Raw genomic sequence first — 115,343 nt, forward strand, 5'->3', positions numbered from 1 at the left:
GTTAAATATTAAGGAATATTCGGATGTGTAAAATTAAAAAAGAGCACCTTCGAACAGTGCTCTTTCTCGGAGTGAATTTAAAACATTTAAGCAGGCTCTATGAAGGTGTATTGAAAATTTGTTCAATACAAAGTATGCCACTTTATAAAAAAAGGTGATGAAAAATAAAAGAGCAGCTAGCAAAAGCTAACTGCCTAGCCCCTATATTAAAAAATGATGCTAAGTGTAAGGTTGATTCGTGACAAATGGGGCCTATGTCTATTATTAACGAAGCACTGAATTTTATTCAAGGAGGAATGAATAATGTGCACTTATTGGGAAAACGCAGTTAAAGAATTCTTTAAGAAGCAAGAACAGGAACGAAATAAAAGAGCAGCCAGCAAAAGCTAACTGCTCATATAAAAAAATCGGAGAAAGATAACAATGTATCTACAGTATTAACGGAATATTGGATTTTATTCAGGGGAGGAAGAGAAGAATGAAATACCATGAGTTATTTAATACATTAAAACCGAAACAAGTAGCAAAAAGAGAATTCCAAGAAGAGTTTTCATGTAACGATAGAATCATAGCTATTTTCTTCGATGGGGAACATTATGGTTATTTAACAGACGAGTTAGATATTGAATATGGCGTTATTGTATGCAATAACATGGTGCATGAGTCTGAGTGGAAATTAACAAAAGAATACAATGCACATTTAGAATGTATTTTTGAATAAAATAATCCTTTTAAAGCAAAGCAAACAGAATATAGTCCGGCTAGAAAACTAGAGGACACCAATTCATTAAAGCAGCAATAAAAGCTGTTTTAGGAATAGGTGTCCTTTTTATTTTGAAAAGGGAGATGGGGAAATGAAGGGGTTAAAGGATCAGTTACGTGAATGGAAAAAGCAATCGAATCAAGCTAAGAAGAAAAAGAAGAAAAAACGAAAAGAGAAATTAAGTACTCGTGACATTGAGGATTTAATGGGGATGCATAGACCTTGTTATGAGCGAAGACGTGGAGCAATAAGACAGAAGTAATCTAAAAATAAAAAGGAGTGGTCTTACATGACTAAACAATTATCTTTCTTACCAAAAATTGATAGAACAGCGACACAAGAGGAGTTAGAAGGTGTGTTGGAAAGCGTACGTATACATAGACAATTTGGGATGATGCGTAAAGAAATGAAAGTCACTCCTTCTTATGAAGTACGTGAGCATGGTCCTACACATACAGTTGGAAAACCATTAGAAGATGTTGCTATGGCAAATATTCAACAAAGTAAACGAGAAGAGTGGCTTGAAAGAATGTCAGTACGAATTGATCAGTTTTTAAATCGATTAGGGAACGGACGTGCAGGAAGCATTCAAAGAGATATTATTTATAAACGTTATTTAGAAGAAGAGGACGTATGTGATTACATGGTTTACAACGAAATAGGGATGTCAGAGCGTACTTATCGACGTTGGAAGTCTAAAGCATTTTATAAGCTTGCTTTTGCACTTGGATTAGAAGTTTATGAGACAGAAGAGACTGGAGGTAATGAATAATGAATTTTGTTCAGCCGATACGTGACCCAGAAGAAATACAGCAGCTAAAAGATTATTTTAAAGAAAAGAGCTTACGTAATTACATTCTCTTCATTATGGGAATCAATACAGGTCTGAGAATCTCGGACATTTTGAAATTGAAGGTAGGAGATGTCAAAGGTAGTCATATATCTATGAGAGAAAAGAAAACCGGGAAACAGAAACGAATACAAATTACTGCAGCATTAAAAAGAGAACTTAAATGGTTTATAGAAGAAAGAGAAGATCATGAGTATTTGTTGCAAAGTAGACAAGGGAAGAATCGTCCTATCGGTCGCAGCATGGCATATAAGATATTAAGTATAGCCGCAGCAGAGTTTGGTTTAGAGGAAATAGGAACACATACATTGAGAAAGACTTATGGGTATCACATGTACATGCAAACCAAAAATATAGCATTACTAATGGAGATATTCAATCACTCGTCAGAGAAGGTTACGTTACGTTATATAGGTGTAAATCAAGATGCAATGGATAAAGCAATGACTAGGTTTAAAATCTAAGCATTGCTTTTTCTTTTTAAATTCATACAGTTACTCATAAATTTCGTACTGTGTAACTCAAAAGAGAAAGTTAATTTAAATCAATGATATCAAGGGCTGTGGCGTATGGCTCAGTTACACACAATACAAGATATGGGTAAGTGGTTAACAATGTTATATAATGTGAGTTGGAGGGGATACAGTGAAGAACGAAAATGAAATTTCTAAAGGATTTAATAAAATGAAGAGAGATAGTTCTTTAAAAGAGTGCTTTCATGAGGATGGAAAGTGTAGTAATAAAATAATAAAAGCTCATTCAATACAAAATAATCGAATATTAAATGAAATATCTGAAAATGGAGAAGTGTTAATGATTGGGGGAGGACTGGAAAGTTCTTCGTTGTTTAATAATACTAAAATGCAGCGTATAGGAAGAAAGAGAGCTACAACTTTTACAGGATTTTGTAGCAAACATGACACTGATATATTTATTCCGATTGAGAGGAAAAATTATCAAATAGGAGATAAAGAACAAGAATTTTTGTTTGCGTATAGAGCATTAGCTAAAGAATATCATACAAAGTTTACTGTAGGAGATATGTATAGAAGGTTTCTACAGTATATTAAAACTGAGGAATATCACAAACTTAGTGATTTATTAGGAGAACAAAATTTGCTTAGTTTAGAACAAATGCAATTCATAGAAGTAGTAAGCCGAGATTATTTAATAGGGTCTAAAGAAGCAGAAGATAGATTAAACCTTTTCAAGCAAAGAATGAATGGCTTTTTAGATAATTCTAACTTTGATGAAATTATTACAGAAGTTATAGAGTTTGATGAAGAGTATCATATTGCAGTTTCTTCAATAACTTATATTGAAAGGGATTTAAATGGTCGAGTTGTAAATGCGATGGACGATTTTTCTATGCAACTTGTTCCGCTGTTTATTACAGTTTTCCCGCAAGATGGTAAAACGTATGTTTTATTAAGTTATTTTGAAAGAAATAAAAGAAAGTATAAGTTTATAAAGGAACAAATACTTACTCAAAATGTTAAAATGCAAAAAATAATAATTTCAAATTTAATAGTAGCGTATCTTGAGAATTGGACTATATCACCAATAAAATGGAACAAACTGAGTGAGAAGATGAAAAAAAGGATATATAAGAATTTTAATAAAACGGTTGTAGCGGGAGAACGATCGTTGTTGTATGACAAAAATATGAATTTGTTTATATAATTTTTGTGGCAGAGTCGTGACCGCTTTTTGGCAGTAAATGTGCCGGTTGTTTTGGAATTACCATGATATATTTGTATTGTGAGAAGTGGCGGAAAACACAGCTCATAAATTCCTTTATAAACTATATGTTGTTTAAACGGTTTCATAATGACGGCACATAAAATCCGAAACCAGCAGATGGTACTGATTGAGTGATACCGTTATTAAGGAGAGCTTTTGCTCTTCTTTGAGCTAACAACATCCTAGGTAGACAGAATCAGGAGAACCTGATAAGTTTTCCGATGGTGTCTGTCGCGGTTGTTAGCTGAGAGAAGAATAAAACTTCACATACCGGAATTAAAGTATAAATTAATAACCCATTTCAAAGCATCCATTCGGGTGCTTTTTTATTTTGGAGGAGGATGAGAGATGGAATCTATAACAGAAATAATTGCTGATTTTGAAAAAAGAATTAACGATCTACAAAGAGATAATGAAGGTTTGATTCAAACGTTAAATTGTGTTTCAGCAAGTGTAGAAGGATTAAGTCAAAAGGTTAGTATGTTAGAAAAGGGATTAGCAACGAAAGCGGATATAACTCATGTTCAAAAATTGATTAAACAATCTGAGGAGGATTCACAAAATGGCTAATAACAAACTAATTATTGAAGTGACCGCTGATACAACTGAAGCATTAGAAGAGATTAGGGAAGTAACTGAAGCTGCAAATGTATGTGCGGAAGCATTAGAGAAGTTAGAAAAGGTTATGGGTAGGCTTATAAACAAACAAGATTCTTTACTTATAGAAGTTCCAATTACTTTGAATGGTAAAACAATAGCTAAAAAAGTTAGTGATTTTACTGATATTAAAGAAAGAATTTAATCAGAGGTGATGACAAATGGAACTAACTAAACAAGAACAAGCGGTTGCAATTGGTACTTTCATTTCGATGTTGGGACAAGATCTTGTAAATGAGCGTATTGATAAACAGAAATTAGAAAGGGTACTTCCTATTTTTAATGAAATGCAAGATAATACAACGCCAAAACAAAAGAGAGAAGCTATGATTAGTTTGCTTGGTAAAGCGATGGACGAATTCTTGGAAAAGTAGCCATAAAAAAAGGAAAAGAAACTCGCTTGGGGGGCGAATTACTTTTCCTGATGGCAATGTTAACTTTATTATAACAACTTGTATTTATTTGGTAAATATATAATTGGAATATTCTTTAAAAAGAGGTGAGGATAATTGGATAGCGTTTTAAAAGGTAAGATTGCTGCACTTGGTCTTATGTCTATTGATAAGAAAGCATATATCAAATACCTTAAACCACTTGAAAAAGCGCACAAAAAGTCTGGAATAGATGTTAAGTATTACAAGCTATATGGCGGGAAGCCTATGTTTTATTCTGTGGAATACCTAGAACAAACATCAATAAAAGATTTATTGGAAAAAGATAAATGGAGAAAGGATTTAAATGTAAAGGATGAGATAGATGTGTGAGGTTCGTAATGAGATTAACTATTATCATACTTCTAAATGTTTAGTGTGCGGTCATCAGGATAGAGTTAATTATCCTTCTAAAGAGGCGTATCAAGAAGTAACTGTTTGTCCTAAATGTAACGGTGCTTTTGTAGATATGTGGAAGTTAGAGAAGTACAAACAACATATCAATCAACATAAAGAATGTGAACATAAATATCGATTGATGGATAGTAAAACAACACAGATACAAGCTGATAACAAACAAGTATCTATCCATATCTTGGGGAGTTTCTATTGCGAGAAATGTCTTGATATTCAATTCCGTGGAAAGATTGAGGAAGGAGAAAAGAAAAGATGCAATTAACTAAACTCGAGAAGGCTGTTGCTCTTAGTATTATTTTTAATGCCATTGATAATAAAGAGTTGAGTGGACATGTAAGCAAGGAAAAGATATCAGAAGTAGTTGAAGTGTTTGTAGAGTTAAAAGAAGATACAACACCAGAGGAAGAAAAGGATACTCATATAAATGTAATCAATAAACTAATTGATTGTTTATTAAATGATAGCGACTTATACAATATAATTGGTGTAAATGAAGCTGCTTCTATTCTTAATGTATCACCTGGTCATGTTAAGAACCTTTGTGCTCAAGAAAAGATTGTGGCAAAGAAGATTGGCAATACATGGGTGATTGATAGATCAGGGTTGAGAGGTGAGGATAGATGATTAAGTTCAATAGTATTGATGATATACAAATAGATAAAGAGTGGCAAAGAAGAGAAGGTATAAGGAAGTTAGAACTAACGTTAACAGAAGAAGGAGACGTTGGTGCGGTATCAATTGAGCGATATCCTTTTGCGTGTAAATGGAGTAATGAAGATGAGAAACAATGAACGAATATAAAACCAAACAACAGAAGCGTAAGTTCTATGACAGTGGTGAGTGGAAGAGTATACGAGAACAAGTAAAGAAGAGAGACAACTATGAATGCCAAGAGTGTAAGCGCAATGGTAGTGTTCGTGTGGACACCAATGAATACAGTGAGAGTGCAAAGCGTAAGAAGATTCAGCTCGTTGTCCATCATATAAAAGAATTAGAATATCATCCAGAACTTGCATTAGAAATAGATAATTTAGAAACAGTATGTGTGGATTGCCATAATAAAGAGCACGGTAGAACATTCAAAAAGAAACCGAACAAATGGGAAAACGATGAAAAGTGGTAAAAATGATTCGATAATAACACCCCCCCTTAAAATATTTCACCAAAAATTGCTCTAAGGGGCACCGGAGGAGGGGGTCGATTTTTCAAATTTATAAGCAAATTCGCGCGTTATATCAAATTGGAAAACGATGTAAATCAGAAGGGAGGGATATTGTGGCTAGAGTGAAGCGTGAAACAATGAGAAAAAGGATTGAAAAGGATCTAACAAACCAATTAAAAGAAAAGAATATTGTAGGTAATCATTATACTGACTTAATTCAAGACTATTTATCGTTGTGGGATTTAAAGTGTGTTCTTGTTGATGATATTGAAGAAACAGGAATAAAAGTATCTGGCATGCATGGTCCGAAATCCAATCCTTCTATTAATGATTTACATAAAACAAATGATCGGATGATAAAGATTTTAGATGCACTTGGATTAGAAGCATCGGCAGAAGAAAAGAAAGTTCCTTCAAAACCTGTGCGCTCTATTAAAGATTTAACATGATTCAAAATAAATATGTCACTGAATATATTGAAATGTATCGCGCAGGGAAAATTAAGCTGAATAAAGAGCGCATAATGCTAATTGAGTACCTGGAGAAATACATCTTAATACGCGATGATTTGTATTTCGATAATGAAATGCATGAGGACTATATAAAATTCACCGAGAAATGGTACTTTGAATTGCAAGCATTCCAAAAGTTCCTAACAGCATTTGTTTTTCTTTTCTATAAAGAAGATGATTCTGTTTTTTATGAGCAATTTTTAATTATGATGGCTCGTGGTGGTGGTAAAAATGGTTTAATTTCATCACTATGCCATTTCTTTATTAGTCCGCTGCACGGAATAGATCGATACAATGTTTCAATTGTGGCGAACAACGAGAAACAAGCTAAAGTTTCTTTTCGTGAAGTCTATGATGCTATTAAAGGAAAAGAAATACTAGAGGATATGTTTTATCGAACTAAGGTAGAGATACTGAGTAACGATACGCAAAGCATTATGCAATATCATACATCTAATGCTGGTTCTAAGGATGGACTTCGTGACGGTTGTGTTATTTACGATGAAATACATCGATATGAAAACTTTGATGTAGTAAATGTATTCTCTAGTGGACTTGGAAAAGTACCAAATGCTAGAGAATTTTTTATTGGTACAGATGGCTTTGTTCGCGACGGATTCCTGGACAAAACAAAAGAGCGAGCGATGAACATTCTAAAGGGAAAAGATTTAGAAGATCCATTATTTCCTTTCATTTGCAAGATAGATAATCCAGAAGAAATTGATAATCCTGATGTATGGGAGAAAGCGAATCCAATGTTTAGTGAGCCGAGAAGTTCTTATGCTAAACAATTATTTAAAAAAGTATTAACTCAATATAAACAATTAGAAAATAATCCTTCAAACCGTGAAGAATTCATAACAAAACGTATGAATTACCCTGAAACAGATTTAACAAAGTCTGTAGCTTCATGGGAAGAAATCATGCGTACTGGTTTTGAAGAAGATGGAGAAACGCTCAGAGAAGTTCCAGATTTAAAACATAAAGTAGCTGTAGGCGGTCTCGACTTTGCTAGCATTAAAGACTTCGCGGCAGTCGGCTTGCTATTTAAACATGGTGAAGATTATATATGGAAAGGTCATTCTTTTGTACGTAAAGGATTCTTGGATAAGGTGAAACTGAAAGCGCCTATTTATGAATGGGCTGAAAAGGGTTTGTTAACTATTGTGGATGAACCTGTAATTAATATCTCTCACATTGTAGATTGGTTTGTGAAAATGCGTGAGATATACGGTGTTAATACGATTGTGGCCGATACATTCCGTCTTGATCTTGTTAAAACGGCACTTGAAGCTGAAGGATTTATATTGTTGTATATTCGTAACCCAAAAGCGATACATTCTCTTTTAGCTCCAAGAGTTGAAACGTTATTTGCAAACAATCGTATCATTTTTGGAGATAATCCATTAATGCGTTGGTACACCAACAACGTCTACGTCCACATAAAAAAAGACGGCAACAAAGAATATTTGAAAAAAGATGAATTTAAGCGCAAAACGGATGGATTCCAAGCTTTTATTCATGCATTATGGCAAGCAGATAACATTCTTGTGGATGAATTCGACTTTATGCTAGATGGTATTAAATTCTAATAAAAGGGGGTGATAACCATTGGTTGGTTAGGAGCAGTATTCAAAAGAAATAGTGAAGTAGGGTTTATGTTTGATGTGGAAATGTTTATTGAAAAAGCAAACAGGGTTCACATGAAAAGATTAGCAATTGATACCTGTATATCCTTTTTAGGTAGAACGATTAGTCAGTCAGAATTTAGAGTGAAAAACGGTGAAGAATTTGAAAAGGATGAGCTTTACTACCGATTAAATGTTAGGCCTAATAAGAATATGACAGCAAGTACCTTTTGGGAGAGTTTCATTTACAAACTTATTTATGATAATGAAGCTTTGATTATTCAAGCGGATGATGGTGATCTACTTATTGCTGATGACTTTGAACATAACGAATATGCTGTATTTGAAGATACTTTTACAAATGTCACTGTAAAAGATTATCAGTTTAAGAGAAGTTTTAAACAAAGTGAAGTCATTCATTTAAGATACAGGAATGATAAGTTATCACCTCTTATCGATGGTTTGTTTGCTGATTATGGTGATTTATTCGGTAGAATATTAAGTTCTCAAAAACGTAAGAATCAAATTCGCGGAACAGTTGATATGGACATGCTCGCTGCAAAGAGTGAAAAACATCAAGCCAAACTTCAAGAATTCATTGATAACATGTATAAAGCAATTGGAGAAAAAGACGTTGCTATCATTCCGCAACAACCAGGTTTTAAATATGCTGAAACGTCAGGTGGAGCAAATTCTGGGCAGAGTGTGGAGGAAATTAATAAGGTAACAAATGGATTCTTAAATCAAGTAGCAATGGCTTTTGGTATTCCAACTGCTTTGATATATGGCGAAATGGCTGATGTTGAGAAGCAAACGAAAAATTATATGCTTTTTACAGTGAAACCTTTATTAAAAAAGATGTGTGATGAAGCAAACGTTAAATTTTTTGAAGAAGAAGAGTATCTTTCAGGTCAAAAAATTGAAATTAAAGCTGTTTCTTATCAAAGTATATTTGATCTTGCGACAAGCATTGATAAGCTCATTTCTTCAAGTGCATTTACAGGGAATGAGATTCGATTAGAAGTAGGATATGAAGTTTCTGATGATCCTAACTTAAATACACATCATATTACGAAAAACTATACGAAATTAACTGAATCTGAAGGAGGTGAGAATACAAATGACGGTGAAAATTGACGTTAAAGGGCCAATTATTTCAAATGATGAAGCTTGGATTTATGATTGGTTTGAAATGGATGCGACAAGCCCAGGTAAGATTACAAAACAACTTGATAATGCAAATAGTGAGGATTTAATTGTGTCAATCAATAGTCCTGGTGGTTATGTAGATGAGGGTTCGGAAATTTACACAGCTTTAAAAAATTATCCTGGTCATGTAGAAGTTCAAATTGTTGGCTTAGCAGCAAGTGCAGCTTCTGTAATTGCGATGGCAGGTGATAAAGTTCGCATTTCTCCAACAGCAAAAATCATGATTCACAACGCTGCTAAATGGCATGGTGGAGATCATCGTGACATGGAAAAGGCAGCCGAGATGTTAAAAATAACAGATCGAGCAATTGTAAATGCCTATGTCATTAAAAGTGGTAAATCTGAGGAAGAACTACTTAACATGATGGCTGAAGAAACTTGGATGGGTCCGCAGCAAGCGTTAGAAAACAATTTTGCGGATGAAATCATGTTTATGGAAAATCCAGTTAAAACGACAGCTTCAACGGCTACTGCTGCCATGCTTCCGCAGAAAGTAATCGATGGCTTTAGAAATGGAACTATGAACAAAGGCCAAGGAATCACAAAAGAAGATTTAAATGCAGCATTATCAGGATTAAAAAATGAAATCCTGAATGATTTACAAAACAATATAGAAGAACAACCAAAGGAGCCAAATCCTAAAGCTGTAAAAAACAGTGGGATTAAAGGGCTCCTTTTAAAATTATAAAAAAACGGAGGAAATACACAATGGTTATTAAATTTAATAAATCTGAAACATTTAATAAAGCGAAAGCGAAATTAACGGATGCCTTAACTAATGCAGAAAGTACAGAACAAGAACAAACGGCAGCATTTGAAGGTTTCTTTGATGCAATGCAAACGGATGTAATTAATACAGTCCGTAATCAAGTAAATGATGAAATGTTAGATCGTTCTATTCTTCAACAACGCGGTCAAAATGTATTAACTGCATCAGAAACAAAATTCTTCAATGCTGTTGTACAAGATGGTGGTTTTAAGGATGGATCAATTTTGCCAGTAACTACACAAGAACGTGTATTTGAGGATTTAGTTAAAGAACATCCATTACTTGATGCTTTAGGGTTACAAGATCTAGGAGCAGTTACAAAGTTCATTTATTCTGATGCAACAAAAGCATATGCATGGGGCGAATTATTTGGGGAAATTCGAGGACAAGTAAATGCAGCGTTCCGAGAAGAAAAAATTGGTCAACTTAAATTAACTGCATTCGCAGCTATTCCAAATGATATGTTAGATCTTGGCCCTGAATGGGTTGAACGTTATGTTCGAACTCTATTAGTAGAATCTTATTCAGTAGGTTTAGAGTTTGGCTTTGTAAATGGTGGCGGATCAGTAGCACATCAACCTGTAGGTTTAATGAAAGATGTAAATGCAACTACAGGCGCGGTTACTGATAAGAAATCATCCGGTACATTAACATTTGCTCCTTCTCAATTTGGTGAAGTTGTTGCTGGAGAATTATATGAAGTAGTAAAAGCTTTATCAACTGATGCAAAAGGAAAATCACGAAAAGTCCTAAATAACATCGTAATGGTTGTAAATCCTGTAGATTCAATTGGTGTACAAGCTCGCAATACAATTCAAACCTCAACAGGTCAATGGGTAATGGCATTACCTTATAACATTCAAACTGTAGAATCTGAAGAAGTGCCAGTTGGTAAAGCATTATTCTTTGTAAAAGGTCAATATCTTGCGGCAATTGCTGGTGGATATAAGCTTAAAAAGTTTGACCAAACTTTAGCGATTGAAGATGCTACGCTTTATACAATTAAACAATTTGCTAATGGTAAACCAAAAGATAATAAAGCGGCACTTGTGTATGATTTAAAGATTTCATTTGTTCCTAAAACTCCAGCAAGCTAAGGATGATGTGAATGGGTACAGTAATTTCGAATGAAATATTACAGCAATTCAAAGATAGGATGCACTTAGGGGATGAGGAAGATGATAACCTAAAACGCATCCTTTCTACGTCTAATAAGGCATTACTTAGGGTTTGTGGGAATTATGATTTAAGTAAAGACGAGGAGTTCAAAGAATTAGTCTTTGAACGTTCTCGTTATGTTTATAACGATGCATTAGAGTATTTTGACAAGAATTTTTTAAGTCAGATTAATAGTTTAGGTGTCGATAAAGCTTTAGAAGAAATTAAATTGGACGGTGATTAATATGCGTCCTTTTCAGTATAAAAAACCATTAAATACAGGTGATTTCAGGAATCGAATCAGCATTGAACAACCTGTAGTAATAAAAGATGAATTAAACCAAGTAATTGAAACATCTTGGCAAGAATTAAAGAAAGCCTGGTCAATGATAAAAACGGTGAAAGGTTCTGAGTACATTGAAGCTTCAGCTTCCCAAGCTACACGGATTTATCGTTTTGTGATTCCTTTTACTTCTGATATTACAGAAGAAATGAGAATCAATATGAAAGGTCGTATCTTTGATATTATCGAACCGCCAATGAATGATGATGAAATGTATCAAACATTGACTATTATCGCAAAGGAGCATGTTTAATATGAACGATTTTGCGAGCGAACTTGCTAGAGAATTGCAAAGATATGCAAATGTTGTGGAAGAAGAATTACTGACAGCACAAGAAGAAGTTGCTGATGTTGCTGTAGAAAAATTAAAGCAAGGTAGTCCTAAAAAAACAGGGGCATATCGTAAAGGATGGCGTAAGAAAAAAGAAGGTAATGGTGTTGTCGTCCACAATTCACAAGGACAATTAACGCATCTTTTAGAAAATGGACATGCGAAAGTCGGGGGTGGGCGTGTTCCCGCTCAAGTGCATATTCGTCCGGTTGAAGAGTATGTAATTAATGAATTGCCAAGACGTATCGAGAGGGCGGTTCAAGAATGACATTAGGTGAATTAACAAAAATCCTTGAAGCTACAGGTTATCCTGTGGCTTATTCGCATTTCACAGCAACGCCAGGTAATCCTGTACCAAGTCCTCCGTATATATGTTTTCTTGCTGATGGATCAGCAAACCTAATGGCAGATAACAAAGTGTATCACAAAATAAATGATGTAAATATTGAGCTCTACACAACTAAAAAAAAATTAGTTGTAGAAGCCAAACTTGAAAAAGTTCTAGACGATCATGAGATTCCTTATGACTCACCGATTGAAGGAATTATTGAATCTGAAAATATGTATCAGAAAATATATGAAATGAGGTTGATATAAATGCTTAAAGAAAATAAAGTTACGTTTGGTTTAAAGAATGTACATTATGTCCCATTTGATACTCAAGATTTTTTAGTAAAGTTTGCGACACCGATTCCGTTGCCTGGTGGGGTTGAACTAACATTTGAGCCGCGTGGTGATTTAATTGAATTCTATGCAGATGACATGCTTTATTACGCAGCAAGTAATAACCAAGGTTACGACGGAACATTGAACATCGCTACTATTCCAGAACAATTTGCTATCGATGCATTAGGGGAGCAATTAGATGAAGTAGACGGAGTATTAAATGAGTTAGCTGATGCTAAAGGGAAACCATTTGCATTACTATTTGAATTCGATGGCGATGTAAACGCGACTCGACATGTTATGTATAACTGTGCAGCAAGCCGTCCAACAATTGCATCTAAAACAAAAACAAATTCAGCTGAACCAAATACAAATGAACTGAAGTTTGTTTCTAGTCCAATCGTTTTAGCTCCTGGTGGAAGACCTATGGTTAAAACAAAAACAACATCTAAAACAACTCAAGCGATTTATGATAATTGGTACAAAGAAGTGTACGTTAAAAAAACAGCAGCACCAAAAGGAGCGTAATAGTAAATGGAAAAGACAATTACAGTAGATGGTCAAGACATTCGTTTAAAAAGTACAGGAGGGACACCAGTCCGATTTAAAGCGCAATTTGGAAAGGATTATTTCGCACAACTTCTTAAGTTAGCGCCACTTGGGAAAATTGATATGGAGAATCTAGATCCAAGTAAGTTAGATAATGTGGATTTTGAAGTGTTTTATAATCTCGTTTGGACTATGGCGAAAACGGCTGATCCAAAGATACCAGAGCCGATGGTATGGTTAGATTCATTTGATGAATTTCCAATCATAGAAATCTTAGAAGATATTCAAGATATGATAGCTTCCACAATTCAATCTAAAAAAAAGTTGTAGAAAGCAATAATAATAGTCAACAAGGAGCGAATCAGGGTGATGTATTCACCACTGAGACGTTCCTTGTTTTGTGTTATAAATGCAAACTTACAAAAGCGGATTTAGAAGATATGACAATTGGTATGTGCCTTGATTATATCGATGAATATTTAGAAATGCAGAAGCCACCACAAGAAAAAACACGGAAAGCAACGCAAGCAGACTTTAATAGTTTCTAAAGAAGAGAGGTGAGAAAATGGCAGGGAAAATTAAAGGAATTACGATAGAAATTGGTGGGAATACAGAGCCGTTACAAAATGCTTTAAAAGATGTAAATAAACGAAGTAATGATTTAACCAAAGAATTAAAAGATGTTGAACGTCTTTTGAAATTTAATCCAGGTAATGTTGAAGCATTGGCACAAAAACAACAATTACTTACACAAGCAATTGAAAATACAACACAAAAGCTAGATAAATTGAAGGCAGCAGAACAACAGGTACAAGCTCAGTTTCAAAACGGAAAGATTTCTGAAGAACAATATCGTGCGTTTAGGCGTGAAATTGAATTTACAGAAGGGTCACTTAATGGTCTGAAAAATAAGCTTGGAAATATGAAGGCTGAACAAGACAGCGTAGCAAGTTCAACAAGGCAATTGGAAACATTATTTAGAGCTACAGGTAAAAGTGTTGATGATTTTGCAGGAGCGTTAGGAAATCGTCTTGTGAATGCAATTAAAAGTGGTACGGCTACCAGTAGGCAGTTAGATCAAGCGATTGGTCTTATTGGCCGTGAAGCATTGGGAACGGAAGCTGATATTGAAAAGTTACAACGTGCGCTTCGTTCTGTAGATGATGGTAATTCAATACAACAAGTTAGAAATGATTTAAGGGACCTATCACGAGAAGCTGAAAGAGCAGGTAAAAGCTTCAAAGAGTTAGATATCGGTTTAGAAAATATGTTAGGCGGAGCAATGGCGGCTGGTGGTATCTCAGGTGTAATTGAAAAAGCGCTTGATACATCGAAATTAAAAACAAAAATCGATGTGACTTTTGAAGTCCCGGCATCATCTAAGAAATCAGTTGAACAAGCGGTTCGAGGAATCGAAGCATACGGTGTAGATGTGGAAGAAGCACTTGAGGGGACACGTAGACAATGGGCTTTAAATAAAGATGTTGGTGATGAAGCAAATGCATCAGTTGTGAAGGGAGCAGCAGCAATCTCTCAATCCTATTCAGGGATAGATTTTACCGAATTAATTCAAGAGGTTAATGAAATAGGCAATGAATTAGGTACTACACAAGATGATGCTCTTGGATTAACCAATGCTTTATTGAAAATGGGGTTTCCTCCTGAACAATTAGATATTATCGCTGAGTATGGCGGGCAATTAACACGGGCCGGATACAATGCGAGGGAAGTCCAAGCAATTATGGAAGCTGGAGTTGAAACAGGAACCTGGAATTAGATTATAGTTCCCTTGTATGGCGACATATAATGAAAAACTCCTTTAATTCAGTGGAACTCTCAAATGAGACAATACTGAGCGAAGCCTTTTTATTAAGGAACGTGCAACGACTAGTCGAAAGACGTAGGGTGTAAGCAAATGACACTCGAAACGGGGAGCAACTCAAGTAGTTGAAGATATAGTCTAATCTATGCGGTGACGTATAGCAGTTCATAAGAGAACGGGCGTGACGTTGCGAATCATGCTGAATATAAATGATCGATAATCTCTTAGATGGTTTGAAAGAAGGGCGCATTAAAGCGGCTGAATTTGGTCAAGGCGTCGATAAGTCCATGAAAGAAGCACTTGAAGGCACAAAGATTTCAGCCGATCAGTTAGAAAAATGGGGTAAATCTGTTGCTAAAGGCGGTAAAGAAGGTTCGGCAGCAATGACAGAGATTGCTAAAGCTTTGGTTAATATTGAAGATGAAACAAAACGAAACGAGATTGGCGTTAAACTTTTCGGTAGATGATAAATTGTGCCGAAGTAAAATCGCGGTATAAAGCAAAAAGGGTGCGAATCCTAATTTGAACCGAAGGCTATACGAAGTGTAGTCAGGGGCAGAGCATAGAGGGTGAAAAGATATAATCCCTCCACGAGACCGCGACACTTTCTTTATAAGTGAAAACGTATGCCGAACTTGCATTAATATGAAGTGCAAGAAGTAGAGGATAAAAAGCCTTTACGATAACAAAATGACGATGTATGAAGATCAAGGGCAGAATATCACCAATACATTAATTGGTGCCTCAGAAAAGGTTGTAGATTTTGATAAGAACCAAAAAAACTTAAATGAATCTATAAAGAAAATGGATGCAAGTCCAGCTGTAAAGTTTCAAAAGGCAATGGGTGATTTAAAAATGGCACTAGAACCACTTTTGGGTGTAGTAGCTAACATTATTGGAGCTTTTGCGAGTTGGGTTTCAGCGCATCCAGCATTAGCCGCAGCATTAACAACGATTGTTGTTGCATTAGGAATATTAATTGGAGCTTGCATGGCTCTAGCCCCGGTATTTGTCACTTTATCCAGTATAGCTGGAATAGTAGGTGTAAGTATTGGGGCTGTTGCTGGTCCGGTTGCATTAGTGGTAGGAGGATTTATAGCCGCCGTTGCAGCTATAGCAGGAGTAGTCGTGTGGATGAAACATTTATGGCAGACAAATGAAGGCTTCAATAATAGTCTAACTGGTGTGATTACTGGTATACAGAACTTTATTGGGATTCTTATCGCTTTAGGTAAGTATCTATTTACTACAGCGGCTGAGGGAGATCATATGAATCAATGGGTAGGTTATCTACCTGAGAGTTTTCAAGCCGCAGCGGAGAAAATTGGCTTAGCAGTTGTTAAAATACGTGACGCTTGTCTACATCTTTTTGATGCTATAAAAGCAGTATTTTCAGGAGATTTTAGCCAATTAGGAGAGATTTTTAAGACAATTGGTCCTTCTATAGCAGGTGCGATTATTGGTGGACTTCCTGGTGTTCTCATCTCGGTATCTCGTTATTTGCCAGCGATAGCAGAGTATTTAAATGCAAACTCCGGAATTATTCTTGAAACCATAACAAATATTTTTACCAATATAGCTAATTTCGTAACAACAGCATTACCGCAATTTATTGAAGTCGGATCTCAAATGATTTCAAGTTTTGTAAATGGTTTGGTTGTAGCAGCTCCAATTATCCTTGAAGCCTTAGTTGGAATCATTCATACAATTTCACAAATGATTGCAACTTATCTTCCTATGATTGTGCAAACGGGAATACAAATTATTCAAACCTTAATTTCTGGAATTGTACAGGTCTTACCAACGCTTATAGAGACAGGGCTTCAGTTGATTATGACTTTAATTAATGGAATTATGCAGATGATTCCACAATTAATCCCAATAGCTGTAACGATTATTGAAACCATTATTAATGGGATTATGTCGTTTTTACCTCAGTTAATTGAAATAGGAATAAATTTATTAGTTTCGTTAATCACAGGTATTACACAAGCTTTACCTATGATCGCTTTAGCGATTATTACAGTCATTACAACTTTGATTGAAGCAATCACATCAAATCTACCAAAGATTATTGAAGCTGGTGTTAAGGTTTTAATTAGCTTAATAGATGGAATCATTAAAATGCTACCGCAATTAATAGATTTAGCGATGAATCTTATAACGAAAATAGCAGATACATTACTAGCAAACTTACCCAAAATAATTGAATCTGGTATAAAAATTTTAATGGCTATTATCGATGGGATTGTAAAAGTCTTACCGCAACTTATTAATGCAGCCTTAGATTTAATTGTTAAAATAGCATCCACATTAATCGCTAACTTACCAAAAATACTTGAAGCGGGTATTAAAATATTGCTTATGTTAATTGCAGGAATTGTCCAAGTCTTACCACAGTTAATTGGGGCAGCACTTAATCTTATTATCACTTTAGCAGGGGAATTAATTAGAAACTTGCCAAAGATACTTGAAGCGGGTGTTCAATTAATTTGGGCATTAATAAAAGGCATTGTAAGTATGGTGGGACAGTTAGGTTCTACAATTGTGACTGATATTATCCCGAAGATTGTTGATACTTTAAGAAAGATCGACTTATTTAAGATAGGTAAAGATATAATAAGTGGATTGATAGACGGTTTAGGAAGTATGGCCGGAAAAGTGTTAGATAAGGTGAAATCCATCGGCAGCAGTATTTTAGATGGTTTTACTGGATTCTTTGACATTCACAGTCCATCAAGATTAATGAGAGATCAAGTTGGTAAGCATATTGGTGCTGGTCTTGCGATTGGTATGGAAAATTCAATCGGAATAATAAACCGCGCATCTCAAGCGATGAGCGAAGCAGCAGTACCGACAGTTAATGTTGGGAATATAGGATTACAAGCGAACGGATTGTATCAAGGACAAGGTGTAAATGGTGAATTTGCATTCCCAGGTGGTGGCTTAGCAATTGAAGTACCTATCAATTTAGATGGACGAGAAGTTGCACGTGGTACTTATCGATATACAACCGAGTATCAAGAAAGAGAAGAAGAAAGAAACTCAGCCTTTTAGGTTTGGGTTTCTTTTATTTTATAAAGAAACGGGGTGTCAAAATGAGCTCTTTTACATTCAACAATCAACGAAAAGAATATATTCAAATAGAAAAAGGATGGAGTCCACCAACATGGGCACCTCTAAAACGTAATTTCTTAAAAACACCTGGATATCCAGGCGGAAGATTATTAGGAACGGATACAGATCCTCGTCCACTTCCTGTCCCTGTAGGAATTATCGTTCCAGATGGAACAGATTTAGAAACGTTAAAAGAAGAAATAGCAGCATGGTTAATTACAGAAGAAGCGGTTGAGCTAGTATTTGATGCAACCCCTGATCGAACATATTTAGCTATAATTGATGAGGATTTTAATCCTGATGATTTTGTTACGTTAGGTAAAGGCACTTTGAAATTTATTTGTCCAATGCCTTATAAATTAGGACCTACTCGAACAATAGATTTTCAAACAGGTGCACTCGGGTTAACAGCAAATGTTCAAAACAAAGGAACCGTTCATTCTAATCCTATTATTGAGGTTAACATTACGAAACCAAACACTTTTTTAGATGTATGGTTCGGCGAAGTATCCTTAAGTGATCGAGATTATTTTCGTATCGGTATGCCACTTAAAACTGTAGAAAAGCCTGTAGAAAGGAATCAACGTATCGTATGGGATGAAATGGCTACTACGGTCGGATGGAGTAAAGTCAGTGCGATGGAAGATGGTGAGCCAGTTGGCGAAATGAAATCAGATAAATATCAATTTTATTGTTCTGATTTTGGTACTGGAACAGGTAAAGGATGGCATGGTGCAGCTGTTAAAAAGAGTATACCTGGTGGTCCAGTACAAGATTTTATTATGCAAGCCTACGTTACTTGTAAGAGTAAGAAAATCAATGAAATGGGACGAGTTGAGATAGCAATACTCGATGAAAATAGTAAGGTACTTTCAAAAATTGCTATGAACGATCTTTATTGGCAAGCTGAACAAAATTTTGGAACGATGGTTATTGGATACGACAACAAGCCAGGGAAAACAGGATTGATTTATGAAAGTGGTGATTATCCGAATACATGGAATCAATATTTCGGTCGATTGTGGATAGCTAGAACAGGAAACGTATGGGAAGCGTATATTTCGAAATTTCTTCCTGGTACAGAAAAAGATGATTCAGAACGTTTTGCACGGTGGACAGATGAAAATAACTATCACATGGAAAAAGCAGCTCAAATACAGATTAGCATTATGCAATGGCAAGATGTACCACCAGTAGAAGCGATGTCAGTTAGTGATTTAAAGTTTTGGAAAGTAAATTTAAACACGAAAAATACACCGCCGTATATAGTAGATGTTGGCGATAAAGTTATAATTGATACTGAAAATAGTCATGTAACGATTGAAGGGAAGGATGCAATAAATATTAAGGACTTTTTCAGTAATTTTCCTGTCATTAATAAAGGTAGGAATACACTAGAAATCATGCCTTCTGATATCGGAACAGCAAAGGTTAAATATAGGGAGCGGTTTAGATGAGAACACCAAGTGGAATCTTACATATTATTGATTTTAAAACGAGTCAAACCGTTTCAGCTATACAACCAAAAGATTATTGGGATGATAAGCGTCATTGGGAAATCAAGAATAATATCGATACTTTAGAGTTTAAAGTATTTGATAATTCGAAATATGCAGCAACACTTATGCAACAAAACTTAGTATTAAAAGAAGTAAGGGATGGGCGTATTGTTCCCTATGTAATCACTGAAGTAGAAAAAGACCCAAACGATAGATCCGTAATTACTTACGCATCGGGTGCATGGATTAATCTTGCTAAAGATGATTATATTCGTCCACAGAAAATTGAAGGCAAGACAGTCAATGAATTTATGGATATTGCTCTTGTAGGTACAAAATGGAAGCGTGGTAAAACGGAGTACGCTGGATTTCATTCTATGACTATTGATGAATTTATAGATCCATTGAGTTTCTTAAAAAAGATTGCTTCCCTATTTGAACTAGAAATTATATACCATGTTGAAGTGTCTGGTTCTCAAATTGTAGGTTGGTATGTAGACATGGTAAAAAAAAGAGGAAGAGAAACCGGAAAAGAAGTCACGTTAGGTAAAGATTTAGTTGGAATTAAGCGTATCGAAAACTCACAAAACATTTGTACAGCTTTAATTGGTTTTATTAAAAAAGAAGGCGGAGAAGTTTTCACTATCTCAGATATAAATAAGGGTATTCCATATATTGTGGATAACGATGCTTTTCAACGTTGGAACGAAAAAGGGAAACATAAATTTGGATTTTACACACCAGAAACAGAACAAGATATAACACCAGAACGTTTATTGACTCTTATGAAAACAGAGTTAGCAAAACGTGTGAATACCTCGGTTTCTTATGATGTTCAAGCACAAAGTATAGGGCGTGTATTTGGACTAGCTCACGAGTTAATCAATGAGGGAGATACAATTCGAATTAAAGATACTGGATTCACACCTAAGCTTTATTTAGAAGCGAGAACAATCGCTGGTGATGAATCTTTTACGGATCCTACACAAGATAAATATGTGTTTGGTGATTATCGCGAAATTACTGATCCAAACGAAGAACTACGAAAAATTTACAATCGAATCTTAGGGTCATTAGGCAATAAACAAGAGCTGATAGATCAGTTAGATAAATTAGTGAAAGATGCAAATGAAACAGCTAGTAATGCTAAGAAAGAATCCGAAGCAGCGAAAACATTGGCTGAGAAAGTTCAAGAGAATCTTAAAAATAACACGGTAGACATCATTGAAGCTAAGAATCCGCCAACAACAGGACTGAAACCTTATAAAACACTTTGGTGTGATATTAGCAATGGAAAGCCTGGTATTTTAAAAATATGGACAGGCGCAGCTTGGGAATCTGTTGTACCTGATGTGGAATCTGTTAAGAAAGAAACACTTGAGCAGGTAAATAAAGATATTGAGTCCGCCAAAACGGAGTTAAATCAAAAGGTTCAAAGTGTGGAAGGTAAAGCGCAAGAAATAGCTGGACAAATAGTAGATGTTCAAAAGCAAGTAAATGGCAAAGTGGATCAAACATGGATTAATACACAGTTAAAAGATAAAGCCGATAAATCTGGAGTGTTTACAAAAGAGGAAATTAACAATGGATTTATTGGTAAACAAATTTATGAAACTGATAAGAATGGTAACGTTAAAAAGTTCCAAGATATTAACACATCTATGAGTCAAACAAATGAGGCTCTTAAACAAAAAGCAGAGAAGTCTGAGCTAACGAAAACGAATGAAGGCTTGTCACAGTTGGAACAGAAGACAAACGAGATTAAGACAACAGCTGAGGGGACGAAACAGACTCTTACAGAACTTAAAACGCAAGTAGATAATACAAAACTAGATGGACGAAATTCTCTTAAAAACTCTAATTTTTCTAGTTATATTGTTAATGATTCTATAATTTGGGACAAGTCGTTAAATGGTAACCTTCAGGCATCTGGTTGGGGAAGTGGGTATAACGGTGGTGTAGCAGATCCAACAAAAGGTTATCATGCCCATCTAGATATAACTACTTTCGGTTATCCAGTTTTAGCGTTTATTAACAAAAACAGTATCATCGGTCAAAAAAATAGATGGATGGGTATAGCTGAAGATGTGGTTGCAGAATTTGTGAGAAATAATGTCGCCGGTAAAGAAATTACTATTAGTATGGATATTTGGTCAGATACAAAAGGTTTCCGTATAAACGGTGGGTTACATCATTTCATTGAAGGTAACACAGCACAAAGCTTCCACAGTGGTCAGTACGTGTTTAACGCAAGTGAAGTTAATAGATGGGAACGCTATGCGTTTACCATGAAACTTCATGAAAAATTTGATGTTACTAAAGTTGTTAGATTGTATATATATGGTGGCGAAGGTATTGAAGGTGCAGCGTATATAAAAAACGTCAAACTTGAATTAGCTAACGTTGCTACAGCATGGACACCAGCGCCAGAAGATCAAGTAACAACAACTGATTTTACTAAAAAGACGGTAGAAATTGAGACTACTATTAAGGGGATTAATACTTCTGTTAGCAATATCCAAAATGAACAAGGAAAGCTCACAGAACGCGTTACTAAATCAGAACAAACCGCAGATGGATTTAAAACTTCTATTGAATCGTTAACAAAAAAAGATACTGAAATCAGTAACAAATTAAATACAGTCGAACAAACTGTAGAAGGTACAAAAAAGACGATAACTGATATACAATCCGATACAAACGGACTAAAGAAAACAACAACCGAAATTAAAGAACAAGCTGGGAAGACTAGTGAAAAATTAGAGAGTGTTGAGAAAAAGTTTGATGATATGAAGTTTAGCGGACGTAACCTTCTGTTAAATACAGGTGGCACATTTAAATCTGACACTGGAACGAACATTTCAAATACTGATTCAAAATCTTTTAAATTTGTTCCTGATACGTTCGAAATGATTAGAGGTCAAGAAGTTGCTCTTTCCCTCACGGCTAGAACACAAGCTTTTTCGAAGGGAACACCTAGCCCTTGGATTGGTATGGAATTATCAGTGACATATGAAGATAATGAGCAAGTTTGGCTACCTATTCGTATAGAAGACAAAGTCGCTACCTCTCAAGGTTGGGTTCGTTATTCTGTTGTTGTTACAATAAAAAATAAAGCAATTAAAACTGGTTATCTAAATAGTTTAATTCGAAATGTAAAAGGTATGGTTGAACTTAAAGAATGGCAAATTGAAATTGGAAATAAAGCAACTGAATATAGACCAGCGGCAGAAGATCAAGTAACAATCGATGAATTCACGAAGAAAACAACCGATATTGAAAAAAGTGTGGATGGTGTTAAAACTACTGTGACAAATGTTCAAAATAGCCAAGCTGGATTCGACAAGCGTATGACTACAGTAGAGCAAACAGCAAGCGGACTATCCACCACAGTTAGCAATTTAAATAATGTAGTATCAGATCAAGGGGAAAAGCTTACTGAAGCAAATACAAAGCTCGAACAACAGGCAACAGCAATTAGTGCAAAAGTTGAGCTTAAACAAGTAGAAAGTTATGTTGCTGGATTTAAGATACCTGAGTTGAAGCAAACCGTTGATAAAAATAAACAAGATTTGTTGGGCGAATTAGCTAACAAACTTGCAACTGAGCAATTTAATCAAAAAATGACTTTGATTGATAACCGCTTTACTATCAATGAACAGGGTATAAATGCTTCAGCCAAAAAGACAGAGGTATATACAAAAGATCAAGCAAATGGGCAATTTGCCACATCATCTTATGTAAGAGATATGGAAACCCGTCTTCAGTTAACTGAAAAGGGCGTTAGTATATCTGTAAAAGAAAATGATGTAATCGCAGCATTCAATATGAGTAAAGAAAACATTACTTTGAATGCGAACAGAATTAACTTAGTAGGTTTTATTACAGCAAATCATATCAAAGGAAAAGTTTTAGAAGGAGTAACACTTAAAACGAGTGGAAACAGATTTGTTGAAATAAATAAGCAAGACATGAAGATTTTTGATTTAGATAGACCACGTGGTTATATAGGATTTATGGAAACAACTGATGGAAGTATCCAACCTTCATTCGTACTTGGCTCTGATAATAGAAAATACACTGGCACAGGATCGTTCTATATTTATCAAACGACTCCACGAATTAATGGCGTTGAAGAACCATCTAAAGCTTGGGCTACACTTGGAATATCTAAAGGACAAAATGCGGAAGGTACTAATATATGGTCATCATATATTCAAATGCAGAATGACGGTGGGCATCTGTATACATATGCAGCCGGAAGATTATACTTTGATAATTTGAATGACATTGTTTTTAACTCAGTAGGGTGGGCTCGAGGATACGGGAAGTTTATAGTGACAACAACAGAACCACATTATTTTAAAAATGACTATGGTGAGTTTCATTTTGATAGAAAAAGTACTGGTAACAGTATATACTTTGCCAATGGTGTGAATGATCATGATTTAAACATGGGAAGATTAATGCTAAGAGCAAGTCTTGTATCAGGATATGATATGAATTTACAAATTAAAGATGTATATGGTAATGGATGGCGAGATATAGAGTTAAGAACGCTACGAGCGAATGAAAATGTAAATGCTAATGGTCAAATGTGGGCGAAAGCATTTAATCCTACGTCAGCTAGAAATATGAAAGAGAATATAAAAGATATTCCTTTTTCAGCTCTTGATAAAATCATGAGTTTAGCTATCAAACAGTACAATTTCAAAGATGATATGTATGATCTGTATCAAATGCGTGCAAACAAGCCGGAAGAAAAAACAGAACCGTATACAACAAAAGAAATTGAAACGTATTTCGGTATGATTGCAGATGATACGGAAGATATATTTACAGATAAAGAGAAACGGGCCATTAATTTATATAATACTGTTTCAATCTTTATTGCAGCTTTCCAACAGCAATATCATGAATTTAATGAAGTATTAACTACTGTTAAAGGTGAAAATAACCAATTAAAAGAGCAAGTTGTAACACTGACAAACGATGTGTCTACACTAAAAGAATTAGTACAAAAATTAATAAATGAAAAACTGGAGCAGCCATAAGCTGTTTTTATTTTGCATAAAATACGGCTTTGATTCAATTCATCAATCAAGAGGAGTGATTTCACTTCTCTTTTTATTTTGAGGAGATGATTAGTGTGAAACGAATAGTAGACCAAGTAATTTATGAAAAGCATGTTAGCCAGGAAAATAAAAACCTAGTCAAAGATTTTCTCATTGAAAAGAAATCGCAAGGGAAAGCGGCAAGCACTTTACAGCAATACAGTTGGGATTTACGAATTATTCTGTTTCTGATACATGAACACTTCGAAAATAAAAAGCTTATTGATTTAACACGTAAAGATATTCGGAATTTATCTATTATCTTTCAAGAGATGGGAATGTCAAACGCACGTGTGAATGGATTGATGAGTGCATTACGTTCAGCTCTTGAGTTTTGTGCTGACGATGATGATTATAATTACGAGTTCAACGTAGGCTCAAGGGTGCGTGGTTTACCTAAGAATCCAATTCGAGACATTACATTTATAACAGAGGACCAGATTAATTGGCTAATCGATGAATTACTTGAGCAAGAAAAATATATGTTAGCAACGTATTTAGCACTGTCTTATTACAGTGCAGCGAGAAAGAGTGAAGTTTACCAGGTTCAAAAGGAAGGATTGACAGAACAATATTATACAAATGTGGTTCGAGGGAAGCGCGGTAAAAAATTTAGGCTGTATTACAATCCACGAGTACAAAAATGTATTCGTTTGTATATAGATCATCGAGGTAAAGATACTATTCCAGATTTATTTGTAAGAGTTTATAAGAATGGTGGGCGAAAACTTTTAAATAAAAGTGTATTTAATTATTGGTGCAAGATATTTGCTAAGATGCTGTACGAAAAGGAAGGGAAAGAGTTTAAAATTAATCCGCACTGTTTCCGTCATAGCAGATTAGATAATTTAAAGGTGCAAGGTGTACCACTCGAAAAATTAAAATCGCTTGCTAATCATTCGGATATTTCTACAACGGAATCTTATCTGAAGGACAGAAGTGAAGAGGATATTGCAGAGATATTTGGGATGGATCCAAGTTGCTTTGCAGCTTAACCAGGAGCATATGTATGCTTCTTTTTTTATTGATAAAAAGGAGATGAGAACAATGGAAGATGCAATTTTCAATTCAATGATGCAACAAGGAGCATTCGCAGCATTATTCGTGTGGATGCTTTTTACTACGCAAAAAAAGAATGAGCAGCGTGAAGAGCAGTATCAAAAGGTCATTGAAAAGAACCAGGGTGTAATTGAAGAACAAGCAAAAGCCTTTAGTTCATTAGCAAATGATGTATCAGATATTAAACAAAAAATTATGGGGAATGGTGATGAAAAATGAAAAAGACATTAAAACATATTTCTTCTGTAGTCTTTGCGGTTATTTTAGTTTTATCCATTGCAACAAGCGCTTTTGCTGATAGAACACTTATTATTCCAGATTTACCTAAACAACCATATCGTTACGGTGTTGGCGCTTACGAGGGAGTTGTAGCTCATTCTACGGCGACTCCAGAAGCACCAGCTATCAATATTCAAAAGTATGAGTCTCGTACATGGAGAAATGCTTTTGTTCACTATGCAGTCGATTGGGACGAAACAATCCAAATTGCTGATACAAAATACATTGCTTATGGCGGCGGACCTGCAGCTAATAAACGTTTTGTACATGTAGAATTATGCGAAACAGCCGACTATACAAAATTCAAACGTTCTTATGAAAAATATGTAAAACTTTTAGCGAAAATTTTAAAAGATAACAAGATATCTGCAGAAAAAGGATTGTGGACACATAGTGATGTAACACATCACCTTGGCGGTACAGATCATGAAGATCCAATTGACTACTTAAAGTCTCATGGTGTTTCAGAAGCTCAATTCAGAGCAGATGTACAACGAGCGTATAATAATTCTAATGTGGATGTTTCTGTACCTGAAAAACCATCTAAACCAGAAGAAGTGCCAACAGCTGTAACAGACGGTATTGCTTATATTGAAGGCTACAACGTTAATTTACGTAAAGGACCTGGTACAAGTTATTCTAAGATTCGTCAGTTAAATAAACCAGAATCTTATATTATATGGGCTGAAAAGGATGGTTGGCTGAATCTTGGTGGAGATCAGTGGATTAAGAATGATCCATCTTATGTGAAGTTTAATAAGAAAAGTACAGTAGATTCATCTATTGTAGGGAAACGCGTTGTTTCTAAAGTTAACAATCTACGTTTCTATGATGCTCCATCTTGGCAGGATAAAGATGTTGCTGGTTCTGTAGATGCAGGTTTAGGATTTACGATTGATGCGAAAGTAAGTGCCAATGGATCAAAGCAATATAAAGTCCACAATAGCAAAGGTAAAACATACTATGTAACAGCAAATGAAGCCTATGTGTATGTGAAGTAAAAACAAGAGCCGTCCTTAATTGGGCGGTTTTTTTAGTTTGAAACGTTAAATTAATTGTTTGTGATTTCTAAATTTAGTAGACTAGAAAAGTAATATATTAGAAAAGGAGTGATTACATGGCAAGAAGTAAATTATTACATGATGTAGTAAGTGGAAGAGAAAGTCTTGAGAATATTCTTTTTAGATTAAAAGTTATACTCTCTGATTTGGATAATCAAACAATTATGAATTGGATTCACGGAGAGCTACAAGGTTATACATCAGATGAAGAAATTCCTCCATATAGAATACTGAAAGGGAATCCTGTAGGTACATACGTAATAAATTCTGCTGCTCAGTACACTGATGCTTCTGTACCTTTGGAAAATTTATTGAATGATGATCTAATTGATGAACTTAAAACAGTAAACATAAGCGATGGTATTGGAGCACTCCAGGATATATTGAATGGAGAGAGTCGTGAGAATTATGCATTGATTATTCCGACAAGCTATTGTCACGCTATATCTACAAGACAAATTCAGCTTTTGGGGATGAGGATGCGGATAGGATCTAATCAACTTAATGGAATTGTTTCTCATGTAAAGTCTAAATTAATTGAGGTTATTATGGAACTTGAAAAAGAGTTTGACAACTTGGATGATTTGGATATTAAGTCTCAAGTAGAAGATGACACCTCTAAGAAAGCGCAAGTTACATATAATATTGAGAAGATAATTTATGATGGCTCAATACAACTAGGAGATAAAAATAAGTTGTCTAAATCTATGTTAGGGCATTTATTTGGTGGTAAAAAATGAGTATACGTATTGGTAACAAAAACAAAATTAAAAACTCTTCTATTGGGCATCAATATAATGCTACAACTCCGACTGAGAAGAAGTCTTTCGCTGAAAGACACCCTATTATTATTTCATTCTTAGTGTCTTTAGTTGTAGGATTAATTTTACTCTTTTCTTTTTGGAAGTCTATTATAGAATGGATAGAAAATCTTTTTTGATTTTAAAAGCCAACTTATATAAGTCGGCTTTTTTTATTTCTATGTAATTAAAATTTACTTTTGGATAATGCCTTTAGTATTGGATTAACAATCCTACTGATCAAACGAAATCCTCTAAATATTGACTGGACAACCTTCACCGTATCATCCCCTTTTAATTAAATAAATCATCCCAATTAATACGATATTTTAAAAGTTTGATTTTATATTATTATTTTTCTTCTTCAATCCATATATCTTCCACTCGCATATCGAGGACTTTAGCAATTCTAATCGCAACTAAAAGTGTCGGTGAGCCCCCTTGGAGCAAGTTGGTCATTGTAGAATTAGCTATGCCAACTTTTTTAGCTACAAATCCGTAACGCAATCCTTTTTCATCTACAATTTGTTTTAAGTTGCTACGTAACACATTCCCACCCCCTATATGTATATTCTTGTGAAATCATTTTTGTCCTTTTAAAAAATAAATTTAGTATGGACAGACAATGTATTTCATTCTAGTTCATATACCTATATCAAGACCACGAGGAATACCAAGTGGAACTAAGGACATCAAGAGGGGAGAGGGTTACATGCGTTGGCAGTATAACCACTTGAATGCAACTCCATATTTACATCCTTCAAAAGAATTACGTCAAATGTATAACGAATCCAAATCAAAATCAGAAACGGAATCAATTATGAATCACATGAAAAATCATGAAGTTTTTAATAACAAGGAGTATAGAAGATATTTCAGTTTATCCCAGGTTATTGAAGAGGATCTATACGGTGAGGAAGAAGACATTCTAAATTGGGAAACTTTAATGGATTGTTATGATGCAGTCCTTACGAGAAAAGGTATTATATTCCGTGAGAAAGTAGAGGGGGAATAGATATGACACTCGCAGGGGAAGCGGTAGTTATTTGGACGGCAACAGGTTTGTCAGTAGTTGCAATGAAGGTAGCAGAAAAGATGGGGAAGAGTGTTCCACATTGGCTTCCACGTATTACTTTGTACACAACGCTCACAGGCTCGTTCTTATATCTTCTACGTTATGCGCTAGTTATGTTTCTATAATGGAACACAATATGGAAGGGTGGGACAACAGAGAAGGTATAAGGAAAGGCTTGTCTCGTTATATTCCTAAAAAGTGCAATGATATCCTTATAGGATATGTAAGGGGGAAATGTTTATGTTGGAGTTACTACTGGTTCCCGCAGCAGCATTAACTTATGGATTAGTAAGTGATAAGTTCAAACGAAAAGATGATGATAAAAAGAAAATCCAAGTCTTTTTTGAGGTGAGTGGGATTGCTATTAAAAGGGACGATAAGTTGCATTATCCTACGTTTCAAAAACAAATTGATGATGATCACAGCACAACATATATTTACACTTTACCTGTAGGTATGCCCAGCAAAATTATTCAAAAGGTTGAGGATGTTGTGAGTGAGGGATTAAACAAACCTGTTCGGATCCATTATGATAATTATAAATTAAGCATTCGAGTATTTCATAAAGACATACCTAATAAGTGGAGATGGTCCGAAACATTAGTCGAACAAGGGAAATGGGTTGTACCTATAGGGCAAAGCTTAGAAGAATTAATTTATCATGATTTTGATAAAACTCCACACATGACTTTAGGTGGTTTAACACGTATGGGGAAAACTGTATTTTTAAAGAATGTAATGACATCTCTTATTACAGCACAATCAGACCATACGCATTTATACATTGTTGATTTAAAAGGTGGATTAGAATTCGGACCATATCAAAATTTAAAGCAAGTTGAATCTATAGCAGAAAAACCGATTCAAGCGTTTCAAGTTTTAAATACAATTCTTGAAAAGATGGAAGAAAAAATGTGCTATATGAAGGAAAGACACTATACAAACGTTGTAGAAACAAATATAAAAGAACGACATTTCATTATAGTTGATGAAGGGGCTGAACTTTGTCCTGATAAAAGTATGAGTAAAGAGCAGCAAAAGTTATTAATTGCTTGTCAGAGAATGCTTTCTTATATAGCAAGGATTGGCGGGGCACTTGGATTCAGGTTGATTTTTTGTACACAATATCCGACTGGAGATACATTACCGCGACAAGTTAAGCAAAATTCAGATGCGAAGCTTGGATTTAGATTACCGACACAAACAGCTTCTCAAGTAGTTATAGATGAATGTGGATTGGAATCGATTAAAAGTATACCTGGACGCGCTTTGTTTAAAACGGATAGATTAACAGAAATTCAAGTACCTTATATTTCTAATGAAACGATGTGGAATGTCCTAAAACAATATGAGGTGGAGAAACATGAACATGCAAACACACATCAAATTGAATCGTCAGATGATGATTCTGACCTCGATTAGAAAGCTGAAATTTGCTACACGTAGGCATTTAATGACTATACATGATTTAGGTGGCATAAGAAATGCAAACCGTATATTAAAGGATTTGGGGGCATTCGTTAATAGTACAGTATATAAAAAAGAATATGTATATTACTTAAATAAAAAAGGGCGTGCGCTATTCGATGATACAGAAAAGATAGTACCAACAAATCGATTAGCACACAGTCTTATGAGAAATGAAGCTTGGCTCTATCTGTTTTGTCCGGATGACTGGCAGATAGAAACAGCTATACGTTATAAAATAGATGATAAAAAGAAGACAATTATTCCAGATGTGAAATTTCGAGATGAAGAAGGGATTTTAAATGCTGTTGAAATAGATCGAACGCAGATGATGAATGTAAATAGTGAGAAGCTGAAAAGGTATGGAGAATTTACTATGTATTATAAAAATAAATATAACGGAAAAGTACCAATCATTCATTTTTTTACAGTTACAAAATACAGAGAAAAGAAACTGGAAGAATTAGCAGCTAAATATGATATTTTTGTAAAGGTTTATGTAATAGAAGAATTTTAATCACAAAATTAATTATGGGCATATATATAAGAAGAGAGCGGCGCATAAAACGACCACTCTCTTTTGACCACGTAGACCACATTGACCACAACTTGTACCACATTTATTATTTACTTTATGTCCATTTTGTCTAAAATAGAAAATATAGCTGGACAAGAATACACGTTTTATCACATAATGGACACAATGCATCTTTAGAGGTGTAAAGAAAAAACATTGACAAATATAAAATGGCTAGCTATAATTTTGTTTGTTGCCTTGAGGTGATATGATATGAAATGGTCCATCCATCAATTGAATAAATTGAGAAATAAAGGATTGACATTGGATGAGATGGTAGATGTAAGTGAGCTAAAAGAGGTCGAGAAAGATATTCGTGAAATTAATCCTGTGCATGTAATGGGAAGAGTTGATTTTGGCTCCGGTAAGTTTACGTTTCATCTACATATAACTGGAAGCATGGTTTTACCATGTTCTCGCTCTTTAGTAGATGTGACATTACCATTTGACATTAAAACAACTGAGGTGTTCCAAACTTCACAAGAAGAATTTGAAACTGAAGCTGAAATTCATTCTTTAGAAGGAGAAGTACTTGACTTACTGCCCGTAATCAAGGAAAATATACTTTTGGAGATTCCAATGCAAATTTTCAGTGATGATGTTTCTGGTGGAGCACCGACGCAAGGTCAAGACTGGCAAGTGATTTCGGAAGAAGACAAAGAAAAGACTGTTGATCCAAGATTGGCAGGACTTGCAAAGTTTTTTGACAAATAATCGGAAGACTGGTTCAGGCCTTCATATGAAAATAACTATTTCTTTTAAGGAGGTGGGAAGAATGGCTGTACCTTTTAGAAGAACTTCTAAAACAGTAAAAAGAAAGCGTCGTACGCATTTCAAATTATCAGTACCTGGTATGGTAGAGTGCCCAAGCTGTGGTGAAGCGAAATTAGCTCACCGTGTATGTAAAGCATGCGGTACTTACAAAGGTAAAGAAGTAATCAGCAAGTAATTGCGGGAAAATAAACGCAGAAGATATCTTCTGCGTTTATTTTTTTTTGTCTTAATCTTTAGTTGTTGTATTCTATCTTTTCTAGTAACTGCATATGCTTAATAAAAAATGCATAGGGAGGACTAGAGAGATGGCGACAACAAGACAAGATGCTTGGACTGATGATGAAGATTTGCTTCTGGCAGAAGTAGTACTCCGGCATATTCGAGAAGGTGGAACACAACTTTCTGCCTTTAAGGAAGTGGGAAAAAATTTATCACGTACACCAGCAGCATGTGGATTTAGATGGAATTCTTACGTAAGAAAGCAATATAAAGAACGTATTGAGGAAGCAAAGCAACTTCGTAAAGTAGAAAATTATGAAGTGAAAGAGACGAAGGTGTTAGAACCTACGTCAATTACGTTGAATGATGTTATTGACTTCTTGCAAAATTATAAAGATGAAAACTCTTTAACGGTGTTGCAACAACAAGTTGAATCATTACAAACAGAAAGAGAGCGTCTTCTGGAGCGATTATCAGTATATGAGGAAGAGTATAGAACATTACTTGATTATATCGATCAAAAAAGAAGTGTAATGGTAGTGGAAAGAAACAACGCTCGCTCGAATGAAAAGTTAGAGAAGCTTAAGAAATAAAAAACAGCTGTTATACAGCTGTTTTTTTTATTTATTTATTTATTAAGCCGATTCTTCGTTTGTAACCGCATTCAAATTTGTTTCTGGATGCCAAATATAAAAATCTCCATCAGTTACTGATACGGGGTTGAAACTTAATTTATCCCAAAAACCAGATGAATGAATACGCGCTATCGTTTTAATAGGAAATTGCATTTGTTTCGCATGATTTACAAGCATTTGCCCGAATCCTTGTTTTTGAAAAGTTGGTAATACTTCAAGTTTATAAAGTTCTAGGTAAGGACCTGTAATTTCGAATGGTTCTCCGCCGTTTCTTTTCATATATAGACTCATACGTGCAATTAGTGATCCGCCATAATAAATACCGTAAAATGGAGATTCACTGTCGTTTTCAATAATGTTTGCTTGCAATTCTTCCAGCATAGATAGTTCTTGGGCTCCGCACCCTTTAAATTTTTTAAATTCATCTAACGTTTTATAATTGATGAGCAAGCGCTCAACTTTTGGGAATCCCATTACATCACATCCTTTTCTTATCTCGTTGAATGCAGAAAAGTAAAAATATTTACAATAATAGTATAACTCATTTTTTTATTTTTATGAAGAAGATAGTATATTTCTTTTATTATTTTTTTGAGGATTTGCTAAACTAAGAGTATAAGTGTATTAATAGGCAGTATATACGTAGTGAAAAATGAGAGTGTATTTGTTTGGCAGAGGACAACGAAATTATAGGGCGTGCTCATGTACTTTAAAAAGATATAAAAAAAGGGGGGCGGCAAGGGCGCTTAATGTGAATCCCTTGTGTGAAAATGAAAATTGGAATTGTCGGACCAGGTGCTATTGGTCTATTGTATACATTTTATTTACAAAAAAGTAACCAAAATGTTACGTTGTTTACAAGAACAGCTAAGCAGGCTGAAGAGTTAAATGAAACAGGTGTAACTTGTATTAGAGATAGAACATGTGAAACAGTATATCCATCTGTTTTACCGATAGAAAGTATGGTAGCGCAAAATTTAGATTATATATTTATTGCTGTGAAGCAATATCATATAGATGACATACTACCGTTTGTGGAAGGGGCAGCATCATTAATCTTTTTGCAAAACGGAATGTCACATCTTCAAAAGATGCTGAACATAGGGTGTGAAAATATAGCTGTTGGTATTGTAGAACATGGTGCGAAAAAAGAGGGAGGGCATATCGTTCATCATACTGGAGTTGGGGTAACGAAATTTGGAGTGGTTTGTGGTCAATCTATACATTTCGAAAGTGTATTCCATTCTTTTCCCGTGTCTTATTTTCCAGTTCAAATAGAAACGGATTGGAAAGAGATTATGCATAAAAAATTAGTGGTAAATGTATGTATCAATCCGTTGACGGCGTTATTGGGAGTTAAGAATGGTGAATTAACCAAGAATCGTTTTTTTTATCAAATGATGGAGCAAGTGTTTCAGGAGGTCGCCTTTCTTATTAGAGGAGAAAAAGAGATGGTATGGCAAATGGTACGCAATGTGTGTGAAGGAACGTCTCGTAATACATCCTCTATGCTAGCCGATGTAAGAGCGAATAGACAGACGGAAATTAATGCGATTGTTGGATATGTATTAGAAGAGGCTAAGAAACAGCAACGACCAGTTCCGACACTTCAATTTTTGTTCGATGCAATAAAAGGGTTAGAAACAAGAGTATAAGTGTTATTCTTTGCTTTTACGTGAAACATTGACTACAATGTGGATTGGTGAGAGAACTGGATACGAAAGGAAGAATTATATGGAGATAAAAGAAATCTCTGTTCCGCAACAAGGTGTTGTAGCGGACTATATGAACGGTAAAAAAGAGATACAGTCATGTTTTGATTATATGTTAACAGAAGATGCTTTTAAACAGCGTTTACATGATTTGCGTGAAAGGGAGTTTTTCCGCCAAGATGTAGTAGCGCATTTATTAGAATATAATACAAAATTACAAGCGGGAGAATCTACACTTCAAAATGTAAAAGCGCTTGGAGATGAAAATACATATGTTGTAATAGCTGGACAACAAGCGGGGTTATTAACTGGACCGCTTTATACAATTCATAAAGTTATTTCAATTTTAAAGCTTGCAAAGGAAAAAGAAGAAAGTTTAGGGGTGAAAGTTGTCCCTGTCTTCTGGATTGCGGGTGAAGACCATGATATGGATGAGATTAACCATACTTTTTTAGCGAAAAATAAAAAGATGAAAAAAACTATTTTTTATGATCGTAATCCGAAAAAGGCGAGTGCTTCTGAGTCTGAACTTTCTGTTGAAGATTGTAGAAATTGGATTGAAGAGATTTTTAAAACATATCCAGAAACAAATTTTACAAAGGATGTATTAAAATTTGTTGATGATGCTTTGGAAAAATCGAATACGTATGTAGATTTCTTTGCTCATCTTATTACGAAAATCTTTGCTAATTCTGGTTTAATCCTTGTTGATTCACATCATCCTGAATTAAGAAAGTTAGAAATTCCATTTTTTAAGCGAATTATAAGTAAGTATAAAGAGGTACAAGAGGGCCTTCGTAATCAGCAGGAAGTAATTAAAGAACTAGGATACAAACCGATTATTGAAACGAAGTCTCATGCAGTGCATATATTTATGGAAATAGATAATGAACGAGTATTGCTTGAAGAGCATCAAGGTAAGTTTGTTGGAAAGGATGGGGCGCATTCATTTTCATACGAAGAGTTGATTGAAGAGATGGAGAGAAATCCGGCACGTTTTAGTAATAATGTTGTAACACGTCCTCTTATGCAAGAGTATGTATTTCCTACGCTCGCATTTATTGGAGGTCCAGGGGAATTAGCTTATTGGAGTGAATTACAACAAGTATTCCATACTGTCGGTTTTCAAATGCCACCTGTCGTTCCTCGTCTTACAATTACTTATGTGGAGAGATGTATAGCGACAGATTTATTCGATCTGCAATTGAGAGAAAGTGATCCGTTTTTAAATGATGTCGATAAACTGCGTGAAAACTGGTTGTCTAATCAAATAGAGGAACCGATTGATAATCATTTTGAAAAGGCGAAAAAAGAAATTGCCGATATTCATACATCTTTACAGCAATTTGTAAAGAAAATAGAGCCGGGGTTAAGTGCGTTTGCAGGGAAAAACGAATTGAAAATTAATGAACAAATTGAACTGCTGGAAAGAATGTTGAAAAGAAATGTTGAGAAAAAGTATGAGGTTCAGCTAAATAAATTTCGCCGTATACAATTCGCACTTCGTCCATTAGGTGCGCCGCAAGAACGTGTGTGGAATGTATGTTATTATTTAAATCAGTTTGGTTTGGATTTCGTTGATCGTGTAATGGAAAACCCTTTTTCTTGGGACGGAAAACATCATGTTATAAAACTATAAAATCTTGCTCCTTGGAGCAGGATTTTATTTTTATTCCGTTGAATTTACTGTGAAGTGATTTTTTTCTGAATTATCAATCAAAAAAATAGATGTGATAATTGTGTTGGATACTTAAATATATGACAAAATAGCACAAAATGTAAACGTATTATTCGCTTTTTCGCCAGTTTTTTATTTAAATTCCCGCAAAAGATGATAAAATTTAGTATATAATAAAAGAAAATAGCGATTTGTATAGTATGTTGCCTTTATTGGTAAGTTAAATGAGTCGTTCTTTCGTATTATTTCATTCTCTAAGCGTGAAAGATGTGTTTAGAGGAAGGGATACATTCAACATAATTAATTGGAAAAAGAGTAGGTGCAACAATGTTTAAACACGTAACAGTGCTTTTAAAGGAAACAGTAGACGGCTTAGATATAAAGCCAGATGGTACATATGTAGATTGTACACTGGGGGGAGGAGGACATAGTTCTTATTTATTATCCCAATTAACTGAAGGTGGAAAATTAATAGCGTTTGATCAAGATGAGATAGCGATTCAAAACGCGAAAGAAAAGTTCTCTTCATACGGTGAACAGTTTATAACAGTAAAGAGTAACTTCCGCTATTTAGCTGAAAAACTGCAGGAAATAGGTATAACAGAAGTAGACGGTATTTTATTTGATTTAGGTGTTTCATCCCCACAATTAGATACACCAGAGCGAGGCTTTAGTTATCATCATGATGCACCGTTAGATATGCGGATGGATCAAGATGCCCCATTAACAGCATATGATGTTGTAAATAGTTGGTCATATGAACAACTTGTAAGGATTTTCTTCCAATACGGTGAAGAGAAATTTTCAAAACAAATTGCAAGAAAAATTGAAGCTTATCGTGAGAATAAAGCTATTGAAACGACAGGAGAATTAGTAGAGCTAATTAAAGAAGGTATTCCGGCTCCTGCTCGTAGAACTGGTGGGCATCCTGCTAAGCGAGTGTTTCAGGCAATTCGTATAGCTGTAAATGATGAATTAAAAGTATTTGAAGAAGCATTGGAATCTGCTATTGAGATGGTTAAGCCAGGTGGAAGAGTTAGTGTTATAACATTCCATTCATTAGAAGATCGTATTTGTAAAACAACGTTTAAGCGAAATAGTACAACGCCACAATTGCCGCCAGGATTACCGATTATTCCTGATGAATTTAAGCCAAAATTAAAGCTTATTACAAGAAAACCGATTTTACCTTCTGATATAGAGCTAGAAGAAAATAATCGTGCGCGTTCTGCGAAGTTGAGAATCGCTGAAAAACGATAAAAGGGAGAGAGAGGTATGACTAATTTAGCTGTAAAGTACAAACAACAAGCGCAAGAAGAGGTGCAAATTCAAACGCCCCCACAGCAGATGGTTAAGCCGAAAGTTAAAGCGAAAATTACAAGAATCGAAAAACTGTTGTATGTAGCGTTTATTGGCTTTTTATTGTATGCCTGTGTCGCGTTTATTGGAAATAAAGCAGGCCTTTATCAAGTTAATGTAGAAGCAGCGACGATAGAAGAAAAAATTGTACAGCAGCAAAAAGAAAATCAAGAATTACAAGCTGAAGTAGAGAAGTTAAGTCGCTATGAACGAATCGCTGAAGTTGCAAAAAAACACGGGCTAGAAATTAATGCGAATAATGTGAAAGGCCTCAAATAAGGCAATAGGTGTGAAGGAACGATGAAGAAGAATATGACTAAATTTCATACCAATAAGGGAGCAGGTTATTTTATGATATTTTTCCTCCTGCTCTTTTTGCTGTTATTAGCCCGATTTTTTTACATACAATCAACAGGAACAGTTCATAATCAAGATTTAGATGCACTTGCTAAACAAAAGCATAGTAAAACAGGAGTTCTTGAAGCGAACAGAGGAACCATTTATGATCAAAACGGTCATGTGTTAGCACAAGACGCAAACTCTTATAAAATAGTAGCCGCCCTAAAAGGTGCTAACTCTGTTGAGAATAAAGAAGATACTGCAAAGAAAATTGCAGGAGTACTTGGAAAAGGCGAAGAGGATATTTTAGCTTCTTTAAATAAGGAAGGTAGAAGTCAAGTCGAATTTGGAACGTTAGGTAAGGATTTGACGAAAGAAAAGAAGGAACAAATAGAAGCGTTGAAGTTGCCGGGAATATCTTTTATTACAGAAAATGCAAGGGTGTATCCAAACGGTGATTTCGCATCTTACGTTATAGGTCATGCAAAACCAAATGAGAATGGAACCTCGGTAGGTCAATTTGGCATAGAGAAAAGCTTGGATAAATATTTAAGTGCTTCTAACGGAGAAGTAGCATATACAGGTGACCGTAAAGGTGTGTCTCTTGATGGTGGAAAAGTTAATGTAAAGGCACCTAAAAATGGAGATAACGCGTATTTAACAATTGATCACCGTGTCCAAAGTTATTTAGAAGACGCGATGAAAGCAGCAAGTAAGCAATATGAACCAGAAAGTTTAATAGGGATTGTTGCAGATCCGAAAACTGGAAAAATATTAGCGACGTCTACTAAACCTAGTTATGACCCTAATGATCGTCAAATTAAATATTTCTTCAATGACGCAATTGCCAATGCATTTGAACCTGGATCAACAATGAAAATTTTCACGTTAGCGGCAGCTATTAATGAAGGTGTGTACAAAGGGCAAGATTATTATCAGTCCGGGACATATCAAGTCGGAAATAGGAAAATAAAAGATCATAACGGCGGTGCTGGTTGGGGCTCTATCACGTTTGATGAAGGGGTAGAACGTTCTTCAAACGTAGCGTTTGCAATTTTAGGAGATCAAAAACTTGGTCCAGAACGTTTCCGAAAATATATTCATAGTTTTGGATTAGATGAAAAAACGAACATTGATTTATCAGGTGAAGGATCGAATACAATTTTATTTGATCAGCAAATACAACAAGTGACAACAGCTTTTGGACAAGGTTCCACTGTAACACCAATTCAGCTTGTACAAGCTGCAACAGCTATTGCAAATGATGGGAAAATGATGAAACCTTATGCAATTGATAAAATTGTAGATCCGATAACAGGGAAAGTAAAATTAGAACATAAGCCAGAAGAAGTAGGAAAACCTGTTACAAAGGAAACAGCAGCGCAAGTAAGACAGTTATTAGAACGTGTTGTTACATCTCCGAAAGGTACAGGGACAGCTTATAAAATTGATGGATATTCAGTTGGTGGTAAAACAGGTACAGCGCAAATTCCGGATGGAAAAGGCGGCTATATGACAGGAAGACAGAATTATATATTCTCATTCTTAGGTATGGCACCAATGGACGACCCACAACTTGTTGTTTATGTAGCTGTAAAACAGCCGAAATTAAAAGATGATGAGAACGGTGCACAGCCTTTAGCTGATATTTTTAAATATGTAACAAAAAATAGTTTAGAGTATTTAAAGATTAAGCCAAATGAAGTGAAAGATCCGAAAAAACATCTGAAAGAGCAACAAACTACTGTTCCAGATGTAACTGGTAAAACGATGGCTGAAGCGGGGAAAGCAATTGATAAAGCAAAACTTCGTCCAATCGTATTAGGTGAAGGGAAAGTACAGCAACAAGTACCAAAAGCGACTGAACAAACATTGAAAGGCGACCGAGTCTTCTTGGTAGGAGATAAGCCTACAATGCCAAATATACAAGGATGGGCACTGCGTGATGTTATGAATTTAGCGAAGACATTACAGCTTAACTTGAAGCCTTCTGGTACAGGATACGTAACAGAACAAAGTGTGGCGGAAGGAACATTATTACAACCTGGTACAGAATTAGGTGTCACACTCGTACCGCCACTCGAACCACAACAAGAAGCAGAAAAGCCGTAATGGTAAAAGAGAAGAAGTTCTAATTAAATAAGTACAAGCATATATTGGAACAAGCTAGGCGTAAGGGAGGCTTGTTCCGATATGCGTGTATCAAATGTAACAGTTAGAAAACGACTTATTTTTATACTTATATCAGGTATACTTATCTTCACTATTATCGATATTCGTCTTGGATATGTGCAATTTTTTCTTGGGAATATGTTAACGGATCGTGCGAAAGATTCATGGAGTCGTAATATTACTTTTGAACCCGAACGTGGGAAAATTTTAGACCGAAATGGTGTGGAACTTGCCACGAATAAAAGTGCTCCAACTGTCTTTGTTGTACCGAGGCAAATTGAAAAACCAGCAGAGACTGCAGAGAAGTTAGCTGCAGTATTAGGTGTGGAAAAAGATGAGATTTATAAGAGGATTACAAAAAAAGAATCGATTGTAAGGTTAGATAAAGGCGGAAGGAAAATATCACATGACAAAGCGAAAGAGGTACGAGGCTTAAGTTTGAAGGGCGTGTATATCGCAGAGGATTCTATCCGGTACTACCCATTTGGGAATTTTTTATCACATGTATTAGGTTTTGCAGGTAGCGATAACCAAGGTCTTATGGGACTAGAAAAATATTATGATAAGGAGCTAAATGGGGACAAAGGTCATGTGCGTTTTTTTGCAGATGCGAAAGGACAAAGGATGCCTAATGTTGGTGATGATTTCAAAAAACCAGAAGCTGGTTTAAATTTAGGATTAACAATCGATGCGCGTATTACAAGGATTATGGAAAGAGAAATGAATATTGCGGAGTCAACTTATAATCCAGACGGTATGATTGCGATTGCAATGAATCCTAAAAATGGTGAAATTTTAGGTATGTCTAGTCGGCCGAGTTTTGATCCAGCGGATTTTCAAAGTGTCTCTCCAGAAGTGTATAACAGAAATCTACCTGTGTGGAGTACGTATGAGCCTGGTTCAACATTTAAGATCATTACATTAGCTGCAGCATTGAATGAAAATTTAGTAGACTTAGAGAAGGATACGTTTTATGATGATGGAGCAGCTGAAGTCGGTGGAGCTAGATTGAAATGCTGGAAAGCAGGAGGTCATGGCAGTCAAACGTTTTTAGAAGTCGTTCAAAACTCATGTAACCCGGGATTTATTGAACTTGGTGATCGCCTTGGTAAAGACCGATTATTTAAATACATTCGTAATTTTGGTTTTGGGCAGAAGACTGGAATTGACTTGCAAGGTGAAGGCAGTGGGATTTTATTTAATTTAGATAAAGTTGGTCCAGTAGAGCAAGCAACAACTTCATTCGGCCAAGGGGTTTCTGTTACACCAATTCAACAAGTAGCAGCTGTAGCGGCGGCTGTAAATGGTGGAACATTGTATCAGCCGTATATAGCTAAGGAGTTTATTGATCCAAAAAATAATCAAGTTGTTAGTAAAAAGACACCTGTTGAGAAAAGAAAAGTTATTTCCAAGGAAACTTCAGAAAAAGTTCGTTATGCATTAGAGAATGTTGTAGCGAAAGGTTCTGGTAAAGGAGCTTATATTGATGGATATCGTGTAGGTGGAAAAACGGGTACTGCTCAAAAGGTGAAAGATGGTAAATATTTAGAGAATAATTATATTGTATCTTTTATCGGATTTGCTCCAGCGGATGATCCAGAGATTGTTGTGTATGTTGCTGTGGATAATCCAAAAGGGGTTACACAGTTTGGTGGAGTGGTAGCAGCTCCAATTGTTGGGAATATCCTTCGAGATGCTCTTCCTGTTATGGGAGTGAAACCGAGAAAAGAACAAGTTGAGAAAGAATATAAATGGGGCGATACACCAACTGTGGAAGTTCCGAATTTAATTGGAATGAAAAAGAAAGACTTACAAACACAACTCGTCGATTTGCAGCTTGATATAAGTGGAGATGGAGAGAAAGTAATTAAGCAATCACCAGAAGCGGGAGCTAAAGTAAAAGAAGGCTCAAAAATTAGAATTTACTTCGGGAATTAAAGGTAACATAGTATGTTTTATGGTACAATTGGTGGAAGTGAGTTCTTTATAGAACAGTTACTTAATGTGAGACAATAAGTGTCTCATTCATAAATAGGCCAGTAGCACTTACCTCCTTATATAGGAGGTAATGTGTTGCTTACTGAAAAAAAGATAAATAAACAATGTAGAGAGGGTTTAGTGAAATGAAGTTGCATACACTTTTATCATGTTTGCATGATTTTCCAGTTGTTCCAAAAGAAAATCCAGAAATCACATCTATAGAAGCTGATTCACGTAAAGTGAAAGAAGGAAGCTTATTTGTATGTATGAAAGGATATACGGTTGATAGCCATGATTTTGCTAAGCAAGCAGCGGCACAAGGAGCGGCTGCTATTGTTGCGGAAAGACCAATTGATGTTGACGTTCCAGTTGTACTTGTGAAAAATACTTTTCGTTCGTTAGCGGTTTTAGCTGATTATTTTTATGGTCAACCGACACACAAGTTACATTTAATCGGAATTACAGGTACAAATGGAAAGACAACAACATCGCATATTATGGATGAGATTATGCGAGCACATGGTCATAAAACAGGGCTAATTGGGACGATTAATATGAAAATCGGTGATGAAACATTTGAGGTGAAAAATACAACACCAGATGCACTAACACTTCAACAGACGTTTTCAAAAATGGTTGAACAAGGTGTGGACAGCACGGTAATGGAAGTTTCGTCACATGCGTTAGATCTTGGTCGTGTACACGGATGTGATTACGATGTAGCGGTGTTTACGAATTTAACACAAGATCATTTAGATTATCATAAAACGATGGAAGAATATAAACATGCAAAAGGGTTACTATTTGCACAGCTTGGCAATAGTTATAATCATAATCGTGAAAAGTACGCTGTGCTGAATAGCGATGATAATGTAACAGAAGAGTATATGAGAAGTACTGCAGCAACAGTTGTAACATATGGTATTGATACAACAAGTGACATTATGGCAAAAAATATCGTTATGACGAGTGGCGGGACTACATTTACGCTTGTCACACCGTATGAAAGTGTAAATGTTACGATGAAATTAATAGGTAAATTCAATGTATATAACGTACTTGCAGCAACAGCAGCAGGACTTGTTTCGGGTGTGAAATTACAAACAATCATTGCTGTTATAAAAGAACTAGCTGGGGTTCCAGGACGTTTTGAAGTTGTTGATGGCGGACAAAATTATACAGTTATTGTTGATTACGCGCATACGCCGGATAGTTTAGAAAATGTATTAAAAACTGCAAAACAATTTGCAAAAGGTGATGTGTATTGTATCGTTGGTTGTGGCGGCGATAGGGATCGAACAAAGAGACCGATAATGGCAAGTGTTGCAACAAAATATGCAACTCATGCAATTTATACATCAGATAATCCAAGAAGTGAAGATCCAGCGGCTATTTTAGATGATATGGTACAGGGTGCAAGTGGGAATAATTATGAAGTGATTATTGATAGAAAAGAAGCGATACACCATGCGATCGCTAATGTGAAAGCAGATGATATCATTATTATTGCTGGTAAGGGTCATGAAACGTATCAAATTATTGGTAAAGAAGTTCATCATTTTGATGATCGTGAAGTTGCGAAAGAAGCAATTACAGGGCGTTTAAACAACGAAGAGTAACAACGTGAGAGGAGGACTACATGTGCTTGAGCAAGGTTTATTAGTAACGGCTGGGGTAGCATTCTTAATTTCTGTTGCCCTTTCGCCATTGTTTATTCCATTTTTAAGAAAATTAAAGTTCGGACAGAGTATTCGTGATGAGGGACCAAAGTCACATCAAAAAAAATCAGGGACACCGACAATGGGCGGTATTGTCATATATGTATCTATGATGGTCACTTCACTTATTATGGCGATTAAGTTTAATCATTTAGGTGCAGAGGTTTCGTTATTATTATTAGTGACATTTGGTTATGGATTGATTGGATTTTTAGATGACTACATAAAGGTAGTTAAGAAGAGAAATCTTGGTTTAACATCAAAACAAAAATTAGTAGGTCAGCTTGTTATTGCTATTGCGTTCTTTTTAATTGGAAAAGGGCAAGCATTTCACACATATATCATGATTCCAGGTACGGATGTTAAGTTTGAATTAGGTTGGGCGTATTTTGTACTTGTGCTATTTATGCTAATCGGTGGCTCGAATGCGGTTAACTTAACTGATGGTTTAGATGGTTTATTATCAGGAACAGCGGCTATTGCATTTGGAGCATTTAGTATTATTGCAGTAGCGCAAGAACAATTTGGAGTTGCGATATTCTGTATGGCAGTTGTCGGAGCAGTACTGGGATTTTTAGTATTCAACGCGAATCCAGCAAAAGTATTTATGGGGGATACAGGTTCCTTAGCTTTAGGTGGAGCTATCGCAGCTGTAGCAATTTTATTAAAACAAGAATTACTACTTGTAATTATTGGTGGAGTATTCGTAATGGAAACTTTATCTGTTATTATTCAAGTTATTTCGTTTAAAACAACAGGAAAACGTGTCTTTAAAATGAGTCCATTACACCACCATTATGAATTATGTGGTTGGTCAGAATGGCGCGTTGTTGTAACGTTTTGGTCTGTAGGATTTTTATTAGCTGTGTTAGGAATTTATATCGGGGTGTGGATGTAATTGAAAACTGTAACTGAATTTCAAAATAAAAATATTCTTGTATTAGGCATTGCAAAGAGTGGTTATGCAGCAGCTACTTTGTTGCAAAAATTAGGGGCGAATGTCATTGTAAATGACGGAAAGCCTTTAGCAGACAATGTACTTGCTGCAGAATTACAAGCAAAAGGAATGGACGTTGTATGCGGTGGCCATCCTTTAGAATTATTAGAGAGAAATATTTCTCTTGTCGTTAAAAATCCAGGAATCCCGTATTCTAATCCAATATTAGTTGCTGCGAAAGAAAAAGAAATTCCAATTGTTACGGAAGTTGAATTAGCATATCGTATTTCAAAAGCACCATTTGTTGGAATTACAGGGTCTAATGGTAAAACGACGACAACAATGCTGACATTTGAAATGTTAAAAGAGGGGCAAAAGCATCCTGTTATTGCAGGGAATATAGGAACTGTAGCTTGTGAAGTAGCACAGGATGCAAAAGAAAATGAAGTTGTAGTTACAGAGCTTTCATCGTTCCAATTGATGGGAGTAGAATCGTTCCAACCTAAAATTGCAGCGTTCTTAAACTTATTTGAAGCCCACTTAGATTACCATGGGACGAAGAAGGAATATGGTTTAGCAAAAGCAAATGTTTTTAAAAACCAAACAGAAAACGATTATAGTGTAATAAATGCGGATGATGCAGATGTGATGGAGTTATCTGCGGATACTAAAGGTCAAAAAATCCTGTTTTCGACAACGAAAGAAATTGAAGATGGTGCGTGTATAAAAGATAACGCTCTTTATTTCAAAGGTGAAAAAGTTGTTGAAGTAAGTGATATCGTTTTACCTGGTCAACATAATCTAGAAAATATTTTAGCTGCGATGAGTATTGCGAAATTATTAGGTACTTCTAATGAAGCAATTACGGTCGTGTTAAAACGTTTTACTGGTGTAAAACATCGTTTAGAATATGTAACAACGATTAACAACCGTAAGTTTTATAATGATTCAAAAGCAACGAATATGTTAGCGACTGAGAAAGCACTATCTGCGTTTACACAACCGATTGTGTTACTAGCAGGTGGGCTTGATCGCGGAAATGAATTCGATGATTTAATTCCGTATTTCAAAAATGTAAAAGCGATTGTAACATTTGGACAAACAGCTCCCAAACTAGTAAGAGCGGCAGAAAAAGCGGGATTAGATATAATTGAAAGTGTCGATACTTTAGATGAAGCAGTGGTGAAAGCTTATGCTCATTCTAAAGAAGATGATGTTGTTCTTCTTTCTCCAGCGTGTGCAAGCTGGGATCAATTTAAAACATTTGAAGAAAGAGGAGACATTTTTATACAAGCTGTGCATAAACTTATATAAAGTAAATCAAAACATCAGTAGGCTAACACCTACTGATGTTTTGTTACATAGGGCAAAAGGTTCTGCCTAAAGAGGTGGTGTTTGTGGGTAATGAAGAAAACGCCTGATTTTATTCTCATCATCGTAACACTTTCATTGTTGACAATCGGAATGATTATGGTTTATAGTGCGAGTGCAGTTTGGGCCTCTTATAAAATGGGGGACTCATTCTTTTTTGCCAAAAGACAATTACTGTTTGCGGGTCTTGGTGTAGTAGCTATGTTTTTTATTATGAAAATTGATTATTGGGTGTGGCGTACGTATTCAAAAGTAATTTTGCTAGTTTGCTTCATTCTTCTTATTCTCGTTCTTATTCCTGGAGTAGGTCTTGTTCGAGGAGGAGCACGAAGTTGGATTGGGATCGGAGCATTTTCGATTCAACCGTCAGAATTTATGAAGTTTGCGATGATTATTTTCTTGGCAAAGTTTTTAGCGGAACGGCAAAAATTGATTACATCTTTTAAACGTGGTTTATTACCGGCTCTTAGTTTTGTGTTTCTTGCTTTTGGGATGATTATGTTACAGCCAGACCTTGGGACAGGAACGGTAATGGTTGGGACATGTATCATTATGATATTTATTTCGGGAGCGAGGGTCTTTCACTTTGCGATGTTTGGTTTGCTTGGTGTAGCAGGGTTTGTAGGGTTAATCGCATCAGCACCGTATCGAATGAAGCGCATTACATCATATTTAGACCCGTGGGCAGATCCGCTTGGAAGTGGATTTCAAATTATCCAATCATTACTCGCAATTGGACCCGGTGGATTATTTGGACTTGGGCTTGGACAAAGTAGACAAAAATTTCTTTATTTACCTGAACCACAAACTGACTTTATATTTGCAATCTTATCCGAGGAATTAGGTTTTATTGGTGGTTCATTTGTGTTATTATTATTTAGTCTATTATTATGGCGCGGGATTCGTATCGCATTAGGAGCGCCAGATTTATATGGTACGTTTTTAGCAGTAGGTATTGTGGCGATGATTGCGATTCAAGTAATGATTAATGTTGGTGTTGTAACAGGACTGATGCCCGTTACGGGTATTACCTTGCCGTTTTTAAGTTATGGTGGATCAAGTTTGACATTAATGTTAATGGCAGTAGGTGTATTATTAAATATAAGTCGCCATTCTCGCTACTAAACCCTGTTTATAAGACAGGGTTTTTCGTATGTGTGTAAAAATGCAATATGTATATAGAAATAAATATAATGGAAATAAGAAAAGAGAAGCGGAGGAGTTAGTAGTGCGTGTATTAGTGAGTGGTGGGGGTACTGGTGGTCATATTTATCCAGCTCTTGCTTTAATTAGAGAAATAAAAAAGTTAAATCCAGAAGCAAGATTTTTATATATTGGTACGGAAAATGGACTAGAGAGTACAATCGTTCCAAAAGCAGGTATACCATTTCAATCTATTGTTATAAGCGGATTTAAACGAAAAATATCATTAGATAATGTGAAAACAGTAATGCGTTTTCTAAAAGGTGTACAGGATAGTAAACGATATATTCGTCGTTTTAATCCGGATATCGTAATTGGAACGGGTGGATATGTATGTGGACCAGTTGTATACGCTGCAGCCAAATTAGGTATTCCGACTATTGTACATGAACAAAATAGTGTACCAGGTGTAACGAACAAATTTTTAAGTCGTTATGTTGATAAAGTTGCTGTTTGTTTTGAAGCAGCTACAGAGCATTTTCCAGAGTCAAAAGTGGTAATGACAGGTAATCCGCGAGCATCAGAGGTAATGGATCAAAATGGAATGAAAGGGAAACGTTCAGTTGGGCTTTCTCTTCCTAAAAAGTCTGTACTTATATTTGGTGGAAGTCGTGGGGCTAGACCGATTAACGATGCCTTCGTTGAAGCAATTGAACAGTTTGGGAACAAAAGCTACGAAATACTATATGTAACAGGTGAAGTACATTATGACAAAGTGATGGAAGCCGTGAAGCAAAAAGGGAACCCGAACAATGTTATTATTAAGCCGTTCATTCATAATATGCCAGAGGTACTAACTGGTGTAGACCTTGTTGTTTCAAGGGCTGGGGCAACAACACTTGCAGAATTAACAGCGTTAGGAAAACCAAGTGTGTTAATACCGAGTCCGTACGTAACAAATAATCATCAGGAAAAGAATGCACGTTCAGTTGTTGATAAAGGAGCGGCAAAAATGTTACTTGAAAAAGATTTAACAGCTGAAACACTTATTCGTGATATTGATGAGATTTTATTGGATGCACAAACATTACAAAATATGAAGCTAGCTGCTAAGAAACTAGGTATTCCAGATGCAGCAAATAAGCTGTATGAAGTAATGAATAAGCTTGTAAAAAAATAAAGTGAGGCTTTAATCAGTGGGGAGTGATTCTCTCTCGTTGATTATTACCTTTCACTAATCGGATGTTTACTGGCATCCCGATACCGCCTAACTTCTTTGTTACCGCCGAATTTTGATTTAGGAGCTGTAATGCCCGTAAATAGAGGGATAACGTTAGGTGAACGCCCTGCATATTATTGTCATAAGGAGACTTAATATGGGGGAGATTGTCTATGGAACAATTAGTAAATGAGCTTATAGAAGCAGACGTTGGTCGTGTTTTAGTTAACGAGTCGTTAGCGCGTTATACAACTATGAAAATAGGTGGACCAGCGGATATTTTAATTGTGCCTAAGCATGTAGCTGGTATTGAAAAAACATTACAGTTAGTAAAGCAATACAAAACGAAGTGGACTGTAATTGGGCGCGGTTCAAACCTTCTTGTATCTGATCGAGGCATAGAAGGTGTTGTTATTCGTTTAGGAGAAGGATTAGATCACTTAGAGGTCGAAAAACATAAGGTAAGAGTTGGTAGTGGATATTCTCTTATTAAATTGTCAACTTTACTTAGTCGTCAAGGGTTAGCTGGATTGGAGTTTGCAAGCGGCATTCCAGGAAGTGTCGGTGGTGCAGTATATATGAATGCAGGTGCACATAAATCGGATATATCGAGTGTATTATCGAAGGCTCTCATTCTGTTTGAAGACGGTACAATTGACTGGTTAACGAATAAAGAACTGGAGTTTTCTTATCGGGCATCTGTATTGCAAACGAAACGACCTGGTATTGTTTTAGAGGCGGAGTTTCAATTACAGGCGGGAAAACGTGAAGAAATTGTACGTAGCATGCAAAATAATAAAGATTACCGCCGTGAAACGCAACCATGGAATCACCCGTGTGCAGGAAGTATATTTCGGAATCCAATCCCACATTTTGCAGGCGATTTAGTAGAAAAAGCAGGGCTTCGTGGTTATAGGATTGGTGGAGCTCAAATTTCTCAAATGCATGGCAATTTTATTGTTAATACCGGGGGAGCTTCAGCGCAAGATGTATTGTCCTTAATTGAATTAATAAAACATACAATTAAGGATAAATTTGATGTAGATATGCACACAGAAGTAGAAATCATTGGAAGATAACGGTTATTCGTTCCGCTCATTATCATTTATGTTATAATAAGAAGATAAGAACGGCATGAGGAACATGCCGTTCTTTATGTTACATAGGGGGATCGTACATGAATAATAGTAAAGTGATTAAACTACAAGATCGTGTACCAAAATTGAAAAATCAAAAGAAAAAAAACAAAAAAAATGTTAATCATCGATTGATTTTATACATATCAATTTTATTTTTATTAGTGCTCTTTTTAATTTATTTTCGGTCTCCGCTTAGTAATATAAAAAAGATTAGTGTGTTTGGAAATCATTATATGACGGATGAGCAAGTAATGAAGGATTCAGGCGTGACATATGATACAAGTTATTTCCGAGTGACAGCACATAAAGCTGAAGAAAACTTAACGAAGCGAAAAGAAATTAAAGCAGTAAATGTAAAAAAACGTTTTCCAAACAAGATTGATGTTCATATTGAAGAATATTTAACGATTGGTTATATAAATAAAGAGGGAAAATTACAACCGTTATTAGAGAATGGAAAAACACTTGATGTACTACCTAATGGAAAACTTCCTGTTGCAGCACCGATTTTCGAACCTTTTAAAGAAGAGAAAATGAAGGAGTTAATCGCTGAACTAGAAAAATTAACACCAGCTATTTTAAAATCTATTTCGGAGATTCGCTATTCTCCAACGAATGCGAATGAAGATCATCTTACTTTATATATGAATGAAGGTTATGAAGTGAGCACTACGATTCAAAATTTCGCAAAACGTATGGAAGCCTATCCGCTTATTTTAAAAACAATTGAGCCAGGTAAGAAGGTATTAATTGATTTAGAAGTAGGTGCATATACGAAAGAATTAGGTGCGGAAGAAAAAAAAGAATAGAATGGTAGTTTTCGTTGCTTATAGCAGAAAAAACAAAACAAACGTTCTATTATATGCATACGAATTTAGAAGAATGGTTCATTTGATGAAAAATATGTAAAAATTCTTAGATTCATACTAGTATTGGTACAAGTTTCACTTTTCTATGAGTACATCTTAGTGTAGACTTATACTTGGCGGTAAACTTTACACTCGAAATAGAATTATTTCAAGATAAGCAGTTATTCATAGTTTACTGCGATATTCTTAATTGAATGCTAAATAAAAATAAGAAAAATATAGGGTTAAAAAAGGGAAACGTATAAAGACGTTGAATATTTTTCTTATAAATAGTAAAGTTGCGATTGTTGTTCCATATATTGAGTTGTATGGTATAAATAAAGAAGGAGGTGCCAAAGAATGAACAGCAATGAAATATATGTTAGTCTTGACATCGGTACATCCAATGTTAAAGTCATCATTGGTGAAATGGTTAATGACAGCTTAAACATTATTGGTGTTGGAAATGTAAAATCAAATGGTTTAAAGAAGGGATCGATAGTTGATATAGACGAGACTGTTCGATCAATTAAAAAAGCAATTGAACAAGCTGAGCGTATGGTGGGAATCCATATTGAGCAAGTTGTAGTAGGTGTCAATGCAAACCAGGTACAGCTACTTCCTTGTCACGGAGTAGTCGCTGTTTCAAATGAAGATCGTGAAATCGGGAATGAAGATGTCTTACGCGTTCTAGATGCAGCACAAGTTGTGTCAATTGCTCCAGAACGTGAGTTTATTGATGTGGTACCTCGACAGTTCATCGTAGACGGTCTTGACGAGATTAACGATCCACGCGGGATGATCGGTGTAAGATTAGAAATGGAAGGTACACTTATTACAGGCTCGAGAACTTTACTACATAACCTACTTCGTTGTGTAGAAAAAGCAGGTCTTGAAATTGTTGATATTTGTCTTCAACCTTTAGCGGCTGCAACAGTTGCTATATCTTCAGATGAAAAAAATAGAGGAGTAGCCCTTGTTGATATGGGGGGAGGATCTACAACTTTATCTATTTTTAAAGACGGAGAGTTACAAGCGACGAGCGTATTACCATTAGGTGGAGACCATATAACGAAGGATATTGCAATTGGGTTGAAAACTTCAACAGAAAATGCAGATCAAATTAAGTTGAAATATGGACATGCTTTTTATGATACAGCATCTGAAGAAGAGATGTTTACGGTTCCTATTATGGGAAGTGATCAAACAGAACAATATTCTCAGTTGGAATTATCGGATATAATAGAGGCTCGTGTAGAGGAAATTTTAATGTTTGTTCAAGATGAAGTGCGTAAGTTAGGAGTAAAGCAAGTGGCTTCTGGTTATGTACTAACTGGCGGAATTGCTTCTATGCCAGGTGTTCTTGATCTTGCATATGATATTTTACATGAAAATGTTCGTGTAGCAACTCCTGATTATATTGGTGTGCGTGAGCCCCAATATACAAGCGGAGTTGGATTAATTAAACATTCTTATCAAAAAGCTAAATTACGTGGGAAAAATGTGCAGGAAAAGCAAGAGCATTTTGAAACAGTACCAGCACCAGCACCAACGCCGGTACAACAGCAACCTGCGAAACAAAAAACTCGTAATCAAAACAATAATAATCAAAATGATGACCGTATGATGTCAAAAGTAAAACGTGTATTCCGTTATTTATGGGATTAAAATTGGACACGAAAAATGAGGTTCTAGGGGGATTTCGACATGTTAGAGTTTGATACTACTCAAGATCAATTAGCGAATATAAAAGTTATCGGTGTCGGCGGTGGCGGAAACAATGCTGTAAACCGTATGATTGAACACGGTGTACAAGGTGTAGACTTTATCGCTGTGAACACTGATGCACAAGCATTAAATCTATCAAAAGCTGAAACAAAAATGCAAATTGGTGGAAAATTAACGCGTGGACTTGGTGCAGGCGCAAACCCTGAAGTAGGGAAAAAAGCTGCAGAAGAAAGTAAAGAACAGATCCAAGAAGCACTTCGTGGTGCGGATATGGTCTTCGTAACTGCTGGTATGGGCGGTGGAACTGGAACTGGTGCAGCTCCAGTTGTTGCTCAAGTTGCAAAAGAATTAGGTGCTTTAACAGTTGGTGTTGTAACACGTCCATTTACTTTTGAAGGACGTAAACGTGCAACGCAAGCAGCATCTGGTATTGCAGCATTTAAAGAAAATGTAGATACTCTTATTGTAATTCCAAACGATCGCTTATTAGAGATCGTTGATAAAAATACGCCAATGTTAGAAGCATTCCGTGAAGCTGATAACGTATTACGTCAAGGTGTTCAAGGTATTTCGGATTTAATTGCAACGCCAGGTTTAATTAATTTAGACTTTGCAGACGTAAAGACAATTATGTCTAATAGAGGTTCTGCTTTAATGGGTATTGGTTCTGGTAACGGGGAAAATCGTGCTGCAGAAGCTGCGAAAAAAGCGATTTCTAGTCCATTACTAGAAACATCTATTGATGGAGCTCAAGGTGTTATCATGAATATTACGGGTGGCGCTAACTTAAGCTTATATGAAGTACAAGAAGCGGCAGATATCGTAGCCTCAGCTTCAGATCCAGAAGTAAATATGATCTTCGGTTCTGTTATTAACGAAGGATTAAAAGATGATATCGTTGTAACTGTAATTGCAACTGGTTTTGATGATAGCATTGCAACTCAACCACCAAAACCAATTATTCGTCCGAATGCGAACCACACGCAACAACAGCAACAACCAGTAGCTCAACCTTCAAAACAACGTGAAGTAAAACGTGAAATGAAGCGTGAAGAGCCAGTTGTACATGAACGTCATTCAGATTCAGATGATATCGATATTCCAGCATTTTTACGTAACCGTCGTAGACGATAAAAAAAGGAGCTTTCATGCTCCTTTTTTGTTTTTTAAATGGAAAAGACCTGCTAAGCAGGTCTTTTTTTATTTCGTATATTTCAATATATTTTGTTGGTGAAAATAAGAGTATATCATTCTATGAATTTGTACTTTTATTCTTTACCGACAGATTATGTCTAGAAATCACAAAATAACAAAAAAACACCTCCGCAAATTGACACACTTTCCTATTGGATATGCATTATACTAGTCTCAACTTGAAAAAAGAGGTGAATTGTTTGGTTGTTTACGCCGACGTTGTTTGGTTGTTAAACGCCTGCATTGATTTTCTTTTGCTTTTATTAACAGCTACCGTGTTAAAAAAGAAAATCAAAAGATGGAGGCTTGTGTTAGGGGCATTTATAGGTTCAACTATTGTTATTTTTGCCTTTACTCCTTTTGCTTCTATGATGACACATCCAATTATGAAACTACTGTACTCGTTACTTATTGTGTATACAGCATTTGGGTTTACAACATTTAGAAATTATGCACAGACTGTTTTTACTTTTTACTTTGTAACCTTTATGGTTGGCGGAGGATTAATTGGAACTCATTTCTTTTTGCAAACGAATGAAATGGTAAATGGATTGGTTCAATCTCAGTCAATTTCTTACGGCGATCCAATTAGTTGGTTATTTGTTATTTTTGGTTTTCCGGTAATTTATTATTTTTCTAAAAAGCGTATTGAAAGCGTAGAGGTCACGAAAATACACTATGACCAAATTGTGAAAGTAAAAATTCAATTGGCCGAAGAAGAACTAGAACTGGCAGGTCTTATTGACAGTGGGAACCAACTTTACGATCCATTAACAAAAACACCCGTTATGATTATGCATGTTTCATCATTAGAACATTGCTTACCATCTTGGTTAACAGAACAAATTTATTCCAAAACAGAAATTCCTCAAATACCAGAAAATGATTCTGGTTGGGCGACAAAATTACGTTTAATTCCTTTCCGTGCAGTAGGAGTAGAAAGTCAATTTTTGTGGGCAATTAAGCCTGACAGTGTGCAAGTTGATCATGAAGGTAGTTCTATTGTTGTAAACAAAGTATTAATTGGATTAAATACACAACAACTGTCTACAAATGGGGAGTATCAATGTATTGTGCATCCAAAAATGTTGATTTCACAAAAAATGGTGATCGCTTAATAATGAGAGGCGGGATAATATGATGAAATTAAAATTTTATTTAGTATACCTTTGGTATAAAGTATTGCTGAAATTAGGAATTAAGACCGATGAAATTTATTATATTGGTGGAAGTGAAGCGTTGCCACCACCGTTAACGAAAGAAGAAGAGGAAGTTCTTTTGAATAAATTGCCAAAGGGAGATCAGGCAGCAAGGTCATTACTTATTGAACGTAACTTAAGGCTCGTTGTATATATAGCAAGAAAGTTTGAAAATACAGGGATAAATATTGAAGATTTGATTAGTATAGGAACAATCGGCCTTATTAAAGCGGTAAATACATTTAATCCAGAAAAGAAAATAAAATTAGCAACATATGCATCGCGTTGTATAGAAAATGAAATTTTAATGCATTTACGTCGAAATAACAAAAATCGTTCAGAAGTTTCTTTTGATGAACCGCTAAACATTGATTGGGATGGGAATGAACTGTTGTTGTCTGACGTGTTAGGTACAGATGATGATATTATTACAAAAGATTTAGAAGCTACTGTAGATCGTCACCTTTTAATGAAAGCATTACACCAATTAAATGATCGTGAAAAACAAATTATGGAACTTCGGTTTGGTCTTGCTGGAGGAGAGGAAAAGACGCAAAAAGATGTGGCGGATATGCTTGGGATTTCACAGTCATACATTTCGCGTTTAGAAAAAAGAATTATAAAAAGATTACGAAAAGAATTTAATAAAATGGTGTGAAGAATAAGACCAGCCGTTATGTAGGCTGGTCTTATTCTATTTAGTTGTATTAGGAAAGATAATTTAAATAAAAAATCGTGAAAAAACCATATGCATAAAATCCCCTTCAAAGGAAATACTTTACACTGTACAGCAACTCCCGATAGGAGGGAACACTTTGACGAGAAACAAAGTAGAAATTTGCGGTGTTGATACAGCTAAACTTCCAGTATTAAAAAATGAAGAGATGCGTAAATTATTTCGTGAAATGCAAAGTGGAGAGATAAGCGCAAGAGAAAAATTAGTGAATGGAAACTTACGTCTTGTACTGAGCGTCATCCAAAGATTTAATAACAGAGGAGAATATGTTGACGATTTATTTCAAGTTGGTTGCATTGGACTTATGAAATCAATTGATAATTTTGATTTAGGCCAAAATGTAAAATTTTCAACGTATGCTGTGCCGATGATTATTGGGGAAATACGCAGATATTTGCGTGATAATAATCCAATTCGCGTATCGCGCTCATTGCGAGATATTGCGTATAAAGCTTTGCAAGTAAGAGAAAAGTTGATTGCAGAAAATTCAAAAGAACCAACAGCAATGGATATTGCAAAAGTGCTAGAAGTAACTCATGAAGAGATAGTATTTGCTTTAGATGCGATTCAAGACCCAGTTTCATTATTTGAACCGATTTATAATGATGGAGGAGATCCTATCTTTGTTATGGATCAGTTAAGTGATGAAAAACAAAAGGACGAGCAGTGGGTTGAAGAATTAGCATTAAAAGAAGGAATGAAGCGTTTAAATGATCGAGAGAAAATGATTATTAGAAAACGTTTCTTCCAAGGAAAGACACAGATGGAAGTTGCAGAAGAAATTGGGATTTCCCAAGCGCAAGTATCACGTTTAGAGAAGTCAGCCATTAAACAAATGAATAAAACGATTCAAGGATAAGGTCTCACCAATTATGGTGAGACCTTTTTATATGTAATATGGTTTGTGCTCATAGTAGGGGATTAGTGTTCATATAATGAAACTAGCATGGTGTTTCGTATAGGTGGCTTCCTGTAAATATGAGAAACAGTTTCCAATTCGTCATATAAGGGAGAGGATAAAAATGGTGATACGAATTTCAGAGTTACAGATGAAGGATGTTATAAATATTTCAGATGGAAAAAGGATTGGGAATATTGGAGATATTGAAATTGATATGAACACAGGGAAAATTTGTTCTGTTATTATTTCCAAACAGACACGTATGCTAGGTATTTTTGGAAAAGATGTTGAGATTGTAATTCCTTGGAAGGAAATTGTGAAAATTGGGGAAGATGTCATACTTGTAAGAGTAAATCCTGTTAATTCTGTAACAGAATCAATACAAACACCGACAATTTCATAAAGAATATTACAAATTCCTCTTTTTTTTCTGTTAGGATTATGAAAAAATAAAAGTATGGTAAAATAGACAGGAAGTACCATGCTTTTTTCTGTTATTTTAATTAAAAGGAGCCGCTTTATTATGAGAGAACCATTTAAATATGTGGACGGTATACTGTATTTACAAGCGTGGAAAGAACTTGGAAACATTACTGCTGGATTTACGACAAAAGATGGTGGGATAAGTACGGGCTCCTTTCATGCGATGAATTTAGGATTACATGTGAATGATATCGTGGAGAACGTTCATGAAAACAGACGCATTTTAGCAAATAAGTTACAAAAACCATTAGAAAACTGGATTTGCTCTGAACAAGTTCATGCTCATCATGTTGAAAAAGTAGGGCAACAGGAAAAAGGAAGTGGCGTCTATTCATATGAGGACGGCATTTCAAAAACAGATGGCATTTATACGAGTAATGAAGATGTTCTGTTAACGTCTTGTTACGCGGATTGTGTTCCGCTCTATTTTTATGCACCATCACATGGTATGATAGGACTTGCGCATGCTGGATGGAAAGGCACTGTACAAGAGATTGCAAAGGAAATGATTCAAAAGTGGAATGCAGAAGGTATTTCAAGTGATGAAATTCATGTTGCAATTGGGCCGTCGATCGGATCTTGTTGTTATGTTGTGGATGATCGTGTATTAACAGCAGCACAGGAAGTAGTTAGCGGTGCTGTTCCTCATCAAAAAATTTCTGACGGGCAGTACGCAATTAATTTAAAAGAAATTAATCGTATATTATGTGTACAAGCAGGCATAAAAGAAGAGCATATTGTAATGTCATCTCTTTGTACAAGCTGTGAAGAGCAACTATTTTTCTCTCATCGTCGTGATCAAGGTAAGACAGGAAGAATGTTGAGTTTCATAGGTTTTAAGGAGGAAGGAAGCAAGTGACAGTACAAGAAAATTTAGTGATTGTAAACGAAGCTATTAAAGAATCTTGCGCTCGAGCTGGACGTTCGTTGCAAGATATTAAACTTGTTGCAGTGACAAAAACTGTAGGGATTGAAAAAACAAACGAAGTAATTGAAGCTGGAATTATCGATTTAGGTGAAAATAGAAATGAAGGTTTCTTACAGAAATACGAGCATTTCGGTTCAAAAGTTAATTGGCACTTTATTGGCTCATTACAAACGAGAAAAGTAAAAGAAATCATTAATGAAATTGATTATTTACATTCGTTAGATCGTCTTTCCCTGGCGAAAGAAATTCAGAAACGTGCTGATAAGAAAGTGAAATGCTTTATTCAAGTGAAAACCTCATCTGAAGAATCGAAGCAAGGATTGGCAATAGAAGAGGTTGTTTCTTTTATTCAAAGTTTGCAAGAATTCGATAAAATTGAAGTGGTCGGACTAATGACGATGGCTCCATTTACAGAAGAAGAGGAAGAAATCAGACGCTGTTTTAAGGAATTACGTATGCTACAAACAGAGGTGCAGGAGCTAGAGTTATTACATGCGCCATGTAAAGAATTATCAATGGGAATGTCCAACGATTACACGATTGCAATTGAAGAAGGGGCTACATATATTCGTTTGGGAACGATTTTAGTAGGAAAAGCGTAAAAGGAAGGAGAATCTTATTATGAGTTGGTCAAAAGTAAAATACTTCTTTTTTGATACACCGGAAGAAAAAGAAGCAGCTCAATATGGTTATGAAAAGGAGCAAACAGACATGAAAAAGCAGCAAGATCCACCAGAACAACAAGATGTTACGTTTCCGAAAGCGCAACCGAAGCAAAATGTTGTGAGTATTGAAACAGCAAAACAATCTTCAAAAGTTGTTTTATTAGAACCACGCACATATTCGGAAGCGCAAGGGATTGCGGACCACCTAAAAGGTAGACGAGCTGTTGTAATTAATTTGCAGAGAATGTCTACTGATCAAGCGGTACGTATCGTTGACTTTTTAAGTGGTACTGTATACGCTATAGGCGGGGACATTCAAAAAATAGGACCGAAAACATTTATGTGTACACCTGAAAATGTTGATATTGTTGGTGCAATTTCAGAGTTATTCGGTGAAGAAGAAGAAACAAATATAAAGAGGTGGTAATACGCCATGACAACAGTTTTAATGGTGTTAAGTTCTGCTATCGAGATTTACTCGTGGGCACTGATTATTTACATTCTCCTATCATGGTTTCCTGGTGCAAAGGAATCATCTTTTGGAGAGTTCTTGGCGCGAATTTGTGAACCGTATTTAGAACCATTCCGCAGATTTATTCCGCCGCTGGGTATGATTGATATTTCTCCACTCGTTGCGATTTTTGCGTTAAAACTTGCTAAAAGTGGTTTGTTCAGCTTGTTCGGCTATTTCTTATAGTAAGAGGTTAAATACATGAGCATTTACGAACATTTTAGGCCTGATGAAGAGGTCTTTGTAGATAAAGTGCTAGAGTGGAAGCGAACGGCGGAGTACCATCAAGTGAAATTAACAGATTTCCTTGATCCAAGACAGCAACAAATTGTTTCTATGGTAATTGGACAAGGAGATGTTGCTGTGCAATTTGGTGGTGCAACGCCTAATGCAGAGCGTAAAAGAGCACTCATTTATCCAGACTATCTAAAATTAAATGAAGAAGAATTTCAAGTAGAAGTATTAGAAATTGACTATCCTTCCAAGTTTTATACGCTAGAACATAGGCAAATATTAGGTACATTTATGTCTCTTGGTTTAACGAGAGAAAAATGTGGTGATATTTTGCTGCAAGAAAATCGTGCCCAAATTGTAGTTGCGAAAGAAATCGTATCGTACATTGAGATGAACTTACAAGCAATAGGAAAAGTAAAAGTCTCCTTATCAGCAGTACAAGGAGAACAAATTCTACAGATACATGAAACGTGGGGGGAGAAATCTGGAACGGTTTCTTCACTTCGTTTAGATGTTATGTTAGCTGAAATGTTACATTTATCTAGACAGAAAGTACAACCTTTAATTAAAAATGGTTTAGTAAAAGTTAATTGGAAAATAGTGGAACAAACTTCTTATGAATGTTATCCAGGAGACGTTTTCTCTGTTAGAGGATATGGCCGAAGTAAATTATTTTCTGTAGAAGGTAGAACAAAACGCGACAAATGGAGAATTTTGTATGGTATACTAAAATGATTGGTTTTTTAGAAGGAAATCCTCCTATTTTGTCGAAGAAAAGATATAATTGAAAGAGGAAATTTAGATAACTACTTGGAGGTGGCGTTGTGCCGTTAACACCATTAGATATTCATAACAAAGAATTTGGTCGCGGATTCCGTGGCTATGATGAAGATCAAGTAAATGAGTTTCTTGATCAAATTATCAAAGATTATGAATTGGTCATTCGTGAGAAAAAAGCTTTAGAAGAAAAAGTTGCGCAGTTAGAAGGGAAGTTAGATCATTTCTCTAATATTGAAGATACGTTAAACAAATCTATCGTTGTTGCGCAAGAAGCAGCGGAAGAAGTAAAACGTAATGCGCAAAAAGAAGCGAAATTAATTGTGCGTGAAGCTGAAAAGAATGCTGATCGTATTATTAACGAAGCATTAGTAAAATCAAGAAAAGTTGCTTTTGATATTGAAGAGTTAAAGAAACAAGCGAAAGTATTCCGAACTCGTTTCCGTATGTTATTAGAAACACAGCTTGAAATGTTAAACAACGATGATTGGGATAAACTAATTGAGTTAGAAGACGAAGTAGATGAACTGTTGAAAAAAGAAGAAACAGTGTAAGCTTGACGTTTTTCTCATTATTACATATAATTTTAAACAACATATTTATTAAGAAAAACGAAGATAGGGATAAGTACCTTTTCAAACCTTATATAGCGAACTGAGGACGGTGTAAGCTCAGGATAAGGAGATAGTGGGAATATCACCCTGGAGTTCCGCGCTGAACAAATAGAGTAAGCGTAGGCGTGTATTCGCGTTAAGAATATAAGAGGATTCTATACATATGTATATGATCTACTAGGGTGGTACCGCGGGAGACTTTCTCGTCCCTTTTTGGGATGAGAAAGTCTCTTTTTTATTCCGTTTTTTAAGTATTTCTTATATACATGTAAGGAGGAATTGAGCATGGAGTACAAAAATACATTACTGATGCCGAAAACAGAGTTCCCAATGCGTGGGAACTTACCAAAACGTGAGCCTGCAATGCAAGAAAAATGGGCTGAAATGAATATTTACGAAAAAGTACAAGAACATACAAAAGGTCGTCCTTTATTTGTATTGCATGATGGACCTCCATATGCGAATGGTGACATTCATATGGGACATGCATTAAATAAAGTATTAAAAGACTTTATTGTTCGTTATAAATCAATGACTGGTTTTAGTGCGCCATATGTTCCAGGATGGGATACGCACGGTTTACCAATTGAACAAGCTTTAACAAATAAAGGTGTAAAGCGTAAAGAAATGACAGTTGCTGAGTTCCGTAAGTTATGTGCAGAGTATGCATATGAACAAGTAGAACGTCAACGTGAACAATTTAAGCGTCTAGGTGTACGTGCAGATTGGGATAATCCATATATTACTTTAGAGCCCGCTTATGAAGCACAACAAATTAAAGTGTTTGGTGACATGGCGAAAAAAGGTTATATCTATAAAGGTCAAAAACCAGTTTACTGGTCTCCAACGAGTGAATCTGCTTTAGCAGAAGCTGAAATTGAATATCAAGATAAAAAATCAGCATCTATTTACGTAGCATTCCCTGTAAAAGATGGAAAGAACGTATTAGAAGGTGATGAAAAGTACATCATTTGGACAACAACACCTTGGACATTACCTGCAAACTTAGGTATTTCTGTTCACCCAGAGCTTGAATATAGCATTGTAAAAGTAAATGATGAGAAATATATCATTGCTTCTGAGCTGTTTGAGACAGTTGCAAAAACGTTAGAGTGGGAAAATGCTGAAGTTGTGAAAACAGTAAAAGGTAGCGAACTGGAGTACACAGTTGCAAAACATCCATTCTACGATCGTGATTCATTAGTAATGCTAGGAGATCACGTAACAACAGATGCAGGTACAGGTTGTGTTCATACAGCACCAGGACACGGGGAAGATGACTTCGTTGTTGGTAAAAAGTATGGATTAGAAGTACTTTGCCCAGTTGATGATAAAGGTGTATTAACAAATGAAGCACCTGGATTTGAAGGCTTATTCTATGATAAAGCTAACAAGCCAATTACAGAAAAATTAGAAGAAGTAGGCGCGTTACTGAAACTAACATTCATTACGCATTCATACCCACATGATTGGAGAACGAAAAAACCAATTATTTTCCGTGCGACAGCACAGTGGTTTGCATCTATTGAAGCATTCCGTAAAGAATTAATAGAAGCTGTAGCGGAAACAAAATGGGTACCAGCATGGGGAGAAACTCGTCTTCATAATATGGTTCGTGACCGTGGTGACTGGTGTATTTCTCGTCAGCGTGCATGGGGTGTGCCAATTCCGGTATTCTATGCTGAGAATGGCGATCCAATTATTACAGATGAAACAATTAACCATGTAGCAGATTTATTCCGTGAACACGGTTCTAACGTATGGTTTGAGCGTGAAGCGAAAGATCTATTACCAGAAGGATTTACACATCCAGGTAGCCCAAATGGCGAATTCCGTAAAGAAACAGACATCATGGATGTATGGTTCGATTCAGGTTCTTCTCACCAAGCTGTATTAGAAGAGCGCGAAGATTTACAGCGTCCAGCTGATTTATATTTAGAAGGATCTGACCAGTATCGTGGTTGGTTTAACTCTTCATTATCAACAGCAGTTGCTGTAACAGGTAAAGCTCCATATAAAGGCGTACTAAGCCACGGTTTCGTACTAGATGGTGAAGGACGTAAAATGAGTAAGTCGATTGGAAACATCGTCGTACCGAAGAAAATCATGGATCAATTAGGCGGAGACATCTTACGCTTATGGGTATCTTCTGTTGACTATCAATCTGACGTACGTATTTCAGATGATATTTTAAAACAAGTAGCAGAAGTGTATCGTAAAATCCGTAACACATTCCGTTTCTTATTAGGAAACTTAGACGACTTTAAGCCAAGTGAAAATGCAGTAGCTGTAGCTGAGCTTCGTGAAGTAGATCGTTACATGTTAGTGAAATTAAATGACTTAATTACAAAAGTTAAAGAAGCATATGAGACATACGATTTCGCTGCTGTGTATCATGCAATTCATAACTTCTGTACAATTGATTTAAGTTCATTCTACTTAGATTTTGCAAAAGATATTTTATACATTGAAGGTGCAAACCACGAAGATCGTCGTGCAATTCAAACTGTATTATATGATGTTCTTGTTGCGTTAACGAAACTTGTAACACCAATCTTACCGCATACAGCTGATGAAGTATGGCCATACATTCCAGGCGTAACAGAAGAAAGTGTACAATTAACTGATATGCCAGAAGCTGTACAATTAGATGACGCGGAAGCATTAAAAACAAAATGGGATGCATTTATGACATTACGTGATGACGTGTTAAAAGCACTAGAAGTAGCTCGTAATGAAAAAGTAATCGGTAAGTCATTAAATGCAAGCATTACGCTATATCCAACTGCAGAAATGAAAGCTATGTTAGAGTCTATTAGCGAAGACTTAAAGCAATTATTCATCGTTTCTGAGTATAAACTTGGTGGTATGATGGAAGAAGCGCCAGCAGATGCACCGAAGTATGAACATACAGCGGTTGTTGTTGCTCAAGCAACTGGTGAAACATGTGAACGTTGTTGGGTAGTTTCAGAAACAATTGGTAAAGATGCTGAACATGAAACATTATGTGAGCGTTGTGCAACAGTTGTGAAAGAAAACTATGTAAAATAATAAAAAACTGACTGCTATTTATGCAGTCAGTTTTTTATTTTGATGATATATCAAAATAACTTTCAGGCTCTTTCCTGTGAAGGAAAAATGTGTGTGAGGTAAGCAAATAAATTTCGGACACACTAACTGTACATTACAGCTAGGAGGAATGTACACGTGAATGAAATCTACATGGAAATAAAAGAAGAATTGCAATTGATGAGAAAAGAGTTGCAAGAGAGACTAGCTAAAGAAGTAATGCACAAATATGATGTCGAGTTCAGCCAAGAGCTTGGATATGAAATTAAGGAAGAGATAAAGAAAAAATTGCTATTACATGATATAAAAGAGGATTTAAAGGATGTAGAACGTGCATTATTTAAAATGGAAATAGACATGTACGGTATTTGTGAAGAGACCGGGAGATTAATTTCGACAAAGCAAATGAAAACAATGCCGACTGCCCGAACAATTCATGAATTTTTCTATGAAAAGGTAAATGTATGAATACGCACAACGATATTATATTACCTTTTTTTAATTTATTTTATTCTTCTATAAAGGTTCATTGTGAAAAGGTAGCAGCTATGCTAAAATTTTGAGGTACACTGTCTTTGTGGGGGAAATGAAAATGATATATTATGTAATAGCGTTATTTGTCATTGCTATCGATCAAATATCGAAGTGGTTAATTGTAAAGAACATGGAATTGGGTACGAGTATTCCGATTATCGACAATGTATTATACATAACATCACATCGAAATAGAGGCGCTGCCTGGGGTATTTTAGAAAATAAAATGTGGTTCTTCTACATTATTACAGTTGTTTTTGTAGTGTTTATCGTATTTTATATGAAAAAGTATGCGAAAACAGATAAGCTTCTAGGTATTTCGTTAGGCCTAATTTTAGGCGGGGCAATTGGTAACTTTATTGATCGTGTATTTAGACAAGAAGTAGTGGATTTCATTCACGTGTATATTTTCTCGTACAACTATCCAGTATTCAATATAGCTGATTCAGCGTTATGTATTGGTGTTGTATTAATTATTATTCAAACATTATTAGAAGGCAAGAAAGCGAAGGAGTAATTGAATGAGTGAAGTAGTACAAGTAACAGTTGTAGAAGAGCAAAAAAATGAGCGAATTGATAAATTCGTTGCAGGAATAAATAACGAATGGTCACGTTCACAAGTACAGCAATGGATTAAAGATGATGTTGTGACAGTAAACGGGAAAGCAGTAAAAGTGAATTATAAAGTAAAAGAAGAAGATGAAATTACAGTAACGATTCCTGATCCAGAAGCGTTAGATATTCAACCAGAAGATATGAATTTAGAAATTTATTATGAAGATGCAGATGTGCTTGTTGTAAATAAACCACGTGGTATGGTTGTACATCCAGCGCCAGGACATACAAGTGGTACGCTTGTAAACGGCCTTATGCACCATTGTACAGATTTATCAGGTATCAACGGTGTAATGCGTCCAGGTATTGTGCATCGTATTGATAAAGATACATCTGGATTATTAATGGTTGCTAAGAATGATATGGCGCATGAATCACTTGTAAATCAACTTGTAGCAAAAACAGTAACAAGACGTTACAAAGCAATTGTGCACGGTGTTATCCCGCATGATAAGGGGACTATCGATGCACCAATTGGTCGTGATAAGAAAGAGCGTCAAAGTATGACAGTTGATGAAAATGGTAAAAACGCTGTTACTCACTTCCAAGTGTTAGAACGCTTTAAAGACTTTACACTTGTAGAATGTCGCTTAGAAACGGGACGTACGCACCAAATTCGTGTTCATATGAAATATATTGGCTATCCACTTGCAGGAGATCCGAAGTATGGTCCCAAGAAAACGTTAGATATGAATGGACAAGCACTTCATGCAGGTATTTTAGGCTTTGAGCATCCTCGTACTGGTGAATATATTCAGTTTGAGGCACCGATTCCAGAAGTATTTGAAGAAGCATTAAATATTTTACGGAAATAGTATTGACAAATCACAAGAAAACTGAGATACTGACAACAGTTAAATAATGATCCTTTAACACAGCCCCGTGAGGTTGAGAAGGTAACGGTTTGAAATACTTAGGGTATGTTGTACCCTTTTTTCAAAAGTCCTCTCGCACACGCTGAGAGGACTTTTTTTATACCATTACTCTCACGCAAGAAAAAAAGCTTGGAGGTGTAGAGCATGCAAGAGAAAGCTGTCGTTTTAGATGACCAAATGATTCGCCGTGCTTTAACACGAATTAGTCATGAAATCGTGGAACGAAATAAAGGTGTCGATAATTGTGTTCTTGTCGGAATTAAAACTCGTGGAATTTTTATTGCACAACGTTTGGCAGAACGAATTGGTCAAATTGAAGGAAAAGAAATGGAAGTTGGAGAGTTAGACATTACGTTATATCGTGATGATTTAACACTGCAATCCAAAAATAAAGAACCACTTGTAAAAGGTTCTGATATCCCTGTAGATATTACGAAGAAAAAAGTTATCCTTGTGGATGACGTGTTATATACAGGAAGAACAGTTCGAGCAGCAATGGATGCTCTTATGGATTTAGGTAGACCATCTCAAATCCAACTGGCGGTTCTTGTTGATAGAGGTCATCGTGAACTACCAATTCGCGCTGATTATGTAGGAAAGAACATCCCAACATCAAGTGAAGAGCGTATCGAAGTTGATTTGCAAGAGACAGATCAACAAGATCGAGTAAGCATATACGATAAGTAAAGCCCTTTTAAATGTAGTCCTGTGAGGCTGCCAAAGGGTCTTGGCTTTCATATGTCAAATTTGGCATACGAAAGTGTAGGACTCTTTGTGCACAGGCACAAAGAGTTTTTTTATTGCAAAGATTTAAACTGAAGGAGGATGTAACAATGGAACAAAAGCCAGTGTTAGACGTTAATGAAGTACCGAAACCGGGAAAATGGTTATTTTTGAGTATACAACATTTGTTCGCGATGTTTGGATCAACAGTGCTTGTTCCGTTTTTAACAGGATTGAATCCATCAGTAGCATTAATATCAAGTGGATTAGGAACGTTAGCGTTTCTTCTTATAACGAAAGGTCAAGTACCTGCCTATCTAGGATCATCATTCGCCTTTATCGCACCGATTATAACAGCGAAAACGGCAGGTGGACCGGGAGCAGCAATGCTTGGTGGTTTGCTAGCAGGGCTTGTGTACATCTTAATCTCACTCGGAATTAAGAAATCAGGATCAGAGTGGATTATGAAATTACTTCCGCCAATCGTAGTTGGACCGGTAGTAATGGTAATCGGTTTAGCGTTAGCACATACAGCAGTTAATATGGCGATGAACGGTGCGGATGGCAAATATAGCTTTATACACTTTTCAGTAGCATTAGTAACATTAGCAATTACAATTATATGCTCGATATTCGGAAGAGGATTTTTCAGTATCATACCAGTGTTACTTGGCATTATCGGCGGATATATCTTCGCTTACTTCCAAGGGCTAGTAGACTTAAAGCCGGTAGCTGAGGCAAAATGGTTTGTTGTACCAGATTTCACAGTACCATTTGTCACATACACACCAGAGTTTTCATGGAAGATTGTACTCTTGATGGTACCAGTTGCACTAGTAACAATATCAGAACATATCGGACATCAAATTGTACTTGGAAATGTTATTAAAAGAGATTTAATTGAAAAACCAGGTTTACACCGTTCGATCTTCGGTGACGGAGTAGCAACATTAATCGCATCACTAATCGGCGGGCCACCGAATACAACGTATGGTGAAAACATCGGTGTGCTAGCAATTACGAGAGCATACAGTGTATACTTATTCATCGGTTCAGCAGTATTCGCAATCATGTTCGGATTTATCGGTAAGATTTCTGCGCTGATTCATTCGATCCCAACACCAGTTATGGGTGGGGTATCAATCTTACTATTCGGTGTAATTGCATCAAGCGGATTACGCATGATGGTAGATGATAAAACAGATTTAAGTGACAAACGAAACTTAATGATTGCATCAGTAATACTAGTAATCGGTATTGGTGGAGCGGTACTTCACGTAGGAGAATCGTTCCAAGTAGAAGGAATGGCACTAGCAGCAATTGTAGGTGTACTGTTAAATCTACTACTACCGGAAACGAAACAAATAAAACAACCTAAGCAGATTGCTTCATAATAATAACCTTTTAATTCAGTCCTGTGAGACAGAAAAGGGTGGCTTCTTCCTTGCACCCTAGTCTTACATGACTAGGGTATTTTTATACAAATGTTGTTATAAAAATACAAAAGTGGTAACATAAAAATCAGAAAGATGAGGGATGACGATGAGCCATTTGTTAACGATGAGTGAATTATCGGAAGTAGAAATTTCAGAAATCCTAAAAGACGCAGAAGATTTCGCGAATGGAAAAGAGAGCAAAACGACAGAGCAAACTTTTGTTGCGAACTTGTTCTTTGAGAATAGTACGAGAACGAGATTTAGCTTTGAAGTTGCTGAGAAGAGATTAGGACTAGATGTTTTAAACTTTTCAGCGGATGCATCTAGCGTACAAAAAGGAGAAACTCTATACGATACGATAAGAACACTAGAATCAATCGGAACAAAAGCGGTGATCGTCCGCCATGAGCAAGATCGCTACTTCGATGAACTAAAAGATCAGGTAAATATCCCAATCTTAAACGCTGGAGATGGATGTGGAAACCACCCAACGCAGTGCCTACTCGATCTTCTTACAATTAAACAAGAGTTTGGAAGATTTGAAGGATTAAAGATTGCGATAGTAGGAGATGTTCGTCATAGCCGAGTAGCACGTTCTAATGCAGAAGCATTAACGAAACTGGGTGCAACAATTTACTTTGCAAGTCCAGAAGAGTGGAAAGATGAAGACAGCACATTTGGAACATACAAACCATTGGATGAACTTGTTCCAGAAGTGGATGTAATGATGTTACTTCGTGTACAACATGAGCGTCATGATCATTATGAAACAGACATTATGAAAGAGTATCATGAGAGACACGGATTAACAGTGGAAAGAGAAAAGCGTATGAAAGAAGGAAGCATTATTATGCATCCAGCTCCTGTAAACCGTGATGTTGAAGTTGCAAGTGAACTTGTTGAGTGTGAGCGTTCACGCATATTTAAACAAATGGAAAATGGAGTTTACGTAAGAATGGCTGTACTAAAACGCGCCTTACCAAATGTATTAGGAGGAATGAAACATGAATTACTTGTTTAAAAATGGTCGTTATATGAATGAAGAAGGAAAAATCGTAGCAACAGATCTTCTCGTACAAGACGGTAAAATCGCTAAGGTAGCAGAAAATATTACGGCAGATAATGCTGAAGTAATCGAAGTGAACGGAAATTTAATCGCACCTGGATTAGTAGATGTACACGTACATCTTCGTGAACCAGGTGGTGAACATAAAGAAACAATTGAAACAGGTACACTAGCAGCGGCAAAAGGTGGATTCACTACAATTTGCTCAATGCCAAATACACGCCCAGTACCAGATTGCAGAGAACATATGGAAGACCTGCAAAAACGTATTAAAGAAAAAGCGCATGTCAACGTACTACCATACGGAGCAATTACAGTACGTCAAGCTGGTTCTGAAATGACAGATTTCGAAACATTAAAAGAACTTGGAGCATTTGCTTTCACAGATGACGGCGTAGGCGTACAAGATGCTAGCATGATGTTAGCGGCTATGAAACGTGCAGCGAAATTAAATATGGCAGTAGTTGCGCACTGTGAAGAGAATACGCTTATTAATAAAGGTTGTGTACATGAAGGGAAGTTTTCTGAGAAACACGGATTAAACGGTATCCCATCAGTATGTGAATCTGTACATATTGCAAGGGATATACTGCTTGCTGAAGCAGCAGATTGTCACTATCACGTATGTCACGTAAGTACAAAAGGTTCTGTACGTGTAATCCGTGATGCGAAACGAGCTGGAATTAAAGTAACAGCAGAAGTAACACCACATCACCTAGTGTTATGTGAAGATGATATCCCATCAGTTGATCCTAACTTTAAAATGAACCCACCGCTTCGTGGAAAAGAAGACCATGCAGCATTAATTGAAGGATTACTAGATGGAACGATCGATATGATCGCAACTGACCATGCACCGCATACAGCGGAAGAGAAAGCACAAGGAATTGAAAGAGCGCCATTCGGAATTACTGGTTTTGAAACAGCATTCCCACTTCTATACACAAACCTTGTGAAAAAAGGAATTATTACATTAGAGCAGTTAATTCAATTCTTAACAGAAAAGCCAGCTGATACATTCGGCTTAGAAGCAGGTCGCCTGAAAGAAGGTAGAACAGCTGATATTACAATCATTGATTTAGAACAAGAAGAAGAGATTGACCCAACAACATTCTTATCAAAAGGAAAAAATACACCATTCGCAGGTTGGAAATGCCAAGGATGGCCGGTAATGACAATCGTTGGTGGTAAGATCGCATGGCAAAAGGAGAGTGCATTAGTATGAAAAGACAACTTATCTTAGAAGATGGAACAGTATTAATTGGAAAAGGTTTCGGAGGCGAAATTGAAAAGTCAGGTGAGGTTGTATTTACAACAGGAATGACTGGATATCAAGAAACATTATCTGATCCATCATATTGCGGTCAAATCGTAACATTCACGTACCCATTAATCGGAAACTACGGCATTAACCGTGACGATTTTGAATCGATTCACCCATCTGTAAATGGCTTAATCGTAAACGAAATTTGTGATCACCCATCAAACTTCCGTAATGAAATTTCGTTAAATGATTACTTAAAAGAAAGAAATATCCCAGGGTTAGCAGGAATTGATACAAGAAAATTAACGAGAAAAATTCGTCAATACGGTACATTACGTGGACGTCTATGTAACATGGATGCAGATGTAGAATACATCGTGAGCCAATTAAAAGCGACAGTATTTACAGATCACGTGAAACGCGTATCAACGAAAGATCCATACCCAAGCCCAGGCCGTGGACACCGAGTTGTACTTGTAGACTTCGGAATGAAACATGGTATTTTACGAGAATTAAACAAACGTGACTGTGATGTAATTGTAGTACCTTACAATACAACAGCAGAAGAAATTTTACGCCTTAGCCCAGATGGAATTATGTTAAGTAACGGACCTGGAGATCCGAAAGATGTACCAGAAGCAATTGAAATGTTAAAAGACATTATCGGTAAAGTTCCTTTATTCGGAATTTGCTTAGGACATCAACTATTCGCTCTAGCATCTGGTGCGAATACAAGTAAGTTAAAATTCGGTCACCGTGGTTTAAACCATCCAGTAAAACATCTTGCAACTGGAAAAGTAGCAATTACATCTCAAAATCATGGTTACGCAGTAGAAGAAGAATCAGTTAAAAATACAGAACTTGAAATTACACATGTCGCTTTAAATGATGGAACAGTAGAAGGTCTTCGTCATACGAAGTTCCCAGCATTTACAGTGCAATACCATCCAGAAGCTTCAGCAGGACCAGAAGATGCAAATGATTTATTCGAAGATTTCTTAGAAATGATTGAAAACTTCAAGAAAGAAGGGGAAGAGTTATGCCAAAACGCCTAGACATTAACACAATTTTAGTAATCGGATCAGGACCAATTGTAATTGGGCAAGCAGCAGAGTTTGACTACTCTGGTACACAAGCTTGTCAATCTCTTAGAGAAGAAGGTTACAAAGTAATCCTTGTTAACTCTAACCCAGCAACAATTATGACAGATACTGCAACAGCAGATAAAGTATATATAGAACCATTAACACTAGAATTCGTAAGCCGTATCATTCGTAAAGAACGTCCAGATGCAATCTTACCAACATTAGGTGGTCAAACAGGTTTAAACATGGCTGTTGAACTTGCGAAATCAGGCATACTTGAAGAGTGTGGAGTTGAAATTTTAGGAACGAAATTATCAGCAATTGAGCAAGCGGAGGATCGTGATTTATTCCGTACATTAATGCAGGAATTAAATGAACCAATTCCATCTAGTACCATCATTCATACGCTAGAAGAAGCACATGAATTTGTAAAAGAAATTGGATATCCAGTTATTGTTCGCCCAGCATTTACAATGGGGGGAACAGGTGGCGGAATCTGTAGTAATGAAGAAGAACTAATTGAAATCGTATCAGGTGGATTAAAACATAGTCCAGTAACACAATGTTTATTAGAAAAGAGCATTGCTGGTTGTAAGGAAATTGAATATGAAGTAATGCGTGATTCAAATGATAACGCGATTGTAGTATGTAATATGGAAAATATCGATCCAGTTGGAGTTCACACAGGTGATTCTATCGTAGTAGCACCGAGCCAAACATTAAGTGACCGTGAATATCAAATGTTACGAAACACTTCATTACGAATTATTCGTGCATTAGGAATTGAAGGTGGATGTAACGTTCAGCTTGCACTTGATCCACATAGCTTCCAATACTATGTAATCGAAGTAAACCCGCGTGTAAGTCGTTCATCTGCACTAGCATCTAAAGCAACTGGATATCCAATTGCGAAGCTAGCGGCAAAAATTGCAGTCGGTCTAACATTAGATGAAATTATAAATCCAGTAACACAAAAAACATACGCTTGCTTCGAGCCAGCATTAGACTATGTCGTTTCAAAAATTCCGCGCTGGCCATTTGATAAGTTTGAATCAGCAAACAGAACACTGGGTACACAAATGAAGGCAACTGGTGAAGTTATGTCAATCGGACGTAACTTAGAGCAATCATTATTAAAAGCGGTTCGTTCTTTAGAACTTGGCGTTTATCACTTAGAGTTAGAGCATTTAAAAGAACTTGATAAAGAAACAATGAAAAAACGCATTATAAAAGCTGATGATGAGCGACTGTTTATTGTAGCAGAAGCAATTCGTCAAGGTGTAACGAAAGAAGAAATCAACGAATGGTGTGAAATGGACTTCTTCTTCTTACAAAAAGTTGAAAACATCGTAAATATGGAACGTGAAGTAAAAGCGAATGTAGGAAATATGGAAGTACTACAAACTGCGAAAGAAATGGGCTTCAGCGATCACTACGTTGCAGCAGCTTGGAATAAAACAGAGCGTGAAATTTACGATATGCGTAAAGAAAGCAATATAACTCCTGTTTATAAAATGGTAGATACTTGTGCGGCAGAGTTTGAATCTGCAACACCATACTACTACAGCACATATGGTGACGAGAATGAATCGGTTAGAACAGATCGTAAGAGTGTAGTAGTTCTAGGATCTGGTCCAATCCGTATCGGTCAAGGTGTTGAGTTTGACTACGCAACTGTTCACTCTGTATGGGCAATTAAAGAAGCTGGATATGAGGCAATCATTGTTAATAACAATCCAGAAACAGTTTCAACAGACTTCAGTATTTCTGACAAATTATACTTTGAACCATTAACAATTGAAGATGTAATGCACATTATCGATTTAGAAAAGCCAGAAGGTGTTATCGTTCAGTTCGGTGGACAAACGGCAATTAACTTAGCGGCGAAATTAGAAGAACACGGTGTGAAAATTTTAGGAACATCACTTGAAGATTTAGACCGCGCAGAAGATCGTGATAAGTTTGAAGCAGCTCTAACACAGCTTGGTATCCCGCAACCAGTTGGTAAAACAGCAACAACTGTAGAACAAGCGGTAGCAATCGCTGAAGAAATTGGTTATCCAGTATTAGTAAGACCGTCTTACGTACTAGGTGGACGTGCAATGGAAATCGTATATCGTCAAGAAGAATTACTGCACTACATGAAAAATGCAGTTAAAGTTCATGCAGAGCATCCGGTATTAATTGACCGTTACATGGTTGGTAAAGAAATTGAAGTAGATGCAATTTCAGACGGTGAGAATGTATTCATTCCAGGTATTATGGAACATATTGAACGCGCTGGAGTTCACTCTGGTGACTCAATTGGAGTATACCCACCACAAAGCTTATCTGAAAAACTAAAAGAACAAATCATTGAACATACAATTGCACTTGGAAAAGGTTTAAACATTGTTGGATTACTAAATATCCAGTTCGTAGTATTCAAAGATCAAGTGTACGTAATTGAAGTAAACCCACGTGCGAGTCGTACAGTACCGTTCTTAAGTAAAATTACGGGCGTACCGATGGCGAATGTTGCAACGAAAGTTATTTTAGGTCAAGACTTAGTAGAGCAAGGATACGGAACTGGTTATCACCCAGAAGAGAAAGAAGTATATGTAAAAGCGCCGGTATTCTCGTTTGCGAAACTACGCTCAGTTGATACAACATTAGGACCTGAAATGAAGTCAACAGGGGAAGTAATGGGTAAAGACTTAACGCTTGAAAAAGCATTATACAAAGGATTAGTTGCTTCTGGAATTAACATCCCAACGCACGGATCAGTAATCATCACAGTAGCGGATAAAGATAAAGAAGAGGCAATGGAAATTGCAAAACGTTTCCACGAAATCGGTTATAACTTATTAGCAACAGCTGGAACAGCACAATCGTTAGCAGAGCAAAATATTCCAGTGCAAGTGGTAAACAAAATTGATTCTGAAGACTATAACTTACTTGATATTATCCGTCAAGGAAAAGCACAGTTTGTAATCAATACATTAACAAAAGGCAAACAACCAGCGCGTGATGGTTTCCGCATTCGCCGTGAATCAGTAGAAAATGGTGTGGCTTGCTTAACATCACTTGATACAACGAGAGCAATCTTACGAGTATTGGAATCTATGACATTCTCAGCTCATTCAATGAAAGAAATTACGCAAACAAAGCGTCACGAGGTGGTACATGCATGATGCAAAAGCAAAATATGATTGTCGTTAACCAAAAAGAAATCGCAAAAAACATTTACGAATTAGTGCTTCAAGGAACGTTAGTACAGCAAATGAACGAACCAGGGCAGTTTGTACACATTAAGGTAGCAGAGGGCATTGCGCCCCTTCTGCGCCGCCCGATTAGTATTTGTAATGTAGATCAAGAGAAGAACGAATTTACAATGCTATATCGTGCCGAAGGACAAGGGACAAAAACATTAGCAACTAGAAAACAAGGTGAAATGATAGATGTACTAGGACCATTAGGACACGGTTTTCCTGTAGAAGAAGCAGAAGCTGGTCAAACAGCTTTACTAGTAGGCGGGGGAATTGGTGTACCACCACTTTATGAATTATCACAGCGCCTCGTTGCAAAGGGTGTACGTGTGATTCACATCTTAGGTTTTCAAACGAAAGATGTTGTTTTCTATGAAGAAAAATTTGCAGAACTTGGTGATACGTACGTTGCGACAGTAGACGGTACACACGGTACAAAAGGATTTGTTACAGATGTAATTGATAATTACGGAATCGAATTTGACATTCTTTATTCATGTGGCCCGTTAGCGATGCTTCGTGCATTAGAAGGACGTTACAAAGAGAAAAAAGCATATATTTCATTAGAAGAGCGTATGGGCTGTGGTATTGGAGCTTGTTTCGCATGTGTATGCCACTTACAAGAAGATCCAAGTGGACATTCTTACAAGAAGGTGTGTAGCGACGGACCAGTATTTCCAATCGGGGAGGTTGTACTATGAACAGATTGCAAGTTGAATTACCAGGATTATCATTAAAAAATCCAATTATACCGGCATCTGGATGCTTTGGATTTGGTCGTGAATATGCACAGTTTTACGATTTAAGTGTACTAGGATCAATCATGATTAAAGCGACGACAGAACAACCACGTTATGGAAATCCAACGCCTCGTGTTGCTGAAACACCAGGCGGCATGTTAAATGCAATCGGACTTCAAAACCCGGGATTAGACAAAGTAATGAATTCGGAATTACCATGGTTAGAACAATTTGACCTTCCAATTATTGCGAACGTTGCAGGCTCACAGGCTGAGGATTACGTAGCGGTTGCGAAGGAAATTTCTAAAGCGCCTAATGTCCATGCACTAGAATTAAATATTTCTTGTCCAAACGTAAAAACAGGTGGTATCGCCTTTGGTACAAATCCTGAAATTGCTGCTGATTTAACGAAGCGAGTAAAAGAGGTTTCTGAAGTACCTGTATACGTGAAATTGTCACCGAACGTGGCAAACATAGTGGAAATTGCAAAAGCGATTGAAAATGCAGGTGCAGATGGTTTAACGATGATTAATACATTGCTTGGTATGCGTCTAGATTTAAAAACAGCTAAACCAATTTTAGCAAACCGTACAGGCGGATTATCAGGTCCTGCGATTAAGCCAGTAGCAATTCGCATGGTATATGAAGTAAGCCAAGCGGTTAACATTCCAATTATCGGAATGGGCGGTATTGAAACAGCGGAAGATGTAATTGAATTCTTCTACGCTGGCGCAAGCGCAGTTGCAGTAGGTACAGCGAACTTTATCGATCCGTTCGTATGTCCGACAATTATTGAAGAGTTACCAGCATTACTAGATGAATTAGGATTTGATCATATTTCGGAATGTCAAGGAAGGAGCTGGAAGCAAATATGTCACAGTCGTTAATCGTTGCACTAGATTTTCCAGGGAAACAAGAAGTAGAACAATTCTTACACCACTTTGAAGGGGAAGAGTTATTTGTCAAAGTAGGTATGGAGTTATTTTACAAAGAAGGCCCTGCAATTATTACGTACTTAAAAGAAAAAGGACATAAGATTTTCCTAGATTTAAAACTTCATGATATTCCGAATACAGTAAAAAGCGCTATGCGTAGCCTAGCTAGTCTAGATGTTGATATGGTAAATGTTCATGCTGCTGGGGGAAGTAGCATGATGAAAGCTGCGATTGAGGGATTAGAGGAAGGTAAGCAAGAAGGAAAAGAGAGACCGATTTGTATTGCAGTTACACAACTAACAAGCACTTCGGAAGCTATGATGAAAAAAGAGATTGGCATTGAGAAAACGTTAGAAGAAGCGGTTGCTCATTATGCAAAATTAACGAAAGACAGTGGACTTGATGGCGTTGTTTGTTCAACACTTGAAGTTCCAAAATTACGTGAAGTATGCGGAAATGAATTTGTAACAGTAACACCGGGGATTCGTCTTGCAAGTGATGATGTTAATGACCAAGTGCGCGTAGCAACACCGAAACGTGCGAGGGAACTTGGCTCAAGCTACATCGTAGTTGGACGCAGTATTACGAAAGCAGAAAATCCGCTTGAAGCGTATAAAACAGTAAAACAACAGTGGGAAGGTGTAACAGTATGAAAAAAGAAATCGCATCGCATTTATTAGAAATTGGAGCAGTATTTTTACAACCGAATGATCCATTCACTTGGTCTTCAGGTATGAAATCACCAATTTATTGTGATAACCGTTTAACTTTATCTTATCCAAAAGTACGTCAAGCGATTGCAGCTGGATTAGAAGAGTTAATTAAAGAGCACTTCCCAACTGTAGAAGTTATTGCAGGAACAGCAACTGCTGGTATTGCGCACGCTGCATGGGTAAGCGATCGTATGGATTTACCAATGTGCTACGTACGTAGTAAAGCAAAAGGTCACGGTAAAGGGAACCAAATTGAAGGAAAAGCTGAAAAAGGTCAAAAAGTAGTAGTAGTAGAAGACTTAATTTCAACTGGTGGTAGTGCAATTACGTGTGTAGAAGCACTTCGCGAAGCTGGCTGTGAAGTATTAGGAATCGTATCAATCTTCACATACGAGCTAGAGTCAGGAAAAGAAAAATTAGAAGCAGCTAACGTAGCATCATATTCTTTAAGTGATTACAGTGCATTAACTGAAGTTGCAGCAGAAAAAGGTATGATCGGACAAGCTGAAACGAAAAAATTACAAGAGTGGCGTAAAAATCCAGCTGACGAAGCTTGGATCACAGCGTAACATAAAAAAGACGACTGCGGGGGAACGCAGTCGTCTTTTTTATCATTGTTAAAAATTCAAGTAAAGTCCTATCGATATTAAAGAAAATTCATATTATAATCTTTCTACTAAAAACTACTTAGCGCTTTCTGCAAGCTCATATCCTCTTACAAACAATAGAGTCATATAAGAAACAATAAATGAGAAGATGCTGTACATGCCAACCCAAAAGAAGAATTTTGGAGTGAAGGCGATAACACCTATTATTAAAAAACTAGCAAACGTTACAATCGGCATTACGTAATACGTTTTCGTCTTGCGTGTTCCAATAACAGAAACGATAAAGATAAGTAATGGACAAATTAATAAGACGAAAATCAATTCATTCATAGTTATGTCCCCTTTTCTAATGGAAGTAATCTGTACCTCGTAAACGTTTTTTAAATAAATATTCTCTTAATATAACTTCGCTAACATGTAGTTAATCCCTTTAGAAAGTCACTGGATTTCATAATAAAAAGCGTAAGCAAGAGAAAACTTGCTTACACTATAGAATAAACATCGCAACGATCGTAGTGACAATTAAGCCAATCACAACTGGTAAAAAGTTTCGGCGTGCGAGTTCAAATGGATCCACTTTACAAATGGCAGCGGCAGGAATAAGCGCCCAAGGAATTAAAGTCCCGCCTCCGGTCCATATGGCAGCAATTTGCCCGAGTGCTGTTAATGTAGCTGTTCCATGCCCAAGTGCTGTTCCGAAAAGATTGGCAATTGAACCAGCAAGTGATATACCAGAAAAGCCAGATCCATCTAATCCTGTTATGACACCAACGATAGTTAATGTTCCCGCCGATACGTATTGATTTAAAGGAACAGTTTGAGATAAGGCAATCCCTAAGTCGTTAATGATTCCATGTGAACCTTTCGGTAAATAGTCTCCGATAATTTTCACAAAACCGCTATCTCCTAAATAAAAGAGTGCAGCAATTGGAATAACTGGACCAAAGATTTTAAATCCAAATTGGAGCCCTTCTATAAAATAATCGGTTGTTTTATTTAGTCCATTACCTTTGTAGGCGATGAGGGAAATGATGATAATCATAATAACAGTCGTTCCGCCGATAAGTGCTGTTGCATCGCTTCCTTGTAGTTTAAATTGAATCATGCAAAGGATATCGATGATATATACGATAGGGATACATATAGCGAGCCATTTCTTTATGCGAGGAGATAATAAAATAGTAGTTTTAGATGGTTCCGTTGATGCAGGGGAGTTTTGCAAGGATAATCCTGTATCAAATTCTTTTCGTAAGAAGAAAAAAGCGACAGAAGTTGTAACAACGCCCATCACGATAACGAGGGGAACACTGGCAGAAACGACGCTGGAAACAGGAAGACCAGCCGCGTCTGCAGTTAATTTCGGTGCTCCTTGAATAACGAAGTCGCCAGATAAGGCGATGCCGTGTCCGAATAAGTTCATAGCAATGGCAACCCCAATTGGAGGAAGACCGACGCGTACAGCGACGGGGAATAAAATAGCTCCCATTAAGGCGACAGCTGGAGAAGGCCAAAAAAAGAAAGAAATTGTCATCATTAAAAGGCCGATAATCCAGTAGGCGAGGGTAGGGGTACGAATCATCTTTGTAAATGGTGAAATCATCGTATCATTTATGCCAGTATGAACGAGTAGATTGCTCATTGATACGATAATAGAGATGATTAATATAGTTGGTAAAAGTTCAGTAATAGCGTAAATGAAACTTTGAAAAATACCGCTAACGGCAAGAGGGATAGAACTTGTAGCGGTTAATGCTAATAAAAAGATAAAAACGATACAAATAATCGTCGTATCTTTCCGGAGAATAAAAAAAGTAATAATAGTGAGTAAACAAAGAATATAGAGAGCATGCAACAGCGTTAATTCAACTCCCATAACATTCACATCCTTTAGGCATTCGTGTAGTTTATTGTATGAAAGCAGTAAAAGTATGTGAGTATAGGAAAAAAAAGTGAAATTTCATGTACTGTAATGGTAAGAAGTAGAAATGGATGTTACAATACAATTAATCCTAAAAATGGAATTTAAGGAGGGCTTATGCGCAAAAAAATCGGGTTTTGGGGATTCATTATATCTTGTAGTCTATTAATCATTTTAAATCTATTTACAAACAATGAATGGATAAGTATCACCCCTCTTTTTGGGTTTGTTTTTATACTGTTATACCGATGGGATGACATGAAACAACATAGTAAGAAAAGCATTGGAATTATGATAGGTATCATTGTTGTTTGCTCATTTTTCATAGGGTTTATTTTAATAGAAGGACAGAAACAGATGGAGAAAATGTCTATTTTTCAAGAATGGATGTCTTCTGCAAAAGGTCTTTATATTGTAATTGTAGTTGTTATTTTTCTTAGGTTCACGATAAGAATATGGAGTTACATATTAAAGAGAGGATAGAATGGAGGTAGTAAGAATGAGAGGAAAAATAGGATATTATGGTGTGCTCGTTTGTTTACTATTATCAGTTATTTCAGGGCAATTTTTAAAAAGTGAATGGGTAGCAGTTATATTATGTATAGGAGTATTGATTTTTGCACCTATGTATCGCTGGAATGAATGGAAAGCATATAGTCGAAAAAAGAAAATGGTTTTCAGCATCGAATTTGTCATTATAATCAGCACAATTCCGTTTTTGTTATGGAAAGGAAATGAGATAATAGATGGAATTGTAATGTTTCAAGGGTGGTTGTTTATTGCGAAAATGCTATATTTAATATGCATTTTAATGTTGGTAGTGGTAGTCACTAAAATAATAAACGAAAAGCTATTCGTTAATGAATAAAAGAAAATACCACCTTATTCGGTGGCATTTCCTCATTTTACTGCATGAGCTTTTTGCATCTTTTTAATTAAACGAATTTGTCCACGATGATTGATTTCATCTTCAAAAACGTGAAACCACTTAAAATAGTTATTTGCTGGTTTGTCATACCAAAAGTCTGTCGTTTTAAATAACCATTCATCAGGTAACGATTGAAAAGTCTCGATTGTTTTGGAACGTACTTCTTGTAATGTATTTATGTAAAATTCTATAGCGTTTCCTTTTATTTTCTCACGTCCAAGATCGCCTAATTCAATGCCAGGTAACCAGCGTTCTAATTCAGCCTCCGTTGGTTCACGGTCTTCAAAAGTATGAATCTGGTAGTAAAATTCAATAGCAGCCATATGATACAATAACATGCCAATTGAATTTGCTTCCTTATCATATAAATAATCAAGTTCTTCAATTGTTAAACTTTCCACTGCTTGCATTGTTGTATAGCGAGCGTAATTCATCATGGAAACAAGCTTTGAAAATTCTACATGTAAACCCTCCAATTTATCAATTACAAAATTCAATTAAAATTCCCCCTCTTTAAACGATGACTCCAGAGAAAGAATTCTATGTGCAGAGAAAAACTCCTTTTAAAAAGTTCATGATTTTAACAAGGAATCACAATTAGTTCCCGATTTGATTTTGTAATAACTTCATATCCGTCTTTTGTGATGACAATATCATCTTCAATTCTACAACCGCCCCAGTTTGGTATGTAAATACCAGGTTCAACTGTAACAACCATACCTTCTTCTAAAGTAGCCTGACTTTCTTGGGATAGGCGAAGAGGTTCATGTATTTCTAACCCAAGACCATGACCAGTAGAGTGTCCAAAGTATTGACCGTATCCATGTTCTGTAATGTAATCTCTCGTTATATCATCGATACTTTTCGCAGTTTCTCCAGGCTTAATTGCTTTAGTTCCACGTTTTAACGCTTCTCGTACAACATTGTATATCTTTTTGAATTCTTCTGATGATTCTCCGATTGCTACAGTACGAGTTATATCGGAACAATATCCATCGTAAAGTGCACCGAAATCTAATGTAACGATGTCGCCTCGCTCGATTATTTTATTTGATGCAACTCCATGAGGAAGTGAAGAACGAACGCCAGAAGCTACAATGATTTGGAATGAAGAGGATGTAGCCCCTTTTTTTCGCATGAAAAATTCCAACTCATCTCGTACATCATTTTCACTTATTCCTGGTTTTAGAAACGTAATGATGTGGTGAAATGCTTCGTCAGCAATATTAGCTGCGATTTTCATTGTTTCTATTTCCGGCATGTCTTTAATAATACGAATATTTTCGATGATTTCGCACACTTGAACCATTTCCACATGTACGCATTTTTGTAAGTTTTTATATTGTTGCAATGTCATGTTGTTCTCTTCAATTCCGAGTTTTTGAATGTTTAATTTTGATACTTGATTTGCAATTTCTTTTTCTAAATTTCCTGTATGCATAATAATTTCAGCATCTTTTATTTGTGATTTCGCTTGATCTACATAGCGAAAATCAGTTATAAAAACAGCTTTATCCGCAGAGATTAAGACGACGCCAGCACTACCTGTAAAGCCTGTTGCATATTGGCGATTTTCTTTTTTGGTAATGAGTAACCCGTCAATTTCATAGTTTTGTAGTTGATTTTGGATTTTATTAATTTTTAAAGTCATGTTAATTCCCCCTATTCACAGTATTTAATAAAGCAAATAGTGTGCCAAAATGTATATTTGAAGAAAGGATAGTAGGGAAAACATATATTTTAAGGGAGATAAGAAAATAGCCCGCCATTTGTGGGAGACGGTTTGTTTATAAAATTCAGATTGCTTCAATAAATAGCAGGGGGATGAAAAAATATTGATTGGAGTTACACTTGTACTTTATTTACATGCTTTAAAAAATTTATACAAATGTAAAATGACACTGTCAATTTTTTTGACAATATTGAATGGATATAGCAACTAAATTGAAAATAAATAAAAAATGCGTTGCTTATAAGCAACGCATTTTTGTATTTACGCTTTTAATTTCATTACAATATCAGCATCTGGTGTTACATATACGGTTTGCTGATTGTCGTACGTAACAAAACCAAGTTTTGCACCACTCGGTTTTTTCACATGGCGTATTTTAGTGAAATCAACAGGTACAGAGCTAGACTCTTTCGCTTTACTGTAATAAGCGGCAATTTTGGCAGCTTCTAGTAAAGTTTCTTCAGCAGGCTCTAAAGAACGAATGACAACGTGAGAGCCAGGTATGTCTTTCGTATGTAACCAAATTTCATCACGGCGGGCAAACTTCGTTGTTAAATAATCATTTTGTTTATTGTTTTTACCAACGAAAATCTCTGTGCCATCACTTGCTAAATATTTATCTAATACTGGCTTAGTAGGCTTTTTCTTTGCGTTTTTCGTTTTGCGATTGCGCACATAACCTTCTTCAGCTAATTCCTCACGAATTTCTTCAATATCTTTTGAAGAAGCAGCTTCCATTTGTTGAAGTAAGCTATCAAAATAAAGAATTTCTTCATTGGTTTTTTCGATTTGTTCTTCTACAACAACAACTGAATTTTTCGCTTTTTGGTACTTTTGGAAATAGCGTTGCGCATTGTCAGATGGTGTTTTTAAAGGATCTAATGTAATTTTTACAGTTCCGCTATTTTCGTCGTAATAGTTAACGACTTCAATATCTTTATCCCCTTTTTTCAAAGCGTACATATTGGCTGTAAGTAGTTCTCCAAATAGTTGATATTTATCTGCCTTTCCGGCATCTTGCAGTGTTTTTTCGAGTTTAATGAGTTTTTTCTCGTTTTTATTTTTTTCGTTTTGCATAAAGCGTTCTAAATCATGAGCTTGTTGTTTTACACGATCACGTTCTGCTTTGCCAAAGAAGAAACGATCTAACAATTCGCTCACTGATGAGAATGTTTTTTCTTCTCCTTGCAAGTGTGTAAGAGGGAAAAGATAAAAGAATTCTTTTCCATTTGCAGTAATCATTGCTGGTGTATATGCATGAGATAGTAATGGTGTTTGTATAGAGAAAAATGCTTCTGATAATGCTTTCTCGTTTACCATACCGGCTTTCTTTACTACTTCTTTTGCAAATAATGGGGATATTCCCATGAAAGCCCCGACGAGTTGTTTATCCATATTTCCAGATAGAAAGTCTAGCGGTCTAATAAAATCATCTGCGGTTTCAATTTGCAGAGGATTGATTTTATGTTGGGCTGGTGGCGCGACGTACTCAGCACCAGCATATACAGTTCGGTGACGGTTTACGGCTAATGAAACGTGTTTTAAGCTATCTAAAATCACGTTTGTTTTCGTATCTAATAAGATAATGTTGCTATGTCTTCCCATTATTTCAATTACTAATGTTTTTAATGATTCGTCTCCGATTTCATTACGACTGCGAACTGTAATTTGGATAATCCGTTCTAAGTCGATTTGTTCAATTTTTTCAATAAATCCACCTTCTAAATGTTTACGAAGAAGCATACAAAACATCGGCGGTATTGCTGGCGAATCGTAGTTTTGATTCGTTAAGTGCATACGCGCATATGTAGGATGAGATGAAAGAATTAGTTTTTGGTTCTTTCCATTCGCTCGAATATGTAATAAAATCTCGTATTTTGAAGGTTGGTATATTTTGGAAACCCTTCCCGTGTAAAGAGAATTTTCAATTTCATGTGTAATCGCTCTTGTAAATAATCCATCGAATGCCATTAATGAACACTCCTTTCTAACTAAAAGTTAATTATAGCATTTTTTTGGACGAGGCTGAATAAGCTTTCAATAGAGTATGTCTGGAATCAGGAGGTCGATGGCAGGATGAACTGGTATGGAATGCGAGCACATGAAGTGGAAGAAAGAACGAATACGAATGTAAAGGTTGGACTTACGGAGAAAGAAGCAGAAGGGCGAATTAAGAAATTTGGTACAAATGAATTAGAAGAAGCAAAAAGGCCTTCTGCACTAATGGTATTTTTAGCGCAATTTAAAGATTTCATGGTACTCGTTTTGTTTGGAGCAACAATTGTTTCTGCGTTTTTAGGTGAATACATTGATTCTATTGCTATTGTTGCCATTGTTATTATCAATGGTATTCTCGGCTTTTTTCAAGAAAGAAAAGCTGAAAAATCATTGGAAGCTTTAAAGGAACTAGCTGCTCCACAAGTTACTGTAATGCGGAATGGAAAGTGGGTAAAAGCACCATCTAAAGCACTTGTTTTAGGTGATATTATTAAGTTTTCCAGTGGTGATCGTATTGGGGCTGATGTGCGTCTTGTTGAGGCATCAAGTTTATATATTGAAGAGTCTGCTTTGACAGGGGAGTCCGTACCTGTGCAAAAGAAGGTAGAAGCATTGCAAGGGCAAGAGGTTGCAATTGGTGATCAAAAAAATATGGCTTTTATGGGGACAATGATTACGCGAGGATCTGGAACAGGTGTCGTTGTAGCAACTGGTATGAATACAGCGATGGGTCAAATTGCAAATATGTTACAAAATGCAGAGCAAATGGAAACACCACTGCAAAGAAGGTTAGAACAGCTCGGAAAAATATTAATTATTGTAGCTCTTATTTTGACAGCGCTCGTTGTATTGGCTGGTGTGTATCAAGGGAATGAAGTATATCATATGTTTTTAGCTGGCGTATCGCTAGCTGTTGCGGCTATTCCAGAAGGGTTGCCAGCAATTGTTACAGTAGCTTTATCACTTGGTGTACAGCGTATGATAAAAAAGAGAGCAATTGTACGAAAGTTACCAGCCGTAGAAACGTTAGGTTGTGCTTCCGTTATATGTTCTGATAAAACGGGGACAATGACGCAAAACAAAATGATGGTAACACATATGTGGTCAGGCGGAGAATTGTGGAAAGTGACAGGGCAAGGATATGAACCTAATGGCTCTTTTATGAAAGGTGAAATAGAAGTGAATCCAGCTAAGACAAAAGCACTTTATCAGCTACTTACATTTGGTTCACTATGTAACAATGCAAATATTATTCAAAAGAAAAAGGCGTACGTATTAGATGGAGATCCAACAGAGGGAGCGCTTGTAGCTGCAGCAATGAAAGCTGGGATTACACGTGAGGCATTGAAAGGGAAATTTGAAATTATTCGTGAATTTCCATTTGATTCAACTCGAAAAATGATGAGTGTTATTGTACGAGATCGAGAGGGGAAGAAGTTTATTGTTACGAAGGGAGCACCGGACGTTCTTTTGCAAATGAGTCAAACGATTTTATGGGGGGATAAGCAGCAGCCGTTAAGTGAGTTATATAGAAGAGAAGTACAGGCGGCTATTCATAGCTTAGGTAGTCAAGCGCTTCGAACAATTGCAGTTGCGTTTAAACCTTTAAAAGTCACGGATTCTATTGAACATGAAAGAGACGTTGAAAAAGATTTTATGTTGGTTGGGATACAAGGTATGATTGACCCGCCAAGGCCAGAAGTGGCGCAGGCGGTAAAAGAGTGTAAAGAAGCTGGTATTCGAACGGTAATGATTACAGGTGATCATAAAGTGACAGCAATGGCGATTGCTGAACAATTAGGAGTTTTGCCACCAGATGGACGCGTTGTTGAAGGCGTAGAACTCGCGAATATGGATGTGGAGGAATTAGAAAATGTTGTAGAAGATACGTATGTATTCGCTCGTGTATCACCTGAGCATAAATTAAAAATTGTTAAGGCACTGCAAAATCAAGGACATATAGTAGCCATGACAGGCGATGGAGTGAACGATGCTCCAGCTATAAAAACAGCGGATATTGGGATAGCGATGGGAATTACAGGGACAGATGTTGCGAAAGAGGCCTCTTCACTTGTTTTACTAGACGATAATTTTGCTACAATTAAATCAGCAATTAAAGAAGGAAGAAATATATACGAGAACATACGTAAGTTTATTCGCTACTTATTGGCGTCAAACGTTGGAGAAATTTTAGTCATGTTATTTGCGATGTTACTTGCATTACCACTGCCGATGGTTCCTATTCAAATTTTATGGGTGAACTTAGTTACTGATGGTTTACCAGCGATGGCATTAGGTTTGGATAAGGCTGAAGGAGATGTGATGAAGAGAACGCCGCGCCACCCGAAAGAAGGGGTATTCGCTAGAGGGCTTGCGTGGAAAATAATAAGTCGAGGGTTTTTAATTGGGGCAGTGACGTTAGTAGCGTTTATTATTGCGTATAACCAACATCCAAATGAACTGAAATATGCACAAACTGTAGCGTTCGCGACGTTGGTACTTGCTCAGCTTATTCATGTATTTGATTGTCGTAGTGAGCATTCTGTCTTTCACCGCAATCCATTTGGGAACGTGTATTTAGTAGGGGCGGTTATCATTTCGTTACTACTCATGCTAGTGGTTATATATTATCCACCGTTACAACCGATCTTTAGCACAATGCCGATACAAGCAAGAGATTGGTTATTAATTGGAGGTTTGTCATCAATTCCGACTTTCTTACTAGTAGGTTCTTTATTAACAGGGAAAAAGGCGAAAAAGAAAAAGCCAATGTTATATAAGAAGGGATTAAACTTGAAATAGTCAATGTTATGAAAATGTGATATAATTTACAGAAGGTAGTAGAGCCTTGTCTCTATTACCTTTTTCATTGAGTTATTTTATGGCTTGGATGTGATAAAAATGATTTCTAGTATGACAGGGTTTGGAAGATCGAAAGTAGAAAGTGATACTTTTCAAATTACAGTAGAAATGAAATCGGTGAACCACCGTTTTTTAGAGATGAGTATTCGACTTCCTAAGCAAATGATGGTATTTGAGGACAAAATTCGTAAAATAATTGCACAGCAAGTTCGACGTGGACGCATTGAGGTGTCTATTAGTATAGCAGGTGAAGGACTTGTTGAAAGAAAATTAAGTGTGAATTGGTCACTTCTTGAGCAGTACCAATCGATGATGGAAGATATAAAAGGAAAGTTTCAATTACAAGATTCTATTACACTCGAGCAATTAATGGCAATGCCAGAAGTAACAGCAATTGAAGAAATAGAAAATGTAAATGAACATTTTGAGAACAGTTTATATGAGGCTGTTCGTCAAGCTGCTCATATGTTGAAAACGATGAGAGATGGCGAAGGAGAACGATTACATAAAGATATAGCGTATCGTTTACAAGAGATTAGCAATTGTGTAAATGCAATTATTCCACATGCACCAATTGTTACACAAAAATATCGTGAACGATTAGAAAATCGCTTAAAAGAATTACATAATCAAGAGTTAGATGAACAAAGATTGCTAACAGAAGTCGCAATCTTTGCAGAGCGTTGTGATATTCATGAAGAGTTAGTTCGTTTGCAAAGTCATTTAGAGCAATTTCATGAAACATTGCAGATTGAAGAGCCTGTTGGAAGAAAAATGGATTTCATCGTGCAAGAGATGCATAGAGAAATTAATACGATTGGTTCTAAGGCAAATGACTTAACAATTTCAAAATATGTTGTAGAAATGAAAAATAACCTTGAAAAAATTCGTGAACAAGTACAAAATATTGAGTAGCTTTCAAAAAATATATAAAGTTATACGTGGTGGAGAAATCGGATAGACTTACTAGGAGGCGCAAACTATGGCCATGCGGTTTTTAAATATTGGATACGGAAATATTGTATCTGCTCATCGAATTATTGCTATTGTAAGTCCGGAGTCAGCTCCTATTAAACGAACAGTACAGGAAGCACGCGAACATAATGCTTTGCTTGATGCTACGTATGGGAGAAAAACAAGGGCGGTTATTGTTATGGATGATGGGCATGTTGTATTAAGTCCAATTCAACCAGAGACGATTGCACATCGTTTGAATAATAAAGAAGATTTAAGTGAGGAAGGGTAGGTTTTACATATTTATGAGAAGTAGAAGAGGATTGCTCATCGTTCTTTCAGGGCCTTCTGGGGTTGGAAAAGGAACGGTTCGTAAAGAGCTGTTTAGCCATGAGGATACACGTTTTCAGTACTCTATTTCAGTAACGACACGTAAGCCGCGTGAAGGTGAAGTAGATGGTGTGGATTATTTCTTTAAAGAAAGAGAAGAATTCGAGGAAATGATTCGTAATGAAAGATTACTTGAGTGGGCTGAGTTCGTAGGTAATTATTACGGAACACCGATTGACTATGTTGAAAAAACATTACAAGAAGGAAAAGATGTATTCTTAGAAATTGAAGTGCAAGGAGCAATTCAAGTTAAGAAAGCTTTCCCAGAAGGTGTATTTATTTTCTTAGCACCTCCAAGTTTATCTGAACTAAAGAGCCGTATTGTCGGCCGTGGTACAGAGACTGAAGATGTTATTGAAAATCGTTTAACTGTAGCGAAAGAAGAAATCGAGATGATGGACGCTTACGACTATGTAGTAGAAAACGATCAAGTTGAATTAGCTTGTGATAGAATTAAAGCAATTGTGGTTGGCGAACATTGCCGCCGCGAAAGGGTAGCAAAATATTATAAAGAAATGACGGAGGGTCTATAATTATGTTAAATCCATCAATTGACTCATTACTACAAAAAATCGATTCTAAATACACACTAGTAACAGTGGCTGCAAAGCGTGCACGTGAAATGCAACTTGCTAATAACTGTGTTGTAGAGCAACCGGTTTCTCATAAGTGTGTAGGTAAAGCATTAGAAGAAATCGATGCGGAAGTATTAAGCTACGTACCAAGTGAAGATAAAGTTGCTGAATAAGCCTTTGCCTTCGACAAAATAAAACATAGACTTTATAATTTTCTATGTAACGGTAACAACCTATTTACAAGTAGGTTGTTATTTTTTTACGAAAGGAATGAAATATTGGTACTGACGAGCTGGGAATTCTATTTCAGTATTATAAGTTTGAAAAAGAAAGAGGACGAGTCATATGCTAAAAGGGAAAAAGATACTTCTATGTGTAACAGGAGGCATTGCGGTTTTTAAAGCAGCTGCGTTAACGAGTAAATTGACACAATCTGGCGCGATTGTAAAAGTAATGATGAGTGAGTCGGCAATGAAGTTTGTTACGCCTCTTACATTCCAAGCACTTTCTCGCCATGATGTATATACGGATACATTTGATGAGAAAGACTCGGCTGTTATTGCTCATATTGATTTAGCAGATTGGGCGGATGTTGTACTTGTCGCACCTGCTACTGCCAATTGTATTGGAAAGTTAGCTGGTGGTATTGCAGATGATATGATTACAACTACTTTGTTAGCTACTGCAGCTCCGGTATGGATTGCGCCTGCTATGAATGTGCATATGTATGAAAATAAAATTGTTCAAAAAAATATGATGACATTGAAAACGCTAGGATATACGTTTATTGAGCCTGGGGAAGGCTTTTTAGCATGTGGATATGTAGCAAAGGGACGACTAGAAGAACCTGAAGCGATTATCGCACGGTTAGAGGAAGCTTTCTCAGAACACAAACCATTGCAGGGAAAAAGAATATTAATAACTGCTGGCCCAACACGTGAAAAGGTTGATCCAGTTCGTTTTATGACGAATTTTTCTTCTGGAAAAATGGGGTATGCGATTGCAGAAGTGGCGGCGAATTTAGGCGCTGATGTTATACTCGTTTCAGGACCGACAGCATTAAATCCACCGTTACATGTAACGACAGTGCAAGTGGAATCTGCACAAGATATGTTAGAAGCAGTTCTTCAACATTATCAAAACGTAGACGTTGTCATTAAAACAGCAGCAGTTGCAGATTATCGTCCGAAATATGTTCATGATAATAAAATGAAAAAGCAAAATGGTGATGCTGTCATTGAACTCGAAAGAACGGTGGATATTTTAAAAACGTTAGGTCAGAAAAAGGATAAACAGTTACTTATCGGTTTTGCTGCTGAAACGACAAATGTAGAGGAATATGCAACGAAAAAACTACGTGAGAAAAATGCAGATATGATTGTCGCGAATGATGTAAAAGCGCAAGGAGCTGGATTTGGCACGGATACGAATATTGTAACGATGTATAGAAAAGATGGAAAAGTTATTGAGTTGCCACTTTTAATGAAAAAAGAGGTAGCTCGTGAAATATTAAAGCAAATTGAAATGATGTTAGAAGATGATCGTTTATGAAATTTGCAAGTGTAATTGTTGATGTACCTGCCCGTCAGACAGATCGACCATTTGATTACATTATACCTAAAAAATGGGAAGATATTGTACAGACAGGAATGCGGGTAGTAGTTCCGTTTGGGCCAAGAAAATTGCAAGGTTTTATTATTGGGATTAAAGATTCGGTGGATGTAGAAAGTAAGAAGTTAAAGACGATCCATGAAATATTAGATGTAACACCGGTTTTAAATGATGAATTATTAAAACTTGGATATTGGCTTACAAGTGAAACGTTATGCTACATGATTTCAGCTTTTCAAGTGATGCTTCCAACTGCGATAAAAGCAACGTATAAAAAACGTCTACAACTTTGTAAACAGGAAGAAATAGCACCTGAAATACTATATTTATTTCAGGATAAAGAAGCAATTGATTTTGAAGTAATCGAGCAACAGCCACATTTATACCGGACTATTCAACAAGAAATTAAAAATGGTACGGTTGAAGTCGTTTATCAAGTGAAAGATAAAGTACAAAAGAAGAAGCAAAGAGTTGTTCAGCCGGAGTTGCCAGAAGATAAATTAGAATTAGCGGCATTTGAACTGAAAAGTAAAAAACAACAAGATGTACTCTATTATTTTGTGGAAAATTATAAAAGTGTACCGTTGAAAGTAATTACAGAAGAGTTACAAATAACAGATGCTCCAATAAAAGCACTTGTTAAAAAGGGATTCATTTCAGAAAAGTATGTGGAAGTATACCGAAATCCGTATGACGATGATGGTTTTGAACAAACGAAACCATTGCCACTTACGGAGGAACAAAAACAAGTTATTACACCGATTTTATCATCAATTACAAATGAAACTTATAATCCATTTTTACTATATGGTGTTACAGGAAGTGGAAAGACAGAAGTATATTTACAATCTATAGCAGCAGTGCTCGAGAAAGGAAAAGAAGCTATCGTTCTTGTTCCTGAAATTGCACTAACACCCCAAATGGTGGATCGTTTTAAAGGTAGGTTTGGCTCGCAAGTTGCAGTTCTTCATAGTGCGTTGTCTGTTGGAGAAAAGTATGACGAGTGGCGTAAGATTTTAAGAAAAGAAGTGAAAGTTGTAGTTGGTGCGCGTTCAGCCGTTTTTGCGCCTTTTGAGAATTTAGGGATTATTATTATTGATGAAGAGCATGAATCAAGTTACAAACAAGAAGATAATCCAAGGTATCATGCAAGAGATGTGGCTGTCTGGAGAGGGCAATACCATAAATGTCCTATCGTTCTTGGTAGTGCGACACCAACACTTGAATCGTTTGCAAGGGCGAAAAAGGGTGTTTATGAACTACTAACAATGGAAAAACGTATGAATGAACAAGCTTTACCAACGGTAGAGATTGTTGACATGCGAGAAGAACTTCGTGACGGGAATCGATCAATGTTTTCTAAGGCGCTGCATGAAAAAATAGCAGATCGATTAGAAAAGAAAGAACAGATGGTACTCTTCTTAAATAGAAGAGGTCATTCTACATTTGTTATGTGCCGTGATTGTGGGTATGTTGTACAATGTCCGCATTGTGATATTTCATTGACATATCATAAAATGAATCATCGTTTAAAATGTCATTATTGTAGTTACGAAGAAAATATGCCAACTGAGTGTCCAGCTTGTCAAAGTACATACATTCGTTTCTTTGGTACAGGTACACAAAAGGTAGAAGAAGAAATTACAAAACTATTTCCAGAGGCGCGAGTCATTCGAATGGATGTAGATACGACAAGTCGAAAAGGAATGCATGAAAAATTATTAAAGGCGTTTGGGGAAGAAAAAGCAGATATATTACTTGGAACACAAATGATTGCTAAAGGATTAGATTTTCCGAAAGTAACGCTTGTTGGGGTTTTAACTGCAGATACGATGCTTCACTTACCTGATTTTCGTGCAAGTGAAAAGACATATCAGTTATTGACGCAAGTAAGTGGACGAGCGGGTAGACATGAATTGCCAGGGGAAGTTGTGATTCAAACGTATACGCCAGAACATTACAGTATAGAGTTAGCGAAGAACCAACAATATGATGTGTTTTTTGACCAAGAAATGCAAATGAGACGAACAAGACAATATCCTCCATATTACTATGTTGTACTCGTAACCGTATCTCATCCTGAATTATTAAAAGCGGTACAAGTGACGGAAAAAATTGCCTCGTATTTACGAACGCATTGCTCGCAGCAAACAATGGTGTTAGGACCAGTTGCTTCAGCAATTCCAAGGATAAAAGATAGATATCGTTATCAATGCATGATAAAATACAAACGGGAACCAAACTTAAAGAACGTGCTCAAAATGGTAAATGAACATTATCAAGCAGAAATGCAAAAAGAGCTACAAATCTCAATTGATTTTAATCCAACAATGTTAATGTAGCGGAGGGAAATATGGCAGTTTTAGAAATAGTAAAGCATCCAAATGAAGTGTTAGAAACACCATGCGAAAGAGTAATTAACTTTGATAAAAAGTTAGTGAAATTGTTGAAAGATATGCATGAAACAATGTTAATTGCGGACGGAGTCGGTTTAGCTGCGCCTCAAGTAGGTGTAAGCTTGCAAGTAGCGGTTGTTGATGTCGATGATGATACTGGGAAAATCGAGTTAATCAATCCATCAATATTAGAAAAACGTGGTGAACAAGTAGGTCCCGAAGGATGTTTAAGCTTCCCGGGACTTTATGGTGAAGTAGAACGTGCGGATTATATTAAAGTAAGAGCACAAAATCGCCGTGGGAAAGTATTTTTATTAGAAGCGGAAGGATTTTTAGCGCGTGCAATTCAACATGAAATCGATCATTTACACGGTGTTTTATTTACATCGAAAGTGACAAGATATTATGAAGAAAACGAACTAGAATAGGTGTTAAAAGGAGCGGTTTTTAAATGATAAAAGTAGTGTTTATGGGAACACCGGACTTTTCAGTGCCGGTGCTTCGTCGTCTTATTGAAGATGGCTATGAGGTAGTAGGTGTTGTGACGCAACCTGATCGTCCAGTAGGTAGAAAAAAAGTATTAACACCTACACCTGTTAAAGTTGAAGCGGAAAAACATGGTATCCCTGTGTTACAGCCGTTAAAAATTCGTGAAAAAGATGAATATGAAAAAGTATTGGCATTAGAGCCAGATTTAATTGTAACAGCTGCATTTGGTCAGATTGTACCAAATGAAATTTTAGAAGCACCGAAGTATGGATGTATTAATGTCCACGCTTCTTTACTTCCTGAACTTCGTGGTGGTGCACCAATTCATTATGCAATTATGGAAGGTAAAGAAAAAACAGGTATTACAATTATGTATATGGTAGAAAAATTGGATGCTGGTGATATCTTAACGCAAGTGGAAGTGGAAATTGAAGAGCGTGAAACGACAGGCTCATTATTTGATAAATTAAGTGAAGCAGGAGCACATCTTCTATCTAAAACAGTACCTTTATTAATTCAAGGTAAGTTAGAACCGATTAAACAAAACGAAGAAGAAGTAACGTTTGCGTACAATATAAAACGTGAGCAAGAGAAAATTGATTGGACAAAAACAGGTGAAGAAGTATACAATCACATTCGCGGATTGAATCCATGGCCAGTTGCTTATACAACTTTAGCAGGACAAGTTGTTAAAGTATGGTGGGGAGAAAAAGTGCCTGTAACTGAACCGGCTGAAGCAGGTACGATTGTTGCGATCGAAGAAGATGGTTTTGTAGTAGCAACTAGTAATGAAACAGGTGTTAAAATTACTGAATTGCAACCTTCTGGTAAAAAGCGTATGAGTTGTTCACAATTTTTACGTGGAACAAAACCTGAAATTGGAACGAAGTTAGGAGAAAATGCATGAGACAAAATGTTCGTGAATTAGCTCTTGATGGTTTAATTCAAGTGGAAAAAAGTGGTGCATATAGCAACTTACTTTTAAATAATTTAATTGAAAAAAGTGCAATTGATAGAAAAGATATTGGTTTATTAACTGAAATTGTATATGGAACGATTCAACGTCGTGACACATTAGATTATTATTTACAGCCTTTTTTAAAAAAGAAGGTTGAGGCGTGGGTAAGAGTATTGCTTCGCTTATCTTTATATCAAATGATTTATTTAGACCGAGTGCCAGAAAGAGCGGCTATTCATGAAGCGGTTGAGATTGCAAAGCGTCGCGGGCATAAAGGAATTGCTGGTATGGTGAACGGTGTATTACGTTCGATTCAGAGAGAAGGTGTACCTTCTGTAGATGAAATCAAGGATCCAGTAGAACGGCTTGCAATTGCGATGAGTCATCCAGTTTGGCTTGTACAAGAGTGGACTTCTGCATATGGCTTAGAAACTGCAGAGAAAATGTGCGAAGTAAATATGTTACCTCCTGTACCTACAGCGCGTGTGAATGTTGATAAGGTAACGGTAGAAGAAGCGATTGAGTTGTTGGCAAGTGAAGGTATAGAAGCAAAACGTGGTGACTTGTCAGATGATGCAATTCAGATTGAAAGAGGAAATGTAGCGCATACAGAAGCGTTTAAAAAAGGATTTCTTTCTATTCAAGATGAAAGTTCTATGCTTGTAGCACGCGCTTTAGAACCAAATGAGGGAGAGACAGTTCTTGATAGTTGTGCGGCTCCTGGTGGTAAAACTACGCATATAGCTGAGCGTTTAAAGGGAACTGGTAAAGTAATGTCTCTTGATTTACATGCACACAAAGTACGTTTAATTAAACAGCAAGCAGAGCGACTTGGGTTAGAAAATGTCGAAACAAAAGCGCTAGATGCTAGAAAAGTGCAAGAGCACTTTTCAAATGAAACGTTTGATAAAATATTGGTAGATGCACCGTGTTCTGGATTTGGTGTAATTAGACGTAAGCCTGATATTAAGTTAGGAAAAGATAAAGGCGATAGTGAAAGATTATCGACGATTCAACTTGCGATACTAGAAAAAATAGCACCGTTATTAAAACAAGGCGGTCGTCTTGTTTATAGTACGTGCACAATTGAGAAAATAGAAAATGAACAAGTAATAGATAAATTTTTAAAAGAACATCCTGAATTTGAATGGGATACTACGATAAAAGAACGTATGCCAGAAAAATTAAGTCCGTATATTAATGAAGGTCAAGTACAAATTTTGCCGCATTATTTTGCAACGGATGGCTTTTATATTGCTTGTTTAAGGAAGAAGGTGTAGCATCATGGAAACGACTGTAAGAAAACAAAAGAAAAATGTAGAAACGAAGAAACCATCAATTTACTCTTTACAAATTCATGAAATGCAAGATTGGTTAAAGGAACAAGGAGAACCGAAGTTCCGCGCTGGACAAATTTTTGACTGGCTATATAAAAAACGTGTAAAAAATTATGAGGATATGTCAAACCTTTCTAAAGGATTGCGTGATAAATTGTCGAATTCCTTTGATATTACTACTTTAAACACGTTAGTAAAACAAACGTCTTCGGATGGAACGATTAAATTCTTATTCCAATTATATGACGGGTATTCTATTGAAACGGTATTAATGCGACATGAATATGGAAATTCCATTTGTGTAACAACGCAAGTTGGTTGTCGTATTGGATGTACGTTCTGTGCTTCGACGCTTGGTGGACTAAAACGAAACCTAGAAGCTGGAGAAATCGTAGCGCAAGTAGTAGAAGTTCAGCGTGCGCTTGATGAAACAGAAGAACGTGTAAGTTCTCTTGTTGTTATGGGAATTGGAGAACCATTTGATAATTACGATAATTTAATGGGATTCTTACGCATCACTAACCATGAAAAAGGACTTCATATTGGTGCTAGACATATGACTGTTTCGACGAGTGGAATTATCCCGAAAATTTATAAGTTTGCTGAAGAAGAACTACAAATTAATTTTGCGATTTCATTGCATGCTCCAAACTCAGAATTACGTTCAAAATTAATGCCGATTAACCGTGCTTATAAATTACCGGATTTAATGGAAGCTATTAAATACTATGTAAATAGAACAGGGCGCCGTATTACTTTTGAATATGGATTATTTGGAGGAGAAAATGACCAAGTTGAGCACGCTGAAGAGCTTGCTGCGCTCTTAAAAGGTGTAAAATGTCATGTAAACTTAATCCCGGTAAACTACGTACCTGAACGTGATTATGTACGTACACCACGTGAGCAAATTTTCTTGTTCGAGAAAACGTTAAAAGATCGTGGAGTGAATGTAACGATTCGCCGTGAACAAGGTCATGATATTGACGCAGCCTGCGGTCAGTTGCGTGCGAAGGAGCGCAAAGAAGAGACGAGGTGACGAGATGAAAGCCGTATTTCTATCGGATAAAGGAAAAGTTCGTCAACATAATGAAGATAGTGCAGGAGTTTTTCACAATTTAGATGGAAATGTTTTAGCGGTAGTAGCAGATGGAATGGGAGGTCATCGAGCTGGTGATGTAGCTAGCTCGATGGCCATTCAATTATTCCATGATTATTGGAAGCAAACGCATAATATGAATGAACCGAAAAAAGTAGAACAATGGTTACATACTAGTGTTGGGATTATTAATGAGCGTATATATGAATACGCTCAGCAAAATGTAGAATGTAATGGTATGGGAACAACGCTTATAATAGCTGTTTGTACAACAAGTTTTGTGACGATAGGGCATATAGGAGATAGTCGTTGCTATATGGTATCAGAAGGAGAAATGACGCTTGTAACGGAAGATCATTCGCTTGTAAATGAGCTTGTGAGACATGGTGAAATTTCAAAGGAAGATGCAGAGTATCATCCGAAAAAGAATGTGTTATTAAGAGCGCTAGGAACAGAAGAAAAAGTTGGATTAGATGTTAAAACGTTGGTGCTTGAGGAAGATGATCAATTACTTCTTTGCTCTGATGGGTTATCAAACAAAGTTTCTATTGATGATATGCAACAAATTTTACAGTTAAATGAACAGCTTGAAGGTAAAGGGCAGCGTCTCATTCAATTGGCGAATGATCGCGGTGGAGAAGATAATATCACACTTGTTCTTATTGATTATGCGGGTTCGACAAACGAAAGTAGGTGAAGTGCAACGTGCTGATTGGAAAACGCTTAAATGACCGTTATAAGCTACTGAAAATGATTGGTGGTGGCGGAATGGCCAATGTATATTTAGCTCATGATGATATACTTGGCCGAGATGTAGCGGTAAAAATATTAAGACTCGACTACTCAAATAACGAAGAGTTTATTAAACGTTTCCATCGAGAAGCGCAGTCTGTTACAACGTTGTCGCATCCAAATATTGTGAATATGTATGATGTCGGAGAAGAAGATGGTATATATTATCTTGTCATGGAATATGTACCCGGGCAAACATTGAAGCAATACATAATTGAGCGAGGTATGTTACCTATAGGAGAAGCTCTTGATATTATGGAGCAGTTAACATCCGCCATGGCACACGCCCATCATTTTGAAATTGTGCATCGTGATATAAAGCCGCACAATATTTTAATTCGAGCTGATGGAATAATAAAAGTAACAGATTTTGGAATTGCGACAGCTACAAGTGCAACAACAATTACACATACAAATTCAGTACTGGGTTCAGTCCATTATTTATCACCAGAACAGGCACGTGGCGGGATAGCAAATAAACAATCGGATATTTATTCTCTTGGAATAGTTATGTTTGAATTGTTAACAGGAAGACAACCGTTTTCTGGCGAATCTGCTGTTGCTATAGCTTTAAAACATTTACAAAGTGAAATCCCATCACCAAAAAGATGGAATGAAAATATTCCGCAAAGTGTTGAAAATATTATATTAAAGGCAACTGCAAAAGATCCTTTCCATCGATATCAATCTGCCAATGCGATGAAGCGAGATATTGAAACTGCGCTATATCCAGAGAGGATAAATGAGCAACCATTTTACATACCAGAAGATATGGAAGCGACGAAAGCGATTCCGATTATTCAACAAGAACAATTATTTGAAAATGTAAGTGATGAAACGATTGTTTTAAAAGGGAGTAAGGTGGAAGAACCGATAAGAGCAGAAGCAGCTGAGTTAGATAAGAAGAAAAAACGGAGTAACAAGTGGCTTAAAGTTTTAATTTCAACATTTTTATTTTTAGCAATAGGAATAACATTAGCGCTTACGGTTATTCCAGGATTATTTATTCCGAAAGATGTGAAAGTGCCTGATGTGGCTGGTATGAAATACACGACAGCTGTAAATACGCTAGTAGAAAAGGGCTTTGAGGTGACGGAGCCTAATATTGTATATACAGATGATGTTGAAGTTGGGGATGTAATAAAAACGGAACCTGTAGCAGGAAGAGTCGTAAAAGAAAACGCTAAAATTACTATCTATCAATCAGGTGGAAAAAAGAAAAGTAAGATGGCGAATTTCACAGGGCAAAACTTTGAGAGTGTAAAAGCTGAGTTAGAAGAAAAATATAAACAAGTTACAGTAAATTATATTGAAAATGATAAGCCGAAAGGTGAAATTGTAGAGCAAATTCCGACGCCTGATCAAATGGTTATAGAAGCGGAGCAAGAACTGAAAATCTGGGTAAGTAAAGGTCCTTATCAAATTAGACCAGGTGACTTTTCGGGGTGGACTGAAAATAGTGTAACTGGTTATTTGAATGAGAGAAAACTAACGTCAGATATAAAACGAGAGTACTCAGATTCAGTCGAAAAAGGACTTGTAATTTCGCAATTTCCAAAACCAGGTACACCATTAAAAGAGGGAGATAAAGTAACTATTATTATCTCTGATGGTCAAAAGCCTAAAGTGACTAAAACGGTAAAAGTGGACAATATCTCTATCCCATATGAGCCTGCTGTAACAGGTGAAAAAAAGCCGCAAACAATAGAAATTTATAAAGAAGACATGCAGCAAAAAATGGATAGACCGGTTGAAACGAGAACAATTACTGAATCAGCGACTATTTCTTTAGAATTTGTAATTCAAGAAGGTTCAAAGGGACACTATAAAATTGTACGAGATGGAGTAACGATTATTGATAAAGAAGTACCATATCCAACTCAATAATAGTGAAAGTCTACTTATTATTATTGCCTGTTATGCTGTCTACAAAGTGGACGGTATAGCAGGCAAAAATATATGATTCAAAAAGCTAGTAAAGTGATGCAGCTGTAAATATTTTTTTGCATTTAATGGAAGATTTAATGTATATTAGCGAAAGTATATATGGTAGGTTTTGAAATCGTTATTTGGAAAATTTAAATCCATTCATTTTTAAATTCAGCATCACCTTATACAAAAAAAGGAGAATTCTATGCCAGAAGGAAAAATTATAAAAGCTTTAAGTGGGTTTTATTACGTGCAGCATGAAGAAGGGGTTACGCAATGTCGTGGGCGAGGTGTATTTAGAAAAAATAAAATTACACCACTTGTAGGAGACCAAGTTGTTTTTCAGGCAGATAATCCAACTGAAGGTTATGTGCTTGAAGTGTTTGATCGAAAAAATGAACTTGTTAGACCTCCTATTGCTAATGTCGATCAAGCGATCCTTGTGTTCTCTGCAGTAGAACCAGATTTTAATCCTGGACTGTTAGATCGATTTTTAGTGCTGATTGAATATCATAACATTAAGCCAATTATTTGTATTAGCAAGATGGATTTAGTAGATGAAAAGATGAAAGCAACTGTTGAAGCTTATGCGAATGATTATCGTGAGATGGGTTATGATGTTTTATTTACTTCTATTAATACGTCAGAAAGTATTGATATATTAAAACCATACTTAGAAAATTGTGTTTCTGTTGTTGCGGGTCAATCTGGTGTTGGGAAATCTTCAATGCTTAATGTGCTACGTCCAGAATTAGAGCTGAAAACAAATGATATTTCCTCCCATTTAGGACGCGGGAAGCATACGACAAGACACGTAGAATTAATTGCAATTGGGAGTGGACTAGTAGCAGATACACCGGGTTTTAGTTCACTAGATTTCATTGATATAGAAGTAGAAGATCTTACATATTGTTTTCCAGAGTTGAAAGAAGCGAGCCAATACTGTAAATTTAGAGGGTGTACACATCTTTCTGAACCGAAATGTGCTGTGAAAGCTGCGGTTGAAGAAGGGAAGATTACAGAATATCGCTATAAGAACTATAAACAATTCGTAGAAGAAATTAGAGAGAGAAAGCCGAGGTATTAGTTATGATTAAAATTGCACCATCGATTTTATCAGCAGATTTTTCAAAATTAGGGGAAGAGATTAAAGATGTAGAAAAGGGCGGAGCGGATTACATTCACGTTGACGTAATGGATGGACATTTCGTACCAAATATTACGATTGGACCATTAATTGTAGAAGCTATCCGTCCAATTACATCATTACCATTAGATGTACATTTAATGATTGAAAATCCTGATAACTATATCCCGACTTTCGCACAAGCGGGAGCGGATATTATTACTGTTCACGCAGAGGCGTGTCCACATCTGCATCGTACAATTCAGTTAATTAAATCTCACGGTATTAAAGCGGGCGTTGTATTAAATCCACATACGCCAGTTTCAGTGATTGAGCATGTATTAGAAGATATAGATATGGTATTACTTATGACAGTAAACCCTGGATTTGGTGGACAGAAGTTTATCCATTCTGTATTACCGAAAATTAAACAAGTTGCAGACATGGTGAAAGAGCGCAATCTAGAAGTAGAAATTGAAGTTGATGGTGGTGTAAATGCTGAAACAGCAAGACTTTGTGTGGAAGCAGGAGCAAATGTACTTGTAGCTGGATCAGCAGTATACAATCAAAAAGACCGCGGTGAAGCAATTCGCGTAATTCGTGGGTAGTGATGAACTTTTATCCTAGTAAGGTATTCATAGGATAGGGTAAAAATATGTAAAAAGGCAATCTACCGAATGGCAGATTGCCTTTTTACAATGGAAGGGGAAGAAAAAATGATTATTCATATTTTGGCAGGAGGACCTTCGGAATATTGCGCAGATTTTGCTCGATATGAGAATGAGGAAGTAGTGTGGGCTGCGGTTGATAGGGGAGTATACCGTCTATTAAAGAAAGGGATTACCCCGGCTGTTGCGTTTGGAGATTACGATTCAGTTACTGAAGAAGAATTAGTATGGATGGGACAGCAAACGAACGAATTACATATTGTTCCGCGGGAAAAAGATCAAACGGATTTAGAAATTGCAATCAACTGGGCATTAGGACAGAAGCCGGCACTAATTCGTATTTTTGGTGCTACCGGTGGAAGACTTGATCACGGTTTGGCAAATATACAAATGCTTTTAAAAGGGTTAGAAGTAGAGATAGAAATGTGTATTGTGGACAATAAAAATGAAATAACAGTTAAAAAAGTGGGTACACATATAATTGAAGAAAATAAAAATTTTCCTTATGTATCTTTTGTACCAGTTACTGAAATAGTGGAAGGGATTACATTGTTTGGTTTTAAGTACCCTCTTACTAATAAAACAATAGAGTGGGGATCAACACTTTGTATTAGTAACGAACTCGTTGAGGAAAAAGGTACTTTTTCATTTACTTCTGGCATATTAATGTTGATAAGAAGCACTGATTGAAGAAACAATTTTGCTCCTTACATCATATAGTGACCAAGTGGAGTAATGGGGATTAGGAGGGAAACCATGAGATTTTATACAATTAAGTTACCTAAATTTCTTGGTGGAATTGTTCGTGCAATGTTAAATACCTTCAAAAAAGATTAAAAAAGCACCTATCACCGGTGCTTTTTCCATTGTTATAGTAAAAAAAGAGCCTATTGGCTCTTTTTTTTATTATTAAACACGTTCGATTTTGCCAGATTTTAATGCTCTAGCAGAAACGTAAACACGTTGAACTTTTCCGTCGATGCGTACGCGAACTTTTTGAAGGTTAGCGCCCCACTTACGTTTTGTAGCGTTCATTGCGTGAGAACGAGAGTTACCAGAACGAGCTTTTCTTCCAGTAATAGCACAAACACGAGCCATTTATATTTCCCTCCCTTGATACCTTACCATACGTAATTTTTCAATGTTAGTCTTTTATGCGATGCTAAAAACACTACTATAATTTAACACAACTAAAAAGAGAATGCAACACCGTAGAAAAAAGAAATCAAGAAAATTTACTTGACACTATATGTCAATGAAGAAAAGTTAAAATCCATAAAAATTGCTTGACATATTATAGTGGTACATGTTGTATAATAACAATGGACTATTTTGCTCATCATAAAAAAGTGTAATTTAAAACATAAAATATGAGAGTGAAAAGAAAGAACGATGGAATTTTCTTTAAAAAGATTATATGATAGTAACTAAAGTAGTCTAGCTCACTTTCACCATTTATGAAGGGGGAAACGAGATGTCAATTGAAATTAAAACGAAGTACGGTCAAATTGATATTAGTACAGATGTAATTGCAACAATTGCTGGAGGTGCCGCGGTAGATTGCTACGGTATCGTAGGTATGGCATCAAAAAATCAGTTAAAAGATGGATTAACAGACATTTTACGAAAAGAAAACTTCACTAGAGGTGTTATTGTTCGTAAAGATGAAGATGAAGTACATATTGATATGTATATTATTGTGAGCTATGGTACGAAAATTTCAGAAGTGGCACATAATGTGCAGACGAAAGTGAAATATACACTAGATCAAACTGTAGGACTAGCAGTAGATTCTGTAAACATCTACGTACAAGGAGTTAAAGTAATAAACTTGTAATGTGCATTAAGGAGGAAAATCTGTGTCAATTCAAAAAATTGATGGAAAACGTTTATCACAAATGATCATGCAAGGAGCGAATAATTTAACAAATAATGTTCAGCTTGTTGATGCATTAAACGTATTTCCAGTTCCAGATGGCGATACCGGTACAAACATGAACTTATCTATGACTTCAGGTGCGCGTGAAGTGAAAGCAAATCCTTCACAGCATGCTGGTAAAGTCGGCGTAAGTTTAGCCAAAGGATTATTAATGGGAGCTCGTGGTAACTCTGGAGTTATTCTATCTCAGTTGTTCCGTGGTTTCTCTAAATCCATTGAACAAAAAGAAGAATTAACAACAGTTGATTTTGCTGCAGCACTAGAAGCTGGAGTAGAGGCGGCTTATAAAGCGGTTATGAAACCGATTGAAGGAACGATTTTAACGGTTGCAAGAGAAACGGGTAAATATGCAGTAACAGTTGCGAAAAAACAGCGCGACTTTGTTTTGTTTATGGAAGACGTTGTGAAAGAAGCAAACGCATCGTTAAATCGTACGCCAGATTTATTACCTGTATTAAAACAAGTTGGCGTTGTAGATAGCGGTGGTAAAGGTCTTGTAGTGGTATACGAAGGATTTTTAGCTGACTTAAAAGGAGAAACGATTTCTTCTGATGCACCGACGCAAACATCTATGAATGAGATGGTACGCGCAGAACATCACCGTAGTGTACAAAGCCAATTGAGTACAGAAGATATTAAGTATGGATATTGTACGGAGTTCATGGTGAAATTAGAGGCTGAAAAGGTGAAAGAGCATAATTTCTCTGAACAAAAATTCCGTGAAGATATTAGTGTATATGGTGATTCTCTACTAGTTGTGTCTGATGATGAAATTGTAAAAGTTCATATCCACGCAGAACATCCTGGAGACGCTATGAACTACGGGCAAAAATACGGTAGTTTAATTAAGATTAAAGTAGAAAATATGCGTGAACAGCATACTGCTTTATTAGATGAACCTGCTATGGTTCCTGAACAACCAGCTCAATCGAAAGAAAAACAACCATATGGTATCGTAACTGTGGCAATGGGGTCTGGTATTAAAACTTTATTTGAGAGCATCGGCGCAACGAAAGTTATCGAAGGTGGTCAAACGATGAATCCAAGTACGGAGGATATCGTGAAGGCAATTGAAGAAGCAAATGCTGAAAAAATCATTATTTTACCGAATAACGGAAATATTGTAATGGCAGCAGAACAAGCGGCATCAGTTGTAGATCAAGAAGTTATTGTTGTTCGTTCGAAAACAGTTCCTCAAGGTATGGCAGCAATGTTAGCATTTAACCCAGTTGGAACGTTAGAAGAGAATGAAGAAAACATGCAAGAAGCTTTATCTCATGTGAAAACAGGTCAAATTACGTATGCTGTACGTGATACGGAAATTGATGGTGTAGCAATTCAAAAAGATGACTTCATGTGTATTGCAGATGGAAAAATTGTATCTACAAATGCTGAAAAAGTAGGAGCTGCGAAGCAATTACTAGAAGCGCTTATTGATGAAGATTCTGAAATCGTAACGATTCTACAAGGTGAAGATGCAACTGACGAAGAAGTAGCGGAGTTAGTTGAATTTGTAGAAGAGAAATTTGAAGATGCAGAAGTAGAAGTGCATGCTGGAAACCAACCAGTGTATTCTTTCATCTTCTCTGTAGAATAAGATAAGATTCGTTTTGAAAATAAATGGATTACTTACTTGCTAATGGATAAGGAGTAGTAATATGAAGTTTATTACTAGTTTTTATTCAAAAGGCTAGCATATTGAAGAGAGAAAAGAGCCTTGCTGCTAATAGTGAGGCTCTTTTTTACTTGTTTTATATAAGGGATTTGAGTAGTTTCTCTTAGAATGCCTATGATAGAATATATAAGGTGAAAGAGAGCGATTACAGATGCTAATTGGTACTCAAATAAAATGCAATAAAGAAAATAATGTGACGGGGTGTGAGAATCTTGAATGATGTTGTACAAGTTCCTGTTACGGATGTAAAGGGGATCGGAGGAGAAACATCTGAGTTACTACATGAGATGGGGATTTATACAGTTTCTCATCTATTAGAACATTTTCCGTACCGTTATGAAGATTATGCGATGAAAGATCTTGCTGAAGTAAAGCATGATGAACGTGTAACGGTTGAAGGGAAGGTTCATAGTGCTCCTTTGCTGCAATATTATGGTAAGAAGAAATCGCGTCTAACAGTTCGTGTTCTCGTCGGTCGTTATTTAATTACGGCGGTATGTTTTAATAGGCCTTACTATAAGCAAAAATTAACGTTAGATGAAACGGTAACGATTACTGGTAAATGGGATCAACATCGTCAAACAATTGCTGTATCAGAACTTCATTTTGGGCCAGTTGTACGTCAACAAGAAGTGGAGCCAGTTTACTCAGTAAAGGGGAAACTTACAGTAAAACAGATGCGTCGTTTTATTGCTCAAGCGTTAAAGGAATATGGAGATTCTATAGTCGAAGTGTTACCGGATGGTTTGTTAGGCCGGTATAAATTATTACCAAGATATGAAGCACTTAAGGCTTTGCATTTTCCGGTAGGACAGGAGGATTTAAAGCAAGCGCGTCGCCGTTTTGTATATGAGGAATTTTTCTTATTTCAGCTGAAAATGCAAACGCTGAGGAAAATGGAGAGGGAAAATTCAAAAGGGACGAAGAAAGAGATTCCGTCAGTAGAATTACAAGAATTTATCGATGCACTGCCGTTTCCGTTAACGGGTGCGCAGCGCCGAGTTGTAGATGAAATTTTAAAAGATATGACATCTCCTTATCGGATGAACCGACTATTACAAGGTGACGTTGGTTCTGGGAAAACAGTTGTTGCTGCGATTGGCCTTTATGCATCGAAATTAGCTCATTATCAAGGTGCTTTAATGGTTCCTACAGAAATTTTAGCTGAGCAACATTATCAGTCGCTTGCTGAAACGTTTTCGCATTTTGGTATGAAGGTGGAACTGCTAACAAGTTCTGTTAAAGGTGCGAGACGACGAGACATTTTAGCGAAGTTAGAACAAGGAGAAATAGATATTCTTGTTGGAACGCACGCTTTAATTCAAGATGAAGTTATATTTCATAGGTTGGGTCTCGTTATTACGGATGAACAGCATCGATTTGGTGTAGCGCAGCGCCGAGTTTTACGGGAGAAAGGTGAAAGTCCAGATGTATTATTTATGACAGCGACACCAATTCCGCGTACGCTTGCAATTACTGCATTTGGAGAGATGGATGTTTCAATAATCGATGAGATGCCAGCAGGGAGAAAGGTGATTGAAACATACTGGGCAAAACATGATATGTTAGATCGCGTCCTCGGTTTTGTTGAGAAGGAGATAAAAAAAGGAAGACAGGCATACGTTATTTGTCCTCTAATTGAAGAATCTGAGAAACTTGATGTGCAAAATGCTATCGACTTACATAGTATGCTGACGCATCATTACCAAGGGAAATGCCAAGTTGGATTGATGCATGGGAGATTATCGTCTCAGGAAAAAGAAGAGATAATGGGACAGTTTAGTGAAAATAAAGTGCAAATTCTTGTATCGACAACAGTTGTTGAGGTTGGTGTGAACGTACCGAATGCGACTGTGATGGTTATTTATGATGCAGAACGTTTCGGTTTATCGCAGCTTCATCAGCTTAGAGGGCGTGTCGGGCGTGGTAGTGAACAATCATATTGTTTATTAATAGCAGACCCTAAATCAGAAACAGGAAAAGAAAGAATGCGCATAATGACTGAAACAAATGATGGATTTGTATTGTCAGAAAAAGATTTAGAATTACGAGGTCCTGGAGATTTCTTTGGGAGTAAGCAAAGTGGCTTACCGGAATTTAAGGTTGCTGACATGGTACACGATTATCGAGCGTTAGAAACAGCAAGGCAAGATGCGGCGATACTAGTAGAGTCAGAAGCATTTTGGCACAATGATCAATACGCTGCCTTGCGTACGTATCTTGATGGGACAGGTGTGTTCCAAGGAGAGAAGCTCGATTAAAGGGAGTCAACAAAAAAATTGTTGCATTCTACTTTCAATGATTATATACTACTGTTAGTACCTAGTCATAAAAATGGATGGTGCGGTATGAAGAAAAGAAGAAGTAAAAAAGAAAGACAAGAATTATTACAACAAACAATCGAATCAAATCCTTTTATTACGGATGAAGATTTAGCGGAAAAATTTCAAGTGAGTATACAAACAGTACGACTGGATCGTATGGAATTGTCTATTCCTGAATTAAGAGAGAGAATTAAACATGTAGCTACAAAGCAACATGAAGAAGATGTGAAATCTTTACCGTTAGAAGAGGTTGTCGGAGAAATTATTGATATTGAATTAGATAGACATGCAATCTCTATCTTTGAAGTAAAGGTAGAACATGTATTTAAAAGAAATCAAATTGCCCGTGGGCATCATCTGTTTGCGCAAGCAAACTCACTAGCTGTTGCGGTTATTGATGAAGAATTAGCTTTAACTGCAAAGTCTACCATTCGATATATTCGCCCTGTAAAATTAGGAGAGCGTGTTGTTGCAAAAGCGCGTGTTGAAGACGTAGAGAATGATAAGGGACGGACGGTTGTCAAAGTGCGTAGCTTCGTTGGAGAAGAACTTGTTTTTACAGGCACTTTTGAAATGTATCGATCTAGTAATTATAGTGAGGAAGGTAACAACTTATGAAAATCGCAATAGATGCAATGGGCGGAGATCACGCTCCAAAGGCTGTAGTATTAGGGGCAATGAAAGCTATTAAGGAATATTCTGATTTACATATTACGTTAGTAGGGAAAGAAGAGGAAATTCGTCAATACTTAACGAGTGATGAACGAATTACTATTCTTCATACAGACGAAAAAATAGAATCGACGGAAGAACCAGTAAGAGCGGTTCGTCGAAAAAAACAAGCTTCAATGGTACTTGCGGCACAGCAAGTAAAGGATGGAGAAGCAGACGCTTGTATATCCGCAGGTAGCACAGGAGCTTTAATGGCAGCTGGATTATTTGTTGTCGGTCGTATGGAAGGAATTGAGCGACCAGCTTTATCGCCTACAATGCCAACTGTAGATGGAAAAGGTTTTGTTATGTTAGATGTTGGAGCAAATGTTGATGCAAAACCGATTCATTTATATCAATATGCAGTAATGGGATCTGTTTATGCTGAGAAGGTAAGAGGAATTGAAAATCCTCGTGTTGGACTATTAAACGTTGGAACAGAGGATGGAAAAGGAAACGAGCTTTCAAAGCAAGTATTTGCAATGCTTAAGGATGCGCCAATTAATTTCGTTGGGAACGTTGAATCGAGAGATTTATTGCAAGGTGTAGCAGATGTTGTTGTATGTGATGGTTTCACAGGGAATGTAGCGTTGAAATCATTAGAAGGAACAGCACTTGCGCTATTCTCTATGTTGAAAGAACAACTAATGAGTTCGTTTACGAGCAAATTAGCAGCGGCGGTATTAAAGCCAAAACTTATGGTATTAAAAGATAAAATGGATTATTCGGAGTATGGGGGAGCTGCATTATTTGGATTGAAAGCACCTGTCATTAAGGCTCACGGTTCTTCTAATGACCAGTCGATATTTAGTGCGATTCGTCAAACGAGAGAAATGGTAGCGAAAGAAGTAATTCCTACAATTTCAAGCGTAATGGAGAAAGAGTCACTCCAATAAGAGGAGGATTTGAAATGGGAAAAATAGCATTTCTTTTTCCAGGCCAAGGTTCACAGGCAGTTGGAATGGGTAAACAATTAGCAGAGAATAATAAAGAGGTTGCAAAAGTGTTTGCAAAAGCAGATGAGGTGTTACAAGATTCACTTTCAGAAGTGATTTTTGAAGGACCGCAGGAAAAGCTTACATTAACAACAAATGCTCAGCCTGCATTATTAACAACGAGTTTTGCTATTTTGACAGCTTTGAAAGAGTATGACATTACACCTAACTTTGTCGCTGGTCATAGTTTAGGTGAATATAGCGCTCTTGTAGCAGCTGGTGCATTAACTTTTGAAGATGCTGTATATGCTGTAAGGAAACGTGGCGAATATATGGAAGAAGCTGTTCCAGACGGGGAAGGTGCGATGGCAGCTATATTAGGTGCTGACCTAGATATGCTGAAACAAGTTACAGAAGAAGTAACAAGTGAAGGATATGCAGTGCAAATCGCTAATATGAATAGTACGAAGCAAATTGTGATTTCTGGAACGAAGCAAGGTGTAGAGGTTGCTTCTCAAAGAGCGAAAGAAAATGGTGCAAAGAGAGCAATTCCACTAAAAGTAAGTGGGCCTTTCCATTCTTCACTTATGAAGCCGGCAGCTGAGAAGTTCCAAAGTGTTTTAAATGAAATTACAATTCATGACACGAATATTCCTGTTATTGCAAATGTTACAGCGGATGTTATTACACGTGGTGCAGACATTCAAGAAAAGTTAATCGAACAGCTTTATTCGCCTGTATTATGGTACCCGTCTATTGAATGTATGGTGCAGCAGGGAGTAGATACATTTATTGAAATTGGACCTGGAAAAGTACTTGCTGGACTTATGAAGTCGATTGATTCATCAGTGAAAGCATATGCGATATATGATGAAGAGACATTAAAAGATACCATTTCAAATTTGAGAGGAGAAAACTGATGTTAAAAGGGAAGGTAGCATTAGTAACTGGCGCTTCACGTGGAATTGGTCGCGCGATTGCGATCGATTTAGCGAAACAAGGGGCAAATGTAGTAGTGAATTATGCAGGTAATGAACAAAAAGCAAATGAAGTAGTAGATGAAATTAAGAAATTAGGTTCTGATGCAATTGCGGTAAGAGCAGATGTTGCAAATGCTGATGATGTTACAAATATGGTGAAACAAACAGTAGATACATTTGGACAAGTTGATATTCTTGTAAATAATGCTGGTGTAACAAAAGATAATTTATTAATGCGTATGAAAGAAGAAGAATGGGATACAGTTATTAATACAAACTTAAAAGGTGTATTCTTATGTACAAAAGCAGTATCTCGCTATATGATGCGTCAACGTCACGGTAGAATTATAAATATCGCTTCGGTTGTTGGTGTTATAGGAAACCCAGGGCAAGCTAATTATGTTGCTGCTAAAGCGGGTGTTATTGGATTAACAAAAACATCTGCAAAAGAGTTAGCAAGTCGAAATATTACAGTGAATGCAATTGCGCCGGGCTTTATTGCGACTGATATGACAGATGTACTAGATGAGAATATTAAAGCAGAAATGTTAAAAGTTATTCCAGCTGCTCAATTTGGTGAAGCGCAAGATATCGCGAATGCTGTAACGTTTTTTGCTTCTGATCAAAGCAAATATGTTACAGGTCAAACGTTAAATGTTGATGGCGGTATGGTAATGTAATAAAAGAATCGATTTCACCTAGTTTTTTTGGTCAATATTTAATATAATATTTGAGGGGAGGTGAATGGAATGGCAGATGTTTTAGAGCGCGTAACAAAAATCATCGTTGATCGTTTAGGAGTAGAAGAGACTGAGGTAGTACCAGCTGCAAGCTTCAAGGAAGATTTAGGAGCAGACTCCCTAGATGTAGTAGAACTTGTAATGCAATTAGAAGATGAATTCGAAATGGAAATTTCTGATGAAGATGCTGAAAAGATTGCTACTGTTGGCGATGCTGTGACTTACATAGAGAGTCATCTATAATGCTTAAGTGAAGTCCCGTTTTTTAGCGGGGCTTTCTGGCTTATATCTGGAGGGACCTATGCCGTACCGAAAATATAGAGAAAAAAAATACGAAACAAAATATCGTGAAGCATTTAAAGTGTTTCAAGAAAAGATAGGTATTACGTTTACAGATGAAAAATTATTGATTCAAGCATTTACGCATTCATCGTATGTGAATGAGCATCGAAAAAAACCGCATGAAGATAACGAGCGTCTTGAATTTCTTGGAGATGCAGTATTGGAACTTACTGTATCGCAGTATCTGTTTCAAAAATATCCGACAATGAGCGAAGGAGAGTTAACAAAACTACGTGCAGCTATTGTATGTGAGCCATCTCTTGTTCGTTTTGCGAACGAATTGTCATTTGGTAGCCTTGTTTTATTAGGAAAAGGTGAAGAAATGACAGGTGGACGTGAACGACCGGCTTTATTAGCGGATGTCTTTGAAGCGTTTATTGGTGCCCTTTATCTTGATCAAGGGTTAGAAACAGTTTGGGAATTCTTAAAAGAAATTGTATATCCGAAAATTAATGAGGGTGCTTTTTCTCATGTGATGGATTATAAGAGTCAGTTACAAGAATTGATTCAGCGTGATGGTAGTGGCAATGTTGAGTATCAAATTTTGCAAGAAAAAGGACCAGCTCACAATCGAGAATTTGTGTCACGTGTTACGTTAAATAACGTAGCTTTAGGTCTTGGTAGTGGTAAGTCGAAAAAAGAAGCAGAGCAACAAGCTGCTGCAGAAGCATTGAAAAAATTAAAAGAACAACTATAAGGAATCCCCCTTTGAATGAGGGGGATTCCTTATGCATAGAATGAAACTTTCTTTTTGTTTGTGAATAAAAGGAAGGGAAATCCGTATGATAGCTCGTTTTTGTATAGATAACAGTTATAGCAACGGAGAATAGGAGGAAGGCCTTTCGTGTTTTTAAAAAGATTAGAAATAGCAGGATTTAAGTCTTTTGCTGAGCGTGTATCTGTTGATTTTGTCCCAGGTGTAACTTCTGTAGTAGGCCCTAATGGAAGCGGGAAAAGTAATATTACTGATGCGATTCGCTGGGTACTTGGTGAACAATCTGCAAAATCATTACGTGGTGCAAAGATGGAGGATATTATTTTTGCAGGCAGTGATACGAGGAGAGCGGTTAATGTTGCTGAAGTAACAATAACTTTAAATAATGAAGATCAACGTTTACCAATTGAATACAATGAGGTGTGTGTAACACGTCGTGTATCTCGTTCAGGTGATAGTGATTTTTATATTAATAAACAATCATGTAGATTGAAAGATATTATCGATTTATTTATGGACTCTGGTATGGGAAGAGAAGCTTTTTCAATTATTAGCCAGGGAAAAGTGGAAGAGATTTTAAGTAGTAAGTCAGAAGAGCGTCGAGGTGTATTTGAAGAAGCGGCAGGCGTACTGAAATACAAACTTCGCAAAAAGAAAGCTGAAGGGAAGTTAGCAGAAACACAAGAAAACTTAAATCGTGTACAAGATATAATTCATGAATTAAGTAGTCAAGTAGAACCTTTAGAAAGACAAGCTTCTATTGCGAAAGATTATCTTGAGAATAAAGAAGAATTAGAGAAAGTAGAAGCTGCGCTTATTGTACATGAAATTGAAGAATTGCATGAGAAATGGGAAGCGCTTCGAAATCAGTTTGGGCATAATAAAGACGAAGAAGCTAAAATGTCAACGGATTTACAAAAAAGTGAAGAAGAGCTTGAGGAATTACGAGGACAATTACAAGCGGTAGATGAGTCTGTAGATTCGTTGCAAGAAGTACTTCTTCTTTCTAGTAAAGAGCTAGAAAAACTAGAAGGACAGCGCGAGTTGTTAAAAGAGAGAAAGCAAAATGCTACGACGCATTGTGCGCAACTTGAGCAGTTAATTGTTGAATTAACAGAGAAAGCTAAAAGTTACGATGGTGAAATTGCGTCAAGTACAGAAGCTTTAATGCAATTTGTGAATGAAGTAAAAGAGTTAGAGCAAAAATTGCATGATAATGAGCAACTGCTTGCTACTTTTGCTGACAATTTAGAGGAACAGATTGAGAATTTAAAAGGTGACTATATTGAACTTTTAAATCAACAAGCTAGTCATCGCAATGAATTATCTATGATTGAAGAACAATCTAAACAGCAAACGTCTAAAAACGAGCGGCTGGATGAAGAGAATGCGAAATATGTAGAAATGCGTATGGAAATTACAGCGAAAAAGACGAAACTTGTAGAAAATTACGAACAAGTGAAAGAAAAAGTAGCTGGCATCCTCTCAAACATACAGAAGACAGAGGCGGCGCTCGGGAAATGTAAGACGCAGTATAGTGAAAATGAAACAAAACTGTATCAAGCATATCAATTTGTGCAACAGGCACGTTCTCGAAAAGAAATGCTTGAAGAGATGCAAGAAGATTATTCTGGCTTCTATCAAGGTGTACGTGAAGTATTGAAAGCTAGAGAAAATAGGTTGCAAGGTATCGAGGGTGCTGTTGCGGAACTGTTAACGGTACCTAAAGAATACGAAGTTGCAATGGAAATCGCTCTAGGTGCAGCGATGCAGCACATTGTTGTACAAACAGAGGAACATGCTCGTAATGCAATTGCATTTTTAAAGCAAAATAAACATGGGCGTGCAACGTTTTTACCGCAAGCTGTTATTAAAAGTAGGTCGTTATCATTTGAGCAATTACGCATTGTAAATCAACACCCATCGTTTGTAGGTGTGGCGGCAGAACTTGTGCAGTACAATAATAAATATGAAAATGTAGTTTCAAATTTATTAGGTACTGTTATTGTTGCGAAAGATTTACGCGGAGCAAATGAGTTGGCGAAACAACTGCAATACCGTTATCGCATTGTAACAATCGAAGGGGACGTAGTGAATCCTGGCGGTTCTATGACTGGTGGAGCGGTAAAACAAGCGAAATCTTCTTTATTAGGACGCCAACGTGAACTGGAAGAGTGGACTCGCAAGTTAACTGATATGGAAGAAAAAACAACGAAGTTAGAAAACTTTGTTAAAGCAGTAAAACAAGAGATTCAAGAAAAAGAAGTGAAAATACGCGAACTAAGGCAAACTGTAGAAGCAGAGCGTGTAGATGAGCAGAAATTAAGAGAAGAGATTAATCGTTTAGAATTAGAAGAACATCGTATTAATGACCGCTTGTCTATTTATGATTTAGAGATTGAAGGTTTTTTACAAGATCGAGTAAAAACACAAGGGCGTAAAGAGGCGTTAGAAGGGATTTTAACGAATCTTCAAGCTGATATCACAGAGTTAGATAGTAAAATTGCAGCTTTAACAAAACAAAAAAGTGAGCAACATTCTTCAAAAGAAAAAGTTCAAAAAGAAATGACTGAGTTAAAAGTGCTGGTAGCTGAAAAGCAACAACGCTTATCTAATCAAAAAGAAAAAGTTGAACGATTTACGAAGGAAAAAGAAGAAACGGATGCGACACTTGTAAAAACGAAAGAGGATTTAGCTTTCTTAAAACAAGAAATGACATCTAATTCAAGTGGTGAAGAGCAAATTACGAATATGATTGAGAAGAAAGCGTATGATCGTAATCAAACTTCAGAATTAATTCGCTCTCGTCGCGAACAACGTGTCTCGTTGCAAGAGAGAGTAGAACATTTAGAGCGTAATTTGAAAGAAACGACAGGTAAACATAAATATATTATTGAAATGTTGAAAGATCAAGAAGTGAAAATAAACCGACTTGATGTAGAGTTGGAAAATAGATTACAACATTTACGTGAAACATATACGATTTCATTTGAAGCGGCAAAACTAAAATATACAATGACAATGCCTGCAGAAGATGCGCGTAAGAAAGTAAAATTAATCAAATTATCCATAGAAGAGTTAGGTACAGTGAACCTAGGGGCAATTGATGAATATGAACGCGTAGCGGAGCGTCATACATTTTTACTAGAGCAGAGAGACGACCTAGAAGAAGCGAAAACGACATTGCACCAGCTTATTACCGAAATGGATGAAGAAATGAAAAAACGCTTTTTTACTACGTTTGAAGGCATTAGAATGGAGTTTCAATCGGTATTCTCTGAGTTATTTGGAGGCGGAAGAGCGGATTTAGTAATGACTAATCCAGAGGATTTACTAAATACGGGTATTGATATTGTAGCACAACCGCCAGGGAAGAAATTGCAGAACTTAGGTTTACTTTCAGGTGGAGAGCGTGCTTTAACGGCAATTGCGCTTTTATTTGGTATTTTAAAAGTGCGCCCAGTACCGTTCTGTGTACTAGATGAGGTAGAGGCCGCCCTTGATGAAGCGAATGTAGCTCGTTTTGCACAGTATTTAAAGAAATTTAGTGATGAGACGCAGTTTATTGTAATTACACATAGAAAAGGTACAATGGAAGAGTCTGATGTGTTGTACGGTGTAACAATGCAAGAATCAGGGGTATCTAAACTTGTTTCGGTTCGTTTAGATGCCGGAGAAGAACTTATTGCAAGTGAATAGGAAGGATGGGAAAGTATGAGTTTTTTTAAAAAACTAAAAGAAAAAATTTCAAAACAAACGGATACAGTTACAGAGAAATTTAAACACGGATTAGAAAAAACTAGAAATTCATTTGCGGATAAAGTGAATGATTTAGTGTATCGTTACCGTAAAGTGGACGAAGATTTCTTCGAAGAGTTAGAAGAAATCTTAATCGGTGCAGACGTTGGCGTCGCAACGGTAATGGAATTAATTGATCAATTGAAAGAAGAAGTACAACGTCGTAACATTCAAGATCCAAAAGAAGTACAAGCTGTTATTTCAGAAAAACTAGTAGGAATTTACAAAGGTGACAGCGATTTT

At 36.4% G+C, this 115,343-nt stretch carries 118 protein-coding genes, 1 pseudogene and 1 other annotated feature (1 of these 120 running past the window's edge); of the genes and pseudogenes, 111 read left to right on the forward strand and 8 right to left on the reverse strand.

The annotated features are described in order from the left end of the window. The first annotated feature begins 478 nt into the window (after nucleotides 1-478). The 35 genes and pseudogenes from ACLBXA_RS18900 to ACLBXA_RS19070 all read left to right on the forward strand — a co-directional run bounded on the left by ACLBXA_RS18900 (nucleotide 479) and on the right by ACLBXA_RS19070 (nucleotide 28,079). Nucleotides 479-721, forward strand: a complete 243-nt coding sequence (locus tag ACLBXA_RS18900) for a hypothetical protein (protein WP_447617386.1) — start codon at nucleotides 479-481, stop codon at nucleotides 719-721. A gap of 133 nt (nucleotides 722-854) precedes the next feature. Next, nucleotides 855-1,025 carry a hypothetical protein gene (locus tag ACLBXA_RS18905; protein ID WP_000677279.1) on the forward strand — a complete coding sequence of 57 codons (171 nt, stop codon included), beginning with the start codon at nucleotides 855-857 and terminating at the stop codon, nucleotides 1,023-1,025. A 27-nt stretch (nucleotides 1,026-1,052) separates the two neighbouring features. Then, nucleotides 1,053-1,535 carry an ArpU family phage packaging/lysis transcriptional regulator gene (locus tag ACLBXA_RS18910; protein WP_000166190.1) on the forward strand — a complete coding sequence of 161 codons (483 nt, stop codon included), beginning with the start codon at nucleotides 1,053-1,055 and terminating at the stop codon, nucleotides 1,533-1,535. Further along, nucleotides 1,535-2,077: a site-specific integrase gene (locus ACLBXA_RS18915; protein WP_444992528.1), complete on the forward strand. Its 543-nt coding sequence runs from the start codon at nucleotides 1,535-1,537 to the stop codon at nucleotides 2,075-2,077. The genes ACLBXA_RS18910 and ACLBXA_RS18915 overlap by 1 nt, the downstream gene beginning before the upstream one ends. 181 nt (nucleotides 2,078-2,258) lie before the next feature. Then, nucleotides 2,259-3,296, forward strand: a complete 1,038-nt coding sequence (locus ACLBXA_RS18920) for a hypothetical protein (RefSeq protein ID WP_447617387.1) — start codon at nucleotides 2,259-2,261, stop codon at nucleotides 3,294-3,296. Between the two features lie 408 nt (nucleotides 3,297-3,704). Next, nucleotides 3,705-3,926, forward strand: a complete 222-nt coding sequence (locus tag ACLBXA_RS18925) for a hypothetical protein (protein ID WP_447617388.1) — start codon at nucleotides 3,705-3,707, stop codon at nucleotides 3,924-3,926. Next, on the forward strand, nucleotides 3,919-4,158 hold the full coding sequence (locus ACLBXA_RS18930; protein ID WP_447617389.1) for a hypothetical protein: 240 nt from the start codon (nucleotides 3,919-3,921) through the stop codon (nucleotides 4,156-4,158). The genes ACLBXA_RS18925 and ACLBXA_RS18930 overlap by 8 nt, the downstream gene beginning before the upstream one ends. 16 nt (nucleotides 4,159-4,174) lie before the next feature. Beyond that, complete coding sequence (locus ACLBXA_RS18935) at nucleotides 4,175-4,387, forward strand: hypothetical protein (protein ID WP_447617391.1); 213 nt, start codon at nucleotides 4,175-4,177, stop codon at nucleotides 4,385-4,387. 135 nt (nucleotides 4,388-4,522) lie between these two features. Continuing rightward, complete coding sequence (locus ACLBXA_RS18940; RefSeq protein WP_447617392.1) at nucleotides 4,523-4,777, forward strand: hydrolase; 255 nt, start codon at nucleotides 4,523-4,525, stop codon at nucleotides 4,775-4,777. Beyond that, entirely contained in the window at nucleotides 4,770-5,123 is a 354-nt protein-coding gene (locus ACLBXA_RS18945) for a hypothetical protein (RefSeq protein ID WP_447617393.1), read from the forward strand. The genes ACLBXA_RS18940 and ACLBXA_RS18945 overlap by 8 nt, the downstream gene beginning before the upstream one ends. Before the next feature lie 179 nt (nucleotides 5,124-5,302). Further along, the gene (locus tag ACLBXA_RS18950; protein ID WP_447617424.1) at nucleotides 5,303-5,485 is read left to right on the forward strand and encodes a helix-turn-helix domain-containing protein; all 183 of its coding nucleotides are present in this window, start codon (nucleotides 5,303-5,305) and stop codon (nucleotides 5,483-5,485) included. After that, entirely contained in the window at nucleotides 5,482-5,652 is a 171-nt protein-coding gene (locus ACLBXA_RS18955) for a hypothetical protein (RefSeq protein ID WP_447617394.1), read from the forward strand. The genes ACLBXA_RS18950 and ACLBXA_RS18955 overlap by 4 nt, the downstream gene beginning before the upstream one ends. Further along, complete coding sequence (locus ACLBXA_RS18960; RefSeq protein ID WP_447617395.1) at nucleotides 5,649-5,984, forward strand: HNH endonuclease; 336 nt, start codon at nucleotides 5,649-5,651, stop codon at nucleotides 5,982-5,984. Before ACLBXA_RS18955 ends, ACLBXA_RS18960 begins: the two co-directional genes overlap by 4 nt. Before the next feature lie 152 nt (nucleotides 5,985-6,136). Next, a complete protein-coding gene (locus ACLBXA_RS18965) occupies nucleotides 6,137-6,472 on the forward strand; it encodes a P27 family phage terminase small subunit (RefSeq protein ID WP_447617396.1) in 336 nt (111 codons plus the stop codon). Next, on the forward strand, nucleotides 6,469-8,127 hold the full coding sequence (locus ACLBXA_RS18970) for a terminase TerL endonuclease subunit (protein WP_050822074.1): 1,659 nt from the start codon (nucleotides 6,469-6,471) through the stop codon (nucleotides 8,125-8,127). The genes ACLBXA_RS18965 and ACLBXA_RS18970 overlap by 4 nt, the downstream gene beginning before the upstream one ends. 9 nt (nucleotides 8,128-8,136) lie before the next feature. Next, the gene (locus ACLBXA_RS18975) at nucleotides 8,137-9,300 is read left to right on the forward strand and encodes a phage portal protein (RefSeq protein WP_423190611.1); all 1,164 of its coding nucleotides are present in this window, start codon (nucleotides 8,137-8,139) and stop codon (nucleotides 9,298-9,300) included. Continuing rightward, nucleotides 9,284-10,060 (forward strand): head maturation protease, ClpP-related, encoded by a 777-nt coding sequence (locus tag ACLBXA_RS18980; RefSeq protein ID WP_050822073.1) that lies wholly within the window; start codon nucleotides 9,284-9,286, stop codon nucleotides 10,058-10,060. The genes ACLBXA_RS18975 and ACLBXA_RS18980 overlap by 17 nt, the downstream gene beginning before the upstream one ends. A gap of 20 nt (nucleotides 10,061-10,080) precedes the next feature. Next, nucleotides 10,081-11,238 (forward strand): phage major capsid protein, encoded by a 1,158-nt coding sequence (locus ACLBXA_RS18985; protein ID WP_447617397.1) that lies wholly within the window; start codon nucleotides 10,081-10,083, stop codon nucleotides 11,236-11,238. Between the two features lie 11 nt (nucleotides 11,239-11,249). After that, nucleotides 11,250-11,543: a hypothetical protein gene (locus tag ACLBXA_RS18990; RefSeq protein ID WP_447617398.1), complete on the forward strand. Its 294-nt coding sequence runs from the start codon at nucleotides 11,250-11,252 to the stop codon at nucleotides 11,541-11,543. A 1-nt stretch (nucleotide 11,544) separates the two neighbouring features. Beyond that, nucleotides 11,545-11,895 (forward strand): phage head closure protein, encoded by a 351-nt coding sequence (locus ACLBXA_RS18995; RefSeq protein WP_447617399.1) that lies wholly within the window; start codon nucleotides 11,545-11,547, stop codon nucleotides 11,893-11,895. Nucleotide 11,896: 1 nt separating this feature from the next. Continuing rightward, the gene (locus ACLBXA_RS19000; protein ID WP_149215858.1) at nucleotides 11,897-12,241 is read left to right on the forward strand and encodes an HK97 gp10 family phage protein; all 345 of its coding nucleotides are present in this window, start codon (nucleotides 11,897-11,899) and stop codon (nucleotides 12,239-12,241) included. Continuing rightward, nucleotides 12,238-12,570 (forward strand): hypothetical protein, encoded by a 333-nt coding sequence (locus tag ACLBXA_RS19005; protein WP_447617400.1) that lies wholly within the window; start codon nucleotides 12,238-12,240, stop codon nucleotides 12,568-12,570. Before ACLBXA_RS19000 ends, ACLBXA_RS19005 begins: the two co-directional genes overlap by 4 nt. Then, complete coding sequence (locus tag ACLBXA_RS19010) at nucleotides 12,571-13,167, forward strand: major tail protein (RefSeq protein ID WP_447617401.1); 597 nt, start codon at nucleotides 12,571-12,573, stop codon at nucleotides 13,165-13,167. Between the two features lie 6 nt (nucleotides 13,168-13,173). Next, nucleotides 13,174-13,518, forward strand: coding sequence for a hypothetical protein (locus ACLBXA_RS19015; protein WP_000415939.1), 345 nt, complete (start codon nucleotides 13,174-13,176; stop codon nucleotides 13,516-13,518). 68 nt (nucleotides 13,519-13,586) lie between these two features. After that, a complete protein-coding gene (locus ACLBXA_RS19020; RefSeq protein WP_000338227.1) occupies nucleotides 13,587-13,736 on the forward strand; it encodes a hypothetical protein in 150 nt (49 codons plus the stop codon). A 17-nt stretch (nucleotides 13,737-13,753) separates the two neighbouring features. After that, nucleotides 13,754-14,962 (forward strand): annotated as a pseudogene (locus ACLBXA_RS19025) (hypothetical protein); the annotation flags it as partial. Nucleotides 14,963-15,219: 257 nt separating this feature from the next. Then, complete coding sequence (locus ACLBXA_RS19030; RefSeq protein ID WP_136999988.1) at nucleotides 15,220-15,477, forward strand: hypothetical protein; 258 nt, start codon at nucleotides 15,220-15,222, stop codon at nucleotides 15,475-15,477. Between the two features lie 223 nt (nucleotides 15,478-15,700). Further along, the gene (locus ACLBXA_RS19035) at nucleotides 15,701-18,067 is read left to right on the forward strand and encodes a phage tail protein (protein ID WP_447617402.1); all 2,367 of its coding nucleotides are present in this window, start codon (nucleotides 15,701-15,703) and stop codon (nucleotides 18,065-18,067) included. Between the two features lie 41 nt (nucleotides 18,068-18,108). Continuing rightward, complete coding sequence (locus ACLBXA_RS19040) at nucleotides 18,109-19,584, forward strand: distal tail protein Dit (RefSeq protein WP_447617403.1); 1,476 nt, start codon at nucleotides 18,109-18,111, stop codon at nucleotides 19,582-19,584. Then, nucleotides 19,581-24,680, forward strand: coding sequence for a phage tail spike protein (locus tag ACLBXA_RS19045; RefSeq protein WP_447617404.1), 5,100 nt, complete (start codon nucleotides 19,581-19,583; stop codon nucleotides 24,678-24,680). The genes ACLBXA_RS19040 and ACLBXA_RS19045 overlap by 4 nt, the downstream gene beginning before the upstream one ends. A 95-nt stretch (nucleotides 24,681-24,775) precedes the next feature. Then, nucleotides 24,776-25,735, forward strand: coding sequence for a tyrosine-type recombinase/integrase (locus ACLBXA_RS19050; RefSeq protein ID WP_447617405.1), 960 nt, complete (start codon nucleotides 24,776-24,778; stop codon nucleotides 25,733-25,735). 52 nt (nucleotides 25,736-25,787) lie between these two features. Further along, nucleotides 25,788-26,018 (forward strand): BhlA/UviB family holin-like peptide, encoded by a 231-nt coding sequence (locus ACLBXA_RS19055; RefSeq protein WP_322218527.1) that lies wholly within the window; start codon nucleotides 25,788-25,790, stop codon nucleotides 26,016-26,018. Further along, entirely contained in the window at nucleotides 26,015-27,079 is a 1,065-nt protein-coding gene (locus ACLBXA_RS19060; RefSeq protein ID WP_447617406.1) for an N-acetylmuramoyl-L-alanine amidase, read from the forward strand. Before ACLBXA_RS19055 ends, ACLBXA_RS19060 begins: the two co-directional genes overlap by 4 nt. A gap of 116 nt (nucleotides 27,080-27,195) precedes the next feature. Continuing rightward, nucleotides 27,196-27,879 (forward strand): AbiTii domain-containing protein, encoded by a 684-nt coding sequence (locus ACLBXA_RS19065; protein WP_151617972.1) that lies wholly within the window; start codon nucleotides 27,196-27,198, stop codon nucleotides 27,877-27,879. After that, complete coding sequence (locus ACLBXA_RS19070) at nucleotides 27,876-28,079, forward strand: hypothetical protein (RefSeq protein WP_151617974.1); 204 nt, start codon at nucleotides 27,876-27,878, stop codon at nucleotides 28,077-28,079. The genes ACLBXA_RS19065 and ACLBXA_RS19070 overlap by 4 nt, the downstream gene beginning before the upstream one ends. Before the next feature lie 211 nt (nucleotides 28,080-28,290). Here the strand turns inward: ACLBXA_RS19070 and ACLBXA_RS19075 are convergent, their stop codons facing one another. Then, entirely contained in the window at nucleotides 28,291-28,488 is a 198-nt protein-coding gene (locus tag ACLBXA_RS19075) for a helix-turn-helix transcriptional regulator (RefSeq protein ID WP_151617976.1), read from the reverse strand. Nucleotides 28,489-28,651: 163 nt separating this feature from the next. Between ACLBXA_RS19075 and ACLBXA_RS19080 the strand changes: the two genes are divergently transcribed. The 7 genes from ACLBXA_RS19080 (at nucleotide 28,652) to ACLBXA_RS19110 (ending at nucleotide 32,644) form a co-directional block, all read left to right on the forward strand. Continuing rightward, complete coding sequence (locus tag ACLBXA_RS19080) at nucleotides 28,652-28,954, forward strand: hypothetical protein (protein WP_447617407.1); 303 nt, start codon at nucleotides 28,652-28,654, stop codon at nucleotides 28,952-28,954. Between the two features lie 2 nt (nucleotides 28,955-28,956). Then, a complete protein-coding gene (locus tag ACLBXA_RS19085) occupies nucleotides 28,957-29,139 on the forward strand; it encodes a hypothetical protein (RefSeq protein ID WP_447617408.1) in 183 nt (60 codons plus the stop codon). 115 nt (nucleotides 29,140-29,254) lie between these two features. Next, nucleotides 29,255-30,436 carry an FtsK/SpoIIIE domain-containing protein gene (locus tag ACLBXA_RS19090; RefSeq protein WP_447617409.1) on the forward strand — a complete coding sequence of 394 codons (1,182 nt, stop codon included), beginning with the start codon at nucleotides 29,255-29,257 and terminating at the stop codon, nucleotides 30,434-30,436. Continuing rightward, the gene (locus ACLBXA_RS19095; RefSeq protein WP_447617410.1) at nucleotides 30,378-30,998 is read left to right on the forward strand and encodes a replication-relaxation family protein; all 621 of its coding nucleotides are present in this window, start codon (nucleotides 30,378-30,380) and stop codon (nucleotides 30,996-30,998) included. The genes ACLBXA_RS19090 and ACLBXA_RS19095 overlap by 59 nt, the downstream gene beginning before the upstream one ends. A 273-nt stretch (nucleotides 30,999-31,271) precedes the next feature. Then, complete coding sequence (locus tag ACLBXA_RS19100; RefSeq protein ID WP_000872137.1) at nucleotides 31,272-31,772, forward strand: YceD family protein; 501 nt, start codon at nucleotides 31,272-31,274, stop codon at nucleotides 31,770-31,772. A gap of 61 nt (nucleotides 31,773-31,833) precedes the next feature. Then, entirely contained in the window at nucleotides 31,834-32,007 is a 174-nt protein-coding gene (gene rpmF / locus ACLBXA_RS19105; protein ID WP_001984764.1) for a 50S ribosomal protein L32, read from the forward strand. Between the two features lie 130 nt (nucleotides 32,008-32,137). After that, nucleotides 32,138-32,644, forward strand: coding sequence for an RsfA family transcriptional regulator (locus tag ACLBXA_RS19110; protein ID WP_000246470.1), 507 nt, complete (start codon nucleotides 32,138-32,140; stop codon nucleotides 32,642-32,644). A gap of 42 nt (nucleotides 32,645-32,686) precedes the next feature. Here the strand turns inward: ACLBXA_RS19110 and ACLBXA_RS19115 are convergent, their stop codons facing one another. Next, entirely contained in the window at nucleotides 32,687-33,160 is a 474-nt protein-coding gene (locus ACLBXA_RS19115) for an N-acetyltransferase (RefSeq protein WP_000506698.1), read from the reverse strand. Nucleotides 33,161-33,456: 296 nt separating this feature from the next. Here ACLBXA_RS19115 and panE point away from each other — a divergent pair, with 296 nt between their 5' ends. The 39 genes from panE to pyrE all read left to right on the forward strand — a co-directional run bounded on the left by panE (nucleotide 33,457) and on the right by pyrE (nucleotide 77,143). After that, nucleotides 33,457-34,341, forward strand: a complete 885-nt coding sequence (gene panE / locus ACLBXA_RS19120; protein ID WP_002082267.1) for a 2-dehydropantoate 2-reductase — start codon at nucleotides 33,457-33,459, stop codon at nucleotides 34,339-34,341. Between the two features lie 79 nt (nucleotides 34,342-34,420). Further along, a complete protein-coding gene (gene bshC / locus ACLBXA_RS19125; protein ID WP_000403044.1) occupies nucleotides 34,421-36,037 on the forward strand; it encodes a bacillithiol biosynthesis cysteine-adding enzyme BshC in 1,617 nt (538 codons plus the stop codon). Between the two features lie 366 nt (nucleotides 36,038-36,403). After that, a complete protein-coding gene (rsmH, locus tag ACLBXA_RS19130) occupies nucleotides 36,404-37,336 on the forward strand; it encodes a 16S rRNA (cytosine(1402)-N(4))-methyltransferase RsmH (protein ID WP_000472508.1) in 933 nt (310 codons plus the stop codon). A gap of 15 nt (nucleotides 37,337-37,351) precedes the next feature. After that, complete coding sequence (ftsL, locus tag ACLBXA_RS19135) at nucleotides 37,352-37,714, forward strand: cell division protein FtsL (protein ID WP_000182806.1); 363 nt, start codon at nucleotides 37,352-37,354, stop codon at nucleotides 37,712-37,714. Between the two features lie 21 nt (nucleotides 37,715-37,735). Beyond that, nucleotides 37,736-39,886: a penicillin-binding protein gene (locus tag ACLBXA_RS19140; RefSeq protein ID WP_000739962.1), complete on the forward strand. Its 2,151-nt coding sequence runs from the start codon at nucleotides 37,736-37,738 to the stop codon at nucleotides 39,884-39,886. A gap of 81 nt (nucleotides 39,887-39,967) precedes the next feature. Continuing rightward, the gene (locus ACLBXA_RS19145) at nucleotides 39,968-41,884 is read left to right on the forward strand and encodes a stage V sporulation protein D (protein ID WP_001266235.1); all 1,917 of its coding nucleotides are present in this window, start codon (nucleotides 39,968-39,970) and stop codon (nucleotides 41,882-41,884) included. Nucleotides 41,885-42,069: 185 nt separating this feature from the next. Beyond that, nucleotides 42,070-43,545: a UDP-N-acetylmuramoyl-L-alanyl-D-glutamate--2,6-diaminopimelate ligase gene (gene murE / locus ACLBXA_RS19150; protein ID WP_000766291.1), complete on the forward strand. Its 1,476-nt coding sequence runs from the start codon at nucleotides 42,070-42,072 to the stop codon at nucleotides 43,543-43,545. A gap of 22 nt (nucleotides 43,546-43,567) precedes the next feature. After that, on the forward strand, nucleotides 43,568-44,542 hold the full coding sequence (mraY, locus tag ACLBXA_RS19155) for a phospho-N-acetylmuramoyl-pentapeptide-transferase (protein WP_000893058.1): 975 nt from the start codon (nucleotides 43,568-43,570) through the stop codon (nucleotides 44,540-44,542). After that, nucleotides 44,543-45,895 (forward strand): UDP-N-acetylmuramoyl-L-alanine--D-glutamate ligase, encoded by a 1,353-nt coding sequence (gene murD, locus ACLBXA_RS19160; RefSeq protein ID WP_000860096.1) that lies wholly within the window; start codon nucleotides 44,543-44,545, stop codon nucleotides 45,893-45,895. Nucleotides 45,896-45,985: 90 nt separating this feature from the next. Next, complete coding sequence (gene spoVE, locus ACLBXA_RS19165) at nucleotides 45,986-47,077, forward strand: stage V sporulation protein E (protein ID WP_000753521.1); 1,092 nt, start codon at nucleotides 45,986-45,988, stop codon at nucleotides 47,075-47,077. 103 nt (nucleotides 47,078-47,180) lie between these two features. Further along, a complete protein-coding gene (murG, locus tag ACLBXA_RS19170; protein WP_014894899.1) occupies nucleotides 47,181-48,275 on the forward strand; it encodes an undecaprenyldiphospho-muramoylpentapeptide beta-N-acetylglucosaminyltransferase in 1,095 nt (364 codons plus the stop codon). A 212-nt stretch (nucleotides 48,276-48,487) separates the two neighbouring features. Further along, a complete protein-coding gene (gene murB / locus ACLBXA_RS19175) occupies nucleotides 48,488-49,393 on the forward strand; it encodes a UDP-N-acetylmuramate dehydrogenase (protein WP_000437031.1) in 906 nt (301 codons plus the stop codon). A 98-nt stretch (nucleotides 49,394-49,491) separates the two neighbouring features. Further along, on the forward strand, nucleotides 49,492-50,262 hold the full coding sequence (gene divIB / locus ACLBXA_RS19180; protein ID WP_001065791.1) for a cell division protein DivIB: 771 nt from the start codon (nucleotides 49,492-49,494) through the stop codon (nucleotides 50,260-50,262). Nucleotides 50,263-50,661: 399 nt separating this feature from the next. Then, the gene (ftsA, locus tag ACLBXA_RS19185) at nucleotides 50,662-51,969 is read left to right on the forward strand and encodes a cell division protein FtsA (RefSeq protein ID WP_001087559.1); all 1,308 of its coding nucleotides are present in this window, start codon (nucleotides 50,662-50,664) and stop codon (nucleotides 51,967-51,969) included. A 39-nt stretch (nucleotides 51,970-52,008) separates the two neighbouring features. Continuing rightward, the gene (gene ftsZ, locus ACLBXA_RS19190) at nucleotides 52,009-53,163 is read left to right on the forward strand and encodes a cell division protein FtsZ (protein ID WP_000888984.1); all 1,155 of its coding nucleotides are present in this window, start codon (nucleotides 52,009-52,011) and stop codon (nucleotides 53,161-53,163) included. Between the two features lie 260 nt (nucleotides 53,164-53,423). Then, a complete protein-coding gene (gene spoIIGA / locus ACLBXA_RS19195) occupies nucleotides 53,424-54,341 on the forward strand; it encodes a sigma-E processing peptidase SpoIIGA (protein ID WP_000261975.1) in 918 nt (305 codons plus the stop codon). A gap of 19 nt (nucleotides 54,342-54,360) precedes the next feature. Further along, nucleotides 54,361-55,080, forward strand: a complete 720-nt coding sequence (gene sigE, locus ACLBXA_RS19200) for an RNA polymerase sporulation sigma factor SigE (protein WP_000976948.1) — start codon at nucleotides 54,361-54,363, stop codon at nucleotides 55,078-55,080. Between the two features lie 157 nt (nucleotides 55,081-55,237). Next, on the forward strand, nucleotides 55,238-56,017 hold the full coding sequence (gene sigG, locus ACLBXA_RS19205) for an RNA polymerase sporulation sigma factor SigG (protein WP_000197755.1): 780 nt from the start codon (nucleotides 55,238-55,240) through the stop codon (nucleotides 56,015-56,017). Nucleotides 56,018-56,180: 163 nt separating this feature from the next. Continuing rightward, the gene (locus tag ACLBXA_RS19210; RefSeq protein WP_000236745.1) at nucleotides 56,181-56,462 is read left to right on the forward strand and encodes a YlmC/YmxH family sporulation protein; all 282 of its coding nucleotides are present in this window, start codon (nucleotides 56,181-56,183) and stop codon (nucleotides 56,460-56,462) included. Nucleotides 56,463-56,582: 120 nt separating this feature from the next. Continuing rightward, the gene (gene pgeF, locus ACLBXA_RS19215) at nucleotides 56,583-57,401 is read left to right on the forward strand and encodes a peptidoglycan editing factor PgeF (RefSeq protein WP_001209008.1); all 819 of its coding nucleotides are present in this window, start codon (nucleotides 56,583-56,585) and stop codon (nucleotides 57,399-57,401) included. Then, nucleotides 57,398-58,072: a YggS family pyridoxal phosphate-dependent enzyme gene (locus ACLBXA_RS19220; RefSeq protein ID WP_000218005.1), complete on the forward strand. Its 675-nt coding sequence runs from the start codon at nucleotides 57,398-57,400 to the stop codon at nucleotides 58,070-58,072. The genes pgeF and ACLBXA_RS19220 overlap by 4 nt, the downstream gene beginning before the upstream one ends. A 19-nt stretch (nucleotides 58,073-58,091) precedes the next feature. Beyond that, a complete protein-coding gene (locus tag ACLBXA_RS19225; protein ID WP_000119129.1) occupies nucleotides 58,092-58,562 on the forward strand; it encodes a cell division protein SepF in 471 nt (156 codons plus the stop codon). Between the two features lie 6 nt (nucleotides 58,563-58,568). After that, a complete protein-coding gene (locus ACLBXA_RS19230; protein ID WP_000214323.1) occupies nucleotides 58,569-58,832 on the forward strand; it encodes a YggT family protein in 264 nt (87 codons plus the stop codon). Nucleotides 58,833-58,847: 15 nt separating this feature from the next. Continuing rightward, on the forward strand, nucleotides 58,848-59,615 hold the full coding sequence (locus ACLBXA_RS19235; protein ID WP_447617414.1) for a YlmH family RNA-binding protein: 768 nt from the start codon (nucleotides 58,848-58,850) through the stop codon (nucleotides 59,613-59,615). An 89-nt stretch (nucleotides 59,616-59,704) separates the two neighbouring features. Then, nucleotides 59,705-60,211, forward strand: a complete 507-nt coding sequence (gene divIVA, locus ACLBXA_RS19240; protein ID WP_001131611.1) for a septum site-determining protein DivIVA — start codon at nucleotides 59,705-59,707, stop codon at nucleotides 60,209-60,211. A gap of 51 nt (nucleotides 60,212-60,262) precedes the next feature. After that, nucleotides 60,263-60,485, forward strand: a binding site (T-box leader). A 71-nt stretch (nucleotides 60,486-60,556) separates the two neighbouring features. Beyond that, nucleotides 60,557-63,322: an isoleucine--tRNA ligase gene (ileS2, locus tag ACLBXA_RS19245; protein WP_000455953.1), complete on the forward strand. Its 2,766-nt coding sequence runs from the start codon at nucleotides 60,557-60,559 to the stop codon at nucleotides 63,320-63,322. A gap of 156 nt (nucleotides 63,323-63,478) precedes the next feature. Continuing rightward, the gene (locus ACLBXA_RS19250; RefSeq protein WP_001002956.1) at nucleotides 63,479-63,808 is read left to right on the forward strand and encodes a molecular chaperone DnaK; all 330 of its coding nucleotides are present in this window, start codon (nucleotides 63,479-63,481) and stop codon (nucleotides 63,806-63,808) included. A 124-nt stretch (nucleotides 63,809-63,932) separates the two neighbouring features. Then, complete coding sequence (gene lspA, locus ACLBXA_RS19255) at nucleotides 63,933-64,391, forward strand: lipoprotein signal peptidase LspA (protein ID WP_000642180.1); 459 nt, start codon at nucleotides 63,933-63,935, stop codon at nucleotides 64,389-64,391. 4 nt (nucleotides 64,392-64,395) lie between these two features. Next, nucleotides 64,396-65,304: an RluA family pseudouridine synthase gene (locus ACLBXA_RS19260; protein ID WP_098900169.1), complete on the forward strand. Its 909-nt coding sequence runs from the start codon at nucleotides 64,396-64,398 to the stop codon at nucleotides 65,302-65,304. 204 nt (nucleotides 65,305-65,508) lie between these two features. Next, the gene (pyrR, locus tag ACLBXA_RS19265) at nucleotides 65,509-66,051 is read left to right on the forward strand and encodes a bifunctional pyrimidine operon transcriptional regulator/uracil phosphoribosyltransferase (RefSeq protein WP_001156491.1); all 543 of its coding nucleotides are present in this window, start codon (nucleotides 65,509-65,511) and stop codon (nucleotides 66,049-66,051) included. A 146-nt stretch (nucleotides 66,052-66,197) separates the two neighbouring features. Continuing rightward, on the forward strand, nucleotides 66,198-67,481 hold the full coding sequence (gene uraA, locus ACLBXA_RS19270) for a uracil permease (RefSeq protein WP_000435925.1): 1,284 nt from the start codon (nucleotides 66,198-66,200) through the stop codon (nucleotides 67,479-67,481). Between the two features lie 148 nt (nucleotides 67,482-67,629). After that, a complete protein-coding gene (pyrB, locus tag ACLBXA_RS19275) occupies nucleotides 67,630-68,544 on the forward strand; it encodes an aspartate carbamoyltransferase (protein WP_000018846.1) in 915 nt (304 codons plus the stop codon). Continuing rightward, the gene (gene pyrC, locus ACLBXA_RS19280; protein ID WP_001108387.1) at nucleotides 68,528-69,814 is read left to right on the forward strand and encodes a dihydroorotase; all 1,287 of its coding nucleotides are present in this window, start codon (nucleotides 68,528-68,530) and stop codon (nucleotides 69,812-69,814) included. Before pyrB ends, pyrC begins: the two co-directional genes overlap by 17 nt. After that, nucleotides 69,811-70,908 (forward strand): carbamoyl phosphate synthase small subunit, encoded by a 1,098-nt coding sequence (locus tag ACLBXA_RS19285; protein ID WP_000828669.1) that lies wholly within the window; start codon nucleotides 69,811-69,813, stop codon nucleotides 70,906-70,908. Before pyrC ends, ACLBXA_RS19285 begins: the two co-directional genes overlap by 4 nt. After that, nucleotides 70,893-74,111, forward strand: a complete 3,219-nt coding sequence (gene carB, locus ACLBXA_RS19290) for a carbamoyl-phosphate synthase large subunit (protein WP_001126139.1) — start codon at nucleotides 70,893-70,895, stop codon at nucleotides 74,109-74,111. The genes ACLBXA_RS19285 and carB overlap by 16 nt, the downstream gene beginning before the upstream one ends. Continuing rightward, entirely contained in the window at nucleotides 74,108-74,887 is a 780-nt protein-coding gene (gene pyrK, locus ACLBXA_RS19295; RefSeq protein WP_000983355.1) for a dihydroorotate oxidase B electron transfer subunit, read from the forward strand. Before carB ends, pyrK begins: the two co-directional genes overlap by 4 nt. Continuing rightward, entirely contained in the window at nucleotides 74,884-75,813 is a 930-nt protein-coding gene (gene pyrD / locus ACLBXA_RS19300; RefSeq protein WP_447617415.1) for a dihydroorotate oxidase B catalytic subunit, read from the forward strand. The genes pyrK and pyrD overlap by 4 nt, the downstream gene beginning before the upstream one ends. Further along, nucleotides 75,798-76,514, forward strand: coding sequence for an orotidine-5'-phosphate decarboxylase (gene pyrF / locus ACLBXA_RS19305; RefSeq protein WP_000083509.1), 717 nt, complete (start codon nucleotides 75,798-75,800; stop codon nucleotides 76,512-76,514). The genes pyrD and pyrF overlap by 16 nt, the downstream gene beginning before the upstream one ends. Next, nucleotides 76,511-77,143: an orotate phosphoribosyltransferase gene (gene pyrE, locus ACLBXA_RS19310; RefSeq protein ID WP_000711454.1), complete on the forward strand. Its 633-nt coding sequence runs from the start codon at nucleotides 76,511-76,513 to the stop codon at nucleotides 77,141-77,143. Before pyrF ends, pyrE begins: the two co-directional genes overlap by 4 nt. Before the next feature lie 114 nt (nucleotides 77,144-77,257). Here the strand turns inward: pyrE and ACLBXA_RS19315 are convergent, their stop codons facing one another. Beyond that, entirely contained in the window at nucleotides 77,258-77,512 is a 255-nt protein-coding gene (locus ACLBXA_RS19315; RefSeq protein WP_001003933.1) for a YbeF family protein, read from the reverse strand. 157 nt (nucleotides 77,513-77,669) lie between these two features. Continuing rightward, nucleotides 77,670-79,055, reverse strand: a complete 1,386-nt coding sequence (locus tag ACLBXA_RS19320; protein ID WP_000537891.1) for a membrane protein — start codon at nucleotides 79,053-79,055, stop codon at nucleotides 77,670-77,672. A gap of 162 nt (nucleotides 79,056-79,217) precedes the next feature. On the opposite strand from ACLBXA_RS19320, the gene ACLBXA_RS19325 reads away from it, so the two are divergent. Both ACLBXA_RS19325 and ACLBXA_RS19330 read left to right on the forward strand, forming a co-directional pair. Beyond that, nucleotides 79,218-79,583 carry a YoqO family protein gene (locus tag ACLBXA_RS19325; RefSeq protein WP_086390358.1) on the forward strand — a complete coding sequence of 122 codons (366 nt, stop codon included), beginning with the start codon at nucleotides 79,218-79,220 and terminating at the stop codon, nucleotides 79,581-79,583. 16 nt (nucleotides 79,584-79,599) lie between these two features. Continuing rightward, entirely contained in the window at nucleotides 79,600-79,968 is a 369-nt protein-coding gene (locus tag ACLBXA_RS19330) for a YoqO family protein (protein WP_074789272.1), read from the forward strand. 32 nt (nucleotides 79,969-80,000) lie between these two features. Here the strand turns inward: ACLBXA_RS19330 and ACLBXA_RS19335 are convergent, their stop codons facing one another. From ACLBXA_RS19335 to ACLBXA_RS19345, 3 genes are all read right to left on the reverse strand, one after another. Next, nucleotides 80,001-80,525: a DinB family protein gene (locus tag ACLBXA_RS19335; protein WP_001012056.1), complete on the reverse strand. Its 525-nt coding sequence runs from the start codon at nucleotides 80,523-80,525 to the stop codon at nucleotides 80,001-80,003. Nucleotides 80,526-80,608: 83 nt separating this feature from the next. Continuing rightward, nucleotides 80,609-81,679: a M24 family metallopeptidase gene (locus ACLBXA_RS19340; RefSeq protein ID WP_000172798.1), complete on the reverse strand. Its 1,071-nt coding sequence runs from the start codon at nucleotides 81,677-81,679 to the stop codon at nucleotides 80,609-80,611. 342 nt (nucleotides 81,680-82,021) lie between these two features. Beyond that, nucleotides 82,022-83,731, reverse strand: a complete 1,710-nt coding sequence (locus ACLBXA_RS19345) for an Rqc2 family fibronectin-binding protein (protein WP_000863290.1) — start codon at nucleotides 83,729-83,731, stop codon at nucleotides 82,022-82,024. Nucleotides 83,732-83,836: 105 nt separating this feature from the next. Here ACLBXA_RS19345 and ACLBXA_RS19350 point away from each other — a divergent pair, with 105 nt between their 5' ends. From ACLBXA_RS19350 to spoVM, 17 genes are all read left to right on the forward strand, one after another. Continuing rightward, nucleotides 83,837-86,560 (forward strand): calcium-translocating P-type ATPase, SERCA-type, encoded by a 2,724-nt coding sequence (locus ACLBXA_RS19350; protein WP_001104763.1) that lies wholly within the window; start codon nucleotides 83,837-83,839, stop codon nucleotides 86,558-86,560. Nucleotides 86,561-86,659: 99 nt separating this feature from the next. Further along, nucleotides 86,660-87,535: a YicC/YloC family endoribonuclease gene (locus tag ACLBXA_RS19355; RefSeq protein WP_000625867.1), complete on the forward strand. Its 876-nt coding sequence runs from the start codon at nucleotides 86,660-86,662 to the stop codon at nucleotides 87,533-87,535. A 67-nt stretch (nucleotides 87,536-87,602) separates the two neighbouring features. Next, nucleotides 87,603-87,866: an extracellular matrix/biofilm regulator RemA gene (remA, locus tag ACLBXA_RS19360; RefSeq protein ID WP_001251456.1), complete on the forward strand. Its 264-nt coding sequence runs from the start codon at nucleotides 87,603-87,605 to the stop codon at nucleotides 87,864-87,866. A gap of 13 nt (nucleotides 87,867-87,879) precedes the next feature. Next, nucleotides 87,880-88,497: a guanylate kinase gene (gmk, locus tag ACLBXA_RS19365; protein ID WP_001257742.1), complete on the forward strand. Its 618-nt coding sequence runs from the start codon at nucleotides 87,880-87,882 to the stop codon at nucleotides 88,495-88,497. Between the two features lie 2 nt (nucleotides 88,498-88,499). Further along, the gene (gene rpoZ / locus ACLBXA_RS19370; RefSeq protein ID WP_000933962.1) at nucleotides 88,500-88,712 is read left to right on the forward strand and encodes a DNA-directed RNA polymerase subunit omega; all 213 of its coding nucleotides are present in this window, start codon (nucleotides 88,500-88,502) and stop codon (nucleotides 88,710-88,712) included. A gap of 172 nt (nucleotides 88,713-88,884) precedes the next feature. Next, nucleotides 88,885-90,090, forward strand: coding sequence for a bifunctional phosphopantothenoylcysteine decarboxylase/phosphopantothenate--cysteine ligase CoaBC (gene coaBC / locus ACLBXA_RS19375; protein ID WP_000911744.1), 1,206 nt, complete (start codon nucleotides 88,885-88,887; stop codon nucleotides 90,088-90,090). Next, complete coding sequence (priA, locus tag ACLBXA_RS19380) at nucleotides 90,087-92,492, forward strand: primosomal protein N' (RefSeq protein WP_000666722.1); 2,406 nt, start codon at nucleotides 90,087-90,089, stop codon at nucleotides 92,490-92,492. Before coaBC ends, priA begins: the two co-directional genes overlap by 4 nt. 11 nt (nucleotides 92,493-92,503) lie before the next feature. After that, nucleotides 92,504-92,974 carry a peptide deformylase gene (gene def, locus ACLBXA_RS19385; RefSeq protein ID WP_000279470.1) on the forward strand — a complete coding sequence of 157 codons (471 nt, stop codon included), beginning with the start codon at nucleotides 92,504-92,506 and terminating at the stop codon, nucleotides 92,972-92,974. Nucleotides 92,975-92,997: 23 nt separating this feature from the next. Then, on the forward strand, nucleotides 92,998-93,942 hold the full coding sequence (gene fmt, locus ACLBXA_RS19390) for a methionyl-tRNA formyltransferase (protein WP_000598805.1): 945 nt from the start codon (nucleotides 92,998-93,000) through the stop codon (nucleotides 93,940-93,942). Beyond that, nucleotides 93,939-95,273, forward strand: coding sequence for a 16S rRNA (cytosine(967)-C(5))-methyltransferase RsmB (rsmB, locus tag ACLBXA_RS19395; RefSeq protein ID WP_001249661.1), 1,335 nt, complete (start codon nucleotides 93,939-93,941; stop codon nucleotides 95,271-95,273). The genes fmt and rsmB overlap by 4 nt, the downstream gene beginning before the upstream one ends. Nucleotides 95,274-95,277: 4 nt before the next feature. Next, nucleotides 95,278-96,366, forward strand: coding sequence for a 23S rRNA (adenine(2503)-C(2))-methyltransferase RlmN (gene rlmN / locus ACLBXA_RS19400; protein WP_000450548.1), 1,089 nt, complete (start codon nucleotides 95,278-95,280; stop codon nucleotides 96,364-96,366). 4 nt (nucleotides 96,367-96,370) lie between these two features. After that, the gene (locus ACLBXA_RS19405; protein WP_000648709.1) at nucleotides 96,371-97,123 is read left to right on the forward strand and encodes a Stp1/IreP family PP2C-type Ser/Thr phosphatase; all 753 of its coding nucleotides are present in this window, start codon (nucleotides 96,371-96,373) and stop codon (nucleotides 97,121-97,123) included. An 8-nt stretch (nucleotides 97,124-97,131) separates the two neighbouring features. Further along, nucleotides 97,132-99,105 (forward strand): Stk1 family PASTA domain-containing Ser/Thr kinase, encoded by a 1,974-nt coding sequence (gene pknB, locus ACLBXA_RS19410; protein WP_000904750.1) that lies wholly within the window; start codon nucleotides 97,132-97,134, stop codon nucleotides 99,103-99,105. A gap of 247 nt (nucleotides 99,106-99,352) precedes the next feature. Then, a complete protein-coding gene (rsgA, locus tag ACLBXA_RS19415) occupies nucleotides 99,353-100,234 on the forward strand; it encodes a ribosome small subunit-dependent GTPase A (RefSeq protein WP_001113932.1) in 882 nt (293 codons plus the stop codon). A 2-nt stretch (nucleotides 100,235-100,236) separates the two neighbouring features. After that, nucleotides 100,237-100,881, forward strand: coding sequence for a ribulose-phosphate 3-epimerase (gene rpe / locus ACLBXA_RS19420; protein WP_000589970.1), 645 nt, complete (start codon nucleotides 100,237-100,239; stop codon nucleotides 100,879-100,881). 69 nt (nucleotides 100,882-100,950) lie between these two features. Continuing rightward, nucleotides 100,951-101,631 (forward strand): thiamine diphosphokinase, encoded by a 681-nt coding sequence (locus tag ACLBXA_RS19425; RefSeq protein WP_000752665.1) that lies wholly within the window; start codon nucleotides 100,951-100,953, stop codon nucleotides 101,629-101,631. A 66-nt stretch (nucleotides 101,632-101,697) separates the two neighbouring features. Beyond that, nucleotides 101,698-101,778, forward strand: a complete 81-nt coding sequence (gene spoVM / locus ACLBXA_RS19430; RefSeq protein ID WP_001213599.1) for a stage V sporulation protein SpoVM — start codon at nucleotides 101,698-101,700, stop codon at nucleotides 101,776-101,778. 72 nt (nucleotides 101,779-101,850) lie between these two features. On the opposite strand, the gene rpmB is transcribed toward spoVM, so the two are convergent. Continuing rightward, nucleotides 101,851-102,039 (reverse strand): 50S ribosomal protein L28, encoded by a 189-nt coding sequence (gene rpmB, locus ACLBXA_RS19435; protein WP_000124776.1) that lies wholly within the window; start codon nucleotides 102,037-102,039, stop codon nucleotides 101,851-101,853. Nucleotides 102,040-102,415: 376 nt separating this feature from the next. Here rpmB and ACLBXA_RS19440 point away from each other — a divergent pair, with 376 nt between their 5' ends. The 11 genes from ACLBXA_RS19440 to ftsY form a co-directional block, all read left to right on the forward strand. Beyond that, nucleotides 102,416-102,778 carry an Asp23/Gls24 family envelope stress response protein gene (locus ACLBXA_RS19440; protein WP_000021109.1) on the forward strand — a complete coding sequence of 121 codons (363 nt, stop codon included), beginning with the start codon at nucleotides 102,416-102,418 and terminating at the stop codon, nucleotides 102,776-102,778. A gap of 22 nt (nucleotides 102,779-102,800) precedes the next feature. After that, nucleotides 102,801-104,477 (forward strand): DAK2 domain-containing protein, encoded by a 1,677-nt coding sequence (locus ACLBXA_RS19445; protein ID WP_000027131.1) that lies wholly within the window; start codon nucleotides 102,801-102,803, stop codon nucleotides 104,475-104,477. Nucleotides 104,478-104,767: 290 nt separating this feature from the next. Beyond that, complete coding sequence (recG, locus tag ACLBXA_RS19450; RefSeq protein WP_001000822.1) at nucleotides 104,768-106,816, forward strand: ATP-dependent DNA helicase RecG; 2,049 nt, start codon at nucleotides 104,768-104,770, stop codon at nucleotides 106,814-106,816. An 87-nt stretch (nucleotides 106,817-106,903) separates the two neighbouring features. After that, nucleotides 106,904-107,497 carry a transcription factor FapR gene (fapR, locus tag ACLBXA_RS19455; RefSeq protein WP_000747349.1) on the forward strand — a complete coding sequence of 198 codons (594 nt, stop codon included), beginning with the start codon at nucleotides 106,904-106,906 and terminating at the stop codon, nucleotides 107,495-107,497. Further along, nucleotides 107,494-108,486, forward strand: coding sequence for a phosphate acyltransferase PlsX (plsX, locus tag ACLBXA_RS19460; protein ID WP_000684100.1), 993 nt, complete (start codon nucleotides 107,494-107,496; stop codon nucleotides 108,484-108,486). Before fapR ends, plsX begins: the two co-directional genes overlap by 4 nt. 14 nt (nucleotides 108,487-108,500) lie before the next feature. Further along, complete coding sequence (gene fabD / locus ACLBXA_RS19465) at nucleotides 108,501-109,445, forward strand: ACP S-malonyltransferase (protein ID WP_000515908.1); 945 nt, start codon at nucleotides 108,501-108,503, stop codon at nucleotides 109,443-109,445. After that, nucleotides 109,445-110,185: a 3-oxoacyl-[acyl-carrier-protein] reductase gene (gene fabG / locus ACLBXA_RS19470; RefSeq protein WP_000911774.1), complete on the forward strand. Its 741-nt coding sequence runs from the start codon at nucleotides 109,445-109,447 to the stop codon at nucleotides 110,183-110,185. The genes fabD and fabG overlap by 1 nt, the downstream gene beginning before the upstream one ends. A 69-nt stretch (nucleotides 110,186-110,254) precedes the next feature. Then, nucleotides 110,255-110,488 carry an acyl carrier protein gene (gene acpP / locus ACLBXA_RS19475; RefSeq protein WP_000786062.1) on the forward strand — a complete coding sequence of 78 codons (234 nt, stop codon included), beginning with the start codon at nucleotides 110,255-110,257 and terminating at the stop codon, nucleotides 110,486-110,488. Between the two features lie 58 nt (nucleotides 110,489-110,546). After that, nucleotides 110,547-111,284 (forward strand): ribonuclease III, encoded by a 738-nt coding sequence (rncS, locus tag ACLBXA_RS19480; protein WP_001146875.1) that lies wholly within the window; start codon nucleotides 110,547-110,549, stop codon nucleotides 111,282-111,284. 147 nt (nucleotides 111,285-111,431) lie between these two features. Next, complete coding sequence (gene smc, locus ACLBXA_RS19485) at nucleotides 111,432-115,001, forward strand: chromosome segregation protein SMC (RefSeq protein ID WP_000478966.1); 3,570 nt, start codon at nucleotides 111,432-111,434, stop codon at nucleotides 114,999-115,001. Nucleotides 115,002-115,016: 15 nt separating this feature from the next. Then, nucleotides 115,017-115,343, forward strand: partial view of a signal recognition particle-docking protein FtsY gene (ftsY, locus tag ACLBXA_RS19490; RefSeq protein WP_277490131.1) — the 5' portion only. Its footprint extends 663 nt past the window's final position; only the first 327 of its 990 coding nucleotides appear in the window; the start codon lies at nucleotides 115,017-115,019; its stop codon lies off the right edge, out of view.

This window comes from Bacillus sp. D48C (assembly GCF_053345735.1).

Coding starts and splice junctions, on each gene's coding strand:
- ACLBXA_RS18990 (WP_447617398.1), top strand. CDS start 11,250: ATGGGTACAGTAATTTCGAATGAAATATTACAGCAATTCAAAGATAGG.
- ACLBXA_RS19260 (WP_098900169.1), top strand. CDS start 64,396: ATGAGTGAAGTAGTACAAGTAACAGTTGTAGAAGAGCAAAAAAATGAG.
- ACLBXA_RS19350 (WP_001104763.1), top strand. CDS start 83,837: ATGAACTGGTATGGAATGCGAGCACATGAAGTGGAAGAAAGAACGAAT.
- fmt (WP_000598805.1), top strand. CDS start 92,998: ATGATAAAAGTAGTGTTTATGGGAACACCGGACTTTTCAGTGCCGGTG.
- ACLBXA_RS18925 (WP_447617388.1), top strand. CDS start 3,705: ATGGAATCTATAACAGAAATAATTGCTGATTTTGAAAAAAGAATTAAC.
- ACLBXA_RS18970 (WP_050822074.1), top strand. CDS start 6,469: ATGATTCAAAATAAATATGTCACTGAATATATTGAAATGTATCGCGCA.
- bshC (WP_000403044.1), top strand. CDS start 34,421: ATGGAGATAAAAGAAATCTCTGTTCCGCAACAAGGTGTTGTAGCGGAC.
- ACLBXA_RS19285 (WP_000828669.1), top strand. CDS start 69,811: ATGAAAAGACAACTTATCTTAGAAGATGGAACAGTATTAATTGGAAAA.
- ACLBXA_RS19080 (WP_447617407.1), top strand. CDS start 28,652: ATGCGTTGGCAGTATAACCACTTGAATGCAACTCCATATTTACATCCT.
- ACLBXA_RS19340 (WP_000172798.1), bottom strand. CDS start 81,679: ATGACTTTAAAAATTAATAAAATCCAAAATCAACTACAAAACTATGAA.
- ACLBXA_RS19230 (WP_000214323.1), top strand. CDS start 58,569: ATGACAACAGTTTTAATGGTGTTAAGTTCTGCTATCGAGATTTACTCG.
- ACLBXA_RS18945 (WP_447617393.1), top strand. CDS start 4,770: ATGTGTGAGGTTCGTAATGAGATTAACTATTATCATACTTCTAAATGT.
- ACLBXA_RS19325 (WP_086390358.1), top strand. CDS start 79,218: ATGCGCAAAAAAATCGGGTTTTGGGGATTCATTATATCTTGTAGTCTA.
- ACLBXA_RS19140 (WP_000739962.1), top strand. CDS start 37,736: ATGAAGAAGAATATGACTAAATTTCATACCAATAAGGGAGCAGGTTAT.
- ACLBXA_RS18995 (WP_447617399.1), top strand. CDS start 11,545: ATGCGTCCTTTTCAGTATAAAAAACCATTAAATACAGGTGATTTCAGG.
- ACLBXA_RS18930 (WP_447617389.1), top strand. CDS start 3,919: ATGGCTAATAACAAACTAATTATTGAAGTGACCGCTGATACAACTGAA.
- ACLBXA_RS19330 (WP_074789272.1), top strand. CDS start 79,600: ATGAGAGGAAAAATAGGATATTATGGTGTGCTCGTTTGTTTACTATTA.
- ACLBXA_RS19115 (WP_000506698.1), bottom strand. CDS start 33,160: ATGGGATTCCCAAAAGTTGAGCGCTTGCTCATCAATTATAAAACGTTA.
- carB (WP_001126139.1), top strand. CDS start 70,893: ATGCCAAAACGCCTAGACATTAACACAATTTTAGTAATCGGATCAGGA.
- ACLBXA_RS18980 (WP_050822073.1), top strand. CDS start 9,284: ATGACGGTGAAAATTGACGTTAAAGGGCCAATTATTTCAAATGATGAA.
- ACLBXA_RS18910 (WP_000166190.1), top strand. CDS start 1,053: ATGACTAAACAATTATCTTTCTTACCAAAAATTGATAGAACAGCGACA.
- pyrC (WP_001108387.1), top strand. CDS start 68,528: ATGAATTACTTGTTTAAAAATGGTCGTTATATGAATGAAGAAGGAAAA.
- ACLBXA_RS19100 (WP_000872137.1), top strand. CDS start 31,272: ATGAAATGGTCCATCCATCAATTGAATAAATTGAGAAATAAAGGATTG.
- rncS (WP_001146875.1), top strand. CDS start 110,547: ATGCCGTACCGAAAATATAGAGAAAAAAAATACGAAACAAAATATCGT.
- ACLBXA_RS19345 (WP_000863290.1), bottom strand. CDS start 83,731: ATGGCATTCGATGGATTATTTACAAGAGCGATTACACATGAAATTGAA.
- ACLBXA_RS18955 (WP_447617394.1), top strand. CDS start 5,482: ATGATTAAGTTCAATAGTATTGATGATATACAAATAGATAAAGAGTGG.
- ACLBXA_RS19055 (WP_322218527.1), top strand. CDS start 25,788: ATGGAAGATGCAATTTTCAATTCAATGATGCAACAAGGAGCATTCGCA.
- ACLBXA_RS19440 (WP_000021109.1), top strand. CDS start 102,416: ATGTCAATTGAAATTAAAACGAAGTACGGTCAAATTGATATTAGTACA.
- ftsZ (WP_000888984.1), top strand. CDS start 52,009: ATGTTAGAGTTTGATACTACTCAAGATCAATTAGCGAATATAAAAGTT.
- rpoZ (WP_000933962.1), top strand. CDS start 88,500: ATGTTAAATCCATCAATTGACTCATTACTACAAAAAATCGATTCTAAA.
- pyrK (WP_000983355.1), top strand. CDS start 74,108: ATGATGCAAAAGCAAAATATGATTGTCGTTAACCAAAAAGAAATCGCA.
- ACLBXA_RS19000 (WP_149215858.1), top strand. CDS start 11,897: ATGAACGATTTTGCGAGCGAACTTGCTAGAGAATTGCAAAGATATGCA.
- ACLBXA_RS19320 (WP_000537891.1), bottom strand. CDS start 79,055: ATGGGAGTTGAATTAACGCTGTTGCATGCTCTCTATATTCTTTGTTTA.
- ACLBXA_RS18985 (WP_447617397.1), top strand. CDS start 10,081: ATGGTTATTAAATTTAATAAATCTGAAACATTTAATAAAGCGAAAGCG.
- rsmB (WP_001249661.1), top strand. CDS start 93,939: ATGAGACAAAATGTTCGTGAATTAGCTCTTGATGGTTTAATTCAAGTG.
- ACLBXA_RS19315 (WP_001003933.1), bottom strand. CDS start 77,512: ATGAATGAATTGATTTTCGTCTTATTAATTTGTCCATTACTTATCTTT.
- plsX (WP_000684100.1), top strand. CDS start 107,494: ATGAAAATCGCAATAGATGCAATGGGCGGAGATCACGCTCCAAAGGCT.
- rpmB (WP_000124776.1), bottom strand. CDS start 102,039: ATGGCTCGTGTTTGTGCTATTACTGGAAGAAAAGCTCGTTCTGGTAAC.
- acpP (WP_000786062.1), top strand. CDS start 110,255: ATGGCAGATGTTTTAGAGCGCGTAACAAAAATCATCGTTGATCGTTTA.
- ACLBXA_RS19235 (WP_447617414.1), top strand. CDS start 58,848: ATGAGCATTTACGAACATTTTAGGCCTGATGAAGAGGTCTTTGTAGAT.
- uraA (WP_000435925.1), top strand. CDS start 66,198: ATGGAACAAAAGCCAGTGTTAGACGTTAATGAAGTACCGAAACCGGGA.
- remA (WP_001251456.1), top strand. CDS start 87,603: ATGGCCATGCGGTTTTTAAATATTGGATACGGAAATATTGTATCTGCT.
- ACLBXA_RS18915 (WP_444992528.1), top strand. CDS start 1,535: ATGAATTTTGTTCAGCCGATACGTGACCCAGAAGAAATACAGCAGCTA.
- lspA (WP_000642180.1), top strand. CDS start 63,933: ATGATATATTATGTAATAGCGTTATTTGTCATTGCTATCGATCAAATA.
- pyrE (WP_000711454.1), top strand. CDS start 76,511: ATGAAAAAAGAAATCGCATCGCATTTATTAGAAATTGGAGCAGTATTT.
- murB (WP_000437031.1), top strand. CDS start 48,488: ATGGAACAATTAGTAAATGAGCTTATAGAAGCAGACGTTGGTCGTGTT.
- ACLBXA_RS18935 (WP_447617391.1), top strand. CDS start 4,175: ATGGAACTAACTAAACAAGAACAAGCGGTTGCAATTGGTACTTTCATT.
- ACLBXA_RS19005 (WP_447617400.1), top strand. CDS start 12,238: ATGACATTAGGTGAATTAACAAAAATCCTTGAAGCTACAGGTTATCCT.
- priA (WP_000666722.1), top strand. CDS start 90,087: ATGAAATTTGCAAGTGTAATTGTTGATGTACCTGCCCGTCAGACAGAT.
- ACLBXA_RS19355 (WP_000625867.1), top strand. CDS start 86,660: ATGATTTCTAGTATGACAGGGTTTGGAAGATCGAAAGTAGAAAGTGAT.
- coaBC (WP_000911744.1), top strand. CDS start 88,885: ATGCTAAAAGGGAAAAAGATACTTCTATGTGTAACAGGAGGCATTGCG.
- ACLBXA_RS19065 (WP_151617972.1), top strand. CDS start 27,196: ATGGCAAGAAGTAAATTATTACATGATGTAGTAAGTGGAAGAGAAAGT.
- divIB (WP_001065791.1), top strand. CDS start 49,492: ATGAATAATAGTAAAGTGATTAAACTACAAGATCGTGTACCAAAATTG.
- ftsA (WP_001087559.1), top strand. CDS start 50,662: ATGAACAGCAATGAAATATATGTTAGTCTTGACATCGGTACATCCAAT.
- ACLBXA_RS18960 (WP_447617395.1), top strand. CDS start 5,649: ATGAACGAATATAAAACCAAACAACAGAAGCGTAAGTTCTATGACAGT.
- pgeF (WP_001209008.1), top strand. CDS start 56,583: ATGAGAGAACCATTTAAATATGTGGACGGTATACTGTATTTACAAGCG.
- panE (WP_002082267.1), top strand. CDS start 33,457: ATGAAAATTGGAATTGTCGGACCAGGTGCTATTGGTCTATTGTATACA.
- pyrB (WP_000018846.1), top strand. CDS start 67,630: ATGAGCCATTTGTTAACGATGAGTGAATTATCGGAAGTAGAAATTTCA.
- rpmF (WP_001984764.1), top strand. CDS start 31,834: ATGGCTGTACCTTTTAGAAGAACTTCTAAAACAGTAAAAAGAAAGCGT.
- ACLBXA_RS18905 (WP_000677279.1), top strand. CDS start 855: ATGAAGGGGTTAAAGGATCAGTTACGTGAATGGAAAAAGCAATCGAAT.
- rpe (WP_000589970.1), top strand. CDS start 100,237: ATGATTAAAATTGCACCATCGATTTTATCAGCAGATTTTTCAAAATTA.
- ACLBXA_RS19090 (WP_447617409.1), top strand. CDS start 29,255: ATGTTGGAGTTACTACTGGTTCCCGCAGCAGCATTAACTTATGGATTA.
- rlmN (WP_000450548.1), top strand. CDS start 95,278: ATGGAAACGACTGTAAGAAAACAAAAGAAAAATGTAGAAACGAAGAAA.
- ACLBXA_RS19425 (WP_000752665.1), top strand. CDS start 100,951: ATGGCAGATTGCCTTTTTACAATGGAAGGGGAAGAAAAAATGATTATT.
- ACLBXA_RS19010 (WP_447617401.1), top strand. CDS start 12,571: ATGCTTAAAGAAAATAAAGTTACGTTTGGTTTAAAGAATGTACATTAT.
- ACLBXA_RS19070 (WP_151617974.1), top strand. CDS start 27,876: ATGAGTATACGTATTGGTAACAAAAACAAAATTAAAAACTCTTCTATT.
- ACLBXA_RS19040 (WP_447617403.1), top strand. CDS start 18,109: ATGAGCTCTTTTACATTCAACAATCAACGAAAAGAATATATTCAAATA.
- ACLBXA_RS19225 (WP_000119129.1), top strand. CDS start 58,092: ATGAGTTGGTCAAAAGTAAAATACTTCTTTTTTGATACACCGGAAGAA.
- pyrD (WP_447617415.1), top strand. CDS start 74,884: ATGAACAGATTGCAAGTTGAATTACCAGGATTATCATTAAAAAATCCA.
- ACLBXA_RS19110 (WP_000246470.1), top strand. CDS start 32,138: ATGGCGACAACAAGACAAGATGCTTGGACTGATGATGAAGATTTGCTT.
- sigE (WP_000976948.1), top strand. CDS start 54,361: ATGATGAAATTAAAATTTTATTTAGTATACCTTTGGTATAAAGTATTG.
- pyrR (WP_001156491.1), top strand. CDS start 65,509: ATGCAAGAGAAAGCTGTCGTTTTAGATGACCAAATGATTCGCCGTGCT.
- ACLBXA_RS19045 (WP_447617404.1), top strand. CDS start 19,581: ATGAGAACACCAAGTGGAATCTTACATATTATTGATTTTAAAACGAGT.
- pyrF (WP_000083509.1), top strand. CDS start 75,798: ATGTCACAGTCGTTAATCGTTGCACTAGATTTTCCAGGGAAACAAGAA.
- ACLBXA_RS18900 (WP_447617386.1), top strand. CDS start 479: ATGAAATACCATGAGTTATTTAATACATTAAAACCGAAACAAGTAGCA.
- ACLBXA_RS19210 (WP_000236745.1), top strand. CDS start 56,181: ATGGTGATACGAATTTCAGAGTTACAGATGAAGGATGTTATAAATATT.
- fabG (WP_000911774.1), top strand. CDS start 109,445: ATGTTAAAAGGGAAGGTAGCATTAGTAACTGGCGCTTCACGTGGAATT.
- spoVM (WP_001213599.1), top strand. CDS start 101,698: ATGAGATTTTATACAATTAAGTTACCTAAATTTCTTGGTGGAATTGTT.
- murE (WP_000766291.1), top strand. CDS start 42,070: ATGAAGTTGCATACACTTTTATCATGTTTGCATGATTTTCCAGTTGTT.
- ileS2 (WP_000455953.1), top strand. CDS start 60,557: ATGGAGTACAAAAATACATTACTGATGCCGAAAACAGAGTTCCCAATG.
- rsgA (WP_001113932.1), top strand. CDS start 99,353: ATGCCAGAAGGAAAAATTATAAAAGCTTTAAGTGGGTTTTATTACGTG.
- ACLBXA_RS19060 (WP_447617406.1), top strand. CDS start 26,015: ATGAAAAAGACATTAAAACATATTTCTTCTGTAGTCTTTGCGGTTATT.
- rsmH (WP_000472508.1), top strand. CDS start 36,404: ATGTTTAAACACGTAACAGTGCTTTTAAAGGAAACAGTAGACGGCTTA.
- fabD (WP_000515908.1), top strand. CDS start 108,501: ATGGGAAAAATAGCATTTCTTTTTCCAGGCCAAGGTTCACAGGCAGTT.
- ACLBXA_RS19030 (WP_136999988.1), top strand. CDS start 15,220: ATGATCGATAATCTCTTAGATGGTTTGAAAGAAGGGCGCATTAAAGCG.
- ACLBXA_RS19085 (WP_447617408.1), top strand. CDS start 28,957: ATGACACTCGCAGGGGAAGCGGTAGTTATTTGGACGGCAACAGGTTTG.
- ACLBXA_RS19035 (WP_447617402.1), top strand. CDS start 15,701: ATGACGATGTATGAAGATCAAGGGCAGAATATCACCAATACATTAATT.
- fapR (WP_000747349.1), top strand. CDS start 106,904: ATGAAGAAAAGAAGAAGTAAAAAAGAAAGACAAGAATTATTACAACAA.
- ftsL (WP_000182806.1), top strand. CDS start 37,352: ATGACTAATTTAGCTGTAAAGTACAAACAACAAGCGCAAGAAGAGGTG.
- ACLBXA_RS19015 (WP_000415939.1), top strand. CDS start 13,174: ATGGAAAAGACAATTACAGTAGATGGTCAAGACATTCGTTTAAAAAGT.
- def (WP_000279470.1), top strand. CDS start 92,504: ATGGCAGTTTTAGAAATAGTAAAGCATCCAAATGAAGTGTTAGAAACA.
- ACLBXA_RS19145 (WP_001266235.1), top strand. CDS start 39,968: ATGCGTGTATCAAATGTAACAGTTAGAAAACGACTTATTTTTATACTT.
- ACLBXA_RS19405 (WP_000648709.1), top strand. CDS start 96,371: ATGAAAGCCGTATTTCTATCGGATAAAGGAAAAGTTCGTCAACATAAT.
- gmk (WP_001257742.1), top strand. CDS start 87,880: ATGAGAAGTAGAAGAGGATTGCTCATCGTTCTTTCAGGGCCTTCTGGG.
- spoVE (WP_000753521.1), top strand. CDS start 45,986: ATGAAGAAAACGCCTGATTTTATTCTCATCATCGTAACACTTTCATTG.
- ACLBXA_RS19095 (WP_447617410.1), top strand. CDS start 30,378: ATGAACATGCAAACACACATCAAATTGAATCGTCAGATGATGATTCTG.